Source organism: Paraburkholderia phymatum (genome assembly GCF_038900715.1).
Taxonomy (GTDB): domain Bacteria; phylum Pseudomonadota; class Gammaproteobacteria; order Burkholderiales; family Burkholderiaceae; genus Paraburkholderia; species Paraburkholderia phymatum_A.
Genome location: NZ_JAYMRZ010000002.1, coordinates 515,422 through 630,764 on the forward strand (window position 1 = coordinate 515,422; position 115,343 = coordinate 630,764).

At 61.3% G+C, this 115,343-nt stretch carries 96 protein-coding genes and 5 pseudogenes (2 of these 101 only partly in view); 41 read left to right on the plus strand and 60 right to left on the minus strand.

Annotated features, from left to right (window positions below):
* The 4 genes from VSR68_RS05670 to VSR68_RS05685 all read right to left on the minus strand — a co-directional run.
* Positions 1–881, minus strand: the 5' portion of a protein-coding gene (locus VSR68_RS05670) for an MmgE/PrpD family protein (RefSeq protein WP_342938849.1). The gene continues 514 nt to the left of window position 1, outside the view; the window shows 881 of its 1,395 coding nt (coding positions 1–881); the start codon lies at positions 879–881; the stop codon falls past the left edge of the window.
* Positions 878–2,278, minus strand: a complete 1,401-nt coding sequence (locus VSR68_RS05675; protein WP_342938850.1) for an MmgE/PrpD family protein — start codon at positions 2,276–2,278, stop codon at positions 878–880. The genes VSR68_RS05670 and VSR68_RS05675 overlap by 4 nt, the downstream gene beginning before the upstream one ends.
* A 6-nt stretch (positions 2,279–2,284) precedes the next feature.
* Entirely contained in the window at positions 2,285–3,634 is a 1,350-nt protein-coding gene (locus VSR68_RS05680; protein WP_342938851.1) for an MFS transporter, read from the minus strand.
* Positions 3,635–3,761: 127 nt separating this feature from the next.
* Complete coding sequence (locus VSR68_RS05685) at positions 3,762–5,177, minus strand: MmgE/PrpD family protein (RefSeq protein ID WP_342938852.1); 1,416 nt, start codon at positions 5,175–5,177, stop codon at positions 3,762–3,764.
* Positions 5,178–5,366: 189 nt separating this feature from the next.
* On the opposite strand from VSR68_RS05685, the gene VSR68_RS05690 reads away from it, so the two are divergent.
* Positions 5,367–6,293: a LysR family transcriptional regulator gene (locus VSR68_RS05690; RefSeq protein WP_342938853.1), complete on the plus strand. Its 927-nt coding sequence runs from the start codon at positions 5,367–5,369 to the stop codon at positions 6,291–6,293.
* Between the two features lie 491 nt (positions 6,294–6,784).
* Here VSR68_RS05690 and VSR68_RS05695 read toward each other — a convergent pair whose 3' ends face one another.
* Positions 6,785–7,507, minus strand: a complete 723-nt coding sequence (locus VSR68_RS05695; protein WP_342938854.1) for a TetR/AcrR family transcriptional regulator — start codon at positions 7,505–7,507, stop codon at positions 6,785–6,787.
* Positions 7,508–7,573: 66 nt separating this feature from the next.
* On the opposite strand from VSR68_RS05695, the gene VSR68_RS05700 reads away from it, so the two are divergent.
* Together VSR68_RS05700 and VSR68_RS05705 are read left to right on the plus strand one after the other, a co-directional pair.
* The gene (locus tag VSR68_RS05700) at positions 7,574–8,200 is read left to right on the plus strand and encodes a flavodoxin family protein (protein ID WP_342938855.1); all 627 of its coding nucleotides are present in this window, start codon (positions 7,574–7,576) and stop codon (positions 8,198–8,200) included.
* A gap of 28 nt (positions 8,201–8,228) precedes the next feature.
* On the plus strand, positions 8,229–8,552 hold the full coding sequence (locus VSR68_RS05705) for a putative quinol monooxygenase (RefSeq protein ID WP_342938856.1): 324 nt from the start codon (positions 8,229–8,231) through the stop codon (positions 8,550–8,552).
* A gap of 77 nt (positions 8,553–8,629) precedes the next feature.
* On the opposite strand, the gene VSR68_RS05710 is transcribed toward VSR68_RS05705, so the two are convergent.
* Together VSR68_RS05710 and VSR68_RS05715 are read right to left on the minus strand one after the other, a co-directional pair.
* The gene (locus tag VSR68_RS05710) at positions 8,630–8,800 is read right to left on the minus strand and encodes a DUF3331 domain-containing protein (protein WP_342938857.1); all 171 of its coding nucleotides are present in this window, start codon (positions 8,798–8,800) and stop codon (positions 8,630–8,632) included.
* An 18-nt stretch (positions 8,801–8,818) separates the two neighbouring features.
* Positions 8,819–9,088 (minus strand): hypothetical protein, encoded by a 270-nt coding sequence (locus VSR68_RS05715; RefSeq protein WP_342938858.1) that lies wholly within the window; start codon positions 9,086–9,088, stop codon positions 8,819–8,821.
* 449 nt (positions 9,089–9,537) lie between these two features.
* Between VSR68_RS05715 and VSR68_RS05720 the strand changes: the two genes are divergently transcribed.
* The 3 genes from VSR68_RS05720 (at position 9,538) to VSR68_RS05730 (ending at position 12,013) form a co-directional block, all read left to right on the plus strand.
* Positions 9,538–10,401, plus strand: a complete 864-nt coding sequence (locus VSR68_RS05720) for an alpha/beta hydrolase (RefSeq protein ID WP_342938859.1) — start codon at positions 9,538–9,540, stop codon at positions 10,399–10,401.
* A complete protein-coding gene (locus VSR68_RS05725; protein WP_342938860.1) occupies positions 10,398–10,925 on the plus strand; it encodes a VOC family protein in 528 nt (175 codons plus the stop codon). The genes VSR68_RS05720 and VSR68_RS05725 overlap by 4 nt, the downstream gene beginning before the upstream one ends.
* 743 nt (positions 10,926–11,668) lie before the next feature.
* Complete coding sequence (locus VSR68_RS05730; protein ID WP_342938861.1) at positions 11,669–12,013, plus strand: helix-turn-helix domain-containing protein; 345 nt, start codon at positions 11,669–11,671, stop codon at positions 12,011–12,013.
* A gap of 339 nt (positions 12,014–12,352) precedes the next feature.
* Here VSR68_RS05730 and VSR68_RS05735 read toward each other — a convergent pair whose 3' ends face one another.
* The 5 genes from VSR68_RS05735 to VSR68_RS05755 form a co-directional block, all read right to left on the minus strand.
* Complete coding sequence (locus tag VSR68_RS05735; RefSeq protein ID WP_342938862.1) at positions 12,353–13,237, minus strand: ABC transporter permease; 885 nt, start codon at positions 13,235–13,237, stop codon at positions 12,353–12,355.
* Positions 13,234–14,157: an ABC transporter ATP-binding protein gene (locus VSR68_RS05740; RefSeq protein ID WP_342938863.1), complete on the minus strand. Its 924-nt coding sequence runs from the start codon at positions 14,155–14,157 to the stop codon at positions 13,234–13,236. Before VSR68_RS05740 ends, VSR68_RS05735 begins: the two co-directional genes overlap by 4 nt.
* Before the next feature lie 145 nt (positions 14,158–14,302).
* Positions 14,303–15,355 carry an ABC transporter substrate-binding protein gene (locus VSR68_RS05745; RefSeq protein WP_342938864.1) on the minus strand — a complete coding sequence of 351 codons (1,053 nt, stop codon included), beginning with the start codon at positions 15,353–15,355 and terminating at the stop codon, positions 14,303–14,305.
* A 62-nt stretch (positions 15,356–15,417) separates the two neighbouring features.
* Positions 15,418–16,326, minus strand: a complete 909-nt coding sequence (locus VSR68_RS05750; RefSeq protein ID WP_342938989.1) for a TauD/TfdA family dioxygenase — start codon at positions 16,324–16,326, stop codon at positions 15,418–15,420.
* A 255-nt stretch (positions 16,327–16,581) separates the two neighbouring features.
* Positions 16,582–16,842: a hypothetical protein gene (locus tag VSR68_RS05755; RefSeq protein ID WP_342938865.1), complete on the minus strand. Its 261-nt coding sequence runs from the start codon at positions 16,840–16,842 to the stop codon at positions 16,582–16,584.
* Positions 16,843–17,160: 318 nt separating this feature from the next.
* Between VSR68_RS05755 and VSR68_RS05760 the strand changes: the two genes are divergently transcribed.
* A complete protein-coding gene (locus VSR68_RS05760; RefSeq protein ID WP_342938866.1) occupies positions 17,161–18,177 on the plus strand; it encodes a sulfonate ABC transporter substrate-binding protein in 1,017 nt (338 codons plus the stop codon).
* Between the two features lie 45 nt (positions 18,178–18,222).
* Here the strand turns inward: VSR68_RS05760 and VSR68_RS05765 are convergent, their stop codons facing one another.
* The 6 genes from VSR68_RS05765 to VSR68_RS05790 are packed head-to-tail and all read right to left on the minus strand — an operon-like array spanning position 18,223 to position 25,422.
* On the minus strand, positions 18,223–19,860 hold the full coding sequence (locus VSR68_RS05765; protein ID WP_342938867.1) for a gamma-glutamyltransferase family protein: 1,638 nt from the start codon (positions 19,858–19,860) through the stop codon (positions 18,223–18,225).
* 59 nt (positions 19,861–19,919) lie between these two features.
* The gene (locus VSR68_RS05770) at positions 19,920–20,804 is read right to left on the minus strand and encodes an ABC transporter permease (protein ID WP_342938868.1); all 885 of its coding nucleotides are present in this window, start codon (positions 20,802–20,804) and stop codon (positions 19,920–19,922) included.
* Positions 20,804–21,748 (minus strand): ABC transporter permease, encoded by a 945-nt coding sequence (locus VSR68_RS05775; protein WP_342938869.1) that lies wholly within the window; start codon positions 21,746–21,748, stop codon positions 20,804–20,806. Before VSR68_RS05775 ends, VSR68_RS05770 begins: the two co-directional genes overlap by 1 nt.
* A gap of 5 nt (positions 21,749–21,753) precedes the next feature.
* Complete coding sequence (locus VSR68_RS05780) at positions 21,754–23,250, minus strand: ABC transporter substrate-binding protein (protein ID WP_090872549.1); 1,497 nt, start codon at positions 23,248–23,250, stop codon at positions 21,754–21,756.
* A 43-nt stretch (positions 23,251–23,293) separates the two neighbouring features.
* Complete coding sequence (locus VSR68_RS05785) at positions 23,294–24,403, minus strand: oligopeptide/dipeptide ABC transporter ATP-binding protein (RefSeq protein ID WP_342938870.1); 1,110 nt, start codon at positions 24,401–24,403, stop codon at positions 23,294–23,296.
* Positions 24,400–25,422 carry an ABC transporter ATP-binding protein gene (locus tag VSR68_RS05790; RefSeq protein WP_342938871.1) on the minus strand — a complete coding sequence of 341 codons (1,023 nt, stop codon included), beginning with the start codon at positions 25,420–25,422 and terminating at the stop codon, positions 24,400–24,402. Before VSR68_RS05790 ends, VSR68_RS05785 begins: the two co-directional genes overlap by 4 nt.
* Before the next feature lie 147 nt (positions 25,423–25,569).
* On the opposite strand from VSR68_RS05790, the gene VSR68_RS05795 reads away from it, so the two are divergent.
* The 5 genes from VSR68_RS05795 to VSR68_RS05815 all read left to right on the plus strand — a co-directional run bounded on the left by VSR68_RS05795 (position 25,570) and on the right by VSR68_RS05815 (position 32,506).
* A complete protein-coding gene (locus VSR68_RS05795) occupies positions 25,570–26,451 on the plus strand; it encodes a LysR family transcriptional regulator (RefSeq protein ID WP_342938872.1) in 882 nt (293 codons plus the stop codon).
* 272 nt (positions 26,452–26,723) lie between these two features.
* Positions 26,724–29,105 carry an RICIN domain-containing protein gene (locus tag VSR68_RS05800; protein ID WP_342938873.1) on the plus strand — a complete coding sequence of 794 codons (2,382 nt, stop codon included), beginning with the start codon at positions 26,724–26,726 and terminating at the stop codon, positions 29,103–29,105.
* 272 nt (positions 29,106–29,377) lie between these two features.
* A complete protein-coding gene (locus tag VSR68_RS05805; RefSeq protein WP_342938874.1) occupies positions 29,378–30,493 on the plus strand; it encodes a glycosyltransferase in 1,116 nt (371 codons plus the stop codon).
* 322 nt (positions 30,494–30,815) lie between these two features.
* Complete coding sequence (locus tag VSR68_RS05810; RefSeq protein WP_342938875.1) at positions 30,816–31,802, plus strand: helix-turn-helix domain-containing protein; 987 nt, start codon at positions 30,816–30,818, stop codon at positions 31,800–31,802.
* A gap of 125 nt (positions 31,803–31,927) precedes the next feature.
* Positions 31,928–32,506, plus strand: a complete 579-nt coding sequence (locus VSR68_RS05815) for a DUF4337 domain-containing protein (RefSeq protein WP_342938876.1) — start codon at positions 31,928–31,930, stop codon at positions 32,504–32,506.
* A 15-nt stretch (positions 32,507–32,521) separates the two neighbouring features.
* Here VSR68_RS05815 and prpR read toward each other — a convergent pair whose 3' ends face one another.
* On the minus strand, positions 32,522–34,471 hold the full coding sequence (gene prpR / locus VSR68_RS05820; RefSeq protein WP_342938877.1) for a propionate catabolism operon regulatory protein PrpR: 1,950 nt from the start codon (positions 34,469–34,471) through the stop codon (positions 32,522–32,524).
* Between the two features lie 140 nt (positions 34,472–34,611).
* Between prpR and prpB the strand changes: the two genes are divergently transcribed.
* From prpB to VSR68_RS05860, 8 genes are all read left to right on the plus strand, one after another.
* Positions 34,612–35,553 (plus strand): methylisocitrate lyase, encoded by a 942-nt coding sequence (gene prpB / locus VSR68_RS05825; protein WP_428983460.1) that lies wholly within the window; start codon positions 34,612–34,614, stop codon positions 35,551–35,553.
* A gap of 20 nt (positions 35,554–35,573) precedes the next feature.
* Positions 35,574–36,743, plus strand: coding sequence for a bifunctional 2-methylcitrate synthase/citrate synthase (gene prpC / locus VSR68_RS05830; RefSeq protein ID WP_342938879.1), 1,170 nt, complete (start codon positions 35,574–35,576; stop codon positions 36,741–36,743).
* 203 nt (positions 36,744–36,946) lie between these two features.
* Positions 36,947–39,544, plus strand: coding sequence for a Fe/S-dependent 2-methylisocitrate dehydratase AcnD (gene acnD, locus VSR68_RS05835; RefSeq protein ID WP_342938880.1), 2,598 nt, complete (start codon positions 36,947–36,949; stop codon positions 39,542–39,544).
* 68 nt (positions 39,545–39,612) lie between these two features.
* Positions 39,613–40,797, plus strand: a complete 1,185-nt coding sequence (gene prpF / locus VSR68_RS05840) for a 2-methylaconitate cis-trans isomerase PrpF (protein WP_342938881.1) — start codon at positions 39,613–39,615, stop codon at positions 40,795–40,797.
* A gap of 350 nt (positions 40,798–41,147) precedes the next feature.
* On the plus strand, positions 41,148–41,471 hold the full coding sequence (locus VSR68_RS05845) for a hypothetical protein (RefSeq protein ID WP_342938882.1): 324 nt from the start codon (positions 41,148–41,150) through the stop codon (positions 41,469–41,471).
* On the plus strand, positions 41,444–41,926 hold the full coding sequence (gene tssD / locus VSR68_RS05850) for a type VI secretion system tube protein TssD (RefSeq protein ID WP_342938883.1): 483 nt from the start codon (positions 41,444–41,446) through the stop codon (positions 41,924–41,926). Before VSR68_RS05845 ends, tssD begins: the two co-directional genes overlap by 28 nt.
* Before the next feature lie 15 nt (positions 41,927–41,941).
* Positions 41,942–42,424, plus strand: a complete 483-nt coding sequence (locus tag VSR68_RS05855) for a DUF2778 domain-containing protein (RefSeq protein ID WP_342938990.1) — start codon at positions 41,942–41,944, stop codon at positions 42,422–42,424.
* The gene (locus tag VSR68_RS05860) at positions 42,421–42,720 is read left to right on the plus strand and encodes a hypothetical protein (RefSeq protein ID WP_342938884.1); all 300 of its coding nucleotides are present in this window, start codon (positions 42,421–42,423) and stop codon (positions 42,718–42,720) included. Before VSR68_RS05855 ends, VSR68_RS05860 begins: the two co-directional genes overlap by 4 nt.
* A 226-nt stretch (positions 42,721–42,946) precedes the next feature.
* Here VSR68_RS05860 and VSR68_RS05865 read toward each other — a convergent pair whose 3' ends face one another.
* From VSR68_RS05865 to VSR68_RS05880, 4 genes are all read right to left on the minus strand, one after another.
* Positions 42,947–43,876 (minus strand): dihydrodipicolinate synthase family protein, encoded by a 930-nt coding sequence (locus VSR68_RS05865; RefSeq protein WP_342938885.1) that lies wholly within the window; start codon positions 43,874–43,876, stop codon positions 42,947–42,949.
* 103 nt (positions 43,877–43,979) lie between these two features.
* Positions 43,980–44,732, minus strand: a complete 753-nt coding sequence (locus tag VSR68_RS05870; protein WP_342938886.1) for an SDR family NAD(P)-dependent oxidoreductase — start codon at positions 44,730–44,732, stop codon at positions 43,980–43,982.
* 11 nt (positions 44,733–44,743) lie between these two features.
* A complete protein-coding gene (locus VSR68_RS05875; RefSeq protein ID WP_342938887.1) occupies positions 44,744–45,589 on the minus strand; it encodes a fumarylacetoacetate hydrolase family protein in 846 nt (281 codons plus the stop codon).
* Positions 45,590–46,128: 539 nt separating this feature from the next.
* Positions 46,129–47,157, minus strand: a complete 1,029-nt coding sequence (locus VSR68_RS05880) for an AraC family transcriptional regulator (RefSeq protein WP_342938888.1) — start codon at positions 47,155–47,157, stop codon at positions 46,129–46,131.
* A gap of 142 nt (positions 47,158–47,299) precedes the next feature.
* Here VSR68_RS05880 and VSR68_RS05885 point away from each other — a divergent pair, with 142 nt between their 5' ends.
* The 10 genes from VSR68_RS05885 to VSR68_RS05930 all read left to right on the plus strand — a co-directional run bounded on the left by VSR68_RS05885 (position 47,300) and on the right by VSR68_RS05930 (position 58,333).
* Positions 47,300–47,707: a carboxymuconolactone decarboxylase family protein gene (locus VSR68_RS05885; RefSeq protein ID WP_342938991.1), complete on the plus strand. Its 408-nt coding sequence runs from the start codon at positions 47,300–47,302 to the stop codon at positions 47,705–47,707.
* A 42-nt stretch (positions 47,708–47,749) separates the two neighbouring features.
* Complete coding sequence (locus VSR68_RS05890; RefSeq protein WP_342938889.1) at positions 47,750–48,805, plus strand: 3-keto-5-aminohexanoate cleavage protein; 1,056 nt, start codon at positions 47,750–47,752, stop codon at positions 48,803–48,805.
* A gap of 78 nt (positions 48,806–48,883) precedes the next feature.
* The gene (locus VSR68_RS05895; protein ID WP_342938890.1) at positions 48,884–50,164 is read left to right on the plus strand and encodes an MFS transporter; all 1,281 of its coding nucleotides are present in this window, start codon (positions 48,884–48,886) and stop codon (positions 50,162–50,164) included.
* A gap of 2 nt (positions 50,165–50,166) precedes the next feature.
* A complete protein-coding gene (locus VSR68_RS05900; RefSeq protein ID WP_342938992.1) occupies positions 50,167–51,003 on the plus strand; it encodes an SDR family NAD(P)-dependent oxidoreductase in 837 nt (278 codons plus the stop codon).
* 13 nt (positions 51,004–51,016) lie between these two features.
* The gene (locus VSR68_RS05905; RefSeq protein WP_342938891.1) at positions 51,017–51,247 is read left to right on the plus strand and encodes a DUF1289 domain-containing protein; all 231 of its coding nucleotides are present in this window, start codon (positions 51,017–51,019) and stop codon (positions 51,245–51,247) included.
* Between the two features lie 11 nt (positions 51,248–51,258).
* Positions 51,259–52,896, plus strand: coding sequence for a 3-(methylthio)propionyl-CoA ligase (locus VSR68_RS05910; RefSeq protein ID WP_342938892.1), 1,638 nt, complete (start codon positions 51,259–51,261; stop codon positions 52,894–52,896).
* Between the two features lie 79 nt (positions 52,897–52,975).
* Positions 52,976–54,121, plus strand: a complete 1,146-nt coding sequence (locus VSR68_RS05915; protein ID WP_342938893.1) for a porin — start codon at positions 52,976–52,978, stop codon at positions 54,119–54,121.
* 33 nt (positions 54,122–54,154) lie between these two features.
* The gene (locus VSR68_RS05920) at positions 54,155–54,538 is read left to right on the plus strand and encodes a BON domain-containing protein (protein WP_342938894.1); all 384 of its coding nucleotides are present in this window, start codon (positions 54,155–54,157) and stop codon (positions 54,536–54,538) included.
* A gap of 154 nt (positions 54,539–54,692) precedes the next feature.
* The gene (locus VSR68_RS05925) at positions 54,693–55,319 is read left to right on the plus strand and encodes a hypothetical protein (RefSeq protein ID WP_342938895.1); all 627 of its coding nucleotides are present in this window, start codon (positions 54,693–54,695) and stop codon (positions 55,317–55,319) included.
* 275 nt (positions 55,320–55,594) lie between these two features.
* Positions 55,595–58,333 carry an MGH1-like glycoside hydrolase domain-containing protein gene (locus VSR68_RS05930; protein ID WP_342938896.1) on the plus strand — a complete coding sequence of 913 codons (2,739 nt, stop codon included), beginning with the start codon at positions 55,595–55,597 and terminating at the stop codon, positions 58,331–58,333.
* A 493-nt stretch (positions 58,334–58,826) separates the two neighbouring features.
* Here VSR68_RS05930 and VSR68_RS05935 read toward each other — a convergent pair whose 3' ends face one another.
* On the minus strand, positions 58,827–64,319 hold the full coding sequence (locus VSR68_RS05935; protein WP_342938897.1) for a trifunctional serine/threonine-protein kinase/ATP-binding protein/sensor histidine kinase: 5,493 nt from the start codon (positions 64,317–64,319) through the stop codon (positions 58,827–58,829).
* A gap of 327 nt (positions 64,320–64,646) precedes the next feature.
* Here VSR68_RS05935 and VSR68_RS05940 point away from each other — a divergent pair, with 327 nt between their 5' ends.
* Positions 64,647–65,066 (plus strand): DUF3564 family protein, encoded by a 420-nt coding sequence (locus VSR68_RS05940; protein ID WP_342938898.1) that lies wholly within the window; start codon positions 64,647–64,649, stop codon positions 65,064–65,066.
* Here VSR68_RS05940 and VSR68_RS05945 read toward each other — a convergent pair.
* The 11 genes from VSR68_RS05945 to VSR68_RS05995 form a co-directional block, all read right to left on the minus strand.
* Positions 65,020–65,934 carry a LysR substrate-binding domain-containing protein gene (locus VSR68_RS05945; protein WP_342938899.1) on the minus strand — a complete coding sequence of 305 codons (915 nt, stop codon included), beginning with the start codon at positions 65,932–65,934 and terminating at the stop codon, positions 65,020–65,022. The two genes, VSR68_RS05940 and VSR68_RS05945, sit on opposite strands and share 47 nt — an antisense overlap.
* Positions 65,931–66,767 (minus strand): alpha/beta hydrolase, encoded by an 837-nt coding sequence (locus VSR68_RS05950; protein ID WP_342938900.1) that lies wholly within the window; start codon positions 66,765–66,767, stop codon positions 65,931–65,933. Before VSR68_RS05950 ends, VSR68_RS05945 begins: the two co-directional genes overlap by 4 nt.
* Positions 66,764–67,861 carry a zinc-binding dehydrogenase gene (locus VSR68_RS05955; protein WP_342938993.1) on the minus strand — a complete coding sequence of 366 codons (1,098 nt, stop codon included), beginning with the start codon at positions 67,859–67,861 and terminating at the stop codon, positions 66,764–66,766. The genes VSR68_RS05950 and VSR68_RS05955 overlap by 4 nt, the downstream gene beginning before the upstream one ends.
* A 49-nt stretch (positions 67,862–67,910) precedes the next feature.
* Positions 67,911–69,134, minus strand: coding sequence for an NAD(P)/FAD-dependent oxidoreductase (locus tag VSR68_RS05960; RefSeq protein WP_342938901.1), 1,224 nt, complete (start codon positions 69,132–69,134; stop codon positions 67,911–67,913).
* Positions 69,131–70,171 (minus strand): fatty acid desaturase, encoded by a 1,041-nt coding sequence (locus VSR68_RS05965; RefSeq protein WP_342938902.1) that lies wholly within the window; start codon positions 70,169–70,171, stop codon positions 69,131–69,133. Before VSR68_RS05965 ends, VSR68_RS05960 begins: the two co-directional genes overlap by 4 nt.
* Before the next feature lie 280 nt (positions 70,172–70,451).
* Positions 70,452–71,972, minus strand: coding sequence for a sugar ABC transporter ATP-binding protein (locus tag VSR68_RS05970; protein WP_342938903.1), 1,521 nt, complete (start codon positions 71,970–71,972; stop codon positions 70,452–70,454).
* A gap of 2 nt (positions 71,973–71,974) precedes the next feature.
* Positions 71,975–73,531, minus strand: coding sequence for a xylulokinase (locus VSR68_RS05975; protein WP_342938904.1), 1,557 nt, complete (start codon positions 73,529–73,531; stop codon positions 71,975–71,977).
* Between the two features lie 90 nt (positions 73,532–73,621).
* Positions 73,622–74,704: an ABC transporter permease gene (locus tag VSR68_RS05980; protein WP_342938905.1), complete on the minus strand. Its 1,083-nt coding sequence runs from the start codon at positions 74,702–74,704 to the stop codon at positions 73,622–73,624.
* Positions 74,701–75,681, minus strand: coding sequence for an ABC transporter permease (locus VSR68_RS05985; RefSeq protein WP_342938906.1), 981 nt, complete (start codon positions 75,679–75,681; stop codon positions 74,701–74,703). Before VSR68_RS05985 ends, VSR68_RS05980 begins: the two co-directional genes overlap by 4 nt.
* A 67-nt stretch (positions 75,682–75,748) precedes the next feature.
* Positions 75,749–77,041 (minus strand): sugar ABC transporter substrate-binding protein, encoded by a 1,293-nt coding sequence (locus VSR68_RS05990; protein WP_342938907.1) that lies wholly within the window; start codon positions 77,039–77,041, stop codon positions 75,749–75,751.
* Between the two features lie 87 nt (positions 77,042–77,128).
* Positions 77,129–77,452: a non-heme iron oxygenase ferredoxin subunit gene (locus VSR68_RS05995; protein WP_342938908.1), complete on the minus strand. Its 324-nt coding sequence runs from the start codon at positions 77,450–77,452 to the stop codon at positions 77,129–77,131.
* A 286-nt stretch (positions 77,453–77,738) separates the two neighbouring features.
* Between VSR68_RS05995 and VSR68_RS42745 the strand changes: the two are divergent.
* A pseudogene (locus VSR68_RS42745) lies at positions 77,739–78,274 on the plus strand (IS6 family transposase).
* A gap of 305 nt (positions 78,275–78,579) precedes the next feature.
* Here VSR68_RS42745 and VSR68_RS06010 read toward each other — a convergent pair.
* The 11 genes from VSR68_RS06010 to leuC form a co-directional block, all read right to left on the minus strand.
* Positions 78,580–79,740 (minus strand): iron-containing alcohol dehydrogenase, encoded by a 1,161-nt coding sequence (locus VSR68_RS06010; RefSeq protein ID WP_342938910.1) that lies wholly within the window; start codon positions 79,738–79,740, stop codon positions 78,580–78,582.
* A gap of 16 nt (positions 79,741–79,756) precedes the next feature.
* A complete protein-coding gene (locus tag VSR68_RS06015; protein ID WP_342938911.1) occupies positions 79,757–81,388 on the minus strand; it encodes an acyl-CoA synthetase in 1,632 nt (543 codons plus the stop codon).
* Positions 81,389–81,464: 76 nt separating this feature from the next.
* On the minus strand, positions 81,465–83,060 hold the full coding sequence (locus VSR68_RS06020; RefSeq protein WP_342938912.1) for an FAD-binding oxidoreductase: 1,596 nt from the start codon (positions 83,058–83,060) through the stop codon (positions 81,465–81,467).
* Entirely contained in the window at positions 83,057–84,934 is a 1,878-nt protein-coding gene (locus VSR68_RS06025; RefSeq protein ID WP_342938913.1) for a hydantoinase B/oxoprolinase family protein, read from the minus strand. The genes VSR68_RS06020 and VSR68_RS06025 overlap by 4 nt, the downstream gene beginning before the upstream one ends.
* 17 nt (positions 84,935–84,951) lie before the next feature.
* A complete protein-coding gene (locus VSR68_RS06030; RefSeq protein ID WP_342938914.1) occupies positions 84,952–87,009 on the minus strand; it encodes a hydantoinase/oxoprolinase family protein in 2,058 nt (685 codons plus the stop codon).
* Positions 87,010–87,241: 232 nt separating this feature from the next.
* Complete coding sequence (locus tag VSR68_RS06035; protein WP_342938915.1) at positions 87,242–88,600, minus strand: MFS transporter; 1,359 nt, start codon at positions 88,598–88,600, stop codon at positions 87,242–87,244.
* A gap of 108 nt (positions 88,601–88,708) precedes the next feature.
* On the minus strand, positions 88,709–90,286 hold the full coding sequence (locus tag VSR68_RS06040; RefSeq protein ID WP_342938916.1) for a class I adenylate-forming enzyme family protein: 1,578 nt from the start codon (positions 90,284–90,286) through the stop codon (positions 88,709–88,711).
* Positions 90,283–91,134: an amidohydrolase family protein gene (locus tag VSR68_RS06045; RefSeq protein ID WP_342938917.1), complete on the minus strand. Its 852-nt coding sequence runs from the start codon at positions 91,132–91,134 to the stop codon at positions 90,283–90,285. The genes VSR68_RS06040 and VSR68_RS06045 overlap by 4 nt, the downstream gene beginning before the upstream one ends.
* A 134-nt stretch (positions 91,135–91,268) precedes the next feature.
* Entirely contained in the window at positions 91,269–92,141 is an 873-nt protein-coding gene (locus VSR68_RS06050; protein ID WP_342938918.1) for an isocitrate lyase/PEP mutase family protein, read from the minus strand.
* A 52-nt stretch (positions 92,142–92,193) separates the two neighbouring features.
* Positions 92,194–92,808 (minus strand): 3-isopropylmalate dehydratase small subunit, encoded by a 615-nt coding sequence (gene leuD / locus VSR68_RS06055; protein WP_342938919.1) that lies wholly within the window; start codon positions 92,806–92,808, stop codon positions 92,194–92,196.
* Between the two features lie 3 nt (positions 92,809–92,811).
* On the minus strand, positions 92,812–94,212 hold the full coding sequence (gene leuC, locus VSR68_RS06060; RefSeq protein WP_342938920.1) for a 3-isopropylmalate dehydratase large subunit: 1,401 nt from the start codon (positions 94,210–94,212) through the stop codon (positions 92,812–92,814).
* Positions 94,213–94,474: 262 nt separating this feature from the next.
* On the opposite strand from leuC, the gene VSR68_RS06065 reads away from it, so the two are divergent.
* Positions 94,475–95,170 carry an isochorismatase family protein gene (locus tag VSR68_RS06065; RefSeq protein ID WP_342938921.1) on the plus strand — a complete coding sequence of 232 codons (696 nt, stop codon included), beginning with the start codon at positions 94,475–94,477 and terminating at the stop codon, positions 95,168–95,170.
* A gap of 5 nt (positions 95,171–95,175) precedes the next feature.
* On the opposite strand, the gene VSR68_RS06070 is transcribed toward VSR68_RS06065, so the two are convergent.
* Positions 95,176–95,970: a helix-turn-helix domain-containing protein gene (locus VSR68_RS06070; RefSeq protein WP_342938922.1), complete on the minus strand. Its 795-nt coding sequence runs from the start codon at positions 95,968–95,970 to the stop codon at positions 95,176–95,178.
* A gap of 400 nt (positions 95,971–96,370) precedes the next feature.
* Here VSR68_RS06070 and VSR68_RS06075 point away from each other — a divergent pair, with 400 nt between their 5' ends.
* A complete protein-coding gene (locus VSR68_RS06075) occupies positions 96,371–97,903 on the plus strand; it encodes an alpha/beta fold hydrolase (RefSeq protein WP_342938923.1) in 1,533 nt (510 codons plus the stop codon).
* Between the two features lie 86 nt (positions 97,904–97,989).
* Positions 97,990–99,189 carry a porin gene (locus tag VSR68_RS06080; protein ID WP_342938924.1) on the plus strand — a complete coding sequence of 400 codons (1,200 nt, stop codon included), beginning with the start codon at positions 97,990–97,992 and terminating at the stop codon, positions 99,187–99,189.
* On the opposite strand, the pseudogene VSR68_RS06085 reads toward VSR68_RS06080, so the two are convergent.
* Positions 99,158–99,726, minus strand: a pseudogene (locus tag VSR68_RS06085) (IS5 family transposase); the annotation flags it as partial. The gene VSR68_RS06080 and the pseudogene VSR68_RS06085 sit on opposite strands and share 32 nt — an antisense overlap.
* Positions 99,727–99,826: 100 nt before the next feature.
* Here VSR68_RS06085 and VSR68_RS06090 point away from each other — a divergent pair.
* Positions 99,827–100,055, plus strand: a pseudogene (locus tag VSR68_RS06090) (DDE-type integrase/transposase/recombinase); the annotation flags it as partial.
* A 142-nt stretch (positions 100,056–100,197) separates the two neighbouring features.
* Here the strand turns inward: VSR68_RS06090 and VSR68_RS06095 are convergent.
* The gene (locus VSR68_RS06095; protein WP_342938994.1) at positions 100,198–101,250 is read right to left on the minus strand and encodes a zinc-binding dehydrogenase; all 1,053 of its coding nucleotides are present in this window, start codon (positions 101,248–101,250) and stop codon (positions 100,198–100,200) included.
* 36 nt (positions 101,251–101,286) lie between these two features.
* Positions 101,287–101,592: pseudogene (locus VSR68_RS42750) on the minus strand (NAD(P)(+) transhydrogenase (Re/Si-specific) subunit beta); the annotation flags it as partial.
* Here VSR68_RS42750 and VSR68_RS42755 point away from each other — a divergent pair.
* The gene (locus tag VSR68_RS42755; RefSeq protein WP_428983461.1) at positions 101,521–101,883 is read left to right on the plus strand and encodes a hypothetical protein; all 363 of its coding nucleotides are present in this window, start codon (positions 101,521–101,523) and stop codon (positions 101,881–101,883) included. The pseudogene VSR68_RS42750 and the gene VSR68_RS42755 sit on opposite strands and share 72 nt — an antisense overlap.
* 916 nt (positions 101,884–102,799) lie before the next feature.
* Here VSR68_RS42755 and VSR68_RS06105 read toward each other — a convergent pair.
* From VSR68_RS06105 to VSR68_RS06150, 10 genes are all read right to left on the minus strand, one after another.
* Positions 102,800–104,059, minus strand: coding sequence for a sensor histidine kinase (locus VSR68_RS06105; protein ID WP_342938995.1), 1,260 nt, complete (start codon positions 104,057–104,059; stop codon positions 102,800–102,802).
* A 396-nt stretch (positions 104,060–104,455) separates the two neighbouring features.
* On the minus strand, positions 104,456–104,989 hold the full coding sequence (locus tag VSR68_RS06110; protein WP_342938925.1) for a hypothetical protein: 534 nt from the start codon (positions 104,987–104,989) through the stop codon (positions 104,456–104,458).
* Between the two features lie 269 nt (positions 104,990–105,258).
* Entirely contained in the window at positions 105,259–105,591 is a 333-nt protein-coding gene (locus VSR68_RS06115; protein WP_342938926.1) for a non-heme iron oxygenase ferredoxin subunit, read from the minus strand.
* Between the two features lies 1 nt (position 105,592).
* On the minus strand, positions 105,593–105,952 hold the full coding sequence (locus VSR68_RS06120; RefSeq protein WP_342938927.1) for an SUF system Fe-S cluster assembly protein: 360 nt from the start codon (positions 105,950–105,952) through the stop codon (positions 105,593–105,595).
* A 26-nt stretch (positions 105,953–105,978) separates the two neighbouring features.
* Positions 105,979–106,434: a Fe-S cluster assembly sulfur transfer protein SufU gene (gene sufU / locus VSR68_RS06125; protein ID WP_342938928.1), complete on the minus strand. Its 456-nt coding sequence runs from the start codon at positions 106,432–106,434 to the stop codon at positions 105,979–105,981.
* A complete protein-coding gene (locus VSR68_RS06130; protein ID WP_342938929.1) occupies positions 106,431–107,684 on the minus strand; it encodes a cysteine desulfurase in 1,254 nt (417 codons plus the stop codon). Before VSR68_RS06130 ends, sufU begins: the two co-directional genes overlap by 4 nt.
* Positions 107,681–109,006, minus strand: a complete 1,326-nt coding sequence (gene sufD, locus VSR68_RS06135) for a Fe-S cluster assembly protein SufD (protein WP_342938930.1) — start codon at positions 109,004–109,006, stop codon at positions 107,681–107,683. The genes VSR68_RS06130 and sufD overlap by 4 nt, the downstream gene beginning before the upstream one ends.
* A gap of 41 nt (positions 109,007–109,047) precedes the next feature.
* Entirely contained in the window at positions 109,048–109,830 is a 783-nt protein-coding gene (sufC, locus tag VSR68_RS06140) for a Fe-S cluster assembly ATPase SufC (protein WP_342938931.1), read from the minus strand.
* 13 nt (positions 109,831–109,843) lie between these two features.
* Positions 109,844–111,292: a Fe-S cluster assembly protein SufB gene (gene sufB, locus VSR68_RS06145; protein ID WP_342938932.1), complete on the minus strand. Its 1,449-nt coding sequence runs from the start codon at positions 111,290–111,292 to the stop codon at positions 109,844–109,846.
* A gap of 12 nt (positions 111,293–111,304) precedes the next feature.
* Positions 111,305–111,835 carry an SUF system Fe-S cluster assembly regulator gene (locus VSR68_RS06150; protein WP_342938933.1) on the minus strand — a complete coding sequence of 177 codons (531 nt, stop codon included), beginning with the start codon at positions 111,833–111,835 and terminating at the stop codon, positions 111,305–111,307.
* 908 nt (positions 111,836–112,743) lie between these two features.
* Here VSR68_RS06150 and VSR68_RS06160 point away from each other — a divergent pair.
* The 4 genes and pseudogenes from VSR68_RS06160 to VSR68_RS06175 all read left to right on the plus strand — a co-directional run.
* Positions 112,744–113,024, plus strand: a pseudogene (locus VSR68_RS06160) (cytochrome b/b6 domain-containing protein); the annotation flags it as partial.
* Positions 113,025–113,387: 363 nt separating this feature from the next.
* Positions 113,388–114,221 carry a transporter substrate-binding domain-containing protein gene (locus tag VSR68_RS06165; RefSeq protein WP_342938935.1) on the plus strand — a complete coding sequence of 278 codons (834 nt, stop codon included), beginning with the start codon at positions 113,388–113,390 and terminating at the stop codon, positions 114,219–114,221.
* A 49-nt stretch (positions 114,222–114,270) separates the two neighbouring features.
* Entirely contained in the window at positions 114,271–114,990 is a 720-nt protein-coding gene (locus tag VSR68_RS06170; RefSeq protein ID WP_342938936.1) for an amino acid ABC transporter permease, read from the plus strand.
* 22 nt (positions 114,991–115,012) lie between these two features.
* Positions 115,013–115,343, plus strand: partial view of an amino acid ABC transporter permease gene (locus tag VSR68_RS06175; RefSeq protein ID WP_201647500.1) — the 5' portion only. 317 nt of this gene lie beyond the right edge of the window; 331 of the gene's 648 nt are visible here — the first part of the coding sequence; the start codon lies at positions 115,013–115,015; its stop codon lies off the right edge, out of view.

The following is a 115,343-nucleotide window of genomic DNA, read 5'->3' on the forward strand; positions in this document are numbered from 1 at the left end:
ACTTTCTCCGGCGTCAAGCCGTGCTCGGCGACGAGCATCAGCATCGCGTCGATGGCAGGATGCGTGCTGCCGCAGCACGGGTATTGCTTGATCGCGATGCCCGGCTCGACGATATCGAGCGGATCGGCCCACGCGCGCATCGCCGCTTCGGCATCGTAGTTGCCCGCGCCGTTGTAGACATTGAAGAAGCCCTGGCGATGCTCGAACGCCTCGTCGCCGGCCGTGAAGCCTTCGCGCGCGAGCTGCGCTGCAACGAGTCCGTTGCGCGACGCGTGACCGACATGCAGCGGCTTCGTCATCGTGCCGAAGTTCGCCTTCACGCCCGACGCGAACGACGCAGCGATCGACAGCGCCGTCGCCGTTTGCGACGCGTCGAGCCGCATCAGACGCGACGTGGCCGCGCAGGCGCCGAATACGCCGAGCGTCGCGGTCGGATGCCAGCCCTTGTCGTAGTGATGGAAGTTCACCGCGTGCGCGAGACGCGCTTGCGTTTCGAAGCCGGCGACATACGCGCTCACGAACTCACGGCCGCTTGCATGAACGTGTTCAGCCAGCGCAAAGAGCGCCGGCAGAATGGGCGCCGACGGATGGCCGCCGAGCGTGTTGCTGCAATCGTCGAAGTCGAGCGCATGCGCGGCCGTGCCGTTGACGAACGCCGCATCGGATGGCTTCATGCGCTCGCGTCGTCCGAACACCAGCGCATCACCCGCAGACGGCGACGCGACCGCATGCGCGAAACGCGTGCAGGGCTCGCTCGCGCCCGCAAGCGTCACGCCGACGGTATCGACGATGGCGATGCGCGCCCAGCGCAGCGCCTCGGGCGGCAGGTCTTCGAAACGGAATGCGGCGATCCTCTCGCCGAGCCATCGGGCGATCGTCATGCGTGTGCTCCTTGCAGCCGTGACGCTGCGGCGTCGAGCCAGTGAAGGTCCGCTTCCTCTTCAATGCGGTCGAGGCGGTCGAACAGCGGCGCGGCCGCACTGTCGAGCGTGCGCGTCATCCGCATGAATTTCGCGCGCAACTGCTCGCGCGAAAGCGGCGAACTCGGGCAGCCCGGAAAATCCGCGTGCGCTTCTTCGTAGCACGTGCCGTTGTCGAGCGTGATGCGCGTCGTCGTCGACAGCCCTTGCGCATCGGTTGCGACGACGCTCACGCGCTGCGCGAGTTCGCCGACGGCGGGATCGTCGAGTAGCCGCTTGCCGAACGTCGCGGGGTCGTCGGCGTCGTGCAGCAGCGCTCCGGCGACGCAGTACGGCACGCTGTACTGCGCGAGCGTCGAATCGGCCGGCGACTTGATGTCGTGATTCGCGGCGAGCCGCGCCGCGCCTTCGACGTGAATCGACGCGATGCGACGGACGTCGATATCGTGCGCGGCACGCAGACGCTGCGCCGAGTACACGGGCGTGTGCGCGACGATATGGCACGCGTAGCGCTTCAGGCAGAGCGTCTGCGTTTCGTAGCGCGTGCCGAGACCATCCGTCAGCAGCGCTACGTCGGAGCGCTCGCAATACGCGTGCAGAAAACCGTAGCGCCCTTCGAGTACGCTCGACGGGCCGTCGAAACCGGCACGCGCCAGTTGCACGGCGACGATGCCCGCCTGCGCCGCGCGCCCCAGATGCACGCGCTTGACGAGGCCGCCGTCGCCTGCCTTCGCGAATTCGAGCAGTCCACCGCCGAGCGAGCCCGCGATGCCGAGCGCGCGCCGCAGCACATCGCTGTCGACGCCCATCAGCTTGCCGGCGACGATCGCCGCGCCGAACGGGCCTGTCAGGCCCGGCGCGTGGAATCCGCGCGCTTCCGCTGAATGCTTCGTCGCCGCGCCGATCCGGAACAGCACTTCGATGCCCGCCACGAGCGCGCTCAGCACGTCGCGCCCCGATGCGCCCGATATCTGCGCGACGGCCAGCGCGGGCGGCACGAGCACTGCGCCAGGATGAACACCCACGCCGGGCTGCCGCAGACTGTCGAGCTCGGCGGCATGCACGAGCACGCCGCCCGCGAAGGCCGCCGCTTCGGCGCCATAGCGCGCATCGGCGATGCCGGGGACGGCGCACGGTCCAGGCGCCGCATCCGCGAGATAGCGGCGCACCGCTTCGCCCGCGGCCACTTCATGACCATAGACGGCCGCGCCGATCGCATCGATCAGGCAATCCTTCGCGAGCCGCACGACATCGGCGGGCAGTGCCTCGTATCGCAGGCCATGAGCGTAGTCCGCGAGCGCGTGAGCAGCCGTCGCCGTCGGATCGTGCATCGTGTCGTCTCTTTGCGTGACTGGCATGGCCCGTTAGCCTCGCGCTTCTTCATCGATGACGGAGCGATGGCGCGTCTCCGGCATCAGCAGATAGGTGACGAGCGATACGGCTGCGCACGCGCTCACGTAGTAGAAGAACCACGACTCATGACCCGCGTGCTTGAACTTCAACGCGAGGTATTCGGTCGTGCCGCCCATCACCGACGACACCACCGCAAACGGCAAACCGACGCCGAGCGCGCGCAGCTTCGCGGGAAAGAGTTCCGACTTCACGAGCCAATGTATCGACGAGAAGCCGCTCAGAATGCCGAGCGCCGCGAGATTCAGCGCGAATGCCGCCCATACGCTGTGCGTCGTGCCGAGCGCATGCATCAACGGCACCGTGCAGAACGTGCCGCCGATACCGAAGATCAGCATGACAGGACGCCTGCCGATGGCATCCGACAGCAGTCCATAAAGCGGCTGAAAGCACATGTAGATCACGAGTGCGGCTGTGGTGATGAGCGTCGCCGTGTTGCGGCTGAAGCCCGTCGTGTTGACCATGTACTTCTGCAAATAGATCGTGAACGTATAGAACGCGACCGTGCCGCCGATGCTGATGCCGATGGTCCACAGCGTCTGCATGCGATGGCGGATCAGCAACGCAACGAGACTGCCGCGCTCGGCTTCGCCGCGCTGCTTGCCCGCCCTGAGCGCATCGGCACGCTCGAACGCATCGGTTTCCGCGATGCCGCGCCGCAGATACAGCGCGAATACCGCGAGCGCGCCGCCGATCGCGAACGGAATGCGCCAGCCCCAGTCTTCGAGTTGCGCGGACGACAGCACGAGCCGTTGAAGCAGGAGCATCAGCGCAAGGGCCACGAGCTGACCCATCACGACCGTCACCTGCACGAAGCCGACGAAGAAGCCGCGCCGGCCCGCAGGCGCCATCTCGCTGAGATACGTCGCGCTCGTGCCCGCCTCGCCGCCCATGCTGAAGCCTTGCAGCAGCCGCGCGCAGATGAGCACGCCTGGCGCCGCGACGCCGATCGTCGCGTAGGTCGGCGTGAGCGCGATGATCAGCGAGCCGATGCTCATCATCGCCACCGATACGCTCAGCGCGACGCGCCGTCCGTGCCGGTCCGCGAGCGCGCCGATCGCCCAGCTGCCGAGCGGCCGCACCACATAGCCGATCGCAGCGACAGCGGCCGCGTTCAGCAATTGCGCCGTCTGATTGCCGCCCGGAAAGAATGCCTTGCTGAAGTAGATCGAGAAGATCGAGTACGCGAGAAAGTCGTACCACTCGATCACGTTGCCCGCGCTGCCGCCGATAATCGAGCGCAGGCGTTCCCGCCGCCCGGCGAGAGAGGCCCGTAGCGACAGATCGTGAGGCGTTGCGGCCATCCTGTGTCCCCTTGCGGCCGTCGGGCCGCTATTGTCTGGTGCCTGGATTGCTGCCTTGCTACTTTCCTGCCGTGTTGCGCGTGATGTTCTCGCGTTTGATGTGCTCGCGTGTGATGTTCTCGCGCCGCTAACCGTGCGACGCGAGCAAGCGCACGAGTTCTACTGCGTCGGCTTTTTCTTCGGCGTGCATGACCCAGTCCACGATGCGCTGGATCTGCTCGCCTTTGATGCGATGCGCCGCGAGCTTCGTCATCTTGCCGACGATTTCCGCCTCGCTCGCGAATGCGTGCTCGCTGCCGCGCTGCGACTGCACGGTTTCCTCGAGCCGCGCGCCGTCGCGCAGTATCACCTCGACGCTCACCGTATGGCGCGCGCCGCGCCCGAGCGCGGTGATCGACGGGTCTTCGAGCACCTGCACTCGGTCCGCCAGCGCCATGCGTTGAGGGTCGGCCACTTTGTCTTCGCTGAACTGGTCGACGAACACATCGCCTTCGAGCAACAGCGTCGCGACGCAGTACGGCAGGTTCAACTGCGCGGACGTCAGCCCCTGCGGCACGTAGCGCCAGCCGACATGATCGACCGTCACACGCGAGCCATGCACGACGATCGACTCCACGTCGTTCGCGCCGAACGGATGACGCGCCTGCATCGCGCGGATCGCATCGAGCGTCGTGTGATTGCTGCCCACGCACGAATAGAACTTCAGCGCGATGTTCATCGTCTCGAAGCGCTCGCCGAGGCCGTCGATCAGTTGCGTCAGATCGAAGCGGTCCGTCGATCGCGAGAATGTGCTGCAAAAACCGCCATACGGGTTCTCGAACACATCGACAATACCCGTGAAGCCGTTCCGCGCCAGCAGCGCGCCATACAGTCCGCTTTGCGCGGCGCGTCCCGCGTGCATGCGCTTGACCATCGCGCCGAACTGCGCGGCCATCAGGCCCGCCGACTGCGTGCCGCCGATGCCGAGCGCGTGCACTGTCTGCGCGGTATCGAGACGCAACGCGGCCGCCGCGCCCGCCGCAGCCGAAAACACGCCGACCGTCGCGCCCGAATGCCAGCCCTGCGCGATATGTTCGGGGCCCATGCACATGCCGACGCGCGGCCCTACTTCATAGCCCGCGACGCAAGCGCGCAGAAAGTCGCGGCCACTCATGCGCGCGTCGGCGGGCAGTGTCTCGGCAACGGCGAGCACGGCGGGCAACGTCACTGCGCCGACGTGCAGCACGCCCGCGCGATGAACGTCGTCGAGCTCGAAGCTCTGGATCATCGTCCCGTTGACGAGCGCCGCATGTGGCGCGGACAGTTTCAACGGCATGCCCCACACATTGCAGCCCTGCGTCGTATCGATACTCGCGAGCGTGTCCGAAAGGATGCGGCTCCATTCGAGGCCCGAGCCGAACAGGGCGCAGCCGAGCGAATCGAGAATCAGCAGCTTGATGCGAGCGCGCACTTCGTCGGGAATCGCTTCGTAACGCAATCCCGCGACGAAGGCCGCGACGCCGCCGGTATAAGGGTTTGTGCCGATGTCGTTGTGCTGGTTCATCGCGTGTCAGGCGCAATGGCGCTAGTAGTGGGTTTGAGCCGGGCATGCTGCTTTGCTGTCACCCAGTATCCGCACGCGCCAAGGGTTTGTGAATTGCGTGCGGCGCGATTATTATTGCCTCACATGCAATAGTCGATAGTGTGTGAATCGCCAAAGTCCGGTCCCAACCAGGCCCACCGTCAGGCTCCCATGATTCGCTACCCCGGCGTCGATCTCGATGCGCTTCGCGCTTTTGTTGCAGTCGCTTCGCACGCGTCGTTCAACGATGCGGCGATCGAACTGAACCTGTCCGCGTCTGCGCTGACGCGACGCATCAAGCGGCTCGAAGAAGCGCTCGACCTGATGCTCTTCGAGCGCACGACGCGCACGGTCTCGCTCACGTCATCGGGCGAACTGCTCTTGCCGCGCGCGCAAAGCGTGCTGCGCGAACTCGACGCGTCGTTGCAGCTCGTCACCGAGGCCACGCGCATTCGCGCAGGTCAATTGACGATTGCGTGCATTCCCACTGTCGCGAAGTTCCTGCTGCCGAAGATCGTCGGCAGCTATCACCGCAAGCGGCCTGAGGTGCGGCTGAGGCTGATCGAAGCCGATCTTTCGACGGTCGCGCGTCGCGTCGCCGATGGCGACGCGGAATTCGGCATCGCGTTTCTCGTCAACGAAACGCCGGAACTGGCAATCGACGAGTTGCTGGTGGACCCGTATGTATTGGCATGCCCCGCCGATCATCCGCTTGCGAAAAGCGAGCACGTCGCGTGGCGAGAACTGAGACCGTGGCCGCTGATCGTATCGGGCACGACGAGCGGCAATCGCCGGATGCTCGATGCCGCATTGCGCGACATCGACTGGCGCCCGGACCGGCTGATCGAGATCGAGCATCTGACGACGTCGCTCGGACTCGTCGAAGCCGGACTCGGCATCTCGATCATTCCGCGTTGCGCAGCGCCACGCGACCCTCAATCGAGAATCGCGATCCGTCCGCTCGTCGAGCCGACGGTTGCACGCACAATCGGCTTGATCCGCCGACGCGATGCGACGTTGCCTGCCGTCGCGCGCGATTTTCGTCTGACGCTGCGCAGAATGGCGCCGCTTGATCCGGCGTGGATGCAGCCCGAGTGATTGCGTTTGGTTAAGGGGCACGAGTGCGCACCGCTCGAACGGGCGCAGTCTCTGCTCGTCGAGTCACGCAAAACTCACCGAAATGAAGCACATTTCGCACTAACACTGTGCATTGTGTCGCTAAGTCTGGTTCCCCAAATAATTTTTGCTGCGCAACAGGCAAATTGGCGCAATACTGAGTCGCCCGCTTCTTCTCGCGGGTTTGCACTCATTAAAGAGGCCTACTCAAGCAGGCCTTGTCCCGCAGTAGATCGACTCACGTGAAACGGCAATCAGGTCATGGAACTTTGCGATGAATGCTCTACGCTCCAGGGATGCTCCGCTGACAGGATCAGGGAAGAAGGACTAACGCTGATCGGCGTCGGTGAATGCGAAGGCGTAGTGGCGATCGAGCACTACCGTTGTGAAAAGTGCCGCGCGCTACTGGTTCGGCAACTCCGCGGATGTTCGGCCGAGCAGGTCTGGACCGCGTTTTCCTAGTCCGCGTTTTTCTAGGCCGCGGGCCAGCTTTTCAACACGGCCGCCACCAATTGACGAAGCTGCCGACGCGTAGCGCCTCCCCTCGCCTGAACGGCCAGCCCCTGAATAAACGTCGATATGAAAGTGGCCGCATCGTGACTGGTCATGCCCTCCGGAAGCGGCCCCGCGTGCTTCACTGACTCGAAGCGCTCGCGCAGACGCCGCTCGAAAGCATTGCGGCTCTCCGACAATTCATCGCTCAGCGGGCGCGCATCCGCGCTACACGCAAGCGCGGCAAACGTCACGAGACATCCTGACGGCGTGTTCTTCCCTGTGTGAAGCACGACCATTCCCTCAAGCAGGGATTCGGCGATCAACCTGGGTGTCGGCTGCGCCAACGCATGTTCACGGAACGCCAGATGGTGGTCGTGGTAGCGATCGACCACCCGACGAAAGAGTCCCTCCTTGCTTTCGAACGCCTTGTACAAGCTGGACTTCGTGAGCCCCGTTGCATCCTGGAGATCCGCTAGCGACGCGGCGTCGTAGCCTTTCTCCCAAAAGACGTGCAGGGCTTTCTCCAGAACATGATCTTCGTCGAACTCTCGCGGGCGTGCCATTTCAGTTTCCTCTGACAGACCATTATTGTAGACCAAACGGTTTACAACGAAGGATTGCCTCGCTACCGCCCGGCTGGCCAACAGCTCGGGACTCGTTCGATGAAACCGCACGACCTCGTGAGTTCCTTCGAACGACATTCGAAACCGTCTGGTCCATAATTCTCGCAATCGTCACCGGCCGTGACGTCAACCATGGAGCGGATCATGTCGCAAGGTTTTGAAGGAACCCGTGTCGCAGTCGTCTACCACAGCGGTTATGGACACACGAAGAAGGTCGCAGAAGCGGTGGCCCGAGGGGCAGCCAGCGTCGAAGGGACTGAAAGCCTGCTGATCGGTGTGGAGGATATCGACGCATATTGGTCCATCCTCGAACAGGTGGACGGAATCATCTTCGGCGCTCCCACGTATATGGGCAGCGCGTCTGCAGAATTCAAAAAATTCATGGACGCGACGTCCCGCAATGTCTTTGCAAAGGGAAGCAAATGGGCCGACAAGGTCGCAGCCGGTTTCACCAATGCGGCATCGCGTTCCGGCGACAAACTGGCCACACTTCAGCAGATTGCGATCTTCGCCGCGCAGCATCGGATGCACTGGGTGAACCTGGGCCTGCCGCCAGGACACAATCATTCGCAATCGACGGAAGACACGTTGAACCGGCACGGCTTTTTCCTTGGTGCGGCCGCGCAATCGAACGCCGATGAGAGCGCCGACGTTACCCCACCCGACGCGGATTTGCGCACGGCGGAATTTCTCGGCGCCCGCGTCGCCGAAGTGGCCTCGCAACTTGCCGCAGGCCGCGCAATGCTGAACGCTGCCGTTGCGGCAGCGTAAAGATCCATCCAGACTCAGGAGCCTCACCATGACTCAGAACATTTCATTCATTGTCCATCTGCCCGGCAAGCCCGAGGCACGCGAAGAACTTTACTCGAGCCTCATCAAGGTGCTCGACGAAATGTCGAATGAACCGGATTTCGTGAACACATACCTGCATCGATCCGCCGATGACCCCGACACGCTCGTGCTTTATGAAACCTGGGCGTGCAGCGCACAATACTTCATGGAGCATCATCTGAAGAAGCCGTACCGGGTCAACTACGAAGGCAAGCTCAAGGGCCTTCTGAAGTCCGAGAGGACGTTCGAATGGCTCGATCTTGTCAAAGGCTACGAACGCAAAGACAAGTAAGTTTTTATTGAAGCTCTATAGCCGGAAGCTGGCACGGTTTCGCAAGCCCGCTTCTGGCAAGCATCTCTCTCGCGTACTCACGGCCGTTCAGGTCCGAAATCGCGCTCGCAACGCAGATAGTCGGAAACCACTGAAGCAAGAATCATCCGGTCATGGTTCGCCGGAAAGAAGGACGGACTCGCCCGAGGCCGAAACACCGGATCGCCACGCCAGATCGGCATGCCGCTCAGTACACAAAAAGCGTCCACACGCGCAAGCCCTATTCGTCAGACCTGGTCCGCATAGTGGCCTGAGCGCGGATCGCTCCAGCACACGCTGAGCGACTTCGACGACAGCCGTTCGAGAATGGAAACATGCGAAGGCGGCGGTTCGACATCGACCGGTTTGAACGCCTGCCTTGATGGTCTCCGCCTCGAACGCAACTTCTTCCTCGGAACGTACCGCGCCCCGATCGTCGCTTCGAGCGTGTCGGGCTCCGGCATCAATATGCCGACTAGCGCGCGTCGAACGATGTCGTCATCAGCTTGGCTGGTCATCCATTCGGCTCCGTCTCTACCTGCAAACTCTGAACCAGGAAAAGTCACCACCGTCGTTCGACAATCGATACGAATCGAATTGATGCAGTGAACTCTGCGTGCATTGTGAACCCTTCGGTCCACAATGTAAACGCCAACCTTGCTGAATGCGGCCCTTGACTGATGCACCGCGCACGAAGTCGATTCTCACGAAACCACGTTCGATAATCCGGAACGTTTCCTTCGATACCCTCGCATTTACTTCTGAACCGATAAGTCCATAATCGTTGCGACACGTCGCGATGCGAATGCATACAAGCAGTCTTTGTGGCAAAAAATGATGAATCCCTTTGCCTGCCTGTTCGACTGCACATTGGCATCGCGTGCGCGGAGTCGTAGCAGCGAACGCTGCTGCGGATCATCACTGGCATCGATGCTTCGTTCGGTGCTTCTATTCGACAGGAACGGTCATGGAGAAGCTAACAAGCAAGCGTGCGAAGGTAAACGGCGTAACACTGCACTACGTTACGGCGGGGAATCCCTCTGGTCCCGTGGTCCTCGCGATGCACGGATGGCCTCAGAACCATAGGGAATTCATTCCGATCATCGACGCACTGGGCAAGGAATATCGGTTCATTGCCCCAGACCTGCGTGGGTACGCGGACAGCGACAAGCCGTTTTCCGGCTACGAGCCGAAAACGATCGCTCAGGACATGATCGAACTGCTCGAAGTGGAAGGCATCGACCGCTTTCATATTTTGAGCCACGATCTGGGCGGTCCGCCGTCGGTGGCGCTCGCGTACATGGCCGGCGATCGCGCTATATCGCTGTCCACGATCGAGACACCGTTCTTCGGACTCGACTTCCCCGGATATGTCGACCCGCGCATGCCGTACTGGCATCTCGGCATGCATATGAACATGGACATCACGCGCTTTCTTGTCGAGGGACGAGAGGAGCAATATCTGCGCCATTTCTTCCGCGACTTCGCCTACAACCCCCACGCAATGCCCGAAGAGGAAGTGGCGCTTTATGTCATGCAGATGAAGCAGCCTGGAAATCTTCGAGCGAGCCTCAATCACTACGGCTACATTCCTCAAATGGCCGAGCAGACAGCAGAGCTCGCGAAAGAGAAGCTGAAAATGCCGATGCTCGCGTGGGGTGGAAGCCACTCCTTTGGATCGCACTGCTTCGATAGCGCGAAGGCAATCTCTGTCAACGCGAGTGGCGGCGTGATCGAAGAATGCGGCCATTGGGTCTTCGAGGAGAAGACGCAATTCATCTCCGAAGAACTGCAAGCGTTCTGGAAACGCGCCGGCCGGGAGCAAGCATGACTTTGCAGCCGAAAGCAGGCGACGCATGGCCGTTCGGGATAAACCGTGTCGATCACACTGGAATAACCGTTTCGTCGCTTAAAGCGTCGCTCGATTTCTGGGTCGGCGTTCTTGGATTTCAGCATCTCTACACATGGGACTTCAAGAACGATGCATTTATCGAGAATCTCGTCGCGGTTGAAGGCGCTTCGCTGAGCCTTGCGATGGTCGAAGGCTACGGACACAAGATCGAACTGTTGCAGTACTACTCGCCCGCCAACCGAAAGACCGTCGACGCGCGTGCGTGCGATGCAGGCTTTATCCACATCGCAATGTATGTCGATGACCTCGACGCGCTGCTTGAACGGATCAAGGAAGATGGATGGCTGCCCGTCGGGCCGCCACAACGCGTCGAAGGCGGTGAGCGCGATGGTTTGAGGCTTGTCTATGTCCGAGGTCCGGACGGCGTGACGCTCGAATTTCTGCAGCCGCCAGCACACAAGAAATTCACGGCTCGATCTGAGTTCACGCCAGAGGTAGGTTGATACTGACAAACGTGGAAATGGTGCTCGCAACCGTGGTTGCGAGCACTTTCTTTTTCCGGGCCCGAGAACGATTACATCGGCGATGTGTTTCGCACTGCTCCATCGCAATTGCTCTGCATTACCCAGCATCCGGTTATGAGCTAGCTCAAAGCCTCTTCCCAACGTGCCACTTCACGCGTTAGCCGTCCCCCTCCAAAGGGCGGGGGACTAAAACAGACAAAAGCCGTAGGATGCATGCACCCCTTCGCAGGAGACGTCGCAATGTCTTGCTCATGTGACTCATATCCCTGTCGAACTAGCGGTCCTCAGCGGCCCATCAGGCGCTCAAGTGCCATATCGCCGCTCGATCCGTTCCTGTGGCCCCCTTGCAAAGAAGGTGGCTGGAACAGTTGAGCACTATCGGCAATGGCTTAATACATCAACAAAAATTCGTCGGCACCGATTGACCGCGTCACCCGGTATACGACATTGCCATCTTGCCTTGCCAGTCCGCCGCTGCGGCGGTGATGAAGCAGTGACCACTTTTGAAAACGTGGAGGAGATGCGCTTGCCGAATTCAATACCCACCCCTTGATCTGCGTTCGACCGCTTTGATTCAGGATGCGCTTCTGATCCGATCGACAGCACGATTTCTACTCACCCCATTCGCCTTTTTCCGCTGTGCCTTCTCGACACGGCAAGACGCAACGGCGGTGAACGTTCATTCTGACTTTCACGGAGTACTGCACTACTGCAGTTTGAACATGGCCCGACCCAGAATCCAATTTGATATTTCGGCGGACGAACGTGAGCAACTCCTCGCGATGGTCCACACGCAAAACCACCCTCCCTCATGGAGACTTCGCGCGAAGATCCTGCTGATGGCGGCTGACGGTCATTCGAACAATGACATCAGCAGCGAGTGTTCGATAACGTCGGCGGCCGTAACATACTGGAAGAGGCGGTTCCTCGCGGGTGGGCTCAATGGGCTCGTCAACGGGTCCGTCGACGGCCGCTACGATCTCCGTCCCGACAAGGAGGCGCTGCAAATCGAGCAGGTGTGTAACGCTTGGATCAGCGCTCACTACACGCGCAGCGAATCCAGCTAATTCAAAGACGGGAATGGATCGCTAGAAATAGCGACCCATTCCGCGCATCGCATCGACCGGATGCCCCTTTTCCCGCTCCCTTCAATCGGTCGAATACCCAATAGTCGTCGCGACGGCGCCTTCGAATCCCGCGCGTTCCCTCAAAAGCACAAAGTAGCGACTACCTCTTTTTATGGGGGGGATGGGGCACTCCGTAGTCCTTTTGCCACGCCGCCCCATAAAGTTTTTTTCACGCCTCCGATAGCCTTCTTATGGCGTCAGGCACCCGAGCAGCAGATGCATCGCCCAGCCGATATGGCCGTCCGGTCGCACGATCCACACCGATCCGCCAACTGCACGTTAGTGCTGCACGCCCCAGCGCCGCACGGTGACGCGTTCGAGCGTATCGAACACCAGATGCTCGACGAGCAAGCCGATTGCGATGACGGCAACGAGGCCCGCAAACACGCGATCCGTGTAAAGCTCGTTGCGGTTCTGGAAGATGTACCAGCCGAGTCCGCCTTGCCCCGCACTCGCGCCGAACACCAGTTCGGCCGCAATCAGCGTGCGCCATGCGAAGGCCCAGCCTACGCGCAAGCCCGCCACGATCGATGGCAACGCGGCCGGCACGAGAATCAGCAGCACCTGGCGCAGACCCTTGAGGCCGTAGTTGCGCCCCGTCATCCTCAGCGTTTCGGGCACGCCGAGAAAGCCCGTGTACATGCTGAGCGCGAGCGGCCACAACACGGCATGAACCAGCACGAACAGCAGGCTCCACGTACCGAGGCCGAACCAGAGCAACGCGATCGGCAGCAGTGCGATAGAGGGCAGCGGATTGAACATCGCGGTGAGCATCGACAGCAGATCGCGGCCGATGCGCGTCGATACTGCAAGCGACGTCAGCGCGAACGCGAGCAGCGCGCCGATCGCATAGCCGCGCAGCAGCACCGACAGCGAGATCGCCGTCTTCGAGAGCAGTTCGCCCGATGCGATGCCCTGCACGAACGCCGTCAGCGTCGTGCCGAAGGTGGGCAGCAACAGGTCGTTGGCAACCGCGCGCGCGGTCACTTCCCAAACGGCGATCAGCACCGCCGCGATGAGAATGCGCCGGCACCACGCGGCATCCCATACGCGCCGAAGCGGCGGCACGGGCGTCGTTTCAGTCGGCGAGCCCTGTCCTTCGAGTGGCCGCTCGTACTCGGGACGCACGGGCGGAACAAGGCCGGTCTTCGCGGGCGTGCTCATGCGTGGTCCTCCTGCGGCGTCAATGCATCCGCATCGAACAGCAGACGATGAATGCGCGCGACGCTTTGCTGGAAGTCATGTCGCCCGATGCTGTCGCCGATGCTTTGCAGCGAATACTGGTGGCTGTTCAACTCGGCACGCACGCGGCCCGGGTGCGGCGACAACAGCAAAATGCGATTGCCGACGATCAACGCTTCCTCGATCGAATGCGTGACGAAAAGCAGCGTGAAGCGCGCGTCATCCCATAGCCGCAGCAGTTCTTCCTGCATCTTGCGGCGCGTCAGCGCATCGAGCGCGGCGAACGGCTCGTCCATCAGCAGGACGCGCGGCTGCATCGCGAGCGCGCGCGCAATCGCCACGCGCTGCTTCATGCCGCCCGATAGCGTGTGCGGATAGGCATCGGCGAAATTCGCGAGGCCGACCTTGTCGAGATAGTGCAGCGCGCGTTCCTTCGCTTCGGAGCGCGCGCAACCGCGCGCGACCCGCAGCGGGAACGCGACATTCTCGACCACGGTTTTCCACGGCGGCAACTGATCGAATTCCTGGAACACGACGACGCGATCCGCGCCGGGTCCACGCACCCGCTCTCCATCGAGCGTGATGGTTCCGGTGACAGGCTCGATGAATCCCGCGATGGCCTTCAGCAAGGTCGACTTGCCGCAACCCGACGGACCCAGCAGCACGAAACGGTCCGCTCCGTACACGTCGAAGCTGACGTCGCGAGTCGCGCGCACGATCCGCTCGTGCGTGCGGTATTCGAGGTTCACGCGATCGACGGCGAGCAGGCGCTCACTGTACACGGCGCCGCTTCGATCCGCAGCGGCTGCGTTCGACGCGGCTCGCGCATCCCGCGAGTCCGCCGATGCGCTTCGCTGCGATGCGCGCGGCGCGATCCGGTCTTGTGTCGTGGCAGCGTTCACGATGGCAACTCCAGCAGACAAAACGACAACATACGGGCAAGCTCGCGCGGCACCAACCGACGAATGTGAATATTCAAAGTAGCCGTCCGCATAAGCATCGAAAGCGATGCAGCCGCGAGGCGCACGCATCGCACGCGCATGACGGTCAGCTTCCGCCCGCCGTCGCGGGATCGTCGAAGAAGTAGTCGCGCCAGGACTTCGGCTCGTTGCGGATCGCGCCGACGCGATACATGAACTGCGCAAGCCCGAATGTGTTCTGCGGCGCGATCTTGAACTGCACTTGTGGATCGCGAAGTATTTTCAGCAGCAACGCGCGGTCGATCTTCGAGTCGTTGACGCGAATGTAGATGTCGGCGGCCAGCTCCGGGTTCGTCGAGATCAGATGCGCCGCTTGCGCGAGCGCGGCCACGAACGCGTGATAAGTCTTCGGATTGTCGCTGCGGAATTTCTCCGTCGCGTAAAGCACGGTCGCCGAACTCGGGCCGCCGAGCACATCGTAGGAGTTCAGCACGATATGGGCCTTCGGGTTCTGCGCCAGTTCCTGCTGCTGGAACGGCGGATTGCCGAAGTGCGCGGTGATCACGCTGCTGTTCGCAATGATCGCGGCCGTCGCGTCCGGATGCGGGATGGCCTGCGTGAAACCGTCGATCCTGTCGAACGCCTTGTCGCCCCATTGCTTCGCGGCCGCATACTGCAACACGCGCGATTGAACCGACACGCCGACGGCGGGCAACGCGATGCGGTCCTTGCTCGTGAAATCGGCGATGGTCTTCACGTTCGGATTGTTGCTGACGAGGTAGTACGGCAGATTGCCGAGCGACGCGACGCCCTTCACGTTCTGGCGTCCGCGCGTTCGATCCCATACCGTCAGCAGCGGGCCGACGCCCGCACCAGCGATATCGATCGACCCCGACAGCAGCGCATCGTTGACGGCCGCGCCGCCCGACAGCCGCACCCAGTCCACCTTGATATCGAGTCCGTCCTTGCGGCCTTCCTGTTCGATCAGATGCTGATCGCGCGCGACGTTGAGCAGCAGATAGACGACGCCGAACTGCTCCGCGATACGAATGTGCCCTTCGGCCAGCGCATCTTGCGGCAAGCCGAGCGCGCTCACGCCGACGACGGTCAAAGCGGCAGCGGCGATGCGACGCGCACGACGGATGAGCGCGGCCCATGCCGCGCGATAAATGTGCAACATGAAATTCCTCGTAGATGAATGGCGGTGGACGCGAAGCCGGTCTCGATGTCCGCACAACGGTTCTAGAGCGGCGTGTCGCCTTCGATCGTCGTGCGATAGAGCTTGCGGCGCAGATGATCGGGCGTGCCCGCGGCGAGGTGCATTAGTGAGCGGTTGTCCCAGAACACCAGATCGTGCGCTTGCCAGCGATGCCGGTACAGATGCTCGGCACGCACGCTGTGCGCGAAGAGTTCGTCGAGCAGGGCTCGGCTTTCGTCTTCAGGCAAGCCGACGATGCGCGTCGTGAAATGTTCGCTGACGAAGAGCGCCTTGCGGCCCGTTTCCGGATGAATGCGCACCACCGGATGCACGACGGGCTTGACCTGCGCGACCTGCTCGGCCGACAGATCCGGACGCCACGGACTGCGCGCCTGCAACTCCGCATAGCGCGCGAGGTATGTGTGCTCCGCGTGCCTGCCAACGACTGCCTCGCGCAAATGCGCGGGCAGCGTGTCCCACGCGAGATGCATGTTCGCGAACAGGGTATCGCCGCCCTCGGACGGAAGCTCCTGCGCGTGCAACAGCGAGCCGAGACTCGGCTTCTCCTTGTACGACAGATCCGAGTGCCAGAAATGGCCGGCGTCGCCGAGACCGATCGGCTTGCCGTTCTCGACGATGTTCGACACGATCAGCACTTCGGGATGATCCGCGAGCGCGAACTGATACAGCACATGAATCTGCAACGGCCCGAAGCGGCGGCTGAACGCGATGTGTTCTTCGGGTGTGATGTGCTGATCGCGAAACACGAGCACGTGATGATCGAGATGCGCACGACGGATGCGCGCAAAGTCCGCATCGGAAGGCGGCTCGCTTAACGACAGACCGATCACTTCGGCGCCGAGCGGCGCGTCGAAGGGACGAATCTCGAATGACTGCGCGTGAGCGTCGCGCGAATCCGCGCGGTTCACGCTGGTTGCTCGCTCGCTTGCGATGCTGATGAGGTCGGGTGCGGTGCTCGTCACGAGAAGATGCCCAGTGTCTGATCGGGATCACCAATGTAGGGCCTCGCTCGCGCAGGGGTCAACGAATCAAAGCCGATACCCTTATCTGCGTCAGTCATAAAGCGATGGCACGCAGGCGGCTCATACGCGTAGGTGGCGGGCTGTTCGTCGTTAGGGACCAGATAGTTCAGATCGGCCTCGATCGACGACGGCCGGCCGTTCGATGACGACTTCGCTGATGATCCGTCACTCGGGTTCTATTTCGCCGATCATGTAAAACATGTCGAGCGTGTATCCCATGTTGAAGTAGCCAGCACGTGCATAAGCGGCGATACGCTCGAGGCGCTCGGCATCGTCGGGTGGCGAGTGCCTGTCATGCGTGTCTTTATGATGCGTCTCTTTGTGGCGGGCCGCGACGCGTCGCGGCTTCGTATGCAGCCGGTTCCGCACGGATTCGAACGGCTCGAAAACGGCATGACGGTAAAACGCTGCGAGGTTCATCGACATGATGCGTCCTCCTGCTTGTGGCGTCGTCATTGAATCTAGTGGGTGGCGCGTCCAGGTGCAAACAAGCATTCGTGCGTTGCTTTGCAACGCGCGCGGGATGCGCTGCGTCGAGTGCCGCAGCGCGTGCCGTGGTGTCGTGGTGTCGCAACTCGTGATTCGCTGCTTTCGATATGCGCAAACATTGGTTGGATTCGCGCCCCCGCCGACTTAACGTCATGGGTCTGACGCGCCCGATCGCGGCGTGAGCGGTTCGTGCCAACTGCGCGGCGCAGTCCGGCAAACGGCATTCCTCACAGACATGACAGACATCAGCGACAGATGAGCAAACACGACGAAACATCCATCGATACCCATCCCGCCGATCTGCGCAAGCGACGGCTCTTGCAGCGCGCCGCCGTCGGCCTGACGGGCGCCGCGCTCGGCGGCATATTCGGACCGTTCGCGAGCGGCGCCGCGCATGCGCAAGGCGCGAGCAACCGGCTGCGAATCGGTTATCAGAAGTACGGCAACTTCGTCGTGCTGAAGGCGCGCGGCACGCTCGAAAAGCGGCTTGCAAGCCAGGGCGTGACCGTCCAATGGCTCGAATTTCCCGCCGGACCGCAGTTGCTGGAAGGACTGAATGCAGGCGCCGTCGACGTCGGCACCGTCGGCGAGACGCCGCCTATTTTTGCTCAGGCGGGCGGCGTCGACTTCGTGTACATCGGCAGCGAACCGTCCGCGCCGCAAGGCGAAGCGATCGTCGTGCCGCACGATTCGCCGATCCGCTCGGTTGCGCAGCTACGCGGCAAGAAAGTCGCGCTCAACAAGGGCTCGAATGTCCACTTCCTGCTCGTGAAGGCGCTCGAAAAAGCGGGGCTCGCGTACACCGACATCCAGCCCGTCTATCTGACACCCTCCGATGCGCGCGCGGCCTTCGTGCAAGGCAGCGTGGACGCGTGGGTGATCTGGGACCCGTATCTCGCGGCGATCGAACGCCAGGGGAATGCGCGCACCCTTGCCTATGGCGACGGACTCGTGCGCAATACGCAGTACTACGTCGCGGCCCGCAAATTCGCCGCTGCACAACCGCAAGTGCTGCGCACGCTGCTCGAAGAAGTGAACGGCATCGACGGCTGGGCGCACGACAACATTCCCGAAGTGGCCGCGCTGCTGTCGCCGCTTGTCGGGCTCGATACGGCCACGCTCGAAGTCGCGCTCAAACGCACCGGCTACGGCGTGCAGCCGATCACGGACGCGACGCTCGCGTATCAGCAGCAGATCGCCGATACGTTCAGCGCGCTCAAGCTGATTCCCGGCAAGCTGACCGTCGCGGACGCGCGCTGGAAAACCGGCTGAACGCAGCCGGCTCCAACGCGCGGGCGCATCGATATGGCGGTCCGCTCAGAAGCCCGCTGCGAGACCGTCGCGGCGGCTGTCGCTCGCGGCCACATAGCCGCGCTCGGGCTCGTTGCGGTCGAGCTTCCAGATGAACTGGCCCGAGCCGAAATCCATATAAGGATCGTCGATCGACTTGATCGTGTGGCCGAGCCCTTCGAGCGCGCGCGTCGTGTTGCGATCGAGCGTCGATTCGACGTCAATCGTGAAGTCGCGGTTGACCTTCCAGCGCGGCGCGTCGCACGCGGCCTGCGGCTGCTGGCCGTAGTCGAGCATGCGCACGACTGTTTGCAGATGGCCTTGCGGCTGCATATCGCCGCCCATCACGCCGAAGCTCATCACGGCTTCCTGCCTGCCATCCACCTGTTGCGTGAGGAACGCGGGAATGATCGTGTGGAAAGGCCGCTTGCCGCCTTCGACGACATTCGGCGACTTCGGGTCCATCGAGAAACCGTAACCGCGGTTCTGCAGCGAGATGCCGCTGTCCGGCACCACGACGCCCGAGCCGAAGCCCATGTAGTTCGACTGGATGAAGCTGACCATCATGCCGCGCTCGTCGGCCGCCGACATGTAGATCGTGCCGCCCGACTTCGGCATGCCGAAGCCGAAATGCGTCGCGCGCTTCGGATCGATCAGCTTTGCGCGCGACTTCAGATACGCGTCGTCGAGCATTTGCGCGGGCGTCACTTCCATCGAACGCGGATCGGCGACGTAGCGATACACATCGGCGAACGCGAGCTTCATCGCCTCGATCTGCAAGTGCTGCGATTCGATGCCGTCCACTTTCATCGAGCCCATGTCGAACTGCTCGAGAATGCCGAGCGCGATCAGCGCGGCGATGCCCTGCCCGTTCGGCGGAATCTCGTGCACCGTATAGCCGCGATACTGCTTGCCGATCGGCTCGACCCAGTCGGGCTGATAGTTGCGCAGATCGTCGAGCGTCATCGCGCCGCCGCATTCGCGCGAAAACGCCGCGATGCGCTCGGCGATCTCGCCTTCGTAGTACGCGCGCGGGCCCTTTTCGGCGAGCACGCGCAGCGTCTTCGCGTGCCCCGGCATCTTCACCAGTTCGCTCATTTCGGGCGCGCGGCCGCGCGGCATGAACGTATCGGCGAAACCCGGCTGACTCTTCAGTTCGGGCACGGCGGCGGCCCACTTGCGCGCGACGATGCCCGCCACCGCGTGGCCGCGCTCGGCGATCTCGATCGCTGGCTCCATCAGGTCCGCGAACGGCAGCGAGCCGAACTTCTTGTGCAGCGCTTCCCAGCCCGCGATCACGCCCGGCACCGTCACCGTGTCCCAGCCGCGCACGGGGTGCTCGGCGAGGCCGTTGTTCTCGCCGTACTTGCGCTTGAAGTAATCGACGTTCCATGCGGCGGGCGCGACGCCTGATGCATTCAGCCCATGCAGTTTCTTGCCGTCCCACACGAGCGCGAACGCATCGCTGCCCAAGCCGTTCGACACCGGCTCGACGACCGTGATGGCCGCAGCCGCCGCGATTGCGGCATCGACGGCATTGCCGCCTTTCCACAGCATCCGCAGACCGGCCTGCGCGGCGAGCGGCTGCGAAGTCGAGACGATGTTGCGCGCGAACACAGGCATGCGCGTCGTCGGATAAGGGTTCTGCCAGTTGAAATTTGTCATGCCTTCACTCTAGAGGTTGACCACGGCCCTGTCGAAAGCGACACGGCCACGGAAAGAAATCAGGATTCGCGCGGATCGAGCGCGTCGCGCAGACCGTCGCCGAGCAGATTGAAGCCGAGCACGGCCAGAAAGATCGCGATGCCGGGAAAGATCGACATCCACGGCGCCTGGCTCACGAAGTCCTTCGCGGTGTTGAGCATCGATCCCCACGACGGCGCGGGCGGCAATTGTCCGAGCCCGAGGAACGACAGGCTCGCTTCGGCGATGATCGCGCTCGCCACCGTAAGGCTCGCCTGCACGATGATGGGCGGCAGCACGTTGGGCAGAATGTACCGCAGGATGATGCGCGGATGATCGAGGCCGATCGCGCGCGCGCCTTCGACATACTCTTCGGCCTTCACGCTGATCGCCTGTCCGCGCGTGAGGCGGATGAAGCGCGGCATCGCCGAAATGCCGATCGCGGCCATCGCGTTCGTGAGGCTCGGCCCGAGGAACGCGGAAAGCGCGATCGCGAGAATCAGGAATGGAATGGACAGCAGCGCATCGGCGACGCGCGAGATCGCGCCGTCGACGAGCTTGCCGAAATAGCCGGCGAGCAGCCCGAGCGGCACGCCGAGCACGACGGCAATGCCGACGGACACGACGCCCGCGAGCAGCGACGCGCGCGCGCCGTACAGCAGACGGCTCAGCACGTCGCGGCCGAGTTCGTCGGTGCCGAACCAGTGAGCCGCCGACGGCGCCTGGCGCACGGTCATGAAGCTCGCCTGCACGGGGTCGTACTGCGTGAGCCACGGCGCGAACACGGCCATCACGACGACGAGTGCCACCAGCAGCGCGCCGAATACCGCGGCGCGGTTGCGCATGAAGCGCACGAGTCCACGGCGCTTGCGGCGCGGCAGCGTTGCGGCGGACGATACGGATGGGGCATCGAGAGGAGTAGCCATCAACTGCGCCTCAGTCGGGGGTTCAGCAGGATGTACAGCACATCGGCGCACAGATTGACGACGATGAACGCGAGCGCCGTCACGAGCACGACGCCTTGCACGACGGGATAGTCGCGGTTGAACACGGCATCGACGACGAGCTTGCCGAAGCCCGGAATCGTGAAGACCTGCTCGGTCAGCACGGCGCCCGCGAGCAGTTCGCCGAACAGCAGCGCGAGCACGGTGACGATCGGGATCAGCGCGTTGCGGAATGCGTGCTTGACGACCACGGCGCCGCGCAGCAGCCCCTTCGCGCGCGCGGTGCGGATGTAGTCGGTGCGCAGCACGCCGAGCATCGCGCTGCGCGTGTGGCGCATCAGTTGCGCGCCGAGCGCGGCGCCGAGCACGAACGCGGGCATCAGCATCGTCTTGATGCTGAGCCAGAAGTCCTCGCCCGGCGACACGTAGCCCGACGACGGCAACAGATGCCAGCGCACCGACACGATGAAGATCAGCATGATGCCGAGCCAGAAGTTCGGTATCGACATGCCGGACAGCGCGAAGATGTTCGCGGCGTAGTCGAGCGGTCCACCTCGGCTCGCCGCCGAGATCACGCCCGCCGGTATGCCGATGCCGATGGCGAGGATCATCGCCATGATCGCGAGCTGTATCGTGACGGGCAGCTTCTGTGCGATCAGCGAGCGCACGGGCACGTCCGTGAGCAGCGACGCGCCCAGGTCGCCGTGCGCGACGTCGCGCATCCACAGCGCGTACTGCGTGGGCACGGGTTGATCGAGGTGATACTTGACCCGCAGCGTCGCGATGAGTTGCGGGTCCTGGTCCTCGCCCGCCATCGCCATGACGGGGTCGCCCGGCAACAGCTTCTGCAGGCCGAAGATCAGCATCGACACCAGGATCAGCGTCGGCACGGCCACGAGCATGCGATTGGCGATGATCCGCAGCATGGCGCTCAGCCTTTCATCGAAACGCCGCGCAGGCGAACGAGGCCATCGGCGGAAGGCGTGAAGCCCTGCACCTTCTTCGACAGCACGAACGGCCACGGCTGCGCGTAGATGTAGACGATGGGATCGTCGTCGGCGAGGATCTTGCCGGCTGCGTCGTAGTCCGCCTTGCGTTCGGCCGAGGTGAGCTTCGTGCGCGCGCCGTCGAGCAGCGAATCGACCTGCTGGTTGCAGTAGTGCGCGTAGTTCAGGTTGCCCGAGCACGTATTGAACTGATGCAGGTTGCCATCGGGATCGACGCGGCCCGACCAGCCCGTGTACATCGCTTCGAAATCGCCGCTGTGTCCCGCGTTCAGCTCGGTCGCGTAATCGCTCGGGCGCAGCTTCAACGTGATGCCCGCTTCGCCGAGCATCGCCTGCAGCATCTGCGTGATCTGGCTCGCGACGGTGTTGTTCGGATACGCGAACTCGATCGTCGGATGCTCGTGGCCCGACGCTTTCAGCAAGGCCTTCGCTTTCGCGACGTCGCGCTTCGTCGTCGGCAGCGACGCGTTGTAGTACGGGCTCGATTTCGGAATGCCCTGGTTGGCCGGCGTGAAGATGCCCGCGCCGATCACCTGATCGATCGCATCGCGGTCGATCGACAGCTCGAACGCCTGGCGCACGCGCTTGTCCTTCAACGGGCTGTTGCCGCGCGGACCGTTGTTGATGTTGAACGTCACGTAGTAGAAGCCCAGGCCCGTCACCGGCTTGAATTGCAGGTTCGCATCGCTCTTCACCGACGCGACATCGGAAGGCGCGAGGCGTTCGAGCATGTCGAGCGAGCCCGAGCGCAGGTTCGCGAGACGCACGGTGCTGTCGGGAATCGGTTGGAACACGACGCGCTGGATCGGATACTTGTCCGCGTCCCAATAGCCCGCGAACTTCTCGAGCACGACGCGATCGTTCTGCACGCGCTGCACGAACTTGTACGGACCCGAGCACACGGGATGCGACGCGACACCTGCCGCATCGGAGAGCGTCTTCGGCGCGAGCATCATGCCGGCGCGGTCGGAAAGCGTGGCGAGCAGCGCGGCGTCCGGCTGCTTCAACACGATCTTCACGGTGCTGTCGTCGACGACGTCGACATGATCGACCGACGAAAGCTCGCTCTTGCGGTTGCTGGTCGGCAGGCTGCGATAGCGGTCGAGATTGGCCTTCACGGCGGCGGCGTTCAACGGCTCGTCGTCCTGGAACTTCACGCCCTGGCGCAGCTTGAACGTCAGCGACTTGCCGTCGGCGCTCGTGGTCCAGGAAGTGGCGAGCATCGGCACGATCTTGAGATCCGGCCCGACGTCGACGAGCGAATTGCACATCGACGCGAACACGATCCGGTCGACGAACTGCACGCTGCGCGCGGGGTCGAGCGAGCCGATATCGTCCTGCAAGCCGATGCGGATGGTGGTCTGGGCCATCGCGGCGGATGCGCTCAATGCGAGCGCGGCGGCAATCAACATTCTTCGCATGCGTTATGTCCTTGTTGCGGTTCGGGTTGCCATCAAAAGTTGCTTATCGGATCGCGCCCGCTGTCAGCGCGGCCTGCCTGTCACGGTAAATTTCCAGGCGCTCGTTCAGCTTCACGCTGACGCTCGCCGCGAGCGGCGTGCCGCTGCCCGCGTTCTGCACCTCGCGCCAGAAGTGGCAGGCGACCTGCCGGCCGCCGGGCAGCGCTTCGGCGAGCGGCCGCTCCTGCGAGCAACGCGGCTTTGCGTGAGGGCAGCGCGTATGAAAGCGGCAGCCAGGCGGCGGCGCCGTCGGGCTCGGCAGATCGCCTTGCAGCGCGGGCTTCGTGCGGCGCGCGTGCGGACTGCTCGCGGGAATCGCGCGCAGCAGCGCTTGCGTATACGGATGCAGCGGCGCATCGAACAGCTCGTCGACTTGCGCCAGCTCGACGATCTCGCCGAGATACATCACGGCGACGCGGTCGCTCATATGGCGGATCACGGCCAGATCGTGCGCGACCATGATCAGCGTGAGGCCGAGTTCCGCTTTCAGCGATTCGAGCAGATTGATCACCTGCGCCTGCACCGACACATCGAGCGCCGACACCGGCTCGTCGCCGACGATCAGCTTCGGCTCGCCCGCGAGCGCCCGCGCAATGCCGATGCGCTGACGCTGCCCGCCCGAAAATTCATGCGGATAGCGCTCCGCGTAGCCGGGCTGCAAGCCGACTTTGGTCAGCAGTTGCGCGACGCGCTCGCGGCGCTCGGCGGCATTGCTCGCGAGCCCGTGCACGCCGACCGGCTCGCCGATGATCTGCCCCACGGTCATGCCCGGATTCAACGAAGCGAACGGGTCCTGAAAGATGATCTGCATCTCGCGGCGCAGCCGCCGCAGCTTCGCGCCTTGCCAGTGCGTGATGTCCTCGCCCCGATAGATCACGCGCCCTTGCGTCGCGTCGATCAGGCGCAGCAGCAGCCGGCCGAGCGTGGACTTGCCGCAGCCCGACTCGCCGACAATCGCGAAGGTCTCGCCCGTGTTCACGGCGAACGACACGTCGTTGACGGCGTGAACCGTGGGCGTGCGCGCGAACATGTGCCGCTCGCCGCCGAAGCGCTTCGTGAGCACGCTCGCTTCGATGATGGGCGCTTTGGTGTCGGCACTTTTGTCGGCGCTCATGTCAGCTCCTTTTGCTGCGCGGGCGTCACGATCTGCTCGACGGGCGCGAGCCAGCACGCGACGCGATGCTCGCCCGAAAGCGTTCTGTCGGGTGGCGCGGCGTCGATGCAGCGCTGCTCCGCGAACGGACAGCGCGGCGCGAAGCGGCAGCCGCGCGGCATCTGCTCCGGCGACGGCACCGAGCCGCGTATCGTCGCGAGCGAGCCCGCGCGCTTGCCGACGGACGGGATCGCGCCCATCAGGCCGATCGTGTACGGATGCTGCGGATCGTCGAACAGATCGGTCACGGTGCCGTACTCGACGATCCTGCCCGCGTACATCACGGCGACGTGATCCGCCACTTCGGCGACCACGCCCAGATCGTGCGTGATCAGGAGCATCGCCGTGCCCGTCTCCGCCTGGAGATTGCGCACGAGCGACAACACCTGGGCCTGAATCGTGACGTCGAGCGCCGTCGTCGGTTCGTCGGCGATCAACAGACGCGGGCGGTTCGCGAGCGCCATCGCGATCATCACGCGCTGGCGCATGCCGCCCGACAGTTGATGCGGGAACGCGTCGAGCCGCGTTTCGGGTGCGGGAATGTGGACGAGGCGCAGCATCTCCAGCGCTTCGTCACGCGCTTGCGCGCGCTTGATGCCGCGATGCCGCCGGATGCTCTCGCCGATCTGCTCGCCGATCGTGTACGCGGGATTCAGCGACGTCATCGGCTCCTGGAAGATCATCGACATACGGTTGCCGCGTATGTCAGCGAGTTCGCGCTCCGTCAGCGCGAAAAGATCCTGCCCTTCGAAATGCGCGGTGCCCGCGACGCGCCGCGCGGGCGGGCTCGCGAGCAGCCCCATCAGCGCCAGCGACGTCACGCTCTTGCCGCAGCCCGACTCGCCGACCATGCACAAGGTCTCACCCGCGTGAACCGGGAAGGAGACGTTATCGACGACATTGGGTACATCGGCCGCGTTTGAAAATTTCAACGAGAAGCCTCGTACATCCAGTACTGGTCGGCGTTCAGCACCGGTCATGCTTGGGCACTCCGCATCGTGTCGCTCGTCCTTTCATGTCGTTGTGAATCCATTATCTGGCCGGCGTTGTACAAAAAATATTAATATTTCTTTTCGACACTTAAGTTTTTCTCATGATTCGATCATGAGACGCACTCGGGACATACCATGCCGACGCTTCGCATGTTGAAGACTTTCAAGGCCGTGGCACGCACGGGATCGTTCTCGGCCGCCGCCGACAAGGTTGCGCTGACACAGGCCGCCGTCAGCCTGCAGATGCGCGGACTCGAACTGGCGCTCGGCCGCCAGCTGTTCGACCGCCGGGGCCGCCAGATCACGCTGACGCAACACGGCCATACGATCTGGCCGAAGGTCGAGCAGATCCTGGAGCTTCTCGCCGAGCTGGAAGCGAAGCCTTCGGACGCGATGGAGGGGCCGGTGACGATCGGCGCGGTGGTGTCGGTGATCGGCGCGCTGTCGCTGGCCGTCGCGCGGCTGAAGGCCGCGCATCCGCGGCTCGACGTGCGCCTGCTGTCGGCGCGCTCGGACGAACTGGCGGGCATGGTCGAAGCGGGCGAAGTGGATGTCGCCGCCGTCGTCGCGCGCGCGGACCAGACGCTGCCCGACACGCTGAAGTGGACCACGCTCTACACCGAGCCGATGATGCTGGTCGTGAGCCGCGAGATCGTCGACAACGACCCGCAGCGCATCTTGCGCAGCCACGGGTTTCTGCGCTTCGACCGGCGCGTGCGCACCGGGCAGGTCGTCGAACAGGCGTTGCAGAAGTCGGGCTTGACGGTCAACGAGTATCTCGAACTCAATTCGATCGAAACGATCGTCGCGCTCGTGCGCGAGAAAGTCGGCGTCGCGGTGCTGCCGTTGCTCAATCGCGGGAACTGGCAAAGCGACCCGCTGCTGCGCGTGATTTCGATCGGCAGCCCGCCGACGCTTCGAACGGTGGGCATGGTGCAGCGCGCATCCGATGACCGGAAGGCTTTGACGCGCGAAATCGTCGATACGTTTCAGGCCACGCCGCGCGCCGGGTCCTAAAACGCCGCCAACGCGATCATCTACATTCATGTGATGCCGATATGACAGAAAAGCTGGCGATTAAATGCTATTCAATGTCCCTAAGACGGCCGTGAAAGAAGCGAAATTGGCAATGTTCATTTCAATGCCAATTTTTGAAAGCGGGATTTAAAGGCTCGCTGACCTTTCGTCCCTCAAGAGCTATGGAATTGCCGGCACGTTAGAAAAGAAGAGTACGGACACTACGCATTTCATCCCGTGGCAACTCGCGAGAAGAACACGAAAAAAATCACATGAACCTGTCGATCTTCAACGCTCGCCGCTTCATTCGCTTCCTGTTTCTTTTCTGCGTGTCATTCGCCTTTTGCGGTGCGAGCCATGCCGCGTCCGCCGATTGCAGCGCAGGCACGCTCGTTACCGTAGTCGCACATCTCGACGACGATCTGCTGTTCGTCGAGCCCGGCATTAGCGAGCAATTGCGGGCGGGCTGGTGCGTCACGACGGTCCATCTGATCGGCGGGGCCAACGGCGCGAACTTCGCGTATGTTCAAAAGCGCGAGCAGGGATCGCGTCTCGCCTACGCGCGCATGGCCGGCGTGGCGAATGACTGGGACGAGTCGACAGTACGCATCGCGGGCAAGCCGGTGTTTCAGCTGACATTGAAGGCGCAACCGAAAGTGCGGCTGCTCGAACTGCGTCTTCCCGGCGGCGCCGTTCGTGGCGGCCGAGTGCCGCTCGCGTTGCTATGGGATCAGGGCGCGACGATCACGACCTATCCGATGGGACACGGCGAAATCGCGCCGGCACGCTATACGTGCGATTCGTTGTCGGCCGTGCTCAAGGCAATTTTGCAAGACGCGACGCGCATTTACACGCTCAATCCCGACACCGTGCCGTTCATCGAGCATCCCGATCACATCTACTCCGCGCGCATCACGCGGCACGTCGCGCAAACCCTGGGGCGATCGATTCCGATCGCGTACCACATCACGTATCCGATGGGCACGTGGCCGTCCACGCTGTCCGGCGACGAAGCGCAACGCAAGCGCGACGTTTCAGCAAGCTACTTCACGATCGACGGAGGAGACTTCGCGCATGTATTCGGCGAATACCAATGGGACGGCAACTGGATCCTGCGCCGATATGCGCGCTTCGATACGACCAGTCACGCCACGCCCGATTTCGTCGCGCGGCCGACGGTGCTGTTCAACACCGCTTCCAGCGAATGCCTGACTTCCGCGGGCAGCGAGCGCAAGCCGGAACTCGCGCCGTGCGACGGCTCGGTCAGCCAGCAATGGACGTGGGAACCGCGGCCGACCTATGCGGGCAATCAGCACAACGCGGCACTCGTTTCGGCGTCGACGCGGCAATGCGTTGCCGAACACGATGGCACGTTGACGGAAGAGCCCTGCGAAGCGTGGGACGAATCGCAGCGCTGGACGCCGTGGGACTTTGGTCTGATCTTTACGCCGTCGCGCCGGTGCCTCGGCGAGGAAAGCGGACGCCTCAACATTCGCGGCTGCGCATCGCTGACGACTCGTTACCGCTGGTCGACGACGCGCCCGACCTGGGCGACCGATCTGCGGCTCGCGGGCGCGATGTACGGCGATGTGTCGGGGCACGGCGAGTCGTCGGCGGTGTACGTTCAACGCCGCGCAGACGGTCCGGGCTTCGACGTCAATGTTCAGGCGTTGAGCAAAGCCGATAAACCCGTGCGCTGGTATGCGAACGCGGTTCCGTTCGACAGCCGCGCAACGACGGCAACGTGTCGCGCGGATAGTTTGTGCTTCGACAGCGCGCGCTTTCTGCTCGGCGATTTCGACGGCGACGGCCGCGCGGATCTGATGGTCGTCACGCCGCGAAACGGCGGCACCGCATTCTGGCTGCTGCGCAGCACGGGCAGCCGCTTTACCGCGCCCGTTCGCTGGTTCCAGAGCGACAGCCGGATGCCTGCGGGACGCGTGCAGCAGATCACGCCGTACTCGACCAAAGAGAAGGAACCGGCAAAAGTACTGATCGCAATTCAAAAGCCGGACAACGGTGTCGAACTATGGACAGTGAGCGCGGACGCGGCGGCACACGTTCAGCAAACCAAGGTACTCGACAACAGCCGTCTCAAGTCGAATCTTCGACTGCTTGCAGTGCGCAACGATCGCGCAAATGCATCGTTTGTCGCCATTCAACCGGCCGACGACAACGGGCGCATCGCAATCGTCCCGCTCGGTGTCGAAGGCGGGCACTGGTCCGTTGGCGCGCCCGCGATGCTGCCCGCGACGTTCAAACCCGACATGACGAAATTCGCCGCCAGTGATCCGCACGCCGATGCCGATGCGTCGATCGTCATGACCGTACCTCATTTCGCGAGCCCCGGCGGCGTCGACGCCTGGAAGCTGGATGCCGCTCATCCCGATTCGGCGCCCGTTCTGCTGGCCTCGTTGCGCGGCATCCGGTGGCAGGACACGACACCTGCGCTGACGGGCGACGGCAAGCACACGACGCTTGTCTTTTACCAGCGCACCGACGCGATACTCGACAACACGCTCTTTACCGCTGGAAACGCGGCGCTCGTCCAATACGCGATGAACGGAAACAGTGTGCAGGCTTTACCAACAGAGTCGGTCCAGCTTCCCGCAATGTACTCGGAAACGCTCTGGCTCGAACGGCTCACTCAATAGGGACCGGGCAAAAAAATTGCACACGGTTGAATCGGCGGCATTGATGATTTGCAGCAAAAGCAACTCTACAGGTAAGTACTTAGGTGTCGAGTAATGACTAGTCGTTGGCTGATGATTCCCGGTGCGATTGAGTATGTTAGAACCGTCATTGAACACACCAATTGACGGTCGATCAACGGAACCGTACGCTGCACAGAGAACAGACAGCAATTGACGATTCGCCATCGCGGCCCTGTTCGCTTCGTACACAATACTTATTCAAACGGTGACAAGTGCGGATACTACAGGTCGTACATGCGCCACGTCTGTCTGGTGCCGAGATCCTCGCGAAGGGTCTTGCAATCCAGCATAGGGAGGGTGGCCACGAAGTCTGCATCGCGTCGATGCTGCCTCAACTTGCAGACTTCGATCACAGCCGCAGCGAGCTGGCGGCCGCGGACGTGCTGTGCGATTTTCCCAATGCATATCTGGGCAGGATGGGGCGCCTGATGCATCTGTGGCGTTGCATCAAGCAGTTCCGGCCGGACATCATCATCGCTCATGCAACGCTCGCCGCGCTTTACGTGCGTCTTCTTCCGTATGCGGCGCCCGTCGTCTACGTGATGCACTCCGGCTCCAACGATTTCGAGAACCCCAAGCTGAAATGGGCCGAGCGCTTCCTCTCGCATCGCGCAAGAGCCGTCGTCGGCGTCTCGCAGCAGAATACGCACGACTACCTGCGCGAATTCGGACCGCATCCGCTCGTGACGGTGATCCCTAACGGCGTCGACCTGTCGCGCTTCCAGTTCGTGGCTTCCGCATTGAACCTGGCCGACCACGGCACGGCAAAGCAGATCGTGCAGCTGGGACGCTACGTTCGCGACAAGGGACAGCTCGAAACGATCCGGGCCTTCGATGGCGTGCTGCAAGAAGAACCGGAAGCGCGCCTTCTGCTGTGCGGCGTCATCGAGGACAAGGCTTATCACGAGACAGCGATGAATCTCGTGGACCGCATGAACCTGAACGAGCGTGTCTCGCTGTGCGGCCCCGCGACGAATGTCGCCGCGATCCTGCAAGCGTCGCATGTGTTTGCGATGCCCTCTCACCGGGAGGCGCATAGCATCGGCTTTCTCGAAGCGCTGGCATCGGGTATCCCCGTCGTCGGAAGCCGCATCGCAGCATTCGAATTCGCCCGCGAATTTCCGGGCGTCTCGCTCGTCGACACCATGAATCCTTCCGCGTATGCGCGCGCGCTGGTTCACGCAATGCACACACCTCGCGCATATCGCCCGCTGGACGGCTATACGCTGCGCGACACGGCCGAGAGCTATCTGAAAGTCGCGCAGGCTATTTTCGAATCGAGCGGCATCTCGTCGATGTCGAGCTGGAACAGAAACCAGTCGACCTGACAATCGACATCGGTGCGGGAACAATATCGTCCCGCCAATCGTTTTGCTCTTGCATTCACGCTGACTCCCGCAACCGGATGCAGTGCCCCTCGCGCCGGATCAGCCGCACTGGCCGACGTGCGCGCAAGTTCTTTTGACGATACTTGTCGCGCTGCGTGCGCCCGCCCACATTCGCTTTGCGATTTATCAAGGCAGCATTGGAAGTTAGCGGGAGAACTGGGGCCTTCCATACATCCGGTGACGCGCGCATCGTCCGGAATGCTTCCCGCCGACGTCGGGGTATCCGCAGTTCTGGTCCGGTTCATTGAGGTTGGGGAAGAACATGTCCACGCGTCCGCGTCAAAGACTCGATGCCAACGAATCGGAGGGGCCGGACGGGAAACCGCTGCGCACGCGTCATGTCGCCGTCGTGCTGTTCGAAGGGTTCGATCTGCTGAGCGCGAGCGTCATCGCCAACACGCTCGAACTGGCGAGCGAGCTGTCGTCGCGCAGTTCGATCCAGTGCGCGTACCGGGTCGCCGTTCTCGCGACACACGATGGACACGTCGGCAGTTCCGCGACGCTGCTCGTTTCCACGGAAGCATTCGACACACGCAGAGACTACGAATTCGACGCGATCTTCGCGATCGTCGGTGCGGACACGGATCTCGACGACCGCTCCGAGCCGCTGACCGCCTGGATCGGCCGCGCCCGCGCGAAAGCGGCCGACGTGCGGCTGGTCGGCGCGCCGCTGCCGGGGCCCGACAGCCCCATCCGCGATGGGCCGCGCGCGACGCATCACGAATCGTCGTGCAGCGCGGCGGGACACGCCAACGACTGCAAGAGGAAATCGCAAAGTCTCCACGACGCGCTAACGGGTGCGCTAAAACTGATCCGCCGCGACATGGGCGACACGATGGCGAGGCGCGTCGCCGATCATCTGTCGATCTGCTCGCAAGACGCGCTGAATGCGATATTCGAGGACGTCGTCGGCAGCACGCCCGCCGAGAAGGTGCGCGCGGCCGCGCACTGGCTGCAGGACAACTGCCGCCGCCAGGTCACGATCGAAGACGCGGCGCAGGTGGCCGCGATGAGCGAGCGCAGTCTGCTGCGTCACTTCAGAAGCGAGCTCGGCATGACGCCGTCCGACTATCTGATGAACGCGCGGCTACAGGTCGTCTGCAATCTGCTGGTCGAGACCGATCTGCCCGTCGACAAGGTCGCGAAGCGCGCGGGCATGACGAGCGGCGATCATCTCGCGCGCAGCTTCCGGCGGCATATGAAAACATCGCCGACCGAGTATCGCGCGCAGCGCAAGGTGCAATGCTGAGCGGCATGCGGCGCGCGCTCGACACGACATCGACCGGATAGAAAAGAAATGGCTGGACGCCTTTTTTGCGGGTGATACGCTGCGGTATGCTTGCGACTTTGCGTCTCTCCCGAGCCACGATCACGATGTCCGACGAATACGAAGTGCACGGCCCGCACGATCATGCGATCGAGCACCCCGGTTCCCATGGAAGCGACACGGGCGCCTCCCGGCTTGCCGTCATGACGGCGATCCTCGCGAGCGTAGGCGCAATCGCCTCGTATCAAAGCGGCGCGAACGAAAACCTTGCGCTCTTCTACAAGAACGAGGCCGCGATACTCAAGACGGAAGCCGCGAACCAGTGGTCCTACTATCAGGCCAAGGGAGAAAAACAGAATCTCGCCGAACTGGGCGCGGCGCTGAGCGATCCCGCATCGGCGGCGCACGCGAAGTTCATCACCGACGTACAGCGCTACAAGACGGAAAAAGAGCCGATTCGCCAGCAGGCGGAATCGCTCGAAAAGCAGGTGAAAAAGGACAATGACGTCAGCGAGTCGCTGCAACATCAACATCATCGCTGGGCGCAGGCGACCACGCTGATCCAGATCTCGATCGCACTCGCCGCCATTACGCTGCTCACGAAAAAGAGCTGGCTTCAAAAGTTGACGATCGGCATGGCCGTCGTGGCGGTCGGTCTTTTCATCACTGCGTTGCTGGGCGTGTGAACCGTCCGCAAACACTCATTGCGTCGTATTGAGCTTGCGCCACAACGTCGTCTTGCTGATGCCGAGCGCCCTGCACGCCGCATCGCGATCGCCGCCGCACGCGGCCAGCATCGCGCGTATTTCGTCGGCCTCGACGTGGCGGCTGCGCTCGCGCAGCGTCAATGCGCCCTTCTTCTGCCGCACCGACTGCACGAAGAGTTCAGGCGCAACCACCTCCAGCATCTCGCGTGTGAACGCAGCGCCTGCGTCGCCGTCCGCGTCGGCCAGCTCGACGGCAATCCGCTCGATCACGTTCTGCAATTCGCGCACGTTGCCCGGCCACGCGTAGCGGCACAAAGGCTCGCTGACGGGCGCGAGCACATGCGCCGCCGCCTGCAAGCCGGGCACGCGCGCCGCCAGACGCGGCTCGCGCGCCGCTGCCTGCAACAGCAGTTCGGCGGCAAGCGGCATCACATCGGCCGCGCGCTCGCGCAGCGGCGGCAGTGCGATGCTCAGGATGTTCAATCGATAGTAGAGATCCGCGCGAAACGTCCCGGCCTCGATCCCTTCCGTCAGCGCGCGATGCGTCGCGGCCACCACGCGTATGTCGACGCGCGTCGGCTCCGTCGAGCCGAGCCGCACCACCTCGCGCTCCTGCAGCACGCGCAGCAGCCGGCTTTGCAGCGGCAACGGCATCTCGCCGATCTCGTCGAGAAAGAGCGTCCCGCGATGCGCCGCTTCTATGAGTCCCGCCTTGCCGCCCTTGCGCGCGCCCGTGAACGCGCCCTCGTCGTAGCCGAACAGCTCGCTTTCCAGCAGCGCTTCGGGAAACGCGCCGCAATTCATCGCGACGAACGCGAAGTCGCGCCGCGCGCTCAGGTGATGCATGCTCTGCGCGACCATTTCCTTGCCCGTGCCGCTTTCGCCGAGTATCAGCACGGTCGCGTCGGACCTCGCGTAGCGCTGGACCAGCGTGCGCACGCGCTCGATCGACGCGCATTCGCCCACCAGATCGTCGAGCCGGTAACGCGCGGTGAACTGCTGCGCGCGCTGGCGCGAACGCAGCGTGCGATCGAGCCGCTCGACCGCGCGCGATTCCTGGAATGTCAGCACCGTGCCCGCTGCGGGGCCCGCGCCCGCGAGCGGTCCGCGATGCACGACGTAGCTCGCGCCGCGCACGGACACGAGCGTATCGCCGTCGGTGTCGGGCAGCGCACTTGCCAGATCGGGCGCGAGCTGTTGCAGCGGCGCGCCGGCGGCGCTCGTGGCGTCGATGCCGAGCACGCCCGCCAGCCGCTGGTTGATCGCTTCGACGCGCCCTTGCGCATCGAGCGCGACGACGCCGTCGCGCAAGTGCTGCAACAGGTTGTCCAGACGCTGACGGCGCACACCTTCGGCGCGCGTCGCCTGCGCGACTTCGAGCGCCGTGTCGAACGCCGCGCGCACCGACGTGCGCGAATAGAGGAACACGGCGCCCATGCCCGCACGCTCCGCGAGATCGGTCACATGACCCGGCCCGACGACGGCATCGACGCCGCGCTCGCGCAGTTCGCGCACGCATTGCTCCGCGTCTTCCGTTGAGCGGTACGACGCGAAGATCACGTCGACGCCATACGCGGCCGTGAAGCGCTTGACCTCGTCGGGCGTCTCGCCGTGCGTGACGAGCGCCACCGAATCGCCATCGCGTTTCGCGCGCGCGAGCGCCTGCATCACGTCGAAGCCCGTCGGCGTGATGACCACCACGGGCACGTTGACGCGCGCCTTCAGATACGCGCCGTTCGAGCCGCCCGCCACGATCACGTCGGGACGCTCGGCGCCTGCCGCGTCGATTTCCTGCATGGCATCGTCGAAACCGCGCGCGACGATGCGCACGTCGGCGCGGCCCGCATACTCGCTCGCGATATCGACGAACAGATCGCGCAGACGGCTGATGCCCATCGCCCAGATGCGCGGACGGGAATGGGAGGCGGCGGAAGGCGTGCTCATGGACGGACTCGGTACGGATCGTGGTGTTCGTCCATTATATGTTTCACAACAGAAACGCGAAATTCCATTTCTGAAACGCACGCGCAATATCGTTCGGACGCGCGCGCCGCAAAATCAGAGACTTAGCGGCCCGTTCGGACATGGCACGGTGTTTGCGAATACAGGCCCGCTATCAACGGAGCCTCAAATTGAATTCAGCCAAACAACCCGCTAGCGCCGGCGCCGCGTTCCGCCAGGCCGTCGCAGAAGGACATCCGCTGCAGGTCGTCGGCGCGATCACCGCGTATGCCGCGAAGATGGCCGAAGCCGTCGGCTTCAAGGCCGTGTATCTGTCGGGCGGCGGCGTGGCCGCAAACTCGCTCGGCATTCCCGATCTCGGCATCAGCACGATGGACGACGTGCTGACGGACGCCCGCCGCATCACCGACGCGACGAACCTGCCGCTGCTCGTCGATATCGACACCGGCTGGGGCGGCGCCTTCAACATCGCGCGCACGGTCCGCTCGTTCATCAAGGCGGGCGTCGCGGCCGTTCATCTGGAAGACCAGGTCGGCCAGAAGCGCTGCGGCCACCGGCCGAACAAGGAAGTCGTCGCGAAGGAAGAGATGGTGGACCGCGTGAAGGCCGCCGTCGATGCGCGCACCGACGATCAGTTCGTCATCATGGCCCGCACCGACGCAGCCGCCGCCGAAGGCATCGACGCCGCGATCGAGCGCGCCGTTGCCTATGTCGAAGCGGGCGCGGACATGATCTTCCCCGAAGCGATGAAGACGCTCGACGACTATCGCCGCTTCAAGGCCGCCGTGAAGGTGCCGATTCTCGCGAACCTGACCGAGTTCGGCTCGACGCCGTTCTTCACGACGACGGAACTGCGCGAAGCGAACGTCGATATCGCGCTGTACTGCTGCGGCGCGTATCGCGCGATGAACGCGGCGGCGCTCAATTTCTACGAGACCGTGATGCGCGACGGCACGCAAAAAGCGGCCGTGCCGACGATGCAGACGCGCGACGATCTCTACAAGTACCTTGGCTATCACGCGTACGAGGACAAGCTCGACGCGCTGTTCGCCGCGAATAAGTAATGGCATCTGGAGGAAGACACATGAGCGAAGCAGACAACAACACGCCGAACGCAGGCGCGTTCAAGCCGAAGAAATCCGTCGCGCTGTCGGGCGTGACGGCGGGCAACACCGCGCTGTGCACGGTCGGCAAGACGGGCAACGATTTGCACTATCGGGGCTACGACATTCTCGACATCGCGGGCGCCTGCGAATTCGAAGAGGTTGCGTATCTGCTCGTGCACGGCAAGCTGCCGAACGTCGCCGAACTCGCGGCGTACAAGACGAAGCTCAAGGCGTTGCGCGGGCTGCCCGCGAACGTGAAGGCCGTGCTCGAATGGATTCCCGCGGCAGCGCATCCGATGGACGTGATGCGCACGGGCGTCTCCGCGCTGGGCACGGTGCTGCCGGAGAAGGACGATCACAACATCGCGGGCGCGCGCGACATCGCCGACCGCCTGATGGCCTCGCTCGGCTCGATGCTGCTGTACTGGTATCACTATTCGCACAACGGCAAGCGGATCGAAGTCGAAACCGACGACGATTCGATCGGCGGCCACTTCCTGCATCTGCTGCACGGCGTGGAGCCGTCGAAGTCGTGGGTCGACGCGATGCACGTGTCGCTGAACCTGTACGCGGAGCACGAATTCAACGCATCGACGTTCACGGGCCGCGTGATCGCGGGCACGGGCTCGGACATCTATTCGGCGATCACGGGCGCGATCGGCGCGCTGCGCGGGCCGAAGCACGGCGGCGCCAATGAAGCCGCGTTCGAGATCCAGTCGCGCTACCAGACGCCCGACGAAGCGGAAGCGGACATCCGCCGCCGCGTCGAGAACAAGGAAGTCGTGATCGGCTTCGGCCACCCCGTGTACACGATCTCCGATCCGCGCAACAAGGTCATCAAGGACGTGGCGAAGAAGCTGTCGAAGGAAGCGTCGAACATGAAGATGTTCGATATCGCCGAGCGACTGGAGACGGTGATGTGGGACGTCAAGAAGATGTTCCCGAACCTCGACTGGTTCAGCGCCGTGTCGTATCACATGATGGGCGTGCCGACCGCGATGTTCACGCCGCTGTTCGTGATCTCGCGCACGTCCGGCTGGGCCGCGCACATCATCGAGCAGCGCATCGACAACAAGATCATTCGTCCGAGCGCGAATTACACGGGACCGGATGATCTGCCGTTCGTGCCGCTCGCGAAGCGCGCCTGATAGATGAGCTGTCTTCTGTATCGCTGCGCGAGAGCTGCGATGCACTTGGGCCTTGGCTCGTGATACCCACGAGCCAAGGCTCCTTTTTACACCGCGTGCTTTACCGCGCGAGCCGTCCACTGACGCGCTAAACTGCGCGAGAAGACCACCAAGGAGCGTTCAGCGCCAGACGCTTCCGATTACTACCGCACTGTCCCTACGTCATGAATACCGAATACCGCAAACCGCTGCCCGGCACCTCGCTGGATTACTTCGACACGCGCGCCGCCATCGACGCGATCCAGCCGGGCGCCTACGACAAGCTGCCGTACACGTCGCGCGTACACGCTGAAAATCTCGTGCGACGCTGCGACCCGGCTACGCTCACCGCTTCGCTCAAGCAGATCATCGAGCGCAAGCGCGAGCTGGATTTTCCGTGGTTTCCGGCGCGCGTCGTGTGCCATGACATTCTGGGGCAGACGGCGCTCGTCGATCTCGCGGGCCTGCGCGACGCCATCGCCGATCAGGGCGGCGACCCCGCGAAGGTGAATCCCGTCGTCCCCGTGCAACTGATCGTCGATCACTCGCTGGCCGTCGAATGCGGCGGCTTCGACCCCGAAGCGTTCGCGAAGAACCGCGCAATCGAAGACCGGCGCAATGAAGACCGCTTCGATTTCATCAACTGGACCAAGAAGGCGTTCAAGAACGTCGACGTGATTCCGCCGGGCAACGGCATCATGCACCAGATCAATCTGGAGCGGATGTCGCCTGTGATTCATGCCGTCGATGGCGTCGCGTATCCCGACACGCTCGTCGGCACCGACAGCCACACGCCGCACGTCGATGCGCTCGGCGTGATCGCCGTCGGCGTCGGCGGGCTGGAAGCGGAGAACGTGATGCTGGGCCGCGCGTCATGGATGCGCCTGCCCGACATCGTCGGCGTCGAACTGTCGGGCAAGCGGCAACCGGGCATCACGGCCACCGACATCGTGCTCGCGCTGACTGAATTCCTGCGCAAGGAAAAAGTGGTCGGCGCGTATCTGGAGTTTCGCGGCGCTGGCGCGTCGAGCCTCACGCTCGGCGACCGCGCGACGATCTCCAACATGGCGCCCGAATACGGCGCGACGGCCGCGATGTTCTTCATCGACGAGCAGACGATCGACTATTTGCGCCTGACGGGCCGCGACGACGCGCAAGTGAAGCTCGTCGAAACGTATGCGAAATCGGCGGGCCTGTGGGCCGATTCGCTGAAAGACGCCGAATATGAGCGCGTGCTCAGGTTCGATCTGTCGACGGTCGTTCGCAACATGGCCGGTCCGTCGAATCCGCACAAGCGCTTGCCCACGTCCGATCTCGCCGAACGCGGCATCGCAGGGAAGTGGGAAGACGTGCCGGGCCAGATGCCCGATGGCGCCGTCGTCATCGCCGCGATCACGAGCTGCACGAACACGAGCAATCCGCGCAACGTGATCGCAGCGGCCCTGCTCGCGCGCAATGCGAATGCCCGTGGCCTGACGCGCAAGCCGTGGGTGAAGTCGTCGCTTGCACCGGGATCGAAAGCTGTCGAGCTGTATTTGCAGGAAGCCGATCTGCTGCCCGATCTGGAGAAGCTCGGCTTCGGCATCGTCGCGTTTGCATGCACGACCTGCAACGGCATGTCGGGCGCGCTCGATCCGAAAATCCAGCAGGAAATCATCGACCGCGATCTGTACGCGACGGCCGTGCTGTCGGGCAACCGCAACTTCGATGGCCGCATTCATCCGTATGCGAAGCAGGCGTTTCTCGCGTCGCCGCCGCTCGTCGTCGCGTATGCGATCGCGGGCACGATCCGCTTCGACATCGAACGCGATTCGCTCGGCACCGACAAGAGCGGCACGCCCGTTTATCTCAAGGACATCTGGCCGAGCGACGAAGAGATCGACGCGATCGTCAAAGAGAGCGTAAAGCCCGAGCAGTTCCGCAAAGTGTATGAGCCGATGTTCGCGGTGACGGCCGCGAGCGGCGAGCCGATCAGCCCGCTGTACGACTGGCGCGCGCAAAGCACGTACATTCGCCGTCCACCGTACTGGGAAGGCGCGCTCGCAGGCGAGCGCACGCTGAAAGGCATGCGCCCGCTCGCCGTGCTCGGCGACAACATCACGACCGATCACCTGTCGCCGTCGAACGCGATTCTCGCGAACAGCGCAGCAGGTGAATACCTCGCGAAGATGGGCCTACCCGAAGAGGACTTCAACTCGTATGCCACGCATCGCGGCGATCACCTCACCGCGCAGCGCGCGACGTTCGCGAACCCGACGCTGATCAACGAAATGGCTGTCGTCGACGGCCAGGTGAAGAAGGGATCGCTCGCGCGCATCGAGCCCGAAGGCAAGGTCACGCGCATGTGGGAAGCGATCGAAACCTACATGGACCGCAAACAGCCGCTGATCATCGTCGCGGGCGCGGATTATGGCCAGGGCTCGTCGCGCGACTGGGCCGCGAAAGGCGTGCGGCTCGCGGGTGTCGAAGCGATCGTCGCGGAAGGCTTCGAGCGCATCCACCGCACGAACCTGATCGGCATGGGCGTGCTGCCGCTCGAATTCAAGCCGGGCGTCAACCGGCTGGCGTTGGGCATCGACGGTACGGAAACGTATGACGTGGTCGGCGAACGCAAGCCGCGCGCAGACCTCACACTGGTGATTCATCGCGCGAACGGCGAGCGCGTCGAAGTGCCCGTCACCTGCCGTCTCGACACGGCGGAAGAAGTGTCGATCTACGAAGCGGGCGGCGTGCTGCAACGCTTCGCGCAAGACTTCCTGGAGTCGTCGAAGGCAGCGGCCTGACACGCACTGTTCGTTCATGCATGGGCGGTGTGCGTTGCACCGCCCTCGTCACATCAGGACCACAACACATGGCACACGCACCCCAGATCAGGATTCCCGCAACGTATATGCGCGGCGGCACCAGCAAAGGCGTGTTCTTTCGCCTGAAGGACTTGCCCGAAGCAGCGCAGACGCCGGGCGCGGCACGCGACGCATTGCTGATGCGCGTGATCGGCAGCCCCGATCCGTATGGCAAGCAGATCGACGGCATGGGCGGCGCAACGTCGAGCACCAGCAAGACCGTGATCGTCGCGAAAAGCAGCAGGCCGGATCACGATGTCGACTATCTCTTCGGTCAGGTGTCGATCGACAAGGCGTTCGTCGACTGGAGCGGCAATTGCGGCAACCTGTCGGCGGCCGTGGGGCCGTTTGCGATCAGCGGCGGCCTCATCGATCCGGACCGCGTGCCGGACAACGGCATCGCGATCGTGCGAATCTGGCAGGCGAATATCGGCAAGACGATCATCGCGCACGTGCCGATGACCAACGGCGCCGTGCAGGAAACGGGTGACTTCGAACTCGACGGCGTGACGTTCCCCGCCGCCGAAGTGCAGCTCGAATTCATGGACCCGGCCGCCGAGGAAGAAGGCGCGGAAGGCGCGATGTTCCCGACGGGCAATGTCGTCGACGATCTGGACGTGCCAGGCGTCGGCACGCTGAAGGCGACGATGATCAACGCGGGCATTCCGACGATCTTCGTGAACGCAGACGCGATCGGCTACACGGGCACGGAGCTACAGGACGCGATCAACAGCGATGACGCGGCGCTCAAGAAGTTCGAGACCATTCGCGCGCATGGCGCGCTGCGCATGGGCCTCATCAAGAACCTCGATGAAATCGCGAAGCGCCAGCACACGCCGAAAGTCGCATTCGTTGCACGGCCCACGGGTTATACGGCATCGAGCGGCAAGCGCGTGGAAGCGGGCGACGTCGATCTGCTCGTGCGCGCGATGTCGATGGGCAAGTTGCATCACGCGATGATGGGCACGGCGGCCGTTGCGATTGCCACGGCAGCGGCGATTCCCGGAACGCTCGTGAATCTCGCGGCGGGCGGCGGCGAGCGCAACGCCGTGCGTTTCGGCCATCCGTCGGGGACGCTGCGGGTGGGCGCCCAGGCGTCTCAGGCCAACGGCGAGTGGACGGTGAAGAAGGCCGTCATGAGCCGCAGCGCGCGCGTGTTGATGGAAGGTTGGGTGAGGGTGCCGGGCGCGTGATGTAGCGTTGCTTGTGCATCGTCTGCCGTCATGCATGCGGCAGACCGAACGGCGAGCGGCGTCGAATACAAACCGTCGCTCGTCGTTCGAACCGTAGAATCAACCCGTGCTTCGCTCCATCACGCCATCCGCCACAGTCCGCCGCGCCATGAACCAGTAGAACAGCGCGGCACATCCGGCAATCGCCCCGCCGATCACGAACGCAAGCGAGTAAGACCCCGTGCGGTCGACGATGAACCCTGCTGCAACGGGCGAGAACGCGCCGCCAAAATAACCGCCAGAAGTTCTGGATCGCGCTGACGGAAGCGACCATCGACGAAGGCGCGATATCCGCCGCAAGCGCCCACGCATTGCCGATCGTCGCCGCGATGAACGCGAGGCCGACTGTCATCAGCACGAGTGTCGTCGTGATCGATTGCGTGAACGGCAGTGCAATGGCACAAGCCGCCGCGCCCAGCGACGAGCACACGATGATGATGCGCTTTGCGCTCATCGCCGATGCAACGCCGCGATCGACGAGCTTCGCCGCAATCCAGCCCGCGACGATCTCACCCGCCGCTTTCATCGCATTTTACAAAAAAGCGATAGATTACAGCGCACCGCATGGTAATACGGAGTCCTTCTTCACTACAAGAAAGGAAGAGCTATGCCTACTCCCCTACATCTGTGGTTAAAAGATGAACGCGGCGCGGATATCAGAGGATCGAGCACAGTCATAGGACGCGAAGGCAGCATCGAAGTGTTGAGCCTGACGCATGCCGTACATGCCCCCACAGATAACGTTACGGGACAGCTGATGGGTGGTCGCTCGCATCGGCCGATTACCATCGAGAAAGAAATAGATCGCTCTTCTGTATTGCTAAATTTGGCCGTTGTACGGGGGCAAACCTTGGCGTCTGCTGAACTCAAGTGGTACAGAATAAACGATTCAGGAAAAGAGGAGGAGTACTACAACATCACAATGCGCAACGTCAAGGTAGCCTCGGTCTCTCCGAAAGTCCCCAACATCAAGGAGGACGCGACAGCACATCGAAGCCACTTCGAGATCGTCGAACTCAGATACGAGGAAATTGCATGGTCCTATCTGGACGGTAATCTGACATTCAAAGACGCGTGGACATTGACCTGACGGATGACGCTCTCTATGCAAGTAAGATGCACGTTTCTATTGAACGACAAGAACGTTTCATCGTTGTATTGTTCGGGTTTCGGGTCGGTTGCCGCCTACTCTGGACAGAAAGAGGGGCGCGACAACCCGCGCGACACTGCAATGCCGAATATCGGTCCACTACCCGCAGGGACGTATTACCTGGTTGATCGGCAATCGGGCGGTATGTTCGGTTGGGCGCGCGATCTGTGGTCCGAATATGGATGGGGTTCATCGGACCACACGAGATGGTTTGCACTCTGGAACGCGAAAAGTGGAGACACGACGATGATCAACGGAATCAGGCGTGGCAATTTCCGCCTTCATCCAGAAGGACCAATGCGTCTAAGCGAGGGGTGCATAACTGTCGTCAGCTCGTTTGATTTCGAGCGGCTACAGCGGTTCATTCGCAGCCGTAAGCCTGACTTGCCGGTTCCCGGCAGTATGTTGCGCGCTTATGGCACGGTGGACGTTCGATGAAGCGACTAGTTCGACGCGTCGCTTACACGATCACGTTTATCGCCGCATCGGTTATCGGCGGCTGGTGGTTAGGCAAAACTCTTTCGTCGTTCTCTTTCGAAATGCCGTATTGGCTTGACGTCACGATCCGCGCGGGTATGCATCTAGCGGGCGCACCCGATCCGCTCGATCCGGAAGATATTGAGACATTCGGCCTTCTGTCGCTATGGTTTGCTTGCTGCGTTGCTATCGCCGCAGTCTTAGGGATTGCTCTTTTTCTGTCGCGACGAAATCTGAAAAAACGCCGTGCGCGTTGAACGTGAAGCCATTCCATTCGTCGACTTTCACGTCTGCAATGCAATTGTCCTGCATACGCCATGCAGGACAAACGTTTCATCGAGACGGCGTAGCGAGCGCAGTTCAAGCCCATCGCATTCGTCAAGCCATTAACGGCGATACAGGTAAGGCCCGTGAAGTTCACGCTATAGGAGAGACCTGTATGCCGTGAACCTTGGATGGTCCTGACCGTTGCCGACTATACGTTTATTTCCCCCACCGCAACACCAGCGGATCGAGCCGCCGCGCGATATCGATCAGTTCGGCGCGCGTGTCGGGATGCATCGGCGGCAGCGGATGGCGCGGGCTCTCGCACGCGATCACGCCGCCTTCCTTCATCAGCGCCTTCGCGGCAAGCAGGCCCGCCTGCCGGTTCTCGTGATTGATCAGCGGCAGCCAGCGCTGATAGTGCGCGAAGGCGTCGTCGCTCCTGCCTTCGCGGAAGGCATCGAGGATCGGGCGAATGCCGTCCGGATAGCCGCCGCCCGTCATCGAGCCCGTCGCGCCCGCGTTGAGATCGGCAAACAGCGTGATCGCTTCTTCGCCGTCCCACGGGCCTTCGACTGCTTCGCCCGCGACGCGGATCAGCTCGCGCAGCTTCGCGGCCGCACCCGGCGTTTCGATCTTGAAGTACGACACGTGTTCGATCTCGAGCGCCATCCGCGCGAGAAACGCGGCCGACAGCACGGTGCCGCTCGCGGGCGCATCCTGAATCATGATGGGAATGCCGATGCCGTCGGACAGCCGCGCATAGAACTCGTAGATCTGCGTTTCGGGCACGCGAAACATCGCGCCGTGATACGGCGGCATCGCCATCACCATCGATGCGCCCTGCGCCTGCGCGCGCCTGCTGCGTTCGATGCAGACCGCGCTGCTGTAGTGGCTCGTCGTGACGATGACGGGCACGCGGCCCGCGACGTGTTCGAGCATCACGCGGGTCAGCGTGTCGCGCTCTTCGTCGGAAAGCGCGAACTGCTCGGAGAAGTTCGCGAGAATGCACAGGCCGTCCGAGCCCGCGTCGATCATGAAATCGAGCGCGCGCTTCTGGCTGTCGAGATCGAGCGCGCCCGTTTCGGTGAAGGTCGTCGGTACGACGGGGAAAATGCCGCGATAGCGCGGCGTGCTTCGTGTATTCATGATCAGATATCCGCTAAAGGCGTTGCTGAAAACGCGAACCGTTGACGCGTGCGATTGCCGGGACCGTCAGCGAACATGCTTCGGGTCTGCGCAAGCACATCGGTCAATACGTCGCGCGGCCGCCCGACAGGTCGAACACCGCGCCCGTCGTGAACGAGTTTTCCGCCGACACGAGCCACGCGACCATCGACGCGATTTCCTTCACGTCGACGAAACGGCCGCGCGGAATCTTCGACAGCATGTAGTCGATGTGCTGTTGCGTCATCTGCTCGAAGATGCGCGTGCGCGCGGCAGCGGGCGTGATCGCGTTGACGGCGATATCGAGCGCCGCCGTTTCCTTGCCGAGGCTCTTCGTCAACGCGATGACCCCGGCCTTTGCGACGCTGTAGGCGCTCGCGTTCGGATTGCCTTCCTTGCCCGCGATCGACGCGATGTTGACGATGCGCCCGTAGCCGCGCGCGATCATCGTCTTTACCACGGACTGGTTGACGTGAAACGTCGCGTTCAGGTCGACGTCGATCACGCGCGCCCATTCGTCCGGCGCGTAATCCGCCAGCGGCGCGTTCGCACCCGCGATGCCCGCGCTGTGAACGAGAATGTCGATCGCGCCGAGTTGCGCGACGGTGTGGTCGGTGGCCGCCTGCACGGCGTCGCGTTGCGTGAGATCGACGAGGACGGTCTCGACCTCGCCGTGGTGCGCGAGACTCGCTTTCGCATCGGCGAGCGCCGCTTCGTCGCGGTCCCATAGCGCGACGCGCGCGTTGCCCCGCAACAGCCGCCCGGCGACCGCATACCCGATGCCCTGCGCGCCGCCCGTGACGACGGCCGCGCGCTGCGTGAAGTCGTAATGGTTCATGAGCGCGCTCCTTATGCGGCGACAGTGCGTTGCCGCTGCTCGCCGAGCCCTTCGATGCCGAGCCGCATCGTCTGTCCCGCGCGCAGATAGATCGGCTCGGGCTTCTGCCCCATGCCGACGCCGGGCGGCGTGCCCGTCGCGATGACATCGCCGGGTTGCAGGCTCGTGAAGCGGCTCAGGTACGAAACGATGTGCGCGACGTTGAAGATCATCGTGCTCGTGCTGCCGTTCTGATAGCGCTTGCCATCCACTTCGAGCCAGAGGCCGAGGCGCTGCGGGTCGGGCACTTCGTCGGCGGTGACGAGCCACGGGCCGATCGGGCCGAACGTATCGCAGCCCTTGCCCTTGTCCCACGTGCCGCCGCGTTCGATCTGATATTCGCGCTCGGATACGTCGTTGACGACGCAATATCCTGCGACATGGCTGAGTGCGTCGGCCTCTTCGATGTACGCGCCGCCCTTGCCGATCACGACGCCCAGTTCCACTTCCCAGTCGGTCTTCCGCGAGCCGCGCGGAATGCGCACGTCGTCGTTCGGGCCCACCACCGCCGAGGTCCACTTGTTGAACACGACGGGCTCGCTGGGAACGGGCAGATTCGATTCGGCGGCATGGTCCGCGTAGTTCAGCCCGATGCAGACGAACTTGCCGATGCGGCCCACGCACGGGCCGATCCGCTCATCGGCGGAAACGACGGGCAGCGACTCGATGTCGATCTGGCGCAGCCGTTCCAGCGATTCGGGCAACAGCGTCGAGCCGGCGATATCGTCGATCACACCGGACAGATCGCGTATTGCGTGATTGCGGTCGAGAATGCCCGGCCTTTCGCGGCCAGGGGCGCCATATCGCAGCAGTTTCATCGTGTGTCCTCGTTCCCGTTGACAGAGCCATATCGCATCTGCCGCACAATGTAGGGAAACGGGAGACCGTTGAATAATGAAAGCTGCTGCCTGACCGATAACTTATTGTTATCTTCGTACGTAATATCTATCGAGTAAGCTTATGCACGGACCGGCGTCCATTCAAGTCTCGCAAGTACCTGCCATAGATGATGTTCAGCCACCCTACGTCTCGCTACTTCTGCAAGATCGACTCCTGTCTCGATGGTCCATTCGTTGCTCATCGCGTCCAAGGGTGAGCTGTTTCGGGACAACGTTCAATCGTTCGAACACCTGCGGTATTGTGAGCCTCGAGCAGAACACCCAATCTCGCTTGTTACCGAAGTACGTCTCTGCGAAAGTCAAAGATTCGTCGGAAGCTTTCGTTGAGACTCGAACGTCGGCTCTGTAGAGCGTTCGCGGAACCCCGTGCTTTCGGCCAGCTACGGCCATTCGACCGCGCTTTCAGGCGGACATTCGAACGCCTGATCCAGGAATTCGCAGACCAATGCGCTTGCCAGCTAGACAACCGTATCGTCGGCACTCGCACTTCGTTGTGCGGTTTTGCGGCGCCACGTCGAAACGCTGCAGCCGAAGCGGCCGCTGAACCAGCGGGAAAACGCACTCAACGATGAGAAGCCGAATAGCGAGGCGACTTCAGACAGCGGCCTGTTGCCGCTACCGAGATACCGCGTCACCATCTCTACCCGCACCGAATCGACAATCGACAGATAGTTCTCGCCGTGCTGTGCGAGATGGCGATGCACGGTCCTGCGATCCATGCCAAGATGCTGTGCGATCCGATCGACCGAACAGGCGCCTGACGGCAGCAGTGCAACGATCAGCTTCCTGATCTTGTCGGGCATCGTCGCGCTGGACTGCAGCAGCATCGAATCGAGGTAGCGGCGCACCTGCTTTGCCATGACCGGATCGTAGGCGGGAATCGCGGCATCAAGATCGGACGCGAGACAAACAATGCCGTCGAAGTCCTTGTTGAATTCGACGGTTACGCCAAAAACGCGCGCGTGGATCGTGGTGCCGGCTGGAGGATGATGCGTGAAACAGACGGCGCGCGGTTTCCAGGCGGCGCCCAGCACCATGTCCAGAACGCGGTATAGGACCCCCAGTACCAGTTCCGTTGCCTGGCGCATCGAACCAGGTACGCCCACAATGTCCTCGCGGATGACCACCAGTCCCTCCGATTCCTCGATGCGCATCACCACGGCCTCGTTCTGCAACCGCAGGTAGTGCGCCGCGGATTCCAGCGCCTTTCGTAGCGTCGGCTGTTCGCGCATCACAAAACCGAGCGCGCCGAGGTTCGAGATGTGGCGGGTCTCGGCCATGCGCAGCCCCAGATCCTCGACGGCGGCGGCCCGAGCCGATGTCTCCAGCAACCGCGCGACCGCCTCGGCCGGAATCATGATGTCGGGATCGAGCAGCACGGACCGCTCGATCCCCGCGTCGCTCAACTGCTGATAGGGATCGAGGCCCACCAGTCGGGCCACCTCGACGAAATTGGTGAGGGCTGCGCTGCGAAGCAGATAGGACATATCGTTTTCCCGTGGTGTCCCAAAATGTAAATTCTTCGTCCCAATCCGTCAAACGTCTCTTTGCCGAAACCCGATACTTGTCCCCGTGGGCACACCACCAAGCAATGTACCGACTCTTTCAGAAATGCAGAGGACACAGGCAATGAGCAATGAGACGAACCGCAGCGCCACGTCAGTGTGCGATCAGCTGCGCGCAACGGGCAACTGGAATCCTGCGTGGGATGCGATTGCCGAACTCGATCCCGTCTGGGCCGAGAAATTCATGACGATGGGCGCACACACCGTGATGTCCGGTGTGCTTGAGCCCAAGGTGCTGGAGTTCCTTGCCATCGCGGTCGATTCGTCCTGCACGCACATGTATGCGCCGGGCACGCGCCGGCATATCCGCAAGGCGCTCGAACTGGGCGCCACAAAGGAAGAGATCGCTGCGGTTCTGCAGGCCGTAAGCGTCCTTGGCATTCATTCGTCCAGTCTCGGCGCGCCGATCCTGCTGGAGGAACTGGCAGCGTTTGAGCAGGCAAAGAGCAACGGCGCGCGGACAGCTGCCTGACGCCACCCAACACCTACCCATTCTCAATCAGGAATACACATCATGCATTTCATGGACGATTCGCTGCTGCCTGAAAATCAGGAAAAACTCGTGATTCAGGTCGCGCCTTACGGACCGCAATGGATCCCGGGCGATTCGGATGATATCCCCGTCACGATGGACGAGCAGGTGCAGAAAGCTGTCGACTGCTACAACGCAGGCGCGACGGTTCTGCACGTGCACGTGCGCGAAGAAGATGGCAAGGGCAGCAAGCGCCTGTCGAAGTTCAACGAGATGCTCGCCCTTCTGCGCGAAGCGGTGCCGAAGATGATCCTGCAGGTCGGCGGCTCGATCTCGTTCGCGCCGGAAAGCGACGGCGAGATGGCCAGGTGGGCGAACGACGATACGCGCCACATGCTCGCGGAGCTGAGCCCGCGTCCCGACCAGGTGACCGTCGCGATCAACACGGGCCAGATGAACATCATGGAGTTGCTGACAGAGGCCGACATCGCCGGCACCTCGTTCATGAACCCCGCGCTGCAGGCGGCTTACCGCGACATGATCTCGCCGTCCAATCCATCGTGGCATGTCGAGCACATCAGGCGGCTCTTTGCGGCCGGCATCCAGCCACAGTTCATGCTGGGCAATCTCACGCAGCTCGAGACGCTCGAGCGGCTGATCCGCAAGGGCGTCTATACGGGGCCGCTAAACCTCAATTACGTGGCCATCGGTGGTGGCGCAGCGGGGCTGCATCCGGCCGACATGCTGGAGTTCGCACGCCGCACGCCGGATGGTGCCGTGCTCACGATCGAAACGCTGGGCCGCAATGTCGTGCCGATGAACACGATGTCCATCGCGCTGGGCCTCCATGTGCGCGTCGGCATCGAGGACACGCTGCTCGGCCCGGACGGCAAACGCGCGACCTCCGTGCAGCAGATCGAGCAGATGGTGCGCATTGCGCGCGAGCTCAATCGCGACGTCGCAAGTGCGGAGGAGGCACGCGGCATCTACCAGATCGGTACCCAATGGAAGTCGGTTGAAGAGACGCTGGACAAGCTGCGCATGGCACCGAACCGGGTACCTGACCAGCGCGGCGTACCGGCACGCAAGGTCGCCTGACGGGCATGACGAGGTGCAGCGCGGCAGCATATTGCGTTGCACCTCGTATGCAGTCCAACCCTTCAGGCATGGAGACAGATGATGTTCTGGAAGAAAAGCCCCGCTGCCGTCCTGGCGTCCCTGCTGGTGATTCATCTGCTGGCGCACACCGACCGCAACATGCTGCTCGGGTTTTCGCCGCAGATCATCCGGGATCTGGCGCTCAGCCATACGCAATACGGGTTTCTCGCGGGTGCAGTGTGGGTGCTGAGTTTCGGCGTGATGGCGATGTTCATGGGTACGCTCGCCGACCGTTTCAGCCGCCCCCGGATCATCGCCGCCGGTGTGCTGATCTGGAGCGCTTGCACCCTGGCGTCGGGCCACGCACAGAGCTTCGAACAGATGGTGGTGGCCCGGTTTTTCGTCGCCAGCGGCGAGGCGGCACTGGTCCCCGCCGCGGTGGCCCTGCTGGCTGAACTCTTCTCCGGCAAGCGCCGTGGCACGGCAATGGGGCTCTTTTTCATGGGCATACCGCTGGGTGTCGGCTGCAGTTTCCTGCTCGCCGGCAGTTTCGGCGCCACGCTCGGGTGGCGGTCGACATTCCATGCGCTGGGCGTGATTGGCATTGCGATTGCGCTGCCCCTGGCACTGCTCAAGGAGAACCGAAGCGTACTCACACCGCAGGAGCGCGGCGCACCATTCCTCGAGCAGGCACTCGCCGTGTTGCGCACCGTTGGCAGTAGTCGTGCACTGGGTTTCACGATTGTCGGTTTCGTGCTGGTGCACCTGGTTTTTGCCAGCTTCTCCTTCACGCAACTGTGGCTCGTTGACGAACGGGGCATGAACGCGGCCGGTATCGCCACACGGATCGGGGCGTTGCAGCTGGTATTCGGCACGCTTGGCGCGGTCGCGGGAGGCGCAGTGGGGGATCGCGTCGCGAGGCGCCTGCGCGGGGAGCACGCAAGCTTCATGGCGCTGCTCGTCCTGGTCTGCGCACCGTTGATCCTCTCATATCGATTCGTACCGGTCGGCTCGCCCGTGTTCTATGTCGGCATGTGTGCCGGATTCTTCCTGCCGATGGCGGTCTATGGCTCGGCCCTTTCGGCCATCACCGGTATGACGCCGGCAAGGATGCGCTCGACGGTGACTGGGTTCACGATGTTGCTGATCAATGTATTCGCGCTCGCCATTGGCACGGTGGTCATCGGCATGCTGGCTGACCATTTGAAGCGAGCAGGCAACACCGCTCCGCTAACGGACGTCCTGTTCCTCAGCGATGTGCTGGCGATCAGCTCGGCCCTGTGGTTCGCTCTTGCGGCGCGCGCTTCAGGCAGGCAGCGCGTTCCCTCGACCGAAAACGTTCAACCTGTGAGACCTTGAGAATGCAAAACCAACGTCAGAATCTCGAAGGGCGCGTCGCGCTCGTCACCGGTGCCGGTCGTGGCCTGGGCGGGGCGATTGCCATCGACCTGGCCCGCGCGGGCGCAGACGTCGCGATCTGCGATATCGACATGCCTGCGCTCGAAGCCACGCGCGCAGCGGTGGAAGCGACCGGCGTGCGGTGTCTCGCGCTACGCTGCGATATCTCTTCGAGCAGCGAAGTCACGCGGCTGTTTGCCGCCATCGCCGAGCGCTTCGGCACGCTGCATATCCTTGTCAACAACGCCGCACGCGTGCCGAACACGCCCGTCGATACCGGGCGTCGCAACGAACACTACGCCTATATCACCACACCCGTGCCGCGGCAGTCGCTAGGCTTTACCAGCACCATCAGCGATGAGGAGTGGCATCGCTACTGGGACGTCAATGTGCATGGTCTCTTCTATTGCACGCGCGAAGCGCTCAGGCTGATGCAACCGCAGCGCGACGGCAGGATCATCAACATCGCGTCGATTGCCGGCATATCGGCGATGAGCGCGCACAGTCCGCACTATTGCGCGACCAAGGGTGCGGTGATTGCTTTCACGAAGTCTGTTGCGGCCGAGGTGGCAGGCGCCAATATCTTCGTCAATGCAATGGCGCCGGGTGGCGTGGCCACCCCCGAATTTACGGAATACTTCGAGGCCGCGGGTGAGGAAAAGCGCAACCAGTTCTGGCAGCTGGTACCCGCCGGGCGCCTGGGCACGATGGAGGAATACGCCTCGACGGTGACCTACCTCGCTGGCGATCACTATCTGGTCGGCCAGATCATCAGCCCGAACGGCGGCGTCGTGATCTGACCGGATGTGCCAAATGAATCGAAGCAATCCTGTCACCGATCCCTGCATCAATATCTGCAGGATGGACCCGAATGATCAGTTATGCCAGGGGTGCTGGAGAACGCTCCGTGAGGTTGGCCTCTGGGATCAGATGAACCACCAGCAGAAGGCCGAAGTCGCCGCACTGCTCGCGTGCCGTCGCAGCGGAATGTTGCGGGTGGCATTGACCGGCGACTCCGCTTTAGAGAATGAATTGCCGAAATGAATGGAGACCTCATGAATGGTTTGATGCTGCAGAAGCAGTTACTGGTTTCCTCGCTGATCGTGCATGCGGATCGCCATCATGGCGATACCGAAATCGTGTCACGCAGGGTCGAGGGTGACATCCATCGCTATACGTACCGCGACTGTCACCGCCGCGCACGCCAGCTGGCCAACGCGCTTGCCAGTCTGGGCGTCAAGCCGTCCGACCGCGTCGGCACGCTGGCGTGGAACGGCTATCGCCACATGGAGCTGTACTACGGCATCTCCGGCATGGGCGCGGTGATGCACACGATCAATCCGCGCCTGCACGCGGACCAGATCGCCTACATCGTCGACCATGCGGAGGACCAGTACCTGTTCTTCGATCTGACGTTCCTGCCGCTGGTCAAAGCCATCGCCGGCCGCTGCAAGACAGTCAAGGCGTTTATCGCCATGACCGACTCCGCGCACATGCCCCAGGACTCCGGCATCGCCAGCCTGCTGTGCTACGAAGACCTGATCGAAGGAAGCTCATCTGATTACGCGTGGCCGAATTTCGACGAGGATACCGCCTGTACGCTGTGCTATACGTCGGGCACGACGGGCAACCCGAAGGGTGCGCTGTACTCGCATCGCTCGTCGCTACTGCACACCTGGGCCGCCGCGTTGCCGGATGCGCTGAACTGCTCGGCGCGTGATGTGGTCCTGCCGGTCGTGCCGATGTTCCATGTCAATGCGTGGGGCCTGCCGTACGTCGCGTGCATGGTCGGAGCGAAGCTGGTGTTCCCCGGCCCGGGACTCGACGGCAAGTCGCTGTACGAGCTTCTCGAAGCCGAACAGGTCACGTTCGCGGCCGGCGTGCCGACCGTATGGCAGGGCCTGCTAGGTCATCTAGAACGGGAAGGACGGACATTCTCGACCCTGAAGCGCACCGTGATTGGCGGTGCAGCCTGTCCGCCCGCGATGCTGCACAAGCTCCAGGACAGCTACGGCGTGGAGGTCCTGCACGCATGGGGCATGACCGAACTGAGTCCGCTCGGCACCATCGGCACGATGAAATACAGGCACCTGACGATGTCCCGGGAGGAGCGTTGCGCCGTGCAGTCGAAGCAGGGGCGCGCGGTGTTTGGCGTCGACATGAAAATCGTCGATGCGAACGGGCAGGAACTGCCGTGGGACGGCGTGACTTCGGGGGAATTGCTCGTGCGCGGGCCGTGGGTCGTGCGCAACTACTTCCGCAATGAGGGCGGCAATCCGCTGCGGATCGACGCCGACGCGCACGGCTGGTTCCCGACCGGCGATATCGCGACGATCGATGCAGACGGCTTCATGCAGATCACCGACCGCAGCAAGGATGTGATCAAGTCCGGCGGCGAATGGATCAGCTCGATCGACATCGAGAACATCGCAGTCGCGCACCCGGCGATAGCGGGCGCGGCCTGTATCGCGGCAAGACATCCGAAGTGGGACGAGCGGCCGCTGCTTGTCGCCGTGAAGCGACCCGACGCACGGGTGACGACGGAGGAACTCCTGGCGTACTTCGAAGGCAAGATCGCGAAGTGGTGGATGCCGGACGCCGTCGTGTTCATCGAGGCGATGCCAATGGGCGCCACCGGCAAAGTGCTGAAGAACCAGCTGCGCGAAGCGTTTGGGGACTATCTGCTGGCCTGATGTGTGGGATGACGGTTCGTTGTATCGAGTTGGCTGGAAGTCGCTATCGGATACTTAGAGATACTAAACAGGAGACAAAATGAAGTTGAAGTGGTTAGCGGCAGCCGTGCTGGCTGCAACGGGAAGCGCCACATACGCGCAGTCGTCGGTGACGCTGTATGGCGTCATTGATTCCGGATTGTTATACCAGAGCGCGAATGCGGCGAACTTTCAGTCGAAAGTGAATCTCGGACATGTCTACGCACTCAAGGACGGCGGAATCTATTCGAGCGTCTGGGGTCTCAAGGGCAGCGAAGACATCGGGGGTGGCTACAAGGTCAACTTCAGGTTGCAGGGGTCGTTCAACAGTTCGAACGGCAAGTCCGGGCTGTCTGATACGCCGGGCGCCACAGCGATGTTCAACCAGCAGACGACGGTGGGCGTGTCGAGCCCGTTCGGCACGATCGATGTGGGCCGTCAGATCGTGCCGATGATCTATGCGATGGCGGACACCGATGTACGGAACGCCCAATACTTCGGCAGTATCCTGACCGCATGGCTCGGCATGAACCAGGCTGCGGGCTGGCAGGGCCTCAGCACGAACGGCCCGATCGGTGCGCTGTATGACGACAACGCGATCGTCTACCGTTCGCCTAAGTTCTATGGCGCATCGCTTGCGCTCGAGTATTCGCCCGGCGGCGTCCCGGGCCAGTTCCAGGGCGGCACGCGCGAGTCCGCCGTGTTGCAGTATTCGAACTATGGGCTGAACCTGGCGGCTGTTTACTACAACGGACACGACACGAATCCATTCACGCAGACCGGCCCTACGACAATCGTCACGGCGCCGTCAACCGGCCTGGCCAACAACCGCTTCTGGTATCTGGGCGCGCAGTACACCTTCCACGATTTTTCCGTGTCGACGTCATACAGCATCGGCAAGAACCCCGCGAACAGCGGCCAGGCCAACTTTGAGATGATTTCCGGGGGCCTCGGCTACAGGTTCAGCCCGGCCTTCAAGGTTACCTCGGGCTTCTATTACCTGAAGGATCGTAACCACTCGGCCAATCAATCGAATGAGTTCGCGCTGGGCGCCGAATACAGCCTGTCCAAAGCTACCCTCGCCTACGCGCAGGTCGGCTACGTCAACAACCGCGGCATTATGAGCCAGACGATCACCTACGGTGCGCCCGTTCCGGAAGGCAGGTCAACCACGGCGGCGATGGTCGGTGTCCGCCACAACTTCTGATCCCCCTCACACAAACAACAACTGGAGCATGCAATGAAAACAAACTGGGCGCTCGGGATTGCGGGCGGCGTATTGATCGCCTCGGCATCTGTTCATGCGTGGGCGCAGGGGGGCGTAAGCGATGCGAGCACGGCTTCGAACGGAACCGCCATCGCGGCCTCGGGCAGCATGTCGGCGAAAGATATCCGGAAAGCCGATCGTGCGCTGCGCCGCAAGGTCTACTCCGCGATTGTCACGCACAAGGAGATTAACGCTGGCAACATCAGCGTCATCGCGAAGAGCGGCGCAGTGACGCTCGACGGAACCGTGGTCGATGCATCGCAGCTCGACAAAGTGAGCGAGATCGTGAAAGACGTTCCGGGCGTCACGTCCGTCACCAGCAAGTTGACGGTCAAAAAGTCGTTTGGCGGGCAGTAACTGTCTCCGGCCTTTGGATCTGGCCGGTTGATGCGAGACCACGGCACCATTGCGCCGGCCTGGCGGCAATCCGACAGGGTCCGGTGTGATGTCGGGGCAAGCGCTTAACGCCCAATCCATTTCTATTAACCGAACGAGGTCGCGGAGTTCCACAATGACAATTCCTGTCGCGCTGGGAAAGATCCTGAAGTTGCCCGTTATCGCCGCGCCGATGTTTCTGGTATCCGGTCCGGAGCTCGTCATGGCGACCTGCCGGAGCGGAGCGATCGGCACCTTTCCTGCTCTGAATCAGCGCACCACTGAGGGGTACGCGCAATGGCTGGATACGATCAAGACGGGACTGGGTCCCAACGACGCCGCGTTCGGTGTCAATCTGATCGTCCACAAGACTCCCGCGGTTTCCTCCCTTTCGGTTTATTCAACGCTTGCCCGCATGTCCCTGTCGCGCGCTTCCGGGCCTGCTGACATGGACTGGCGTCTAACAAACTCACCGCCGGTCGACGTGATCACACGAATGGCCGTTGCAATTTTGAAAGCCGCCGTCGAGGCCGCGCTGGGTCGTATGGCGGGAGTGGGTCGCAAGTACTCGGTCACTGCAACGATACCTGACATTCGAACCGACGATGGAGCGAGAGGCGGCAATGCGCTTATGACCTGCCTCACAGTGGTTGACGCTCCAACGGCAGCAATGGCCGATCAGTTGCCGGATGCTACCCTCCCCTCGCCCGCACGCGGTGCCCCCAAGACTTTTGCCGCGATAAGGCGCGGGTTATCACGGTAATCACGCCGACGACGATGGGTCATCGGACTGGTGTCGACCCGCTCCTGACATTGCATCGGGGGGGCGCCTATCCGGCAGCGCTTTGAGGTACAGCGGTCGATTGTTGTCTCTGCACGTCCCCAACACCGTATTGCCCTGCTTCGTGGTGCCTCCTACATTGTGAAGGTATCCGGGACATACCTCGACTCGCCGCATACCTTAAAGCATCGACACGGGGTAGGCGAAAATGGTCCGGTCCGCTCCATCGAATCCACGCGCCGTTACGGAGGCAAAGCATGTGTCCTGTAATCGAGGATGTAGCAGAAGAAAAGCGCCTGAACGACGCGCGTGCCGCGCAAGTACCGTGGAAGAAGTGGGGGCCGTACCTCAGCGAGCGTCAGTGGGGAACGGTCCGGGAGGACTACAGCGAAGACGGCAACGCCTGGAACTATTTCACCCATGATCATTCCCGCTCGCGCGCCTACAGATGGGGAGAAGACGGGCTCGGCGGACTGTGCGACGACCAGCAGCGGCTGTGCTTCGCGCTTGCGCTATGGAACGAGCGCGACGCGATACTGAAGGAGCGCCTCTTTGGCCTGACCAATAGCGAGGGCAATCATGGCGAGGACGTGAAGGAGTATTACTTCTACGTCGACAGCACGCCCACGCACTCGTACATGAAGTATCTGTACAAGTATCCGCAGCGGGAGTATCCGTACCGGGACCTGGTCGAGACGAACCGGAAGCGATCGCGGGACGAACTCGAGTACGAACTGCTCGATACGGGCGTCTTCGATGAAGACCGGTATTTCGACGTGTTCGTCGAATACGCGAAAGCGGGTCCGGAAGACATCTTCGCGCGCATTTCCGTACACAATCGCGCACGGGAAGCGGCGCGGCTGCGGGTCCTGCCCACTCTCTGGTTTCGCAATACCTGGTCGTGGGGCGACGCCGATCGCAGGCCATCGCTGTGCGAAGCGGGCTCAGGCGTCATTCGTGCGACGCATCATGATCTGGGCGAGTACTGGCTCTATTGCGACGGCGCGACGGAACTGCTTTTCACGGAAAACGAAAGCAACGCACAACGTCTGTGGAATCAACCCAACGTTTCACCTTATGTGAAGGACGCGTTCCACGCGTATGTCATTGCAGGGCAGCGCGAGGCAGTGAATCCCGCCGGGACGGGAACCAAGGCGGCGGCCCATTGCGTGTGCGACCTACCCGGCGGCGGCAGCGCGACAATCCGGCTGCGCCTGACGGCAGTCAGGTTGGACAACGCCTTCGACGACTTCGAGAAAACCTTCAGTGACCGCATTGCCGACGCGGACGCGTTCTACGCGCGTATTGCGCCCAAATCGCTGACGGAAGACCAGCGCCGGGTTCACCGTCAGGCTTTGGCGGGCATGCTGTGGGGCAAGCAGTACTACTACTTCGATCTCGAACTGTGGCTGCGCGAGCATGGGAGCCATCCCTTGCTCGAAGGCGAGCGGCCCAATGTGCGCAATACCGGGTGGTTCCACATGTTGAATGCGGACGTGATCTCCATGCCGGACAAGTGGGAGTATCCGTGGTACGCGGCCTGGGACCTGGCTTTTCATACGATCTCTCTCGCGCTGGTCGATTTCGATTTCGCGAAGGAGCAGTTGCTGCTGATGTTGCGCACCCTGTATGTCCATCCTAGCGGCCAGATCCCAGCCTATGAGTGGAACTTCAGTGATGTGAATCCTCCCGTGCATGCCGCTGCCACGCTCTGGCTCTACAAGTACGGGAAAGCGTTGGACCGGGCTGACCCGCGTTTTCTCGAGCGCTCGTTTCAGGGGCTGATGCTCAATTTCAACTGGTGGGTGAACCGAAAGGACCCATCAGGCCGTAATGTCTTTGCCGGTGGATTTCTGGGGCTGGACAACATCGGCGTATTCGATCGCAGCGCACAGCTTCCGACGGGTGGATCACTGGAGCAGGCGGACGGGACGGCGTGGATGGCGTTCTACTGCCAATGCATGCTCGAGATGGCGGTCATCCTGACGGAATACGATCCAATGTACGAGGAGATCGCCTTCAGGTTCGTCCAGCACTTCATGTGGATCGCCTACGCGATGGACCGGCGCGGCGAACATCCGGACGAGATGTGGGACGAGCAGGACGGCTTTTTCTATGATCTGCTGCGGCTTCCCGACGGCCAGACCATGCGTCTGAAGGTAAGGTCAATGGTGGGACTGCTTCCGCTGTGCGCGTCGACGGTGTTCGAAGCCGATTCGATCACGCGCTATCCGAAACTGATGGATCTGATCGCGCAATTCCGAGAACGCTACCCGGAACTGGTCGCCCATGTAGCCCCGACGGATGCAGGCTTCATCGGCCATCGGGATCGCCGGCTCCTGTCGATCCTTAACAAGCGCAAACTCGAGCGCGTGCTCGGATACCTGCTCGATGAAAACGAGTTCCTCGGGCCGCACGGCATTCGTTCGCTCTCTCGCTACCATCTCGAGCATCCGTATGTGCTCAATGTCGGTGGGACGGAATACAAGGTGCAGTACCTGCCGGCCGAATCGAATACGGGCATGTTCGGCGGAAATTCCAACTGGCGCGGTCCAGTGTGGATACCGGTGAACATGCTGATTCTCAGGGCACTGATGAATCTCTACAGCTTTTTCGGTGATGAGCTCAAGGTTCAATGCCCGACCGGATCGGGGCATTACATGACGCTCTTCGAGGTCACGCAGGAGATCGTGCGGCGGTTGTCGGGTACGTTTCTGCGGGCCGCCAATGGAAGGCGTCCCGTCTACGGCGGGACGGGCAAGTTCCAGGACGATCCGCATTGGCGTGACCTGATTCTGTTCTACGAGTATTTCCACGGCGACAACGGTGCGGGGCTTGGGGCCAGTCACCAGACGGGCTGGACGGGCCTCGTCGCGCCTCTCCTGGACCTGTTCGGGCGCATCGATGCTCAAACCGTTCTGGAAAGCGTCCGCTGGCGCGTCATGGCCGGCGTCGTCGGGCAACAGGTGGGCGGAGAACAGATGGACCGGAAGTGAGAAGATCAACAGAAACTTGGATTCGGCATGCCACAGATCGGTCACTGCGGTTGTAACTGGTCGACAGAGTCGGGAATAGGTTGGGCTGCATCGCTGCGAAACCCACGCAGATTTGCACGAAGATCCAGCGGCATACGAACGCACAGGCCCACGTACAGCGCGCTGCCCGGTGAGAGTCAGTCTTCAGCGCACGTCGAGCGTCAAAGTGAGATCGGCCACCGGGCCTGCCGTGCCGGACGTAGTCTTTGTAGATCTCGCGCTGGTACTTGAGTGCAACCGACAGATTGTACGTAGCGCGGGTGGGGACCGAATGGCGAACAAACAGCAGCATAAGCAGGATTGCTTATGCTGCCGGGCGGCGACTGCTGCCCCACGTAATCGGCCGTAGTCGCCCCACAAGAGATAGACGCGCCGCTCCAAAGCGGTCGTTGACGCCTCAGCCATTGCGCTTTTTTCTCAGCCGTTGAGTGGGCGAGTTATAGAAGCCTGACCGTCAAGAACAAACGGCAGGATGCTGGGGTACCGTAAACTGAACGATCGCGCCGCACGGCGAGCATTCACTCGCCCATAGCTGGCCGCCATGCGCGTCGATGATCGAACGGCAAATAGATAGCCCCATGCCGAGGCCGGTGGACTTCGTGGTATAGAACGCGTTGAATACCTGCTCGGCACCGTTCGGGCCAAAACCAGGACCCGAATCGCGCACGGTCACGAGCACGCGAGCATCGTCGGCCTCGCCGGTGCTGATGTGCACGTATCGCATTCCCTCGACGCTGCTCATTGCCTCGAATGCATTGATGATCAGGTTGAGCACCACCTGCTGCAGTTCCACCCGGTCGCCTTCAATAAACGGCAAACCTTCCGCGAGTTGCATCTCCAGCCCGGCGCCGCTCTTTCTTGCTTCTCCCTGGACGAGTTCGGCAATCTCGCGAATCGCCTCGTTGAGGTTCACCGGCTCTTTTCGCGGCGGGGCCTTCTTGATCAGTTGACGGATGCGGCTGAGCACGTCCCCGGCGCGAATGCCATCCTTGACGATACAGTCGAGCGCCGTGCGCACTTCGCTGATGTCGGCGGGGTCGCGATTGAGCCACCGCAGTGCGGCCTCGGCATGGGTTACCGTTGCGGCAATGGGCTGATTGATTTCATGGGCAATCGAGGCCGTTAGCTGCCCCATGGTCGCGACGCGGTTTGCGTGTGCCAGTTCGGTCTGCACCTCGCGATAGCGCTCTTCGCTCTCGCGAATTTTCATTTCCGCCCGCTTCCGCTCGGTCAGATCGAGAATGTACGCTACGCCCTCGTTCGGCTTTTGTTCAAATGCCGCGCCACCGATCAGGACGGGCACCCGGCTGCCGTCTTTCCGGAAGAATTCCTTTTCGCAGGTTTGCATGGTGCCAGTCGCCGCAAGTTCTTCGAACTCGCGTGGGACACGCTCTTGCCATTCGGGAGGCGTCATGTCGTACCACCGAAGCCCTCTCTTCAAATCGTCGCGCTCGTACTGAACCATGCGGAGAAATGAATCGTTGGCGTCGATAAGCCGTCCGTCCAGCGCCCAGATGACAATCCCGATGAGATTGGCGTCGACCAGGCGCCGGATTTTTGCTTCGCGTTCCGCGACGTCGCGATACAGACGGGCATTTTCGAGCGAAATCGCAGCCTGCGAGGCGACCAGCTTCAGCACCGCAATCCGGGCGTGGTCGAATACGCGGGCCGTGAGCTTGTTCTCAAGGTAGAGCGCACCGATGAGCTTGGCGCCATTCATCAGGGGCAGGCACAAAATGGAGCGCGCACGATGCTCACGGATATAGGGATCCGCGCCGGCCATGGGATCGGCTGCGGCATCGTCCAGAACGACGTTCTCGCGGCTGCGCAGGACCTGGTTGAGGATCGACTCCGGCAACAGCGATGCCGAGACCGGCGCGTCGGACAACTGCAGGTGGACCGCGTCGTCGCCGGTGGTGGCGTCGGCTGCAATCCGCTGCTCGCCCCCGTCCGAGAGGATCAGCAGGCCCCGTTCGGCGCCCGCCTGTTCGATTGCCGTGCGCATGACCATCTCGATCAGCGTTTCCAGGTGGATCTCGCCTGAAGCCGTCTGTAAAACCTTGATCACGGTCGCCAGTTCGAGGTGCTCGATGGGTGCTGCCATCGTATTCGTCGGTTCGGGTGCCGCCTTTTCGGTCCTCAGGTACAGATACCGTTGATCGAGTTGCCGCACCTTGCCGTTAGCGCCCCAACGCAGATAACCATAGTGCGCGTCCTGCATATACATGCGCGCAATTCTTCCACAACCGCGGGCTGCATAAAAGCGGGACGCCAATTCGCTGGCTAGTGCCTCGATATGCGCGAAGCCGCTTTCCTGTGCCGAATCGATGGCCTGCTCGTAGAGCATTTCTGCATCGACGACGCGACCTTCGATGCGCGCGATCTCGGCGCCGACCAGTGCGGTATGGCTTGCGAAGTTCTCCGGGCAGAGATCCGCCCAGATGCGCAGCTGGTTGTGGTGGGCAGTCAGTGCCGCCCGGTGCTGCGGGAACTCGTCGGCCGGGATGGTGTCGCACCGGCCAGCGCGGGCGAGCGCGGCATAGAAGTGATATTCGGCCTCCTCGAGGAACGAGTGTGAGGTCCACAGGAGCCGTTGCGCCCTTGAGGCAGCCGCCATGGCCGCCTCGTGGTCGCCGGCGAGATAGCGTGCCTGCAGTGTCCGGACCCAGTACCAGCACGCGGCGACCGACAGGGACGGTTTGGAGAAAAGGTGTTCGGTGTAAGCTTCATCGAACTGCCCGTCCAGGCAGCCGAACACCGGTGTCAAGCCGCGGAGCGTCCGGATCAGCGCAAGCTGGGCTTCGACAAAGTGAATGACCAGGCCAAACCGCATTTTCCTGGCGTACGCAAGGCCAGATTCGGCCTCGCGTTGCACCTCGGCTAGTGGCTCGCCGGTGAAAAGCAGGTTCGAGACGAGATTGTTGAGCGTAAACGCGCCGAACGAAAGCTCGCCGGTCCGGTTCATCGTGTCGAAAATGCGGCGCAGCTGATCACCGCAAGTCCGCACAGGTTGCACCCAGCGGGCGACATAAGCGGAAAATGCAAGGTATGTGCGGGCTTCATAGCGTACGAGGCCGCGCCGTTCGACGAGTTTGCAGCCGAGCCGGCCGAATTGAAATCCGGCCTGGTAGTCGCCGACAAGCCGTCCGGCGAACCTGGGAAAATAGGCGTAGGCCACGCACGAGGCATCGGCGTTGCCGTGCTCGAGGCTGAGACTGACCGCCTTGCAGATCGCCAGGTAAGCGAGCCTTCCGTCCGTGAACAACGCAGGCGGGAACAGCTTTACCAGGGTCTCGACGGTCGCAACGACATTCGCGTTCTCCATTGCGGGCAGATCGATCAGTTGCTCGATGGTCCGGTCCCCAAGCAGTGTCCCGATACGCTCGTATTCGCTTCGCACCGTCATCTCATCCGGATGGGGTGACCACTCGATGCCCACATGACGAAGGAAGGTCAGGCCAACCGCCACCGCGTTGTCGCTCTTGTCGAGAACCGTGTAGACGTCCATCTGCCAGCAGGCGACCTGGGCGCGCTCGAGCGTTGTCGTGGCACGTTTCGATAGCGCGGCCAGTCGCGCTTCGGCGGTCGACAGTTGTCCCGTCAGGAATTCGCATTCAGCCCGGTTCAACTCCAGCGTAAAGAACAAGTCATGCCGCCGCTGCCAGCAATCGTCGCCCAGTAGTCCGGCGCCCGTGGTGAAATACGCGAGCGCGGAGGTATGGGCTGTCGACGCCTTGGCGCGCTGGCCAGCGCGCAGATTGAACGCCGCCAGTTGCTCGCGTTCGTCCCGTTCGCCGATCCGCGCGGAACCGCGATTGAGCTGGTTCACGATCTCGAAGATCGCTTCGTCGCGTTTTTCGGCAGGTGTCTGCGCAACGAGCAGCCGGCCGATCCGCAGATGGGCGGCGGCGCGCGAGGCTTCCGGGATCAGGGAATAGGCAGCCTGGTGGATCCGGTCGTGAACAAACGCGTAAGCACCCTCCACCCGCACGGCCAGTTCCTGGCGAACCGCCTCCCACAGCACGGCGTGGACCTGCGCCTCGGGCATGCCGAGCACAGCCGACAATGTCGCGATGTCCGCAACGTTCCCGAGGCAGGCAAGCTGCTGCAGCGCGTTTTGCGTCGCGCTCGGCAGGTGGGTCAGCTTGCCGGCCATCAGGTCCACGACGTTATCGGTGTAACCCTTGACATGGATGCGTCCGGTATCCCAGCGCCACTGCCGCGCATCATGATCGAACGCCAGAAGATTGCCTTCGGCCAGCGCCTGCAGGAACTGGATCACGAAGAACGGATTGCCGCCCGTCCTGTCTCGCACGAGTCGCGTCAGCGGCTCGATCGAGTCGGGCGCACAGTGAAGCGCGTCCGCAATCAGACTCCCGATGTGCTCATGAGTGAGCGGCGCGAGCCGGATTTCCCCGACCTTCGCGCCGGCGTTGCGGACAGCCTGGAGCCGGGCGGTCAGCGGATGGGTGGCATCGACCTCGTTGTCGCGATAGGCGCCGATCAGCATCAGGTAGCGCAGATTCGGGTGGGTCAGCAGATCCACTAACAGGTCCAGTGTCGCTGCATCGAGCCACTGCAGGTCGTCGAGAAAAAGTGCAAGCGGATGATCAGCCTGGGCGAATACGCCGATGAAGTGCCGGAATACCTGCAGGAAGCGCTGTTGCGCCTGTTGTGGCTCGAGTTCCGGAACGGGGGGCGGCTCGCCGATAATGAGCTTCAGTTCGGGAATCAGGTCGCTCATGAGCGCCGCATTGGGCGAGAGCGCGTCCAGCAATGCTGCGCGCCAGCTTGCCAGTTCCGCGTCGGACTTGCCCAGCAGCATGCGCACCACGCCCTCGAATGCCTGGATCAGCGTGGAATAGGGGATATCGCGCTTGTACTGGTCGAACTTGCCGGAGGCGAACAATCCCCGGCGCGGCACGAGGATCTTGTGCAGCTCATTGACCACCGAGGATTTGCCAATGCCCGAATAACCGGAGACGAGCACCAGTTCGGGCGCGCCGTTCTCGAGAATGCGGGTGAAAGTGGTGACCAGGCTTTCAACTTCGTGCTCACGTCCATAAAGCTTCTCAGGAATCATCAGTCGGCCAGGCGTGCCGTGTTCGTCCAGCGGGAAGTCGTCGATGTGGCGCTCACGCTGCCAGTCCGAGAGGCATCGCCGCAGATCATGCTCGACACCGGCGGCAGTCTGGTAGCGCTCCTCAGCTGTCTTGGCGAGCAGCTTCATGACGATGCGGGAGACCACTGCGGGTACGGTTTCCACCCGCGCGTGGGGCGGCACCGGCATACGCACGATATGACAGTGCACCCATTCCATGGCGTCCGAGGCGGCGAACGGCAGGGCGCCCGTCAGCATCTCGTAGAACGTGACTCCCAGTGCATACAGGTCGCTGCGCGAATCGATCGAGCGATTCATCCGGCCGGTTTGCTCGGGCGCCATGTAGGCGAGCGTTCCGGCAATGGTTTCGGGTGGCTCTGGCGCCTGCCGCTCGCGTGGCAGCCACGAGGCAAGGCCGAATCCGGTGAGCCGCGCCTGTCCATCGGAGCAATGCACGAGGATATGCGCGGGCTTGAGATCCTTGTGGATCAGGCCGCGCTGATGAAGCTTGCCTAGCGCGGCGGCAATGGCGGCGGCGAGTTCCAGAAAATGGCCGATCTCCAGTGGAGTGCCGAGCAGACGCGCGAGCGGTTCGCCACCGGGGTCCTCGAGCGCCAGCACGATCTGGCTGCCCTCGCGCACCCACCTCAGCGGACGCACGGCCCAGGCGCCATCAAGCTCGTCCTTCAGGCCGAACTCGTGGGCGAGTCGATCGAGACTGGCGGGCAGAGGTTGTTCAGCGGCGAGCTTCGTGAACAGTTCATTCTGACCAGCTGGCGCGGAGGACTGTCCTCTCCAGAAGACGCGCTCGCCATCGTCCCACAGGATATTCATCTTTTTATCCATCGCCGCTGCAACGAGAACTATTTCACGAGGATACACGTTCTTCGCAACAATCCCAGCAGTGATGCCGATAGTTGTGTGAACGACTTGTTGTGCCGTATTCTCGCGGCGAAAGTCGTGATCTCGTCAGCGTTGAATCGGTTCCAGACCCGATCGAGTGTCAGATCTGCCTGGTGGCGCCGCGCAACCCGTTGGTTCTCGTGTCACGATCGCCTCGGTCGCATACGATTGTCAATCTCGATACCCTCTTTCGGGGATCATCATCGTATCGAGCCAGCCCCTGAGTGAGGCGCTCAGTGCGATGGGGCACTTAGTACTACAGCCGTAGATGTGCCGGGTGCACGCCGCCGCGTCGTCGGTGATGGCATTGTTGGGCACGGTACTGGTGTCGGCGCCGCCATATTGATCACGACATTACATGCTCAATGGAGTCGAGCGTCCCTTTGGCTCGACAACGAAGCCCAAAAATGGTCGCGCGAAGGTCATGCGGGTCTCCGGCTTCCCGATTGGGGAACGCTGCAAGTCGATGCACGCGGTACGCTGATCCGCGGCCCGCACGATGCGCTCCACCTGTTCATCCTTGAAGATCTCGCAATGAACGCCCCAAATGGCCCGTTTGAGGGAGAATCGGGCGAGGCACTTTGGTGCTACCACGAACGCGCAATCGGACCGCGCGTTGTACCACCTTTACGCGCTGAGTCGCTCACATGCCCGACTCAGCGAGCTCTACGAACGCCGAAATGGCCTTAGCGAACCGGCGCGAGCGCAAGCAAACCACATACGAGTGCGTGAAGCTCGGAAAATCCGCCACACGCATCACATGCAGGTTGTCATGTGGCCGGTACTCGGCCTGGGAAACGACGCCGATTCCCAAGCCTTCCAGCACGGCCTCGCGCACTGCGTCACGAGAAACTTCCATCACGACCTTCGGCGTCACGCGATGCTGCGTGAGTTCCTTTTCGAAAGCAGTTCGGGTCATCGAACCGCGTTCGCGCAAGATCATTTTTTGTCCGTCCAGCTGTGCGAGCTTGATTGAATCGAGCTGTGCCCATGGATGGCCCGAATTCACGAAGACCAGGATCTCGTGCGCACCGAGATGACGGGAATACAGGCGCGCATCGTCGACGATGTTGCCTGTGATCGCCACATCCGTCGTCGAATCGAGAATCTTGCGCAGCACGCCGTCCGAGTTGTCACTGTCGATCGACACCTGCACGAGCGGATACCGCTGCGCAAATTTTGCGAGCAGCTTCATCACGAAGAACGGCCCGACCGTGCCGACACGCAAGGAACCGGAAACCGCTTCCCCCGTCGAACATAGAAGATCAACGGCCTGCTCTTCGAGCTCGAACACCTGACGCGCGATGGCAAACAGTGCCTTGCCCACGTCACTCAGCTGCAACCCCTTAGGCGAGCGGATAAAGAGTTCGACGCCATAATTCTCTTCGAGCTGCTTGACCTGCACGGTTAGCGTCGGCTGCCCGATATGAAGCAGTTGTGCGGCCCGCGTGAAGCTCATTTCCTGCGCGACAGCATAGAACGAACGCAACTGGTTGAAGTTGACGAAGGCGAGCTTGCGCTCGCGGACGCGCGGCTTCATCGCTTCATCACGCTTCATGGACGGGTCGCCGCATCGCGTGTACAGGCATCCAGCGCGCGCACGAGCGCTTCATTGCGCGAGGCCATCGCCATCAGTACCGTGTAGTGATTCGCGCCTTCGATCGGCAACACCTGTGTCACGCAGTCTGCGGACTCGCGCCGCGCCGCGAATCGCCCCGTCTGCACCTCGACGAAACCGGGCGTTTCATCCGTGCCGACGGCAAGCAGCATCCAGCCGTCGAACGGCGCGCGCGTGAGCGGACTCCATGCGGCGACATCGGTCGGACTCAGGTGCACCTGGGCTGCAAGCGAAGTTTTCATTAAAGGTTCGAGATCGAAGATTCCACTGATGCACACACAACCCGCAATGCCGCTCGCCGTGCCGCGCTCACCGGCCACACAGGCAGCGAGGTGGCCGCCCGCCGAGTGCCCCGCGAGCACGATCGAAGCATACGCGGGCAGATGTGCGCGGCCTTGCACCGCCAGCCAGTCAAGCGCACGCCCGACACTGCCAGCGATATCCGCCACGCGCACTTCCGGCGCAAGCGGATAATTGACGACGGCAACAGAATAACCCAGTTCGACGAGCGGTCGCGCGACGTAACTGAACGAGCGCTTGTCCATGCTGCGCCAATAGCCGCCATGAATGAACACGACGAGCGGCCGGCCCGGCTGCCCGGGGAACAGGTCGAGCCGCTCCAGCGGATGCGCGCCGTAAGCGAGGTCGCACGTGCCGCGCAACGTGAGCCGCGCCTGCACGCTCATTGCATCGATGCGATCGTAGACATCCTGCCGCTCGGGATAACGGTGCGAAAATGCATAGTCCGCATCGATGCGCGGATCGACCGTCATGCGAAGCTCACCACGCTGCGTAGCGATTCGCCCTTCACCATCATCTCGAAGCCTCGGTTGATCTCGTGAATCGGCAGACGGTGGGTAATGAGCCGGTCGATGTCGAGCTTGCCGTCCATGTACAGGTCAACGAAACGACCCAACCCGGAGCGGCCGCGCACGCCACCGAAATAGCTACCCTTCACCGTGCGGCCATAACGCACGGCGACGGGCGGAACGGCCATCGTCGCGTCGCGCGGTTCGACGCCAAGCAGCACGCACGTTCCCCAGCCCACGTGACAGCAATCGAGCGCCTCGCGCATCACCTTCACGTGTCCCGTGCATTCGAACGCAACATCGGCGCCGCCGCCCGTCAGATCGCGCACGGCTTCGAGCGTGCGGCCCGCCGATGCGTCGATGAAGTCGGTCATGCCGAAGTCGTCTGCAATCGTGCGCCGCGCCGGATTCAGATCGACGCCGATAATGCGATTGGCACCCGCGATACGCGCACCCTGCACGATATTCACGCCGATTCCGCCCAGCCCGAACACGACGACATTGTCGCCTTCGCGCACGTCGTCGAGCGCCGCGCCGACGCCCGTCGTTACGCCGCAGCCGAGCAGGCACACGGAGTCGAGCGGCGCATCCGGACGGATCTTCGCGAGCGCGATTTCCGGGACGATCGTGTAGCGCGAGAATGTAGACGTGCCCATGAAATGATGCAGCGACTTGCCACGCCACGAAAAGCGCGGTGTGCCGTCGGGCAGCACGCCGCGATCGCGCGTCTGCTTGATCGACCAGCACAGGTTCGTGCGGCGGCTTAGACACATCTTGCAGACGCCGCACTCAGGACCGTAGAGCGGAATGACATGATCGCCGGCGGCAAGCGTGCCGACGCCGGGTCCGATCTCGACGACGCGACCCGCGCCTTCATGACCGAGCACGGCGGGATACACACAACTCGTGTTGCTGCCTTCGATCGCGGTCAGATCGGTATGACACAGCCCCGACGCGACGATTTCGACGAGTACTTCGCCTGCGCGCGGACCGTCGACATGAATGTCGTCGATCACGAAAGGCTCGTTGGGTGCGACGCAGATCGCCGCAAGACTCATGGGCATGAATGGGCCTTGAAAGAGGAAAACGGTTACTGGTTGCCAGCACTCAGACCGACGCGTCGGCTGGACAGCGCGCCGCTTTCGGACGCGGCAGCGATACGCGATCCACGCGCTCGCCGCGTGCAATGAGCTTCTGCGCCGCGCGCAGGTCGCGTCCGCAGTCCACGCCGATTGCGCCGCGCAACCGGTCGCCCGCAAGGTAGAACACGATAAACGGGCCGCCTTGCGGATCACCGTGCGTGACCTGCTCGAGGTCCTCGCGTAGGTCGCCCGTCAACTGGATGTTGTGGCCGAATACATCAGTCCAGAACCACGGCACGCCGTCGGCAGGCAGCGGCGCACCAAGCAGCGCGGCGGCGACCCGCCGCGCGTCGTCTTCGGCGTTGCGCCACGATTCAATGCGCGAGGCCGCGCGCGTCGTCGTGGCGGCGCGGCGCGCAACATCGCCGATGGCAAACACGGCCGGGTCCGACGTCCGGCATTGCACATCGACGAGCACGCCGTCGTCGGTGGCAAGATCTGCGTCGCGCGCGAGTTCGTCGTTCGGCAGTGCGCCGATACCGACCACCGTTGCATCGACGGTCAAACGCTCTCCGTCGGCCAGCACGAGAGCATCGCGCACAATCTGCTGCACGCGGGTATCGAAGCGAAATACGACGCCGCTTTCCCGCGCGCGCTGTGTGAGCCAGCCCGCGAATGCAGCGGGCAACAGCCGCGCGAGCGGGCGGCTCGCGGCCTCGATCACGACTGGCTGCGCGCCGAGTTCGAGCGCGCTCGACGCCACTTCCAGACCGATGAAGCCCGCGCCCAGCACACCGATGCGCGCGCCGGAGATCAGGGCAGGACGCAGCCGCGCGACGTCGCTCAGGGAGCGCAGCAGATGCGGATTCGCGTCTGTATCGCACGCGCCTGGAAAAGACCGCGCGCGTGCGCCCGTCGCGAGAATGAGCGCGTCGTAGGGCAGCATGTCGCCGTCGGCCAGCAGCACGCGCTTCGTTTCGCGCTCGATCCCGGTCACGCGGCAGCCGAGCCGCAACGCGATGCCGCTGGTGGCCCACGCATCGAAGTGCTGCAGATGCGTCGTGTCGGCGTGCGCCTTACCCACCAGCACCGCTTTCGACAGCGGCGGACGCTCATACGGCGGATGCGTTTCGTCGCCGACGATGATCAGCTCGCCCGCATAGCCCATCTGCCGAAGGTTGATCGCCGCGCGGCCGCCCGCGTGTCCCGCGCCGACGATCACGATCCGCCGCCACGTCTGCGCGGTCATGCGGCGCCTCGCGTCGAACGATTGCGCAAGCCGCGTCCCATGCGGATCTCGCGGATGATCTGCGAATGCACCTGCAGATAGCTGTTGGCCACGCACGCCAGATGCGGCTTCATTTCGCGGTGCAGCCGGGCGAGCGCATGAAATGGCACCGACGACGCAACGTGATGCTCGGCGTGATAAGGCATGTTCCAGTACAGCGTGCGGAACACCGGGTTCGCGAGCGTGGTGCGCGTGTTCGACAGCAGATCCGGCGATTCGGATGCACCCGTATGTTCGGCCATACGGATCGCACGCAATACGGGTTCGCCGAAGAAGCGCGGTGCGAGCCAGTAGACAACGGCGACCCACGTATGCAGCCACACGGAAGCGACCGCAATCAGCGCATACAGCGCGAGCGTCAGCGCGATTTCGCGGCGCACCCGCCCCATGTCGCCCGGCGGAATGAAGCTGCGTTCGTTTGCCGTGAAGCGCCCTGTCAGACCGCGCCAATACGTGCCAACCATCTTCGGCCAGAACGACGCACCGAGAATCAGAAGCAGATATTCGCGCAGCGATGCGGGAAACGGCACGATGTCCGGATCGAGGCGCTCATGCTGCGTGTACGTGTGATGCGCGGTGTGCCGATACTTGAAATACAGGAAGGGGCGCATGCTGACGATGGCCGCGAACATGCCCACAGCCGTGTTCAGCCAGCGTGTGCGAAAGGCGGTGCCGTGCGAGCATTCGTGCAGCGGCGCGAACAGCAGCACGATCACCGCACCGTGCAGCACGGTGGCGGGCACAATCCACCACGTGCCGAGCGACAGCGAGATCAGTGTGCCCGTCAGCAGCAACGCGCCGATATGCACGGCGAGATGCACGAGGCCCGGCCCGTTGCTGCGCTCGCGCAGCACCTTCAGACTTTTTTTCGGCACGAGCGCTGCGCCGCTCAGCGGCCACGCGTCGCTGCCCATCGTCCGCGCATCGTTCGCCGGGCCTGCCGACCGACCGTCGGTCCGCGGCGCGGCCTCTGCCCTGTTCATTGCTTCGTTTGTCATTCATTCACCTGCGCAACATGTTAGAAGGAGAGCGGCGCGATGATGCGCCGCATTCGCCGATCAGGCCTTCGACGGCCGCGTCGAACGTTGTCAGGGTTATCGTAGGGAGAGACGCTCCGCGCGGCCAATTCATTGTTTGAACGGGCCTATTGATTGCGCTGCGAGCGTGCCTCGGAGCGGTTTCGAAGCGGGCCGTCGTCGACTGATGCGAAGTGTGTGGCCATGCCGCTGTCTCACCGCGACGCGCGCAGTGACTACGACACTCGCATGACCGAACCCGTCAGCGCGCCACAGCGCTCACTGCACAATGCGCAATCACTTCCGCATCGAACTCGGAGCGCACGAACGAGCCCGTGACACGCCCACGGCTCATCACGACGATGCGGTCGCACAGCGCCATCAGCTCGGGCAGTTCGCTCGACACCAGCAGCACGCCCTTGCCTTCGGCCGTGATCGACTGCATTGCCTGCCAGATCTGCGGCTTACCGCCCACGTCGACGCCGCGGGTCGGCTCTTCGACGACGAACACCTGTGCGTCGCGCGCCAGCCATTTGCCAAGCACCACTTTCTGCTGGTTGCCGCCCGACAGGTTGACGACACCGCGCGACGGGTCGCGCGCCTTGATGTCGAGGCGTTCGATCATGCGCATGCCGAGCGCGTCGCGGCGTCGTCGCGAGATGAGACCGAACCGTGTGAGGCGGCGCAACGTAGTGAGCGCCAGATTGTCGTGCACCGACATCGCGGGCACGAGCCCTTCCGCCTTGCGATCGGCCGGCAGATAAGCGAGGCCATGATGTACCGCGCGGCGTGGTGTAGTCAGGCGACGTGCCGCACCCGCCACGCGAATCTGTCCGGAATCGGTGGCCTGCAGACCGAACAGCGCGCGGATCACCGCCTCGCGCTCGCAGCCGAGCAGCCCTGCAATGCCGACGATCTCGCCCGCACGCACCTCGAGCGACACATCATCGAAGCGGCCAACCGCGCCGAGCCGGTCGATTTCGAGCAGCACCTTGCCCTGTGCGGGCGCATCGCGCGCCGGAAAGTGGTCACCGGGTTCGCGCCCGACCATCGCGCGTACGATCTCCTCGACGCTCGCGCCGCGCTGACCGAAGTGTGCGACCGAACGGCCGTCGCGCAGCACCGTGATGCGATCGGCGATGCGTTGCACCTCCTCGAGCCGGTGCGATACGTAGACGATGCCAAGCCCGGCCGCACGCAGCCGCTCGCAGGTATCGAGCAACGTATCGACGTGCTCGCTTGTCAGCGACGCCGTCGGCTCGTCGAGAATCAGCAGGCGCGGACGCGTCGCGAGCGCCTTGCAGATTTCGACCAGCTGCTGCTGGCTCAAGCCCAGCGACGACACCATCGCGCCCGGCTCGATCTGCACGCTCATGGCATCGAGCAGTTCGCGCGCACGAGCGTCCATTGTCGCCATGTCGACGTTACCCGTGCGCGAACGCGGCTCGTTACCAAGAAAGATGTTCTCGGCAACCGTCATGTTCGGACACAGCGCGATCTCCTGATGCACGAGCGCGATGCCCTGGCGCCGCGCGGCGAGTGGACTGTCGATCGCGAGCGGCACGCCGTGAAGACGAATCTCGCCGTCGTCCGGGCGTTGCAGGCCGTTCATGATCGACAGCAGCGTCGACTTGCCCGCGCCATTTTCGCCGACGAGTGCATGCACCTCGCCCACGCGTACGTCGAAACTGACGTGATCGAGCGCGATCAGGCTGCCGAACTGCTTGCGCACACCTTCCACTTCGAGAATCGGCGCTCGATGCACTGGCGTAGGTGCGGCCATTATCAATGCTCCTGTCCGATCCGGTAGCGTTCGAGCAAGCTTCGATGCTCATCCATCGAGCCGCGCAGGTTGTCGTACACCTGCGCCCACAGCGCAAAGAAATCTTCATAGCGCTCGTGAATTGACGCGTCGGGCTCAACGGTCTCGCGGATGGTGACGATCGACTTCACCGGCGTGACAGGATCGGGGTACAACCCTGCGCCGACGCCCGCCAGGATCGCATCGCCGAACGGCGCTGCTTCGCCGATATCGGGCACCGCAAGCGGCACATTCACTACGTTGGCGGTGATCTGCGTCCACAGCCGGCTCTTCGCAGGGCCGCCGTTCAGGATCAGGCGGTCGAGCCTCACACCCGCGTCGCGCGCAATCTTCACATTCGAATACAGGTCGAACGCGACACCTTCGACCAGCGCGCGAATGAAGTGGCCGCGCGTGGTGTCGGGCCGCACGCCGAAGAACGTGCCGCACGCGTTCGAATTCCAGTTAGGCGCCAGCGAATTGCCAAGATACGGCAGATACAGCAGACCGTCGGCACATGGCGCGACGCGCGCAGCTTCCGCCGTGAAGAGATCGAACACGTTCTGGCCAATGCGCTCCGCGAGCCGCCATTCGTAATCGCCAAACTGGTCGCGGAACCACTTCAGCGAAGCTCCTGTGAACGCCATCGGCGCATCGAACATCGTGAGACCGGGCAGCACGTGCGGCCACTTGAGAATGCGGAATTCATCGACGTCCTGGCCAGTCGGAATCATGATGCCAAGGTTCGATCCCGTGCCCATCGAGTAGTACGCCTGGCCCGCTTCCGTGACGCCGGCGCCGAGCGCCGCCGAACTGATGTCAGTGCCACCCGCGACGACGGGGGTGCCCACGCGCAGACCCGTTTCCGCCGCCGCCTGGCGCGTCACTTCACCGACCACTTCGTGCGAACGGTAGATGCGCGGATACTTGTCGATGGGAATGCCGATCGCCGCTGCGACGTCCTCGTTCCAGCACTCGCGGCGATAGTCATAGGGATAGAAAAGACCAGCGTCGCCTGTGTTGATCGTGAACGTGCCCGTCATGCGCAACGTGCAATAGCCCGCTGGCGACAGGAATTTGTGCGTCGCGTTGAAGATATGCGGTTCGTGCTTCTTGATCCACAGCGCCTTCGGCTCGATGAACCACGGCGCGATGCGATTGCCGTTATTGCGGTTGATCGTCGCTTCGCCGACGCGCTCGCGGATCTCGTCGCACTCGCGTTCGGAGCGCGCATCCATCCAGATCGGCGCGGCGCGCAGCGGCCGGCCGTTCTGGTCGACCGGCAAGGTCACGCCGACGAGCCCCGACAACGCCACGCCGCGCACTGAATCGGCAAACGCGCCCTGCTCCAGACAGCCGCGAATCGCGCCCGTGACAGCTCGCCAGTAATTGTCAGGGTCCTGCTCAGCCCAGCCCGGACGCGGATGCGATAGCGGATGTTCGCGCGATGCATGCGCTACGATGCGGCCGGTTTCCGTATCAAGCAGGCTCGCCTTGACATTGGTGGTGCCGATATCGATGCCGAGAGTCAGATTTGCCATGTGTCGTCTCCTGGTATTCCGTTGTGCCCGTTTGTTATCTGATGTGTTCGCTGCCGCTGCTGCACCTGTCCGGCCGGATGCCCGATCTCGCTACGCGTGCTGGTGTGCGCCGCCCGACGCGAGACGCGCGCGAGCCCTTCGCCGCACCCATTCGACCCACGCGACGGCTGCGATCAGCACCGCGCCGACGATCAGGTTTTGGTACCACGCACCCACGCCCCACATGTTCAGGAGGCTCAAGCCGACCGTGAAGATCAGTCCGCCGCAGAACGTGCGAAACGGCGAGCCATAGCCGCCCGCAAGGCTCGTGCCGCCGAGCACCGCAATCGCGATCGCGCTCAGCTCGTAGCCTTTCGCGAGCGGCGCATCGACCGACATCAGCCTCGACGTGAACAGCACACCTGCACAGGCCGCGCAGACACCGCTCACTGCATACACGGCGACGATCCAGCCGCGCACATTGATGCCCGCATAGCGCGTCGTCTGCTCGTCGCCGCCGATCGCGAAGATGCGCTTGCCGACTACGTTCATGTGCAAGAGCCATGCGAGGACAACGAACACGCAAAGATAGGCGATCGTGCCGATCGGCATGCCGAGTACGTGTGCTTCGCCCAGCCACTGATAGCCGTCGGAACTGACGTACAGCGCGTGACCGTTGGTCAGCAGAAAGCTCAGGCCGCGCAGCGCGCTCAGCGTCACGAGTGTCATCACGAAGGGCGCGATGCGTCCATACGCGACGCCGACGCCGTTGACAATGCCGGCGATCAGGCCAAACAGCAGTGTCAGCAGCGCGAGTGGCACGCCGGGACCGACATAGGTACCGCCGCGCACGATCAGACGCAGATCGAAAAAGCTGCCGACCAACGCGATCGACTGGATCGACGCAATGACGCTGAAGATCATCACGGCCGCCACCGAGAGATCGATGCGTCCCGTCAGCATCACGAGCGTGACGCCCATTGCAAGAAAGCCATAGATCGCTGTGTCGCGCATCAGCGATTCGAGGTTCGACGCGCTGAAAAAGTATTGTGACGTGAAATGCGCGACCAGCAGCAGTACCACGACCAGCCAGATCAGCGGCTGGCCGAGCACGGCGCGAAGCGTGCGGCGCCACGGGAAACGCGGGCCGCGCGCAACGGTTGCGGGCGCGTGCGAATCGAGAAGACTGCTCATGCGTCGCGCTCCTTGCGTTGCAGGCTATCGGGCAGAACGACCGCGAGTATCACGCCCGCCGTCACGATCTGCTGCAGATAGGCGCTCATGCCGAGCATGTTGAGCGCATTGTTCATCGTGGCAATGATCAGCGCGGCAACCACCATCGCGCCGATCGTCCCCCGTCCACCTGCAAGCGAGACACCGCCGAGCGTGGCGATCGCGATCACGCTCAGTTCGATGCCGTCGAAGGCGGCCGGGTCGATATACGACAGTCGCGCACTTTCCAGCATGCCCGCGAAGGCAGCTCCCGCGCCGCTCAGCACGAACACCAGCAGACGGATGCCGCCGACGTTCACGCCCGACAGCGCGGCCGCCTTCGGATTGCCGCCCGCTGCGTAGAGCGCGCGGCCGAACACCGAATAACGCGTAGCGACGAGCGCGATCGCAATGGCGAGCACGAGCACGGCCACCGGCACCGGCACGCCCGCCACCGATCCATGACCGAGCCACAGATAACCGGGCACGTTGCGCGGAAAGATCGCCTGGCCGCCCGACAGCAGATTCGCGCAGGCGCGCGTGATGCCGAGGGTTCCGAGCGTCACGATAAGCGACGGCACGCGCAGCACGGTCACGCACAGGCCATTGAGCAGCCCTACCGCGATACCTGTGCCAAGCGTCACGGCAATCACCATCCACACGGAGCCGCTCTGAATGAACTGCCCGCCCGCCACGCCCGCGAGCACCGCCACGCCGCCAACGGACAGATCGATTTCGCCCGCAAGCAGCACGAGCGTCATGCCCAGTCCCATCACGCCGACCGTCGACACTGCGAGCATGATGATGCGCAGATTGTCGGCGCTTAGAAAGCGCGCGTTGATCAGATAGCCGGCCACTACCAGCACGGCCAGCAGCGCGAGCCGTGGCACCACTGGCGGCAGCGTCAGGCCGCGTTCGCGCCGGGCCGGGTCGGCGGGCGCGATTGTCGTCGTATTCATGCGTCGTCCTCAGTTCAGAAGGCGCGCGGCGCGCCGCTCGCTGCGCGCGCCGCCGCGCAACGTCACGTCACTTGCCTGGACCGTACCCGTACGGCCATTCGTCCGGCGTCACAGTCTGGATGCCGTCGATGATCATCTTCGTCTTCGTGATCATCGGCAGGTTGGGCGTGAGCACCAGCTTCGGTGGCGCCGACTTCAGCAGCCCTTCCTTGTAGCCGATGTGCATCAGGACCGTGCGCACGCCCACGTCGCCGATCAGCGGCGTGTACGGCGCGACCATGTCGATGTTGCCGGCCTTCACTTCGTGCAACACTTCGTTGGCGTCGTCGTCGGCGACGATAACGAGTTTCTTGCCGCCAGGACTGCTGTTCAGCCGGTGCGCCTCGCGGATCGCGTCGAGCGAGCCCATCGCCAGTTCGCCGCCCGCGTTGAATACCGCGGTGATGTTCGGATGCGCCTGCAGCGCATCGGCCGTCGTCTTGAAGGCGAGCGTGCGGTCGCTGTTGTCCTGGTATGACGCGAGGATGTGCAGACCGTTGCTCTTGCCGATCGTCTGGAGAAATGCGCCCGTGCGGATCGCGTCGGCCGTGCTGCCGAGATCCTTGCGGTTGACGATCAGGTTGCCCTGCCCGCCCGTCGCCTGCAGCATATAAAGACCCTGCTGCACGCCGTTCGCGTAGAAGTTGCCCATCACCTCGGAGCTGATCTTCGTCGACGACGTGCGCCGGTCCACGCTCACCACGGGAATGCCCGCCGCGATCGCGCGGTCCACGGGCGCACCCATCGGCGCCTCGCGATTCGGCCACAGCACGATACCGTCATACTTCTTCGCGATCCATCCGTCGATCACCTGAGACATGCGGTTGTCGTCGAACTGCGCGTCGACGATATCGATCTGCACATTCGGATGGCGCTTTGCTTCCCACATCGCCGTATCGGCGAGACTCATCAGCCACGGTACGTTGAAACCATGAAACACGAAGCCGATGCGATAGGTCTTCTTCGGGTTCAGCACGGGACCATCGGGCAGCGGCATGTAGTCGGTGAACGGCGCTTTCGTGTTGAGCTTGCTGTAGTAACCAACGAAGGTCGCGCCCATGCCGACTTTCCACTTGAAGCCCTGCGCCAGTTCGCCCGTCGGGTAGTCGCCAAGATAGTCGGCAAAGCCGTCCTTTTCGAACAGCTTCTTCACATCAGGATTGGCCATCGAACTGCCTTTGACGCCCTTGTACTTCTCGATCACCGAGTTGAGCTGATCGTGCACCGCCTGCTGGGCGTTCGCCGACGCGGCGAACAACAGCGACGCGCAGCCTGCGGCCGCGAAGAGCCGCCGCAATGGGCGCATTGTGTTTCGGGTCATTGCTATGCTCCTCCATACTGCGATGGAATGCCGCCTCGCAGGCGGTTCATGTTGTTCGAATCGTGATGCATGTAACGCGTCGCGGTTTCAGCCCGGCTTGTCGGTTTCCTCCTCGTCGATCTCCACATACACCGCGCCGCCTTCCACACGCGTCGCATAGGTGCGCAGGTTCTCGGTAACGGGCGGCGACATCGCACGCCCCGTGGGGATATGAAACAGTCCTTGGTGCAACGGGCATTCGACGGTCTCGCCGTCGATATAACCGTCAGAGAGATGGGCGTATGCATGGGTGCAGATGTCGCTGGTCGCGTAGAAGCGTCCGCCGACATTGAAGATGGCGACGCATGTTGCGCCTGCTTCGCATCGCTGAACATCTCCGTCCTCGATCTCTTCCGCAATGGCTAGCTTCATCCAGCGCTTCGCGTTGTCCGTTTTCAGAGTGCCTCCTTGTTCGTCGTGGATGCAACGATCCTAGAGGCGGGTGTCGGCCCGATAAAATTCATTATTTGAATGTGGGTATTGACGAATGCCACGGTCCCTGAGGAAGTGAGCAGCGACGGGGCGTCGTCAGGTGCCTGTCACGTCAGGGATAGGGAAAACACCGAGCAGATCGGGAAGGACAAACTCGCGAAGTCGAGCATTCGCTTCGGATGGGGCGTTGTCACGCTGGCAAGGGCGGTCGAGTCAAGACAACCAGATGAAAAAGACCGGATCGCTCTATCACCGTCACCGGTTCCCTGCGGCGGTCATTAGCTGCGCGGTGCGAATGGTACTTCCGGTTTCAGTTGAGCCTGCGCGACTTCGAAGAGTTGCTGTTCGAGCGTGGCGTCGTGGTCAGCTATGAAATGATCCGGCGTTGGTGCGATAAAATTCGGCGCGGGTTTTGCGCATCGCGTTAAGGCTTCTCGGCGCAAACCTACGCAGCTATCCGGCCGCGAAAGCCGAAATCGCCGAGCTGACGAACGTCAAGCATTTCTTCGTCAAAGCCTGCGCCGGGTGAACAACCGCGCCGACAACAGTCATCAGCCCACGCGGGAACGCGAGCGTCGGATGCGTGGTTTCCGAGTCCCTCAAAGCACCGAAGCGTTCCTGTCGAGCTTCGGCCCGATCCGCCAGCACTTCGCGCTCAAGAGACATTTGCTACGCGCTTCGCTTTATCGCAACCAGCTCGCCGCGCGCTTTTTCGCATGGCGTCACTTCATTGAGCTCACCCAAGGTTCGTCCGCTTTCTGAGAGCACGGGCAACCTCACCGCCATTGCATCGCGAACAACTCAACGTGACAGCGCCCGCCATGGTGGTATTCGGGCGCGAGACGAAGGGCACGGTGCTCGAGTGAGCCAGTACACCCGCTATTTGAAAGGCAGTCCTTTCCGCTCGATGAGGTGGCGACGAATACGCCGTTTCTCGCTCGCCATTGAAATTTGCATCAGAGCCACTTCACCGAGCTCGCCCAAAATCCATTCGCTTTCTGAGCGGATGTGCTTGCTATGCACTATCGCGTTGCCAGCAACTTAATGTGACAACGCCGACCTAACCTTTAGAATGCTGCGCTATAGATAGCGACCGCATCGGCCTCTGTAACCGGGCGCGGATTGTTCACCAACAAACGCTGTTGCAACATCGCGTCTTGTGCCAGACGGGGAATGTCTTCGCGGTTGACACCGACATCGCGAAGCTTGCTGGGGATTCCCGTCTTCGCAATCAAGCCCTCGATGTGATCGACGAGTGCGAAGGTCTTTCGCTCATCATCGCCTTCCACAGGTGTTGGCAAAATCACATCCGACAGTTTCGCATACAAAGTGCTAGCAGCCGGGGCATTAAAGCGCATCACGTGCGGCAATACCAATGCGTTGGAAAGCCCATGCGCGACGTGGAAAATACCACCCAACGGATAGGCCAAAGCGTGCACCGCAGCAACCGGCGCGTTGGCAAACGACTGCCCCGCAAACATCGCGCCCAATAGCATCGCTTCGCGCGCCGCCGTATTCTGTCCGTCCTCACATACCACGAGGAGGTTCTGTGACAGCAATCGCAATGCCTCGACGGCCAGAGCGTCGGAGACAGGATTCTTAAGGTGGAGCGACGTATAGGCCTCGATGGCGTGCACCATTGCGTCGATGCCCGTGGCCGCGGTGGCCTGAGGCGGAAGCCCCATCGTGAGTTCAGCATCAAGCACCGCCAGGTCCGCCATCAACTGCGGCGCTACAACCCCCATTTTGGTGGTTTCGCCGGTAGTGACAATCGATACTGCGGTGACCTCGGAGCCGGTCCCTGCCGTTGTCGGCATCTGCACGAGGGGCAAACGGTTGCCCGTGACCTTCCGGATCCCGTACATTTCCGATAGAGGCTGTGTGCCCGGACTAAGTACGGCCAGAAGCTTGGCGACGTCCATGGAGGAGCCGCCACCCAAACCCAATACGATTTCAGCGTTGAAGACCTTCGCGCGTTCCGCCGCCGCCAAAACCACCTGCTCGGGCGGATCTGCGATTACGTCATCAATAACGGTTACTGTCCACCCGTGCAAAGCCAGGTCCGCGAGCGCAGCGGTCAGCAGCCCGGATTTGTATAGAAATCCATCTGTGACCACGCATAGACGGCTGAGCGTAGCGAACTGCTCGCGAAGCAACGCGCCAAGACGGCGTGCCGCACCGGCTTCGACCACCAGAGTAGGAACCGTCTGAAAACGAAAAGCATTCATAGATATGACCTCGGTGCTACTGCTGTTTTTGTTGGGTTCGCGCCAAGACCCGTAATTCGAACTTCTGAATCTTGCCAGTGCTAGTCTTCGGCACGGCACAAAACCGAATGGACTTGGGCACTTTGAAGCCTGCAAGCAATGAACGACAGTGCGCGATCAACTCCTCTTCCGTTGTCTCCTGGTCTTCCTTGAGTTCAATGAATGCACAAGGAACCTCACCCCACTTCTCATCGGGCTGGGCCACGACGGCCGCCACAGCAACTGCGGGATGTCGGTACAAAGCGTCTTCGACTTCGATACTCGAAATGTTTTCCCCGCCGCTGATGATGATGTCTTTCGAACGGTCGGTAATCCGCACGTACCCGTCTTCAGACAACACACCCAAGTCGCCCGTATGGAACCACCCGCCAGCGAAAGTCTCCGCCGTGGCCTTCTCGTTCTTGAGGTAGCCCTTCATGCAGATATTGCCCCGGAACATGACTTCACCAATCGTTTCGCCGTCTCTTGGGACTTCAATCATCGTCACCGGATCGATGACCGTGACCCCGGCCTGCAAATGATATCGAACGCCTTGGCGTGCGTTCATTTGCGCCTGACCACCCTGATCCAAGCTATTCCAGCTATCCTGCTTCGCACATACGGCAGCAGGACCATAGACCTCTGTCAACCCATAGACGTGAGTCAACTCAATTCCAATCTCGCTCATTTTGGCAATAACCGTAGGGGACGGAGCGGCACCCGCAACCATTGTGCGAACAAGGTGCGTAATCCCCTTACGATAATCGGCCGGTGCGTTGGCCAATGCCCCTTGGACAATTGGAGCCCCGCAATAATGCGTCACCCCTTCGGTACGAATCAAATCGAATACCGTACGGGCATCGAATCGGCGCAGACATACATTGACGCCTGCGCGTGCGGCAACAGTCCAGGCGAAGCACCACCCGTTGCAGTGGAAAAGAGGTAGCGTCCACAGATATACCGCATGCTTAGGCATATCCCATTCGAGCACGTTGCTAATCGCGTTCATATACGCGCCCCGGTGATGATAGACCACCCCTTTGGGATCACCGGTTGTGCCCGATGTGTAATTCAACGCCAGCGCGTCCCACTCATCCTCTGGAGGCACCCAGACATGTTCGGGGTCACCAGAGGCTAGAAACGCCTCATAGTCCGTATGCGGGGGGAAATCGTCACCCGGCGCCATAACGTCACTGACGCTGATCACGATCAGGTGCGGAAACTCAGCGGCCGCCCTCTTCGCGAGTTCGCCGAATTCCGTGTCGATGATCAATACGCGGGCTTCACCATGACGAAGCATGAACAGCATGGTCTCAACGTCTAACCGCGTGTTCAACGTATTGAGTACCGCACCCAGCATGGGGACCCCGTAGTGGGCTTCCACCGTGGCCGGGATATTGGGTAGCAACACTGCAACGGTATCGCCCTTGGAAACGCCGGCGTTCGAAAGGGCGCTGGCCATACGCCTGGCCCGTTCGTAAGTCTCCGCCCACGTGCGCCGGACATCACCGTAGACGATGGCCATACGGTCGCCGTAGACCTCTGCAGCGCGGGCTACGAAGTCAACAGGCGTCAACGAAACGTAATTCGCAGGGCGGCGCTGAAGGCCTGTATCAAACATATGCGTCATCGATCAATCTCCCAAGTCTCTAAGAGGCCAGTTCAAAATGCTATGAACGCCACTGCTTTACGATCCCGATCCCGAATCAGAGACCGAGCACAGAAGCATTGATCACGCCCTGCGGATCGAGCGCCTCCCGGAACGCCACCAAGCCATCTCGCATACGTTCGTCAAGAATCTGTCCATAAGGATAGGTTCGACCTATTTGGAAGTGCGTCGAACCGTGAGCCTGATAGATGGCGATCAACTGCCTTCTCATCGATGCCACGTAGGTGCGCGCGGCCAAGTTTTCGGACCCTGGCGGATTCTTGTCCGTAACCTTCTTTGGCACAACCGCATCATGGTACGGGGAAAGCGCATCCTTCCAGTAGATACCGATCTCATACAGGAATGCTCCCCGGCCAATGGCCTGAAACATCAAGCCAGTCCATACGCCGTGCTTCGCAAAATTCTCAGCCTCCAGGTCTAGCCATTCCTCGTACGCGCGATGGAAATCCTTGGTACGCGAATTCGGGATATACCCATGCACTGGGACCCAGCGCTCTCCCTTGGGCCCCACAACGTGAAACATACGAGAGAAAGGGTCGCTCCGCACTATGGCAGGAACCGAATTGACGATTTCACGCCCGTGCCCATCCATCGCATCACGAAGACGCTGCATGTCAAGGTTAACCGCCTGTTTGCTCGGCCCTTCCACGATGTAATGGGCGACAAAGGGGGCGCTACTCATCGAACGCTCCCCGGCAAGCCCCATACGCAAAAGTTGACGGGCACCCGCGAACCATGACGGTGAAGTCGAAAACACGCGGCGCGCGATAGCCAACGTATCGGCCAGTGTGCGTTTCCGCTTCAACTGACCACGAAGCATTGACGCATCGAAAGCGAAGTTCGTGTCATCGACTCCGATAGACGCCGCGCTCTGCATGCCACTGTGCATCCGATCAAACGACTCGAATGCGAAGCTGGCGCCCGCGAATGCAGAGTGGGCTTCCAGCAGTGGGAGTGTGATTCTGGCTTTGATGCCGAAGGCGCCGCAGTCACCGGTAAACAATCCCGTCACATCGGGACCGGCATACCGATTGAACGGGGAGCCCCCAAGCGCTGCACTTCCTGTCCGAAGCAATTCGCCAGTACCGGTCACGACGTCGAGACTCAGCACAGATGACGCGGCGCCGCCATACTGACCTGTCCCGTGACTGACCGCATGCTGAGCGACAGACCCGCCAACAGTTGCCACAACGCCGGAGAATGGGCCGCGAAACGGAGTGCGCAAGCCATGCGAATCGAGCTCCGTTTTCAACTGCGCCCATGTCACGCCCGCCTCAACCGTCACATACGCATCGACCTTGTTGAGTTCGACGATGCGGTTCAGGCGCCGAAGATCAAGCAGTATCGAAAACTGTGTGCCCACCAGATAGCCACCTGTGTACGATGCGCCACCGCCTCTGGGATATACGGCAAGACCTCTCTTGCCGGATTCCCGGATCACCGCCTGAAGCTCCTCCACGGTATCGGGAGCCACCACCGCTAGTGGCGTCTCCTTGGTCGTGAAGATGTCATGAGACAACGCCAACGCGGCTTGACCTTCAGTGACGTGCTCGGCTCCCACTATGGCACGGAGTGCCGACAGAACTTCAGTCGTCACCCCGCTCAAAACGCCGTTAGCGCTTTTGTCCATCATGCGGCTCCACGTACCTTCCAGGTGGGCTGAATCGGTGCCGGAAGATGCGTTTCTTCAAGACAACGCGCGCGCAGGATTTCGATCTCCGGGCCTCGATTGAAGACCGGCAACTCGCCAGCACCACGAGCCTCGCGAATTTGTGCACGAAGGGATTCAGTTTCATCCGCATCGACGTTACCAACGTCATCGCAAACGACGCCATACGAGCGTGCGCCCTTGGCCGTCACCAAACCCTGCCCGACCTCCTTGCCAACCAGTGCAGGATCACGTTCAAGCGGATCACCCCAACCGCCAGCACCCCAGGTCACGAAATGCAACAAGTCATCGGGACCGACCTTGATATCGTCGCATTTCGCGGGCAAATACATCCGTTCGCCGTTCGCGCGCTCAAGAAGCTTCCACGAACGTGCCGCAGGTTCACCACCGTTGACACCCCAAGGCGGAATGAACCAGCGGTCGTCGTGAATCGAAATCTGCCCTTCGCTGAGGAAACGGTACGTCATGTGGATTCCGTTACCGCCACGGAATTTGCCTGCACCGCCCGAATCCGGAACCGTTTCGTAACGCTCGATGCGCATCGGGAAGTAGTTTTCCAGGAACTCATTCGGCACGTTCGTAAAATCCGGCCACAGCGAGTGACCGTCAGGACCATCGCCGGAAGGACGACCCGGGATGCCGCCGAAACCGATCTGGAACAGCTGGAACCACTCGCCCTTGCTGTCGTGGCCCGAATACATCAGGTGGGGGCTGGACGAGAAGCCTGCGGCGTTGAGGAACGCCGGCGTACGTTGACCCAGGAGGCCGCCCATAACGTCGAAAATACGGCCCAGTGCGTGCGTACGGCACGACAGAGCGGCCGGGAAATTCGGCTTCAGCAACGAGCCTTGGGGAATCCGGACTTCGACCAGATCATAGAACCCGTCGTTATAAAGCACCTGCGGGTCAAACACCATGATCATGTAAATCCCGAAGAACATCTTCAGCATGTTCTCGTTCAGGAAGAAGTTGATCGAGGATGCCGACTGCGGATCCGTACCGTCAAAATCGAGAATAACCTTTTCGCCTTGTCGCGACATCGTGCACTGAATCTTGAACGGACCAAAGCCCGCACCGTCGTCGCACAGATAATCGGCAAACGACACCGGCTCCTCACCCACCGACGTCGCAATGAGTTGCTTCATTGCGCGGAAGTTACGTGCAAGCAAATCATTCATTGCCGACTGCAATACTTCATCACCGAAGCGATCTGAAATCTCGCAGACGCGGCGGCCAGCAACGCGGCACGAGGCGACCAAGGCTTGCAGGTCAGCCTTGTTCCATTCGGGCATGCGCGACTGATTCGAAACCAGTTTCAGCAAGTCGCTTTGCAGTTCGCCCTTGCGATAGAGTTTGACCGGAGGAATGCGCACACCTTCTTCGAAAATCGAAGCCGCATGCGTCGGCAGCGAACCCGGGACCTTGCCGCCCACGTCAGTCATGTGGCCGAACATAGCCGACCAGGCAATGAGGCGACCCCTGTGGAAAATCGGCATGATCACAAGTTGGTCATTCAAGTGGCTGATCGCACCACCGACAGCGTACGGGTCATTCAGCAGAATGATGTCGCCTTCTTCAATTTCGCCTTCGTAGTTCTTCAGGAACCCACCGATAAACGAGCCGAATTGACCAACCACCATCTTCCCATCACGATTCGCGATGAGCGGAAAGGCGTCGCCCTGCTCACGAATTCCCGGACTCAGAGCTGTACGCATCAGCGTAGCGTCCATCTCGTTGCGAGCGTTGCGAAGTGCGCTTTCGATGATATCCAGCGTTACCGGATCGACTGTAACCCCGGCGAACGGCGTATCGTTCGTTTCAATAATGCGTGCGGACATTGTGTGTCTCCTTGCCCTTATGCGTTAATCGGGGTGATCAGGATGTTGCCGAAGAGGTCAACCCTACCCTGGCAATCCGCAAGAACCACGGTGGTCGAATCCATTTCGCAAATCACTGCGGGACCCGTAACTACGTCGCCAGCCAGCAGCTTTGCGCGGTCGTAGATAGTGCCTTTCTTGAATCCACCGTCGGACCACATTTCATGGTCACGGATACGCGCCTGCGCACCATTCCCGTCGCCCTGTGCGAGTTCACGCGACGGCAGCTCAAGCGCCTTGCCCAGAGCCACTGCGCGGAGGTTGACGAGTTCGCGCTCTGCGTCAAGACGGAATCCGAATTGGCGTTCATGTGCCAGGTCGAACAGCGCCGCCAGGTCTGCCAGGCCCGTACCCGATTGGAACAATTCCGCGCTAACCGGCAACGAGACTTCGAATGCCTGGCCGTGGTAACGCACATCGGCTTCGCAGCGGACCTCGATTTCGGACTCGGCAACGCCGTCCTGAACAAGTGTGTTGTGAACCTGCGCCGAAATCTGCTTCAGGATGTCGACGATTTCCGCTTCACTTGCGGCCGTGAAACGCCTGGAGAACGAACGCGCGGTCTCAGTACGCATACGCGTTGTTGCGTCACCCATTGCGCACAGCACGCCAGGGGAAACCGGCGACACAGCGGGCCACGAGCCCGTGAGCTTGCTCACTGCATTCACATGCAGGGGACCCGCGCCGCCGAAGCCCATCAGCGCGAATTCGCGCGGATCGTAGCCCTGTTGAATCGAAACCATACGGAGTGCGCCGTACATGTTCTCGTTGACCAGATCGATGATGCCGCGTGCCGCTTCGTAAAGATCGACCCCCAGATCATCGGCAACCTTCTGCACTGCGACCTTTGCGGCCTCGCGGTCGAGTTTGAACTTACCGCCCAGCAGGTTTTCCGGCAGATATCCCAAGACCACGTTAGCGTCTGTCACCGTGGCTTCCGTGCCGCCACGACCATAGCAAGCCGGGCCCGGAGCAGCGCCCGCCGATTGGGGACCGACACGCAGCGCCTTGGTGAGTTCCGGCACTCGGGCAATCGAACCGCCGCCGGCACCCACGGTCTTGACGTCGAGCGCCGACACCCGAACCGTGAGGTCGCCAACTTCCGTCGTACGAACCAAACGCGGTTCGCCGTTTTCGATCAGAGCCACGTCGGTTGACGTGCCGCCGACGTCGAGCGTCAGAATGTTTTTCAGGCCCGCGTTTTTCGCGACCCACACTGCGCCAGCAACGCCACCAGCGGGACCCGACATCAGAAGCGAAACCGGATGTTGTTCCGAGGCCTCAGACGACATGAGACCACCGTCCGAACGCAGCAGTGCCAGGCGACCCTTCATGCCCAAATCGGCGAGGCGTTCGCGCAGGTTGTGCACGTAGCGGCCAATCATCGGGCGCATCGAGGCGTTGGCAACCGTGGTCAGCGTCCGCTCGTATTCCTGCATTTCGGGCAGAACTTCGTGTGACATCGAAATCGAAATACCCGGCAGGACTTCAGCTGCGATTTCAGCGACACGCTTCTCGTGTGCGCCATTCGCGTATGCGTTAATGAGTGAAATGGTAAGCGCTTCGACACCCCGCGCCTTCAGCTTTTCCAACCGCGCGCGGATGTTCGCCTCATCCAGTGCGCGAACTTCTTGCCCTCGTGCGTCGAGACGGCCAAAGACTTCAACCGTGTCTTCAAGTGCGGCAATCGGTTCCGGCTTTGGCCAAACGATCCAACCCGCGAGACCGCCAGGAACCAGCGAACGTGCAATCTGCATGACCTGGCGATAACCCTCTGTCACTACGAGACCCACGCGAGCCCCCTTGCCTTCCAGCACCGCGTTGGTTGCGACAGTCGTGCCGTGCAGGAATACGCCGATACCTGACGGCGAGATCTGCGCGTTAGCACAGATCTCACGAACGCCCGTCACAATTCCTTCAGAGGAATCGTGAGGCGTCGAAGGCGTCTTATGGCGCCAGAATTGCCCATCTTCATCGTTGAAAAGCAGCAGGTCAGTAAAGGTACCGCCTACGTCTACACCAAGTCGATATGCCATGTTTTGTCTCACTCATAGAGTCCTACTGCGCACCTATTCTCATCGTGACTACACATCCCCGCTATTCGATATAGCGCTCTATCCGATGTGCGGAAACCCAATGAAAACAGGCGGAGAACGCTAATATGGATATCCAGAATGACAATAAAAAACGGGGAAGTCCTGAATGGACCTCCCCGCTCAAGTTTCCATGATCAACGACTTACAACGGTACTGCTACCGCGTTACTGTATTACAGAGGATTTGCGCGCTCCTCTTCCACCGCGCGACGGAAGCGCGGAATCAGCGAGGCGAACAGGATAGCCGCCACAATGGCCCCGGTGATACTGACGATGGCAGCCGAGTAGCCGACCTTCGCTTTATCGTGGAAGACGTAATCCGTGAGTGCGCCAGTCAACGTCGGACCCACTGTAAGTCCCACGATGTTGATACCGAAGAGGTAGAACGCACCCATCAGGGCACGCATGTTATTCGGCGTGAACATCTGAAGCGACGATGCACCTGTGCCCCATGCGAACGAACCAAAGAACAGCATAAATGCCAGCACCACACTCGCGATGAACAGATTGGATACGAACGGCAGAAGCGCGAGAGGAATGATCAGGCCGAGTGCCGCCGTGAGACCCACGTAAGCACCGGCCGCGACCTTGCCATTGCGTTGCATACGGTCAGCCATGGATGCACCGGAAAGCACACCCGCCGATGCAAACACGAGCATCAGTCCGCTCATCATATAAGCTGCGTGAGGGACCGAAAGCCCAAACGCGCGGGACAGAAATGGACGCGCCCACAGCAGCGTGACGTTGAACGGAACGCTAAGGAGAGCGTAACCGCAGAAGTGCAACAGGTATGCACCCTTATGACGGGACCACACTTGGCCAAACGTCGCGGTTCCTTTCACCAGAGCCGCGCCAGTGTTCGAACGGCGCGTTGGTTCCTTCAGAGTCAGAGCGAGCAACGCGACGAGGAAACCCGGGACGCCCACGTATATGAACACAGCCTGCCAAGAGCGCATCTCGCCCAAGAGCGGAACGTGGACACTCGTAGCACCGCCCAGAAGGGAAACGATGAGGCCACCAATCAGAAGCGCCAAACCGCCGCCGACAAACATTGCGACCGTAAAAACGCCGGTTGCGATATTGCGCTTGTTGGGTGGGAAGTTATCGCCAATAATCGAAAACGTCGCTGGCGACAATCCGGCCTCGCCAACACCGACCCCGATACGGGCAGCGAACAGGGTCCCGAATGAATTGCCGAGGCCGCACGCCGCACACATTGCACTCCAGACGGTGATACTCCAGATCACGAGTTTGCGTCGATTCAAACGATCCGCCAACCACCCCAAAGGAATGCCGAGGCCCACGTAGAAGATCACGAATGCCAGGCCGTGCAACAGACCGACTTGAGTATCGTTGATATGAAGATCACGCTGCACCGATTCCATGAGAATCGTCAGAATGACACGGTCCACATATGCGAACGTGTAGGCGATAAACAGAACCGCCACAGTGTACCAGCCAATGCTTGCCGAAGGCCAACCTTGGACCTGGCCTTGCACAGACTGGGCCTGTTGTTTGTCCATTACTTCCATACTACGTCTCCTCCATGGAGTTCTAATGCCGAAGAGCCAGATAGCGGTCTTTGCGACTACCATCTGGTTAATGGGATTTACTGGCCTAAGGACTACAAATCATTGCGATTATGAACCGGCTTCTCCATCGGCTTTCATCTTCGCATACCACTTGCGAAGTTCAGTCTTCAGGATTTTGCCATTTGCGTTTCGCGGCAGGCATTCAATCGGGACAATTTTCTTCGGCAGTTTATATGACGCCAGATTCTGTCGTGCAAACTGTTCGAGTTCTTCGGCGCCAATCGACGTGCCTTCATTGGACACGACGGCCATCACCACGAGTTCACCCCAGCGCTCATCGGGAACGCCGAATGCCGCCGACTCCTTAACTGCAGGGTGCGTGTCGATCACGTCCTCAATTTCGCGCGGATATATATTGATGCCGCCGCTGATCACCATGTCTTTCTTGCGATCAACGATGTACAGGTAGCCCTCTTCATCGCGCATAGCCAGATCGCCAACACCGACCCACCCGTCTTTCAGGGTTTCCTTCGTTGCCTCTTCCTTACCCCAGTAACCATTGAACAGCGTAGGCGACGTGCTGAAGAGTTCGCCGACTTCGTTAGGCCCCACTTCCTCGCCCTTGTCATCCAGGAGCTTGATGGTGGTGCCGACGAACGGGAGACCCACGCAGTTGCGCTTGCGCAACTGATCTTGAGGACGCAAGTTGCTGACGGTCCCGGCTTCGGTAGAGCCATACGTTTCGTGCAGCAAGCCGTCACCGAAGTATTCGACAATTTGCTCCTTCGTTGACTGCGCGAGAGGCGCCGCGTTGGCCACGATGCCTTTCAGGCGATTGCCCCGCAGACTATCCAGCAACGGACGCTCCATACTGAACATCACGTGATAGTGCGTGGGAACCGTGAACATACCCGTGACACGACCACTGTGGACAGCACGTAGCACGGTCTCTGCGTCGAAGCTTGGCATGATCTCCGTCGTACCACCGAAGAAGATCGAAGACATCGCATATGCGAGACCTGCACCATGACACATCGGAGCGAAGGCCAGGAAGTAGTCATCCGGTGAGTAGATGCCGTACTCAGCCGCGTAGCCCAAAAACGTCATCGAACGTGCACGATGCGGAAGCATCACGCCCTTGGGCTTGCCGGTAGTGCCAGACGTGTAGGGAATAGAGAACGTCGCCCACTCCGGAATAACGGGCACGTTAAACAACGCACTGGCCTTCTTGAGGAAATCATCGTACTGCTTATCCAAGACGATCACGTGTTCGACGGTCTTCATCAGAGACCGATCAACCGTCTTCAGCGAATCCGGGTGAACGAACAGGATGCGCGCTTGTGCGTCGTTGCAGATATCCGCGAGTTCGGGTCCCGTAAGCTTCGGATTCGGCGTTGCAATAGCGGCACCGATATCGGAAACACCACAAACGATCTCGATGTACTCAAGAGCATTGGGGCTGATAATAGCCGCGTTTTGTCCCGGCAGGAGGCCCAAACCCATCACGCCGTTAGCAACGCGATTCATTGCCTCGATGAGCTGCGCATACGTGCGTTGACGGTCGCCGCAAATCAGCGCCGGCTTGTTGGGGACTCTACGCGCCGCAGCACGGATGCCCGACGATACCGTGATGTTGCGAAAGCCGGGTGGCAGACCCTGGAGAATGTTTTCGTTGGTGAGAATCACAGTTTGAACACCTTGCGTGCGGTATCGGACATGATTTGCTGAAACGCTTCAGGACGGAGACCGTGTTCGATCATTTCCTTAACACCGCGCTCCGGATCGATCACGGGCCAATCCGTACCAAACATGACCTTGTGCGAACCGTACGTGTTCATGTAGTGAATGAGCGATGTCGGAATGTGCTTCGGTGCGTATGCGTCGAGGCCGATGTACACATTCTTGTGTTTCCACGCCATGGCGATCATTTCATCGGTCCAAGGTACCCCGATGTGGATGCCCAGCAACTTCAGTTCCGGGAAATCTATGGCAATCTGGTCGAGCAGGATCGGTTTGGCCACGCTCGGCAGACGCACGTCCTTTTGATAAATCAGATTCTGGCCGACCTGCATCATGATCGGAATGTCGAGTTCGCAGCACTTCGCGTAGTACGGGTAGTACAGCGCTTCGTTAGGTGCCAGACGGAACCAGTGCGGATACAGGTGAGCGCCGACGAAACCGAATTCCTTGACGCCCTGTTCGAGGTCACGAAGGCCCTGCATACCACGGAAAGGATCAACGCCAGCGAGACCCGAGAAGCGATCCGGATACTTCGTGCACCACTTTGCAACCTGCTCGTAGGGGATTTCGAACGAGCCTTTCATGCGTGCGTCACCGGCACGAACGGCGATGAGCAACGAACGTTCGATACCTGCGCGATCCATCTTGCGGAGATATTCGTCCATCGAAACGCCATTACGCATTTCGACGGGCATACGCACCTGCGCCTTGAAATCCTCATCGACGCCAGTTTGCCCTTTGGCAACCTCTTCCTCGGTGAAAAGATTGCAAACGATATCAATGTAACCGCTCATGTCTGTCCTCTGTAGGTCCGGCCGTGCGGTCTTTCACACGGTTCGGTTAAGAGACATACTCGCGCACCTGGGCAAGTATGTCTCATGCCATTCAATCCGTATCCGATGTACGGAAACTCCGTATTCGTGCGCTCTTACTTGCCTTCGCGAGCCCAGCGCTTTTCGAATTCCCACACTTCTGCGAAGCCGATGAGTTCGCAGAACTTCTTGAAATCATAGAGTTCCACGCCCGGGCCGCCGCTAAGGCCTTGTTCCTTCAGCAATCGCAGGCTCTTCTCCATTGCATGAGCCGCCACCAAGCTCGTATTCGACGGATAGATCGCGAGCGCGAAACCGATTTCCTTCAGTACCGAAGCCGGGAGAATCGGGGTCTTGCCTCCGTCTGCCATGTTGGCCATCATCGGCAGATCGAATGCCGAGCACGCTGTACGCATTTCCTCTTCCGACTGCGGGGCTTCAAGGAACAGAATGTCGGCGCCCGCCTTTGCATAGGCCTCAATACGGCGCATCGCCTCATCCATCCCCAGTCCTGCTCGTGCGTCGGTGCGGGCGATGATCAGGAAATTCTCCTTGTCCTCACGCGCTTCGGCAGCGACCTTGATCTTTTCGACCATATCCTCTACCGGCACGCAACGCTTGTACGGCGTATGGCCGCACTTTTTCGGGAATTCTTGATCTTCAAGTTGAATTGCCGTGACGCCTGCGGCCTCGTAGCCCTTCACCGTGTGGTGGACATTCAGCAGACCGCCGTAGCCCGTGTCGCCGTCGGCGATGACCGCTGCACCTGACGTCCGCACCAGAGTGGCCATACGGTCCACCATCTGCGTGTAAGTCGCTATCCCGGCATCGGGCAAACCCAGCGCCGATGCGGTGAGCCAGAAGCCTGTGCCGTACACGATGTCGAAACCGACAGTCTTGGCGATGGTGGCCGAGATCATGTCGTGCATGCCCGGAATGACAAGGAATTCGCCGTTTTTCAGTTTCTGTTTGAGGATCGGATTAGCCATGAAAGAACTCTCTTAAACTAAGTGCGGACCTGGGATGTGACGTATTCCCGGGTCAATCGTTGCGATACTGCCAAGGTTGCATCTGGCGTTGACGGGCTTCGAAATCTACGATGTTCGCGTGCTCCTGATTTCGAATCATGTCGATTTCATCCCACCCGTTGACCAAAGCAAGGCGGCGGGCCTCTGATAGCTCGAAACTCAAAACCTCCCCGCGCTGACGCTTGATCGTCAATGTCTGGAGGTCGATATCCAGCATGCGGGCTTCCAGCGCGTCATTCACGAGAACAGCATAGGTCTCTTGATCCACCACCAGAGGCAACACACCGTTCTTGTAGCAGTTGCCTTGGAAAATCTCACCGAAGCTTGTGGACACCACGCAGCGAATTCCGATATCGGCCAACGACCATACGGCATGCTCCCGGCTTGAGCCACAACCGAAGTTCGAACCCACAACAAGAATCTGCGCCATTTTCCACTGGGATTTATTGAGTACGAACGACTCAACCTCTCGGCCCTGATCGTCAAAGCGCCAATCGTGCAAGGCATACCGTCCGAGGCCCGACGCCGATGTCACAGTCAAGAATCGCCCCGGGTAAATGATGTCCGTATCGATGTTTTGATCCGGCAGTGCTGCGGCTACAGATTGCAAACGTACAAACGGCTCCATCGATCAGGACTCCAGGTTGCGTGGATCACAGATGCGGCCCGCAACGGCGGAGGCAGCAGCCATCGCGGGACTCATCAGGTGCGTGCGTGCACCGGGGCCCTGTCGCCCTTCGAAATTCCGATTCGTGGTCGAAGCGCATCGTTGACCGGGGTCAACCAGCTCACCGTTCATGGCCACGCACAACGAACACCCTGCGTTTTCCCACCGGCTTCCTGCGGAAATGAATATCTGATCTAGCCCTTCGGCCTCTGCCTGGATCTTCACCGCATCCGAACCGGGGACCACCAACATTTGAACGCCGGGAGCGATTTGCCGATCTCTGAGAACCGCAGCCGCGGCACGAAGATCCTCCAAGCGGCCGTTCGTGCATGAACCGATAAACACATGGTCAATGGTGAGATCCGTGATTCGCGATCCCGCCGCGATACCCATGTATTCGAGTGCGCGAGCCGTCTTCTGAGCTTCAACTGGGCCCATGGTTGCAGGATCAGGCACAACCGAATCTATGGCCATAACTTGATCAGGACTGGTGCCCCAGGTGACTTGGGGTTTGATTTCGAGACCGTCGATGGTGATTTCACGGTCGAATCGCGCACCAACATCGGATACCAACGTTGACCACCAGGCAACTGCCGTATCCCAATCCTGATCCTTGGGCGCGTATGCACGGCCCTTGAGATATTCGAACGTCGTTTCGTCGGGAGCCACGAGGCCCGCACGCGAACCGGCCTCAATGGTCATGTTGCACAATGTCATGCGCTCGGACATCGACATACTGCGAACCACCGGGCCCGCGTACTCGATGACGTAGCCAGTGCCGCCGCCAGCACCCAAGACCCCAATCAAGTGCAGGATCACGTCTTTGGCCGTGACACCCGGATTCATCCGTCCTGCGACGGTGACTCGCATGCTTTTCGAGCGTCGCATTCTCAGCGTTTGCGTGGCCAATACGCATGCCGATTCGCTGGATCCAATACCGAAGGCCAGCGCACCGAAAGCGCCATGCGTTGACGTGTGCGAATCGCCACACACCATGGTCATTCCCGGCAGAGTGAATCCGAGTTCCGGACCCATGATGTGGACGATTCCATGACGACTGTCATTCAGGTCCACATAGGGAACGCCCGTGGATCTAGCATTCTGAGCCAGCAGCTCTACTTGATTACGGGTCGCTTCATTCGCTATCGGAATGGTTCGATCCCGCGTGGGCACCGCATGATCTGCGACAGCGATATGAGTTAATGGTCTATGGATGTCGATCTGCCGGTCGCGAAGCATCGCGAAGGCCTGCGGGCTGCTGACGTCATGCAGCATCTGCCGATCAATGTAGAGTACGCTGAGGCCATCAGAGTCTTGGGAGACCTCGTGCGCATTCCATAGTTTGTCGTATAAGGTGGTAGCCAAAGCCGTCTCCGTTTGCGCCGGGCCTCGTCTCTAATGATCGTCGGCCAGTGCTTGAATCAAACGATAGGATGCTCATGCGAGGGCCGCCACTGGGACTTCGAGCGTATCCGTCTAGCGGAATTCCAGCTACCGGAGTACAAGTGTCCGACTACCGGATATGGCACCTCCAGGCTTTGCTGCGCTGGTCTAAGTCGTCCATCATCGTAGGCCCGGGCGCCGATATGTCGGACCCGCCCACCGGTTTAGCGTTTACATGGAGCCCATGATGAGCAACGTAATGCACAAAGATCCCGCGCCAGACTCTGACGAGCGTAAAGATGCGCATACGGCGTTGGTTGACGATTATCGGCGTGCCGGATTCGGGCGATCGCTGCAATTCGGAACGCGCCCGGCCCTGGTAATCGTTGATGTCGTGCAGGCCTATGTGGTGCCCGAAAGTCCGCTATATGCCCGAGCATTTGAGGACGCGCTGGCCGCCAATGTGGTCCTCGTTGAAGCCGCACGCAAGACCGGTGTCCCTGTGATTTTCACAGGCGTCCAATACTCGCGCACGGGTGCGGATGGTGGAGTGTTCTTCCGCAAGATCCCCGCCCTGCAGAGCTTTGTTGTCGGAAATCCGCTGGCAGAGTTCCCGGCTTCTCTGCGCCCCGGCGATAACGAAGTAGTGGTGACCAAGCAATACGCCTCCGCGTTTTTCGGGACGTCGCTGGCCTCCACGCTGACCTCTATGGGTGTCGACACGGTGATGGTTACAGGGTTCTCAACCAGCGGTTGCGTGCGGGCCACCACGTTGGACGCCATGCAACACGGGTTTGTACCGTTCGTGGTTCGCGAGGCATGTGGCGACCGTGATCCCCAAGTGCAAGAATCCAACCTGTTCGACCTCCAGGCGAAATACGCGGAAGTCGTGTGCCTCCAACAGGTATTGGGCCTCCTGCAAGGACGGGCCCAAGGCTAACGGGCCTAAGCCACCTCCAGAGCCTGATCCTCAGCGGAGGCAGCCTGTGTTATGTCGCTAGCCGTTTGCTTAACCAGATCGACATAACGCCGCGTAGCCTCCGCTGGATTCATTGCCGTAGAGAAGTAACTGAGCGTCAACTCTGCTACCTCGCGAGCTCTCTCCATGATGGGCACGGAAATCGAAGACGTCTTTCCAGGGTTATCCGTGTGCACCGTTCGATCATTGAGGACAAAGCCATCAGTCTTGATGCGCGCTGTAAGCCTGCCCGATAAAAACATATCGAGTGCCAACGACTTTGCCCCGACCTCTTGAAGCCCCCTCAATAAGACTTCCCGCACCTCGTCCTCGCTGTAAGCGATGCTGACGTGACCCGCAGCACACTCCAAGATCGGCAATGTATAGCCCCGATAGTAGCGACTAAACGACAGTGACGACATTTCATAGGTGTTATCGCGAACCATCACCGACTGTCCAACCCGGGTGGTGATGGTAATAGGCCAGTTGACGAGCTTGGTCAGGGCTACGATATGAGGTCGCCCCTTTTCTATCAGATTGTCGTGATCGCGGTACCCCATTGACAGGGTTTCAACCAATCGCGTCGCCCGGTAGCGCTTGCGTGAGGGTTCGAATTCAACCATGCCCTCGACCATCAACGTCTGGACGATTCGGCAGGCGGTGGGGTATGCCAACCTGGACTCCCGGGCGACTTCCATGAGCGTTATCGCACCGTGCCGATTGATGAGCTTCAAGACTGCCAGAGCACGACTAACTGACCGAATAGGTACGCCCTTTTCCATTCCTTACCTTTACCTACTACCTACTGTATGGTTGTCATCTCAAGTCAACCTCGGGTTCAAGTCTATCCTGACCTTGCCGCGCGACTCCCGGATCACGAGTACGGGAAAATACTAATCAACTAATCGCCGCTTGCGTATTCGGGATTACCATTGAACACATCGCTTGCGTCCACTCACATATAATAGAACCCGCTATCACGAACGGGATCAGTTCCACAATGGGGAATTATCACAAAGCACAGTTATCATGCCCCATGTGCTAACCGTGAACCCAATCCCCCAAATTTCCGACAGTCGGAGTTTTTCTAGATAGTTCTCGACGGAATTCATATTCGACACAAATACTTTGCACCTCAGCGATACGAGCTAGTCGTGTCCAGGTTCTGCGGAGTACGTCGAAATGATTTCCCCTGTCAAAGAACAAAGTAGTCGGCATTATGTCGATGTAGGTGGTCGACGAATTCACTATCGCCGCTTGGGCGAAGGCCCGCCAGTGGTCTTGCTACACGCCTCCCCCAGGTCGTCTTCGGCAATGCTGCCCCTGATGACGTCTGCGCCGCATGGAGTAACGGTATTCGCATTCGATAACCCGGGATTCGGTCTTTCAGATCGCGTAGAACTGTCCGATGCACAAGCGCTCGATTTCGGCGCCGACCTCGATGCGGCTCTTGAGGCGTTGGGAATCAAGCAGTGTCCCGTTTATGCAACGCATACGGGTGCCGCAATCGCCGTGGGTTTGGCTCTCCATGCGCCCCATCGCGTCAGCCGCCTGGTTGTTGACGGACTGTGCGCGATGACGCGCGCGGAGGCCGCCAATACTCTAGCCAATTACCTACCCACGTTTAACCCTGTGGTTGACGGCCAGCACTTGGCCTGGGTATGGACGCGTGTGCGCGATCAATTCCTGTTCTATCCGTGGAATCAGAGAGGCCAAGGCTCCCGCCAGCCTCTTTCCCTACACCCCACATTGGATCAGGTCCATGCAGTCGTCATGGACTTCCTGGCATCCGGTGACAACTACCGGCATGCCTACTCGTCGGCATTCACGCTGGATGCGACAGCTGCGGTGGCCCAGATCCAAGTCCCGACTGTGATTGGCGCGCGGGATTTCGACATGTTGTATCCGCATCTTGAACGCCTTGGAAAGGTGCGCGCCAACATTAGAATCGAGAGATTTGCGAGCGCCATAGATGAATGGCAGCGTCAAATCTGGGCGCATTTAATGCAAGGCCTAACGACAGAGGCGGCCCCCCGGTCGGTAAATCCGCCTCTGGGCACCGCCAGAATCAGCCGCACTTACGTGGACGCGGATGGCCTGCGCATGCACGTCCGTGGCGCGATGAACGGGCAGGGTCGCCCTCTCGTGCTGTTGCATGACTGCCCCGGTGCATCCGCCGGCCTGGTTCGACGTCTCGAACGCGTGGCCGGTCGTCGCCCCGTGGTGGCCTTGGATTTGCCCGGCCATGGCGATTCACAATGCCTGGATTCGCTGAGCGACATCAATGCTGTACTCGGGTTCCTGAATGCTGGGCTTCGCGATCTCGGAATAGATCAAGCGGAAGTTGCAGGCGAAGGTCTAGGTGCCGTATTGGCCACGAAACTGGCATCCCAATGGATGACCAATTACGAAGTCGAACAAGATACGATGGTATTGAATCGGCGCATTGCTGAAAACGCGAGCTACGATCCTCAACGCCTCGTCCCCGGCTCCTTTGCTGCGGAGGAGGCCGGCGCTCACGTGTTCAGGGCTTGGCAACAAGCCCGTGATTCCGTGATCCTTGGGTCGTGGAGTTCACGACGTCTCGATGAATTCCACCCCTTCGGTGATGCACTCGACGCCGAAGCCATCCACTTGCGCACCATCGAAATCCTCAAGGAATCGACGTCTGCGGTGGACTTCCGCCGTGCGGTGTATCAGGCAGCCATGGAATAACTTCGTCACAGCATAATTTCGTAGTCCATACGGCCATAGAAGATTGGCCATCGTCGCTGTATAGCAAACACTGGAGCAACACGCACGTGAAAAAATCGCTTCTCGCACTCGCCGCACTCTCGACAATAGCCGGGGGGGCGCAAGCACAATCGTCGGTCACTCTGTACGGTATTGTCGATGATGGTCTTCTGATCAATACCAATTCCGGTGGCAAACGGCAGTACTATATGGCCACATCCGTTGGCGCCTCGTCTCGCTGGGGCCTTCTCGGCCGCGAAGATCTCGGCGGCGGCCTTGCTGCGGTGTTCGATGTGCAAAACGGATTCGACGTCAATAGCGGCGCCGCGATGCAATCCGGCCTGCTCTTCGGCCGCGTTGCATACGTTGGTCTTTCGAGCGTGCAATATGGTAGGGTCACGCTGGGCCGTCAGTATGATGCTCTCGTTGACTCCGTGGGCCTCATGATTTCCGGCGACCAGTGGGCTGGCTATATTGGCGCTCATCCGGGCGACCTGGACAACCTGAACAACGCCTTCCGCTCCAATAACACGATCAAGTACACGAGCAACAAAATGTCGGGCGTCACGACGGTTGCCACTTACAGTTTGGGCAACACGGCGGGCAACCTGACGAAAAATCAGATTTGGTCGTTGGGTGCCAAGTATGACAACGGCGGCCCCCTCGTCGGCGCCATCGGCTACATCAATGCCCGCACCCCTGCCGCCTCTGGTGGCCTGATGAACAACAGTGGAACGGCCAACGACACGCTGAGCACAAACGTCGCATCCCCCGTGTACTCGGGCTATCAAACAGCCAACACGTATCAATCGCTGGCCTTGGGCGGCGCGTATACGATTGGCAAATCGACATTTGGCCTGACATATTCGAATGTCCGCTTCGATAACCTCGGCGGTTGGAAGGGCAATGCGTCGCTCGTGAATCGCTATGCTAGCGGCGCCAACGTATCGTTCAATAGTGCCGAAGTGAACTACAGATATCAGTTCACGCCCGCACTGGTTGCCGGTGTGGCATTCAACTACACGCAGGGCTCTACCGTTGATCTGGCGTCGGGTGGCAAGCAAGAAGGCGTGAAATACTTCCAGTATCAAACGGGCGCACAGTACTGGCTGTCGAAGCGAACCGATATCTACGGAATTGTTGTCTATCAGCACGCGTCGGGCACCGATTCGACCGGCAAGCCCGCACGCGCGGCAATCCAAGCTATCACGGCATCGGCGAATGCTAACCAAGCGGCTATTCGTCTCGGGATCGCGCATCGCTTCTAAGAGGTCTGTTCAAAACAGCTGACTCCGCTCGTTTGAATACGTTCCAGCAGACGAGCGAGCAAGCAAATTTGAGGAATGCTTCGTGAATGCCGCTACGAGGATCGAAGCAGATGCGAAAACGCCGGAAGTTGTGGAGCCACGAGTGAGTCCGTTCTATCGCCCAGCGTGATTTGCCCAGACCGCTATCATGTTCGGTTCGAAGCCGCGCGATCACTGGCCTGATGCCACGATCACGCAAGCGCTGGCGATATGTGTCGGAGTCGTAGCCGCGATCGCCGTAAATGACCTTGGGCTTACGAAGTGGTCTGCCGCATGCACGGCGAAATCGGGGGATAGCGTCGACCAATGGCAACAACTGGGTGACGTCGTGACGGTTTGCGCCGGTCAATCTCACACTGACCGGCACTCCGTTGGCATCTATGAGGATTGGTACTTGGATCCTGGTCGCGCACGATTCGTTGAGTTTGGTCCAGTTTTTCGCCCGCCCCAACAGTTCACCGAGGTAGAATCGACGGCAGCATACGAAAGGTCCAACCGGCGCAACACCCAGATACTCAGACGGCTTTGTCATGTACGGACGCCCGCGGTTTGCTAGCGTCGTGAATTAGAAATTCATTGAGTTATTCGCTGCCTGTAGACGCTCATCAAGATTCGCCAGGCCAACTATCTCAACAATATCGTGGAACAAGATCATCGGGCGATCAAGCGGCATACCCGACCCATGCTGGGATTCAAAACATGTCGCTGCGCCCGGATCCTTCCGGGCCGGGATCGAGGTGATGCACGTGATCGCAAAATGACAGATGAAGTGTGCTCGCGGAACCCATCTATTCATCGCAGATCAGTTTTACGATCTCGCAATATAAGCGGTACTACTTATCGTGATATCGCGCATTCCGCGATCCTTGCTGCACAACACCGTTCGTCATGCAGGCAGTGTACATAGTTAACGTTACGCACAACAAGGAACACCTGTCTTCAGTGAGACATGCAAGGCAAACAGGCTGGCTACGAGAGCGCCCCACATGTACGAATCACAACCCGGCCGGTTACAGCGCCCGCCTCCATGCGGCGATGCACCGATGGTAATTCGTCTAGCTGGCAAGTTCCCGAGATCACGGGGCGAACCACGCCTCGGGCCATCAACGCCAATGCATCTTCGAGCTGAGCTTTGCTCGTGCTATGCACTGACGTCACCGACTGGTTCTTCAAGAACAATTGTGCCGGGTTGAATTTTACGAAGTCACCGCTGAGTTGACCAACCAGCATCCAGCGTCCGTTAATCGCAAGGCTGCGGCGGACTGCATCGAATACTGGCGTCCCCACGTTGTCGATCACGACGTCGACGCCATCACCGCCAGTCAGTTCTTTCACCCGGTCGGAAAAATCCTCGTTGCGGTTGCTAACGAGCACCTCGTGAGCGCCTAGTTGAGCAAGCAAGTCCGCTTTGTCTGGCGACGTTGTCTGTGCGACTACCCAAGCTCCGGCCGCCCGTGCAAGCTGAAGAGCATGTACGCCAAGACCGCCACCAGCGCCAGTTACCATCACCCGCTCGCCTATAGAGACGCCACCCGCGTCGCGTACCGCATTAAGTGATCTCCCAATAGCGCACGCTGCAATAGCGGCCTGTTCGTCGCGAACCTCGTCCGGCACCTTTGCGACGTTATCTACCTGCACTGCGACATATTCAGCGTAGCCACCACGAAAGCCCTGCTGGCCGAGGAAGCGGCGCTTCGCGCACAGCGCCTCATAACCGTTACGGCACAAACGACAGCGGCCGCAGATTGCGAATCGCTGTGTCGTCGCGACATGATCATCAACGAGGAATTCGATAGCTTCGGTGCCCACCGCGACAACCCGGCCACTGATTTCATGTCCCGGAATGAGCGGCAGTTCGACACCACGACGATAGGTTCTCTTCCGTGTAGCAACGTCGAGCGTGCAGACGCCACAGGCTGCGATCTGGATCACGACCTCGTGGGGACCAGGCGTTGGTCGGGGCACATCATGCACACGAAGTACATCCACATTGCCGGCCTCGTGTACGACCACGGCCTTCATCACTCCGTCCGCGTAATACTGCGCAGACGACAGGATCGACGAACCGTCCAGCGAACCGGCGATGATCAGCATCGCGTTGTTCAGCAAGAAGCCGACGCCCGCCGCCGGCCAGCCCGAGTACGAGTTCAGCATCGACACGACCGCGGGCATGTCCGCGCCGCCGCTCGGGATAATGATCAGGGCCCCCAGCGCGAACGCGATCAGCGTCATGAGGATGCACGGCAGCCACGACTGCGTGAGGAAGAAGATCACGCCGAAGCCGATCATCGCGTGCGCGCGCAGCAGGTTGATCAGATGTTGGCCCGCATAGACGACGGGCGCGCCCTGGAAGAGCTGGAACTCATCTTGCCCGACAGCGTTCGTCGGTGCGATTACTTTAACGGGTCGGCGATCGCGTTCGGCAAGCCTGCTTCGCGATCAGCGCGACGGTTGCGTCAGAATCGTAATCGCCACGCCGACCGCAGCGAACGCGTGCTCGCGCGCGCCCTTCGGATTCGAGAGCCCTTCGGGTTCCTGGATGACGCGGACGGAGTCGATCAGATAAATGAGCGTGACGAAAAAATGAGCAATAGTGCTGCTGTTAAGATAGCTTTTCTTGTATTAACGCGAATTTTTCTTAATATGCATATCTAATCTGTTTTGCGATCCAAATTAAGATAGATCAGAAAGGATTTGAAGAAGCACCCGGACAAACAGTTGTCGCTCACGGATCCGGATTCCCGTTCCATGACCGGTGATGGCAGAAGCACTGGGACGGTCGAGGCTGCACGCAGGAGAGTGCTTGCGCACATTTAGAAATATCCTGAAGCATCACGGACACAATTGCTTCGTTCGGGGTCGATTCGGTTTGCGTGGTCTCGTGCACACGATCTCGACTGGTTAGAAAGCGTACTACCTAAACCGCGATATCGCGGCCCGGCATAACTAGCAAGCCCTATGTGAAACTCCCGCGAAAGACGAAACCGACCAAACATTCGCCTTTCAACTGTTTTTATGGCTACTTTAAGTACCAAAAATTGGCAAATTTCCTTCACGGGGGCTCTATCCGATTTTGGATCCTCGGGTAATCCCGATATTTTTTTGTTTTCTGCTTTATTGTTTAACAACAGCGGATGTTCGTCCTCTGATGTGGTTGCCGCACAGGCAGGTCCGGCATAGCACTCGCTTTCATGGACTGCGTGCGGACGATACGCAGCGTTGGCATGTGAGAAACCGAGCGAACGCCAAGAAGCGTGGACAGAGCGTCAACGTCTTCTTCGCTCCGCAATGCACGCTATACGCGAGACTGCCTGGCGAATGCCCGAAGCATCGATGCGAAGCTCTTGTGCCTTTCGCAGAGCATCCGCAGATCGGCGAAATGGGATTGATTGGACTGCGTTTCGCCCATATCAAACAACCGCACCTTCGTGACAAAGCCATCGAGACGCCAGGGCGACCGCCGTAGGCGATTCGGCCTCCCGCATCCTTCAAGAGTGGCACTGCGCATGCTAGTGCTCCCGGTGGGCGGGCAGCGTGAAGTGAAAAATGGCACGTCGGGGCAGATTGGCGGTCACTCACAACCGCCCCCGATGAGCCTCGATGATCGACCGGCAAATCGACAGTCCCATCCCCATCCGTGCACCTTGGTCGTAAACTGCGGTGTGAATATCAGATCGATAACGCTCGGGTCGACACCCTTCCCCACGTCTTCCACCGACACCATCAGACTGCCGGAGTCGTAGACTTTAGACCTTAAGGAAAGTACCCGGTCCCCATCTTCAGTGACCATTGAATCGATCGCGTTCGTGATCAAATTCACGAGCAGCTGCTGCAGCTGAACCTGGTTGCCCACTATCGGTGGGAGCGATTGGTCGTAGTCGGTTTGAACCGCTACCCGATGCGTCTGCAGGTCGTCGCGCACGAGCGCCAGAGCTTCGCGGATCAGATTGTTGACGTCGAGCGAGGTCCGGGTTCGCGCATCCCTCTTGAAGAGCGTCCGAATATTCTCGATCACCGCGTCCGCACGGTGCCCGTCGTTCACGATTCTCTGTAATGCGGCTTTGGCCTCATCGATGTTGGGCGTCGCGCGATCAAGCCAGCGCAGGCTCGAACTGGCGTTCACAACCATCGCCGACAATGGCTGCTTGATCTCGTGCGCAACGGTGGCTGCGACCGCGTCCCCCGTCAGCAGACGCACCTCGCGCTCGCGGCGTTGGGCAAGGACTGCGCGCAGCAGTTCGCCGTATAGCATCGTCGCTTCTTTTATCAGGATGAGCAGCACAAAGCTGCCGGAAAGCACGCCGTAAACTCGCCCGGCATACCAGCCGACGCTAAAGCGGTACGGGATAGGAAAGGCGGTGAGGGAGATCTCGATGATGTATGCGAACAAGACCAACATCAGCCAGAGATCGAGCACCGAGCGGTGCCGCAGCCATAGCAAGACAAGCGCGCCGACGAATAATGCCGCCATCGGTCCGATCGCGTAGTACCAGAGATAGGAAACCTCCGCCGTGTCGAGCATGATGCGCGGGAGGAGCGCATGGCCTGCTGTAACGAAAACTGTTGCGCAACAGACGAGCGCAGTTACTGATCCGACAGTCGCAAGGACCCTCGCTCGAATGGAGCGTGGCGACAGCCACTCCATCGGAGCGGCATCCTTCAGCAGTGTATAGACGATCGCGAACAGGGCGAAGCCCACGTGCGACAGGACATAGAGCCAAACCGTACTCTGGAGGCCGCCGCCAAGGCCGCCCTCCGGCGCCAGAACGCCTGGAAATGTGAGCGTCCAAGGAATTGCGATGAGCGCCGTCAGGAAATAGCCATTCGCCAGTGCGAGGAGCGCATGCGAGCGTAGGACCGCACATGGCTTCCGGTGGCCAGAGGTATGTGACCACCTGGCCCATTCAGATACTGCCCGGCTGCCTTGGAGTCGGAAATGCCGCCAGACAGGGCCCTGATGGCCAGCGTCTCACAGACGGTGAAACAGCCAGATCTCATTAGCTGGCGAAGTACTTCCTTAACGCGCGTCTCCACGACGCGCAGAAGCGAAGACCGAAAGCACATTTATCGTGTGTCGCTTGCGCCGCATCCAATGTTCAGGCGACGGAAATCTGATGGTTGCGCACCCTCTCACTTTACGAAGCGTGTCCGCACCGGCCCTGCCGGATGAGATGAGACGGACGCGGGCCTGACAAGCTGGCCTGACAAGCTGGCCCGACAAGCGCGCCTACCTGACGTCCCCCGAATCTGCTTCGCGCGACTCTCTTTGCTTACGCTCCAGTCTCATATAGGCGCCGGCCACGACGACGCCAAACACAATATGCGCAAGAACATTCGCCCAGTTCCGAGCCTCTGCGAACCAGGGGAAGAACCGCGTCATGCCATAGAAATTGATCAGATAAATGCCGAGGCCAAACGCCAGGCCCACGAGCGACGCCATCGTCAGGCTGGAGTCCAGACTGAATGACGCGATGATCAGACTCAGGATCACGGCAAACAGGATGGCAAGCGCGAAATGCACGGCCAATGCCGCGACGACGATGCCGACGGGAAGCGCCTCTGCGGATTGCATCGCACCGCGGCCCAATATGATTGCTGCGATCATGTGGGGCGGCACCCTTGGATCCTGCTCGGTCACGACGGCCATCAGAAAAGCGCCCAGCACCAGAAATACCGCGCCAGCGATCGTGCCTGCCCAGACGGCCGCCCGCCAGTCAGGCATGCGATGCGTGAAATGGTGAGAATGCAGATGAAGTTCCATAACGGTCTCCCGGACGGTCAGCCCATCGTCTACGTCATTCAATGGCGCAGAGGCCGGATATCCAAGGCTAAGTCAGCCGGATCGGGCACTCACGCGAGAGTTACCGGTCCGTTGCAATTTATACGCGCCAAACTTACCGGTCCGAAGGCGCAACAGGAACTGGCGTGAGCGCAATCGGCAGCGACGACACCCTGACTGTCCATGCTTCCCCCAAGGCAGGTCTTATGCCTGCCGCTGGCGATGCTCCCACCCGCTGGGGATCTCTCGGTTCAGAAGCCACTCTCGTCCCACCGCGCATCGCGCACCTGCACGATACCGGCCTCCACGCGCACGGGAAACACCGCGACGTCCTCATACGCCGGCGGCGCAAGCACCCGGCCCGTCTTGATGCAGAAACGCGCGCCATGCCGCGGACACACGACCACGTCGTCCTCGACCTCGCCGCCAGTCAGGATGCCGCCGTCGTGCGTGCAGACATCCTCGATCGCGTAACAGGTGCCATCCAGGTTGAACACCGCCACCTGTGCGCCGTCCACATCGACGCTGCGCATTGAACCCGGCGGGAAATCGGTCATCGCCGCGACATCGACCCAGTCTGTCATGTCAAGGCATCCCCAGTTGCAAGCGCGCGGCTTCGGACATTCTGTCTTTCGTCCACGGCGGCTCCCACACCAGTTCCACCCGTACGCCGTTCACGCCTGCCACGGAATACACGGCATCCTCAACCGTCGCGGGAAACGTCTGCGCGACGGGACAACCCGGCGCAGTCAACGTCATGCGGATCACCACGTCGCCTGCTTCGTCGTCCACGTTCAGGTCATACACCAGCCCGAGATCGTAGATGTTGACGGGAATCTCCGGGTCGAACACCGTACGCAACGCTTCGATCACACGCAAGCGCAGATCGCCGTCGCCGGGTTCGAGCGCGTCGTCATCCCGTTTCAACCAGTCGAATCCACTCATGTCATTTCGCCTCATTGCTCACTGCATCATTCCGTCGATATCGTGCCGCGTTCGTCGTGCAAAGCTGCGTGCAGCGTATGCCATGCGAGCGTCGCGCACTTCACGCGCGCCGGAAACTCGCGCACGCCCGAGAGCGCCGCGAGCTTGCCGAGCCCTGCTTCATTTTGCGTCGGCGCGTCCGCCGGCGTCGTCACCATGTCGTGGAAAGAGCCGAAGAGCGCCTCGACTTCCTGCTCGCTGCGGCCCTTCAGCGACTCGGTCATCAGCGAAGCCGATGCAATCGCGATCGCACAACCCGCTCCCTCGAACCCCGCGTCTTTCACGACACCGTCTTCAATGCGCAGATACAACGTGATGCGATCTCCGCACAGCGGGTTGTATCCTTCCGCCCGGTGATTCGCGTTGGCCAGCGCATGACAGTTTCTCGGCCGCCGGTAGTGATCGAAAATGACTTCCTGATAGAGATCGCGCAGACTGCTCATTGTCCAAACACCTCATGCACACGCGCTATTCCTTCGACCAGCGCGTCGACGTCCGCCCGCGTGTTGTACAGCGCGAACGAAGCGCGCACGGTTGCGGGTACGCCATAGCGCTGCATGACGGGCATCGCGCAATGATGGCCCGCACGCACGGCGACGCCGTGATGATCGAGAATCGTACCGACGTCGTGCGCGTGCACCTGGTCGAGCACGAACGACACGATGGCCGCCTTTTCCCGCGCGGTGCCGATCAGCCTCAGACGTGGGATGGCGCGCATTGCATCCGTCGCGTACGCGAGCAGGTCGGCCTCATGTGCGCCAATCGTATCGGCGCCGATTGCGCTCACATAGTCCAGCGCCACCGCGAGCGCGATCGCACCGCAGATGTTCGGCGTGCCCGCCTCGAATTTCCATGGAATAGCGTTGTAATCGGTCTTCTCGAACGTCACCGAGCGAATCATGTCGCCGCCGCCTTGCCACGGCGGCATCGCTTCCAGCTTGTCCGCGCGCGCGTATAGCGCGCCAATTCCTGTCGGTCCATACACCTTGTGCCCTGAGAACGCGTAGAAATCGCAATCGAGCGCACGCACGTCGACGGGCAGATGTGCAATCGCCTGCGCACCGTCGACCAGCACCGGCACGCCGCGCGCATGTGCGATTTCGATCAATCGCGCAACCGGGTTGATGGTGCCCAGCGCATTCGACACATGCGCGATCGACACCAGGCGCGTGCGCTCGCCAAGCATCCGCGCGTACGCATCGACATCGAGCGCGCCGCTGTCGTCGATCGGCACGACCTTCAGCACCGCGCCCGTCTGCTCGCACAAGAGTTGCCACGGCACGATGTTCGAGTGATGCTCCATTGCGCTGATGACGATCTCGTCGCCAGGTTTCGCGAGCGGACGCAGATAGCTTTGCGCGACTAGATTGATTGCCTCAGTCGTGCCGCGGACATACACGATTTCCTCTGCTCTCGCTGCATTGACGAAGCGCGCAATCCGCGCACGCGCGGCTTCGTAGGCGTCAGTGGCGCACTGCGACAGGTGATGCACGCCGCGATGCACGTTGGCGTTCATGTGCTCGTAATAGGCGCGCTCGGCATCGATCACGGCCGAAGGTTTCTGGGTTGTCGCCCCGTTGTCGAGATAGACCAGCGGCGCACCACGCACATGTTCGCGCAGAATCGGAAAGTCGCTTCTCCAGCGCGCAACTGTATCCGCGTCCGGGACGCACACAGGTTCGAACGGCTTCATATCAGCCCCCGCATATGCTCGCCTTCCGGCACACGCGCCAGTAGCAGTTTCTTCAGTCTGCTGCGCACTGCGCCGATATTCACCCGCTCCACGCTGTCGCGCGCAAACCCCCATACCAGCAACGCTCGCGCAATGCGTTCGTCGATGCCGCGCGAGCGCAGATAGAACAGCTGGTTGTCGTCGAGCTGACCGACGGTTGCGCCATGCGTGCATTTCACGTCGTCGGCGTGAATTTCCAGTTGCGGCTTCGTGTCGATTTGCGCGTCGCGCGATAGCAGGAGGTTGTAGTTCGCCTGATGCGTGTCGGTCCGCTGCGCATCGCGACGCACGATCACGTTTCCGTTGAATACGCCATGCGATGCGCCGTCGAGCACGCCACGATAATATTCGCGGCTCGTGCCATCCGGCTTCTCGTGAACGATGCGCGTGTGATGATCGACATGCTGCCGCGCGCCCACGAAATACAGCCCGTTCAGTTCGGCGTATGCATCGAGATCCCGAAGCGCTGTGTCGATCTGCGTGCGTGACAGTGCACCGCCAAGCGCGAACGAATGTGACGTAAAGCGGCTCGCACGCTGCTGTGTGACGTCGACGCGCGCGATGTGAAAGGCGCTGCGCGCTTCCTGCTGGACGCGGCAATGCTGGACGTTCGCCTCGTCGGCGGCCTCTATCTTCGTTACCGTATTCAGGAGATACGCATCGTCTGCAATGCCTGCAAACTGCTCGACCACCGAGCATCGCGAGCGCGCGTCCGCCAGTATCGCGTTGAACGGATGTATTGCGAGGCCGGCTTCATCGGTCAGGAAGAGCATGACGAGCGGCGTCTCGATCGTGCAATCGGGTGGCAGCAGGAGCACATATCCGTCGCTCAGCAATGCCGTATTCAACGCCGCAAAGCCATCATGCGGTGCCTGCTGCCCGATGATTTCCCGAAGCCGCTCCGGCACTTCGCGGATCGCGCGTGTCAGACTGCCGACGAATGCGCCCTCCGGCAACGCCGGCATGCGCGACAGTCGCGGCATATGACGGCCGTTGACGAACACGAGCCGCCCGACCTCCTTGTCAGGCACGAGATCGTCGACGATGCCTGAAACATCCACGTGGTCGCTGTGAGGCGAGGCGAAATGCCACGACCGCTTCGCGATGGTGGCCACATTCGTGTACTTCCAGTCTTCGAGTTGCGTCGTGGGAAAGCCAAGCTCTTCGAACTGCTCGAACGCATGCCGCCGTGCGCTGCGCAACCAGCGGAGTTCCGCGCCCGGCAGCGTCCTCGACAGGGTCTCGAATGCTTGATGGAGATACTCGAGCGTCGTCTCACTCATTAACGTCTGCTCCTCGCGAGATCGCGTGTGACCACCTCGCGTCAGTGCGCGCCAGGTGGTCCGGAATGCGGCTCAGCCGGCGCGTCCGCGCCAAGCCAGCCGTAACCCTTGCGTTCCAGTTCAACGGCCAACTCGCGCGTCCCTGATTTCGCAATACGTCCGTGCGAAAGCACGTGCACGTAATCAGGCACGACGTACTCGAGCAGACGCTGATAATGCGTCACCAGCACGATTGCGCGGTCCGCGCTGCGCATCTGGTTCACGCCCCGCGCCACCACCTGCAACGCGTCGATATCGAGGCCCGAATCGGTCTCGTCGAGAATCGCAAGGCGCGGCTCCAGTACCGCCATCTGCAGGATCTCGTTGCGCTTCTTCTCGCCCCCCGAAAATCCTTCGTTGACAGCGCGATACAGCAGGCTCTCGTCCATCTGCATGAGCGCCATCTTCTCCTTGACCGCCTGCAGGAATTCCATAGCGTCCATTTCAGGCTCGCCGCGGTGCTTGCGCTGTTCATTCAACGCGGCCTTCAACAGGTACACGTTGCTCACGCCCGGTATTTCGACCGGGTACTGAAACGCGAGAAAAAGCCCTTGCCGCGCGCGATCTTCTGGCGCAAGGGCGAACAGGTCACGGTCCTCGTACTGCACGCTGCCGCCCGTCACGCGGTAATGCGCATGGCCCGCCAGAACGTGCGCAAGCGTGCTCTTGCCCGAACCGTTCGGGCCCATGATCGCGTGCACCTCGCCCGCCCTCACGCGCAGATCCACTCCGCGCAAAATCGGCTTGCCTTCCACTTCAGCGCTCAGATTGCTGATTTCAAGCATGATCGTTGCCCCGTCAACCTGTACTGCCTTCCAGACTCACGCCAAGCAGCTTTTGTGCTTCCACTGCGAACTCCATCGGCAGCTCCTTGAAGACTTCCTTGCAAAAGCCGTTGACGATCATCGACACCGCATCCTCCTCCGACAGGCCGCGCTGCCGGCAGTAGAAGAGCTGGTCCTCGCCGATGCGCGACGTCGAAGCCTCGTGTTCGACCTTCGCAGTCGGGTTCTTCACCTCGATATACGGAAACGTGAGCGCACTGCATCGATCGCCAAGCAGCAGCGAATCGCACTGCGTATAGTTGCGGGCGTCCTCCGCCGAACGGGCGACTTTCACGAGCCCGCGATAGGCGTTACTGCCGTGCCCCGCAGAAATGCCCTTCGACAAAATCGTGCTACGCGTGTTGCGGCCCAGATGCGTCATCTTCGTTCCGGTGTCGGCCTGCTGATAGTTGTTGGTGAGCGCCACCGAATAGAACTCGCCGACCGCGTTGTCGCCTTGCAGGATCACGCTTGGGTATTTCCACGTAATCGCCGAGCCCGTTTCGACTTGCGTCCACGAAATCTTCGAGTCGGCTTCGCGGCAATCGCCACGCTTGGTCACGAAGTTGTAGATCCCGCCACGCCCGTGTGCGTCGCCCGGATACCAGTTCTGCACTGTCGAATAGCGGATCTGCGCACCTTCCAGCGCGACCAGTTCCACCACTGCGGCGTGCAGCTGGTTTTCGTCGCGCATCGGCGCGGTGCATCCCTCCAGGTAGCTGACGTATGCCCCCTTGTCCGCGATGATCAGCGTCCGCTCGAACTGCCCCGTGTTCTGTGCGTTGATGCGGAAGTACGTGGAAAGTTCGACCGGGCAACGCACGCCCGGCGGGATGTAGCAAAACGATCCGTCACTGAACACGGCGGAGTTCAGCGCAGCGAAGAAGTTGTCGGTGTGCGGCACCACTGAGCCGAGATATTGCCGCACGAGTTCAGGATGCGTCTGCACCGCTTCCGAGAACGAACAGAACACGATGCCGAGCGCGCCGAGCTTCTCGCGAAATGTCGTCGCGACCGACACGCTGTCGAACACGGCGTCCACCGCGACACCCGCGAGAATCTCGCGCTCCTTCAGCGGCACACCGAGTTTCTCGTACGTGCGAAGCAGTTCCGGGTCGACCTCTTCCAGGCTCTTCGGGCGGTCTTTCGGGGAAACGGGCGCCGAATAATAGGCGATGTCCTGATAATCGATCGGCGGGTGCTCAACGGTGGCCCAGTGCGGCTCGGTCATCGTCAGCCAGTGACGATACGCTGCGAGCCGCCATTCGAGCATGAAATCAGGTTCGTTCTTCTTTTCTGAAATCAGCCGGATAACATCCTCTGACACGCCACGCGGCAAGGTATCGGACAGCACATCGGTCACGAACCCATGCTTGTATTCGCGCCGGATCAGATCATCGATTCTGGACGCGGTCGAACTCATGCATGACCTCCTTCAACGTTGCTGGGGCCGGATGGCGGTCCTGTGTGGCGACACGGAAGCCGCACGCGCGCCGTCAATCTCCGTGCGCCCCAACGGCAACAGGCTGCGCGCACGAATCGCGCTGATATCGACCTCGCTAAGCGTCGGACGGGCCATATCGGCGAGCGACACAAGGCTCAGCGCATCGAATATCAACCGGTTCACCATCTGCCAGTTGGCGCGCGCGCTGCATACCGCTTCCTGCGTGCATAGCCCGGGCAGCGCGCTGCATTCGGTCATCCCGAACGGACCGTCGACGAGCGAGATCACATCGGATAACGTGATCCGCTGCGGCGGCAGAGCAAGTTGATAGCCGCCGCTCACACCTCGCACCGACGTCAGCACACCACCGCGCGCGAGTATCTTCATCACTTTCGACACGGTCGGCGCGTGGATGCCCGTGGCCTCGGCGAGGGTACCGGCACTCTTCACCGCGTCCGGCTCTCGTGCCATCGCGATCATGATCACCGTGGCATAGTCGGCAAGCTTGCTCATCCGCAGCATGGCAGTCCGCTCCTCCGATTCAGCGCATCGAATCAGTACCCAACCAGTCCCGATTCACAATTCAGACTAGCACTCTGTTGTCCTTGAAAAAAGAAAGACATCACTGCGCGTAGACGTTCTACGCATGCGATTGGGCTACCGCTGCGCGGGGCCAGAACATGGATATTGCGCTTTACACGCAGCGAGACGGCTCGCCATGGCGACCAGCGCGCCGTCCGGGGACCAGAGAGCCGATCGCGCAGCAGATATCGCGCGGCCAACGAAGCGAACGCATAGCCCGCATCGGCCCTCGCCGTCGTGATCCACGCGTCCGTTCATAAGACGACAGTCCGCCGAAACGTGGGTGTCCGCAACGCTCGACTTATCTACATCAGGTCGTTCGCCGCAATCGCTTCGTGCACGGCTAGAATTTCTGGCAGTTGTGCAGACCGCCGGTACGAATGCCGCTCCGCGCCACAGGACGCGTCAAGTACCGCAAAAAAGGAAGCAACGCGTGACTCGGTTAGAAAACCGGCGACATATCGGACACAGCCCGGAGGATTGATGCTTCTCAACCATCACGGCGTGGTCATTGAGCCGTCGGTTACCCGAAGCGGCAACATGTTTGTCGCACGCGTGTCGATACTCGAGGAAGATGGCGAGGCCACATCGCTAGGCGAACTTGGACGTTTTGCGAATCGCCAGTCGGCTTTCGCGTTCGCGATTCGCTGCGCCACGGCATTCCTCGACGATCAACCGACGCCCGTGCCGCCATGCGAAGTACGCGTAGCTACAAACTCGCCGCCCCATCGGGTGGGCTAATGCCCTGTGAGCAAGAGCCGCGAACGGAACTACCCCGCATCGCTCCTATAAACGAATTGCGGTCGTCGGTTCTTTTTCGCTTGTGTTCACGACATACTCTCATCGAGATGCCCGTGCGGCGGGACGGCCTTCCCTTTCCCGCCATTCAGTTTCCACCTTCGATCACGCCAGGCGGCTGGCTCGCCGGAGCGCTGCAATACCATTTCGCAGTGATGTGGCTGCTGGGCGCCAATTTCATCGTCTACCTCGCGCTGAATCTGGCGTCTGGCAATCGGTGCAGAAGCTCGCCTATCTCGTCGTGATCGTCGACATCGTGCTGATCGTGTTGTCGGGGCTTGCCGTGTGGAAGTCGGTGCAATTTCCGCTGCTACGCATGCTGGTGAGGGGCACTATGCGTGGGCATCTGAGCCCAGAAAGCTCGATGACCAATGCGAACGTCGACACCGTCGTGCAGAGCGAATTCGCTGGCCTCGGATCAAGGTGTTGCTGAAGCCACGCTGATCGCGCCGCGATCCCCTGCTCTATCCCTGCCCTTTTCGCCGCGCCTTCAATCGACATTGAAGGCGCGCGTATACCCGCTTGTCATCCGTTTTTTTCCATGAAACACTGGGTCCCATCTGCTGTGTCGGATTCGATTCCGATATACCGGACACAACGAGGTGCGCGATCTGTCGGCTCACGCCTGCGTGCAGTCATGACCGCTACGGTCGCGAGTCCCGTCCAGGATGGAATTCCTTTCACAGGGTCGAAAATGAGACTGTTCAAAGAAAGCGTAAGGTTCGCCTGTTTGTCCGCCGTCGTCGGCCTGCTGGCACTCACTGGTTGCACCAAGGTCGCGACGCCCGGCCAGGATGCCGCGACCGGCTCGACCTTGCAGGCCGTCCTGCAACGCGGCACGCTGCGTGTCGGCGACTGTCTGACCTTCGCGCCGTTCGGCTTCTACGACAAGAACGGACAACCGGACGGCTATGACGTCGATCTCGCGAAAGAACTGGCGAAGCAGATGGGCGTGAAGCTCGAAATGGTCAACACGACGAGCGCGAACCGTATTCCGAATCTGCAGACGGCCAAGGTCGACGTGGTCTTCTGCAACTTCACGCGCAACCTCGAACGTGCGAAGGAAATCGCGTTCACGACGCCGTACGTCGTCGCGAGCGAGGCGCTGCTCGTCAAGAAGAGCAGCGGCATTCAGTCGGTGAAGGACATGTCGGGCCATACGATCGCTACCGTCAAGGGCTCGACGAACGGCGACGAAGTGCGCGCGCTGGGTATCCCCGTGAAGATCCAGGAATACGACAGCTCGGAAGCCGCCATTCTCGCTGTCAAGCAGGGCCAGGCCGACGCAATGATCGAGGACAATAACTTCCTCGCCTATCAGGCGAAGCTGGACCCCGAACTGACCGTCACCAACGAAGCCCTCGTGCCGCTCGAATACAACGCGTTCGGTGTGAAATCGGGCGATCAGGTCTGGCTCGACTACCTGAATCTATTCCTGTTCAACATCAACGCGTCGAAACAAAACGCGCAGTTGTACACGAAGTGGTTCGGCACCGCGCCCCGCTATCCGCTCAACCCGCAGTTCTGAACACGAACGCGCGACGCAAGCGCCCGTACGCTTTTGCGAAGGAATGGCGATGAGTTATCAATGGCTGACCCTGTGGGGCTATGTGCCCGAATTCTTTCAGGCCGCGTGGCTCACGTTGCAGGTCACGCTGCTCGCATTTTGCGTAGCGCTGATTCTCGGTCTGCTGACGGCGCTCGCGGGCGCTTCACATCTCGCGCCGCTGCGCGTCGTCGCGCGCTGCTATATCGAGCTGATCCGCAATACGCCTGTCTTGCTGCAGATATTCATCGTGTTCTTCGCATTGCCGTCGCTGGGTTTGAACCTGAGTGCGTACACAGCGGGCGTCATCGCGCTCGGCGTGAATGTGGGCGCATATATGGCAGAAGTTTTCCGCGCTGGCATCCAGTCAGTGCCGCGCGGACAGATCGAAGCGGCCGGCATTCTTGGCCTGGGCCGTTCGCAGGTCTTCATCGAAGTCGTATTGCCGCAAGCGGCGCGCGCCGTCTATCCCGCCATCGTCAACAACCTGATCCAGTTGCTGCTAGGCACGTCGCTGCTGTCCGCGATCGCGTTGCCTGAACTGACGGGCACGGCAACCGTGATCAATGCGCGAACTCTGCTCTATATCCAGACGTTCTCGGTGACGCTGATCGCGTATCTGCTCCTGAGCAACTGCCTGTCATGGATTGCAGAGCAGATCGGCGCGCGCGTGTTCCACCCGCCCCTCATGCTCAAGCAGCACACGCGTCGGCGGCTTCTGCTGATTCCGCGTCAGGCGAACCGCACCTGAACCATCGAAGGGGAAACCGTCCATGTCAACCGAACTGCTGACGACCAGCCTGTCGATCCTGCTGCAGGGACTGGTCGCGACCTTGCTGCTCTCCGCGGCATCGATTGTCGGCGGCACGCTGATCGGCCTGCTCGCCGCGGTACTGCGCTCGTTCGGACCGTGGGGCAGCGCGCGCGTCGCGAAGCTCTACACCGAACTGTTTCGCGGCACGCCCGTGCTCATCACACTGATGTTCATCTATTTCGGGGTGTCGTACTTCGGCTATGCGATCGATGTGTTCGCGGCGGGCGTTGTCGGCTTGAGCGTGTACCAGGGCGCCTATATCGCCGAGGTGTTCCGCTCGGGCATCGAAG

Excerpts from the sequence above, each read along its gene's own strand:
- VSR68_RS05675 (WP_342938850.1), bottom strand. The coding sequence starts at position 2,278 with ATGCCAGTCACGCAAAGAGACGACACGATGCACGATCCGACGGCGACG.
- VSR68_RS05680 (WP_342938851.1), bottom strand. The coding sequence starts at position 3,634 with ATGGCCGCAACGCCTCACGATCTGTCGCTACGGGCCTCTCTCGCCGGG.
- VSR68_RS05685 (WP_342938852.1), bottom strand. The coding sequence starts at position 5,177 with ATGAACCAGCACAACGACATCGGCACAAACCCTTATACCGGCGGCGTC.
- VSR68_RS05690 (WP_342938853.1), top strand. The coding sequence starts at position 5,367 with ATGATTCGCTACCCCGGCGTCGATCTCGATGCGCTTCGCGCTTTTGTT.
- VSR68_RS05695 (WP_342938854.1), bottom strand. The coding sequence starts at position 7,507 with ATGTCGTTCGAAGGAACTCACGAGGTCGTGCGGTTTCATCGAACGAGT.
- VSR68_RS05700 (WP_342938855.1), top strand. The coding sequence starts at position 7,574 with ATGTCGCAAGGTTTTGAAGGAACCCGTGTCGCAGTCGTCTACCACAGC.
- VSR68_RS05705 (WP_342938856.1), top strand. The coding sequence starts at position 8,229 with ATGACTCAGAACATTTCATTCATTGTCCATCTGCCCGGCAAGCCCGAG.
- VSR68_RS05715 (WP_342938858.1), bottom strand. The coding sequence starts at position 9,088 with ATGACCAGCCAAGCTGATGACGACATCGTTCGACGCGCGCTAGTCGGC.
- VSR68_RS05720 (WP_342938859.1), top strand. The coding sequence starts at position 9,538 with ATGGAGAAGCTAACAAGCAAGCGTGCGAAGGTAAACGGCGTAACACTG.
- VSR68_RS05725 (WP_342938860.1), top strand. The coding sequence starts at position 10,398 with ATGACTTTGCAGCCGAAAGCAGGCGACGCATGGCCGTTCGGGATAAAC.
- VSR68_RS05730 (WP_342938861.1), top strand. The coding sequence starts at position 11,669 with ATGGCCCGACCCAGAATCCAATTTGATATTTCGGCGGACGAACGTGAG.
- VSR68_RS05735 (WP_342938862.1), bottom strand. The coding sequence starts at position 13,237 with ATGAGCACGCCCGCGAAGACCGGCCTTGTTCCGCCCGTGCGTCCCGAG.
- VSR68_RS05745 (WP_342938864.1), bottom strand. The coding sequence starts at position 15,355 with ATGTTGCACATTTATCGCGCGGCATGGGCCGCGCTCATCCGTCGTGCG.
- VSR68_RS05755 (WP_342938865.1), bottom strand. The coding sequence starts at position 16,842 with ATGTCGATGAACCTCGCAGCGTTTTACCGTCATGCCGTTTTCGAGCCG.
- VSR68_RS05760 (WP_342938866.1), top strand. The coding sequence starts at position 17,161 with ATGAGCAAACACGACGAAACATCCATCGATACCCATCCCGCCGATCTG.
- VSR68_RS05765 (WP_342938867.1), bottom strand. The coding sequence starts at position 19,860 with ATGACAAATTTCAACTGGCAGAACCCTTATCCGACGACGCGCATGCCT.
- VSR68_RS05770 (WP_342938868.1), bottom strand. The coding sequence starts at position 20,804 with ATGGCTACTCCTCTCGATGCCCCATCCGTATCGTCCGCCGCAACGCTG.
- VSR68_RS05775 (WP_342938869.1), bottom strand. The coding sequence starts at position 21,748 with ATGCTGCGGATCATCGCCAATCGCATGCTCGTGGCCGTGCCGACGCTG.
- VSR68_RS05780 (WP_090872549.1), bottom strand. The coding sequence starts at position 23,250 with ATGCGAAGAATGTTGATTGCCGCCGCGCTCGCATTGAGCGCATCCGCC.
- VSR68_RS05785 (WP_342938870.1), bottom strand. The coding sequence starts at position 24,403 with ATGAGCGCCGACAAAAGTGCCGACACCAAAGCGCCCATCATCGAAGCG.
- VSR68_RS05790 (WP_342938871.1), bottom strand. The coding sequence starts at position 25,422 with ATGACCGGTGCTGAACGCCGACCAGTACTGGATGTACGAGGCTTCTCG.
- VSR68_RS05795 (WP_342938872.1), top strand. The coding sequence starts at position 25,570 with ATGCCGACGCTTCGCATGTTGAAGACTTTCAAGGCCGTGGCACGCACG.
- VSR68_RS05800 (WP_342938873.1), top strand. The coding sequence starts at position 26,724 with ATGAACCTGTCGATCTTCAACGCTCGCCGCTTCATTCGCTTCCTGTTT.
- VSR68_RS05810 (WP_342938875.1), top strand. The coding sequence starts at position 30,816 with ATGTCCACGCGTCCGCGTCAAAGACTCGATGCCAACGAATCGGAGGGG.
- VSR68_RS05815 (WP_342938876.1), top strand. The coding sequence starts at position 31,928 with ATGTCCGACGAATACGAAGTGCACGGCCCGCACGATCATGCGATCGAG.
- prpR (WP_342938877.1), bottom strand. The coding sequence starts at position 34,471 with ATGAGCACGCCTTCCGCCGCCTCCCATTCCCGTCCGCGCATCTGGGCG.
- prpB (WP_428983460.1), top strand. The coding sequence starts at position 34,612 with ATGGCACGGTGTTTGCGAATACAGGCCCGCTATCAACGGAGCCTCAAA.
- prpC (WP_342938879.1), top strand. The coding sequence starts at position 35,574 with ATGAGCGAAGCAGACAACAACACGCCGAACGCAGGCGCGTTCAAGCCG.
- acnD (WP_342938880.1), top strand. The coding sequence starts at position 36,947 with ATGAATACCGAATACCGCAAACCGCTGCCCGGCACCTCGCTGGATTAC.
- prpF (WP_342938881.1), top strand. The coding sequence starts at position 39,613 with ATGGCACACGCACCCCAGATCAGGATTCCCGCAACGTATATGCGCGGC.
- tssD (WP_342938883.1), top strand. The coding sequence starts at position 41,444 with ATGCCTACTCCCCTACATCTGTGGTTAAAAGATGAACGCGGCGCGGAT.
- VSR68_RS05855 (WP_342938990.1), top strand. The coding sequence starts at position 41,942 with ATGCAAGTAAGATGCACGTTTCTATTGAACGACAAGAACGTTTCATCG.
- VSR68_RS05860 (WP_342938884.1), top strand. The coding sequence starts at position 42,421 with ATGAAGCGACTAGTTCGACGCGTCGCTTACACGATCACGTTTATCGCC.
- VSR68_RS05865 (WP_342938885.1), bottom strand. The coding sequence starts at position 43,876 with ATGAATACACGAAGCACGCCGCGCTATCGCGGCATTTTCCCCGTCGTA.
- VSR68_RS05870 (WP_342938886.1), bottom strand. The coding sequence starts at position 44,732 with ATGAACCATTACGACTTCACGCAGCGCGCGGCCGTCGTCACGGGCGGC.
- VSR68_RS05875 (WP_342938887.1), bottom strand. The coding sequence starts at position 45,589 with ATGAAACTGCTGCGATATGGCGCCCCTGGCCGCGAAAGGCCGGGCATT.
- VSR68_RS05880 (WP_342938888.1), bottom strand. The coding sequence starts at position 47,157 with ATGTCCTATCTGCTTCGCAGCGCAGCCCTCACCAATTTCGTCGAGGTG.
- VSR68_RS05885 (WP_342938991.1), top strand. The coding sequence starts at position 47,300 with ATGAGCAATGAGACGAACCGCAGCGCCACGTCAGTGTGCGATCAGCTG.
- VSR68_RS05890 (WP_342938889.1), top strand. The coding sequence starts at position 47,750 with ATGCATTTCATGGACGATTCGCTGCTGCCTGAAAATCAGGAAAAACTC.
- VSR68_RS05895 (WP_342938890.1), top strand. The coding sequence starts at position 48,884 with ATGATGTTCTGGAAGAAAAGCCCCGCTGCCGTCCTGGCGTCCCTGCTG.
- VSR68_RS05900 (WP_342938992.1), top strand. The coding sequence starts at position 50,167 with ATGCAAAACCAACGTCAGAATCTCGAAGGGCGCGTCGCGCTCGTCACC.
- VSR68_RS05905 (WP_342938891.1), top strand. The coding sequence starts at position 51,017 with ATGAATCGAAGCAATCCTGTCACCGATCCCTGCATCAATATCTGCAGG.
- VSR68_RS05910 (WP_342938892.1), top strand. The coding sequence starts at position 51,259 with ATGAATGGTTTGATGCTGCAGAAGCAGTTACTGGTTTCCTCGCTGATC.
- VSR68_RS05915 (WP_342938893.1), top strand. The coding sequence starts at position 52,976 with ATGAAGTTGAAGTGGTTAGCGGCAGCCGTGCTGGCTGCAACGGGAAGC.
- VSR68_RS05920 (WP_342938894.1), top strand. The coding sequence starts at position 54,155 with ATGAAAACAAACTGGGCGCTCGGGATTGCGGGCGGCGTATTGATCGCC.
- VSR68_RS05925 (WP_342938895.1), top strand. The coding sequence starts at position 54,693 with ATGACAATTCCTGTCGCGCTGGGAAAGATCCTGAAGTTGCCCGTTATC.
- VSR68_RS05930 (WP_342938896.1), top strand. The coding sequence starts at position 55,595 with ATGTGTCCTGTAATCGAGGATGTAGCAGAAGAAAAGCGCCTGAACGAC.
- VSR68_RS05935 (WP_342938897.1), bottom strand. The coding sequence starts at position 64,319 with ATGGATAAAAAGATGAATATCCTGTGGGACGATGGCGAGCGCGTCTTC.
- VSR68_RS05945 (WP_342938899.1), bottom strand. The coding sequence starts at position 65,934 with ATGAAGCGTGATGAAGCGATGAAGCCGCGCGTCCGCGAGCGCAAGCTC.
- VSR68_RS05950 (WP_342938900.1), bottom strand. The coding sequence starts at position 66,767 with ATGACGGTCGATCCGCGCATCGATGCGGACTATGCATTTTCGCACCGT.
- VSR68_RS05955 (WP_342938993.1), bottom strand. The coding sequence starts at position 67,861 with ATGAGTCTTGCGGCGATCTGCGTCGCACCCAACGAGCCTTTCGTGATC.
- VSR68_RS05960 (WP_342938901.1), bottom strand. The coding sequence starts at position 69,134 with ATGACCGCGCAGACGTGGCGGCGGATCGTGATCGTCGGCGCGGGACAC.
- VSR68_RS05965 (WP_342938902.1), bottom strand. The coding sequence starts at position 70,171 with ATGACAAACGAAGCAATGAACAGGGCAGAGGCCGCGCCGCGGACCGAC.
- VSR68_RS05970 (WP_342938903.1), bottom strand. The coding sequence starts at position 71,972 with ATGGCCGCACCTACGCCAGTGCATCGAGCGCCGATTCTCGAAGTGGAA.
- VSR68_RS05975 (WP_342938904.1), bottom strand. The coding sequence starts at position 73,531 with ATGGCAAATCTGACTCTCGGCATCGATATCGGCACCACCAATGTCAAG.
- VSR68_RS05980 (WP_342938905.1), bottom strand. The coding sequence starts at position 74,704 with ATGAGCAGTCTTCTCGATTCGCACGCGCCCGCAACCGTTGCGCGCGGC.
- VSR68_RS05985 (WP_342938906.1), bottom strand. The coding sequence starts at position 75,681 with ATGAATACGACGACAATCGCGCCCGCCGACCCGGCCCGGCGCGAACGC.
- VSR68_RS05990 (WP_342938907.1), bottom strand. The coding sequence starts at position 77,041 with ATGACCCGAAACACAATGCGCCCATTGCGGCGGCTCTTCGCGGCCGCA.
- VSR68_RS05995 (WP_342938908.1), bottom strand. The coding sequence starts at position 77,452 with ATGAAGCTAGCCATTGCGGAAGAGATCGAGGACGGAGATGTTCAGCGA.
- VSR68_RS06010 (WP_342938910.1), bottom strand. The coding sequence starts at position 79,740 with ATGAATGCTTTTCGTTTTCAGACGGTTCCTACTCTGGTGGTCGAAGCC.
- VSR68_RS06015 (WP_342938911.1), bottom strand. The coding sequence starts at position 81,388 with ATGACGCATATGTTTGATACAGGCCTTCAGCGCCGCCCTGCGAATTAC.
- VSR68_RS06020 (WP_342938912.1), bottom strand. The coding sequence starts at position 83,060 with ATGATGGACAAAAGCGCTAACGGCGTTTTGAGCGGGGTGACGACTGAA.
- VSR68_RS06025 (WP_342938913.1), bottom strand. The coding sequence starts at position 84,934 with ATGTCCGCACGCATTATTGAAACGAACGATACGCCGTTCGCCGGGGTT.
- VSR68_RS06030 (WP_342938914.1), bottom strand. The coding sequence starts at position 87,009 with ATGGCATATCGACTTGGTGTAGACGTAGGCGGTACCTTTACTGACCTG.
- VSR68_RS06035 (WP_342938915.1), bottom strand. The coding sequence starts at position 88,600 with ATGGAAGTAATGGACAAACAACAGGCCCAGTCTGTGCAAGGCCAGGTC.
- VSR68_RS06045 (WP_342938917.1), bottom strand. The coding sequence starts at position 91,134 with ATGAGCGGTTACATTGATATCGTTTGCAATCTTTTCACCGAGGAAGAG.
- VSR68_RS06050 (WP_342938918.1), bottom strand. The coding sequence starts at position 92,141 with ATGGCTAATCCGATCCTCAAACAGAAACTGAAAAACGGCGAATTCCTT.
- leuD (WP_342938919.1), bottom strand. The coding sequence starts at position 92,808 with ATGGAGCCGTTTGTACGTTTGCAATCTGTAGCCGCAGCACTGCCGGAT.
- VSR68_RS06065 (WP_342938921.1), top strand. The coding sequence starts at position 94,475 with ATGATGAGCAACGTAATGCACAAAGATCCCGCGCCAGACTCTGACGAG.
- VSR68_RS06070 (WP_342938922.1), bottom strand. The coding sequence starts at position 95,970 with ATGGAAAAGGGCGTACCTATTCGGTCAGTTAGTCGTGCTCTGGCAGTC.
- VSR68_RS06075 (WP_342938923.1), top strand. The coding sequence starts at position 96,371 with ATGATTTCCCCTGTCAAAGAACAAAGTAGTCGGCATTATGTCGATGTA.
- VSR68_RS06095 (WP_342938994.1), bottom strand. The coding sequence starts at position 101,250 with ATGAAGGCCGTGGTCGTACACGAGGCCGGCAATGTGGATGTACTTCGT.
- VSR68_RS06110 (WP_342938925.1), bottom strand. The coding sequence starts at position 104,989 with ATGGAACTTCATCTGCATTCTCACCATTTCACGCATCGCATGCCTGAC.
- VSR68_RS06115 (WP_342938926.1), bottom strand. The coding sequence starts at position 105,591 with ATGACAGACTGGGTCGATGTCGCGGCGATGACCGATTTCCCGCCGGGT.
- VSR68_RS06120 (WP_342938927.1), bottom strand. The coding sequence starts at position 105,952 with ATGAGTGGATTCGACTGGTTGAAACGGGATGACGACGCGCTCGAACCC.
- sufU (WP_342938928.1), bottom strand. The coding sequence starts at position 106,434 with ATGAGCAGTCTGCGCGATCTCTATCAGGAAGTCATTTTCGATCACTAC.
- VSR68_RS06130 (WP_342938929.1), bottom strand. The coding sequence starts at position 107,684 with ATGAAGCCGTTCGAACCTGTGTGCGTCCCGGACGCGGATACAGTTGCG.
- sufD (WP_342938930.1), bottom strand. The coding sequence starts at position 109,006 with ATGAGTGAGACGACGCTCGAGTATCTCCATCAAGCATTCGAGACCCTG.
- sufC (WP_342938931.1), bottom strand. The coding sequence starts at position 109,830 with ATGCTTGAAATCAGCAATCTGAGCGCTGAAGTGGAAGGCAAGCCGATT.
- sufB (WP_342938932.1), bottom strand. The coding sequence starts at position 111,292 with ATGAGTTCGACCGCGTCCAGAATCGATGATCTGATCCGGCGCGAATAC.
- VSR68_RS06150 (WP_342938933.1), bottom strand. The coding sequence starts at position 111,835 with ATGCTGCGGATGAGCAAGCTTGCCGACTATGCCACGGTGATCATGATC.
- VSR68_RS06165 (WP_342938935.1), top strand. The coding sequence starts at position 113,388 with ATGAGACTGTTCAAAGAAAGCGTAAGGTTCGCCTGTTTGTCCGCCGTC.
- VSR68_RS06170 (WP_342938936.1), top strand. The coding sequence starts at position 114,271 with ATGAGTTATCAATGGCTGACCCTGTGGGGCTATGTGCCCGAATTCTTT.